This is a genomic window from Nocardia sp. FDAARGOS_372, assembly GCF_002554515.1.
In the GTDB taxonomy this organism is placed as follows: Bacteria; Actinomycetota; Actinomycetes; order Mycobacteriales; family Mycobacteriaceae; genus Nocardia; species Nocardia farcinica.
In genome coordinates, this window is sequence record NZ_PDDW01000001.1 from 4,466,303 (window position 1) to 4,578,869 (window position 112,567).

General features: G+C 71.5%; 105 protein-coding genes (2 of these 105 cut by a window edge). 54 read left to right on the forward strand and 51 right to left on the reverse strand.

Going from position 1 to position 112,567, the window contains the following annotated elements:
• Together CRM89_RS21045 and CRM89_RS21050 are read left to right on the forward strand one after the other, a co-directional pair.
• A protein-coding gene (locus CRM89_RS21045; protein ID WP_098085765.1) for a class I SAM-dependent methyltransferase crosses the window boundary here: on the forward strand, positions 1 to 403 show its 3' portion. It extends 359 nt beyond the left edge of the window; the window shows 403 of its 762 coding nt (coding positions 360-762); the start codon falls outside the window, past its left edge; it ends in the stop codon at positions 401 to 403.
• A gap of 72 nt (positions 404 to 475) precedes the next feature.
• Positions 476 to 958: a GAF domain-containing protein gene (locus CRM89_RS21050; protein WP_098087072.1), complete on the forward strand. Its 483-nt coding sequence runs from the start codon at positions 476 to 478 to the stop codon at positions 956 to 958.
• A gap of 36 nt (positions 959 to 994) precedes the next feature.
• Here the strand turns inward: CRM89_RS21050 and CRM89_RS21055 are convergent, their stop codons facing one another.
• Both CRM89_RS21055 and CRM89_RS31410 read right to left on the reverse strand, forming a co-directional pair.
• Positions 995 to 2,203: an acyl-CoA dehydrogenase family protein gene (locus CRM89_RS21055; protein ID WP_098085768.1), complete on the reverse strand. Its 1,209-nt coding sequence runs from the start codon at positions 2,201 to 2,203 to the stop codon at positions 995 to 997.
• On the reverse strand, positions 2,200 to 2,394 hold the full coding sequence (locus tag CRM89_RS31410) for a hypothetical protein (protein ID WP_195039574.1): 195 nt from the start codon (positions 2,392 to 2,394) through the stop codon (positions 2,200 to 2,202). Before CRM89_RS31410 ends, CRM89_RS21055 begins: the two co-directional genes overlap by 4 nt.
• Before the next feature lie 268 nt (positions 2,395 to 2,662).
• On the opposite strand from CRM89_RS31410, the gene CRM89_RS21065 reads away from it, so the two are divergent.
• Positions 2,663 to 2,953: a DUF1905 domain-containing protein gene (locus CRM89_RS21065; protein ID WP_098085771.1), complete on the forward strand. Its 291-nt coding sequence runs from the start codon at positions 2,663 to 2,665 to the stop codon at positions 2,951 to 2,953.
• 10 nt (positions 2,954 to 2,963) lie between these two features.
• Here CRM89_RS21065 and CRM89_RS21070 read toward each other — a convergent pair whose 3' ends face one another.
• Together CRM89_RS21070 and CRM89_RS21075 are read right to left on the reverse strand one after the other, a co-directional pair.
• Positions 2,964 to 3,260 (reverse strand): hypothetical protein, encoded by a 297-nt coding sequence (locus tag CRM89_RS21070; protein ID WP_011211974.1) that lies wholly within the window; start codon positions 3,258 to 3,260, stop codon positions 2,964 to 2,966.
• Positions 3,247 to 3,480, reverse strand: coding sequence for a hypothetical protein (locus tag CRM89_RS21075; protein ID WP_011211975.1), 234 nt, complete (start codon positions 3,478 to 3,480; stop codon positions 3,247 to 3,249). Before CRM89_RS21075 ends, CRM89_RS21070 begins: the two co-directional genes overlap by 14 nt.
• 101 nt (positions 3,481 to 3,581) lie before the next feature.
• Here CRM89_RS21075 and CRM89_RS21080 point away from each other — a divergent pair, with 101 nt between their 5' ends.
• Complete coding sequence (locus CRM89_RS21080; RefSeq protein ID WP_098085774.1) at positions 3,582 to 4,373, forward strand: alpha/beta fold hydrolase; 792 nt, start codon at positions 3,582 to 3,584, stop codon at positions 4,371 to 4,373.
• Here CRM89_RS21080 and CRM89_RS21085 read toward each other — a convergent pair.
• From CRM89_RS21085 to CRM89_RS21095, 3 genes are read right to left on the reverse strand one after another with little or no spacing between them, the layout of a single operon-like run.
• Positions 4,310 to 4,996: a TetR/AcrR family transcriptional regulator gene (locus CRM89_RS21085; RefSeq protein ID WP_060594032.1), complete on the reverse strand. Its 687-nt coding sequence runs from the start codon at positions 4,994 to 4,996 to the stop codon at positions 4,310 to 4,312. The genes CRM89_RS21080 and CRM89_RS21085 overlap by 64 nt on opposite strands.
• Before the next feature lie 4 nt (positions 4,997 to 5,000).
• Positions 5,001 to 5,765 (reverse strand): crotonase/enoyl-CoA hydratase family protein, encoded by a 765-nt coding sequence (locus tag CRM89_RS21090; RefSeq protein ID WP_098085777.1) that lies wholly within the window; start codon positions 5,763 to 5,765, stop codon positions 5,001 to 5,003.
• Entirely contained in the window at positions 5,762 to 7,291 is a 1,530-nt protein-coding gene (locus tag CRM89_RS21095) for an acetyl-CoA acetyltransferase (protein ID WP_098085780.1), read from the reverse strand. Before CRM89_RS21095 ends, CRM89_RS21090 begins: the two co-directional genes overlap by 4 nt.
• Positions 7,292 to 7,641: 350 nt before the next feature.
• Between CRM89_RS21095 and CRM89_RS21100 the strand changes: the two genes are divergently transcribed.
• Positions 7,642 to 8,748 carry a DUF4185 domain-containing protein gene (locus CRM89_RS21100; RefSeq protein ID WP_060594029.1) on the forward strand — a complete coding sequence of 369 codons (1,107 nt, stop codon included), beginning with the start codon at positions 7,642 to 7,644 and terminating at the stop codon, positions 8,746 to 8,748.
• 88 nt (positions 8,749 to 8,836) lie between these two features.
• Positions 8,837 to 10,039 carry an erythromycin esterase family protein gene (locus CRM89_RS21105; protein WP_098085783.1) on the forward strand — a complete coding sequence of 401 codons (1,203 nt, stop codon included), beginning with the start codon at positions 8,837 to 8,839 and terminating at the stop codon, positions 10,037 to 10,039.
• 4 nt (positions 10,040 to 10,043) lie between these two features.
• Here the strand turns inward: CRM89_RS21105 and CRM89_RS21110 are convergent, their stop codons facing one another.
• Positions 10,044 to 10,538 carry a hypothetical protein gene (locus CRM89_RS21110; RefSeq protein WP_098085785.1) on the reverse strand — a complete coding sequence of 165 codons (495 nt, stop codon included), beginning with the start codon at positions 10,536 to 10,538 and terminating at the stop codon, positions 10,044 to 10,046.
• 205 nt (positions 10,539 to 10,743) lie between these two features.
• Between CRM89_RS21110 and CRM89_RS21115 the strand changes: the two genes are divergently transcribed.
• Positions 10,744 to 11,397, forward strand: coding sequence for a bifunctional 2-polyprenyl-6-hydroxyphenol methylase/3-demethylubiquinol 3-O-methyltransferase UbiG (locus CRM89_RS21115; RefSeq protein WP_098085787.1), 654 nt, complete (start codon positions 10,744 to 10,746; stop codon positions 11,395 to 11,397).
• Here the strand turns inward: CRM89_RS21115 and CRM89_RS21120 are convergent.
• Positions 11,388 to 11,990 carry an alpha/beta family hydrolase gene (locus CRM89_RS21120; protein WP_098085790.1) on the reverse strand — a complete coding sequence of 201 codons (603 nt, stop codon included), beginning with the start codon at positions 11,988 to 11,990 and terminating at the stop codon, positions 11,388 to 11,390. The two genes, CRM89_RS21115 and CRM89_RS21120, sit on opposite strands and share 10 nt — an antisense overlap.
• A 225-nt stretch (positions 11,991 to 12,215) precedes the next feature.
• Here CRM89_RS21120 and CRM89_RS21125 point away from each other — a divergent pair, with 225 nt between their 5' ends.
• A complete protein-coding gene (locus CRM89_RS21125; RefSeq protein WP_060594024.1) occupies positions 12,216 to 14,042 on the forward strand; it encodes an acyl-CoA dehydrogenase in 1,827 nt (608 codons plus the stop codon).
• Positions 14,043 to 14,191: 149 nt separating this feature from the next.
• Positions 14,192 to 15,277, forward strand: a complete 1,086-nt coding sequence (locus tag CRM89_RS21130; protein WP_011211986.1) for a DUF4185 domain-containing protein — start codon at positions 14,192 to 14,194, stop codon at positions 15,275 to 15,277.
• Between the two features lie 442 nt (positions 15,278 to 15,719).
• Here CRM89_RS21130 and CRM89_RS21135 read toward each other — a convergent pair whose 3' ends face one another.
• From CRM89_RS21135 to CRM89_RS21150, 4 genes are all read right to left on the reverse strand, one after another.
• A complete protein-coding gene (locus CRM89_RS21135; protein ID WP_098085792.1) occupies positions 15,720 to 16,010 on the reverse strand; it encodes a hypothetical protein in 291 nt (96 codons plus the stop codon).
• A 90-nt stretch (positions 16,011 to 16,100) separates the two neighbouring features.
• On the reverse strand, positions 16,101 to 16,379 hold the full coding sequence (locus tag CRM89_RS21140) for a hypothetical protein (RefSeq protein WP_098085795.1): 279 nt from the start codon (positions 16,377 to 16,379) through the stop codon (positions 16,101 to 16,103).
• 191 nt (positions 16,380 to 16,570) lie between these two features.
• Positions 16,571 to 16,954: a hypothetical protein gene (locus CRM89_RS21145; protein WP_060594021.1), complete on the reverse strand. Its 384-nt coding sequence runs from the start codon at positions 16,952 to 16,954 to the stop codon at positions 16,571 to 16,573.
• Positions 16,955 to 17,406: 452 nt separating this feature from the next.
• Positions 17,407 to 19,395 carry a VanW family protein gene (locus tag CRM89_RS21150; protein WP_098085798.1) on the reverse strand — a complete coding sequence of 663 codons (1,989 nt, stop codon included), beginning with the start codon at positions 19,393 to 19,395 and terminating at the stop codon, positions 17,407 to 17,409.
• Positions 19,396 to 19,697: 302 nt separating this feature from the next.
• Here CRM89_RS21150 and gnd point away from each other — a divergent pair, with 302 nt between their 5' ends.
• Positions 19,698 to 20,726: a phosphogluconate dehydrogenase (NAD(+)-dependent, decarboxylating) gene (gnd, locus tag CRM89_RS21155; protein WP_098085802.1), complete on the forward strand. Its 1,029-nt coding sequence runs from the start codon at positions 19,698 to 19,700 to the stop codon at positions 20,724 to 20,726.
• A gap of 45 nt (positions 20,727 to 20,771) precedes the next feature.
• On the opposite strand, the gene CRM89_RS21160 is transcribed toward gnd, so the two are convergent.
• The 3 genes from CRM89_RS21160 to CRM89_RS21170 form a co-directional block, all read right to left on the reverse strand.
• Positions 20,772 to 22,103: a lipase family protein gene (locus CRM89_RS21160; RefSeq protein WP_098085805.1), complete on the reverse strand. Its 1,332-nt coding sequence runs from the start codon at positions 22,101 to 22,103 to the stop codon at positions 20,772 to 20,774.
• Between the two features lies 1 nt (position 22,104).
• Complete coding sequence (locus CRM89_RS21165) at positions 22,105 to 23,379, reverse strand: hypothetical protein (RefSeq protein ID WP_041560489.1); 1,275 nt, start codon at positions 23,377 to 23,379, stop codon at positions 22,105 to 22,107.
• Positions 23,380 to 23,709: 330 nt separating this feature from the next.
• The gene (locus CRM89_RS21170) at positions 23,710 to 25,032 is read right to left on the reverse strand and encodes an acetyl-CoA C-acetyltransferase (RefSeq protein ID WP_060594017.1); all 1,323 of its coding nucleotides are present in this window, start codon (positions 25,030 to 25,032) and stop codon (positions 23,710 to 23,712) included.
• Positions 25,033 to 25,211: 179 nt separating this feature from the next.
• Between CRM89_RS21170 and CRM89_RS21175 the strand changes: the two genes are divergently transcribed.
• On the forward strand, positions 25,212 to 26,567 hold the full coding sequence (locus CRM89_RS21175; RefSeq protein ID WP_011211995.1) for a 3-oxoacyl-ACP reductase: 1,356 nt from the start codon (positions 25,212 to 25,214) through the stop codon (positions 26,565 to 26,567).
• An 8-nt stretch (positions 26,568 to 26,575) separates the two neighbouring features.
• A complete protein-coding gene (locus CRM89_RS21180; RefSeq protein WP_098085807.1) occupies positions 26,576 to 27,448 on the forward strand; it encodes a MaoC/PaaZ C-terminal domain-containing protein in 873 nt (290 codons plus the stop codon).
• A gap of 48 nt (positions 27,449 to 27,496) precedes the next feature.
• Here the strand turns inward: CRM89_RS21180 and CRM89_RS21185 are convergent, their stop codons facing one another.
• From CRM89_RS21185 to CRM89_RS21195, 3 genes are all read right to left on the reverse strand, one after another.
• On the reverse strand, positions 27,497 to 28,633 hold the full coding sequence (locus CRM89_RS21185) for a DUF5685 family protein (protein WP_256385949.1): 1,137 nt from the start codon (positions 28,631 to 28,633) through the stop codon (positions 27,497 to 27,499).
• Positions 28,634 to 28,669: 36 nt separating this feature from the next.
• Positions 28,670 to 29,269, reverse strand: a complete 600-nt coding sequence (locus CRM89_RS21190) for a TetR/AcrR family transcriptional regulator (RefSeq protein WP_011211998.1) — start codon at positions 29,267 to 29,269, stop codon at positions 28,670 to 28,672.
• 96 nt (positions 29,270 to 29,365) lie between these two features.
• Positions 29,366 to 30,532 (reverse strand): glycoside hydrolase family 3 N-terminal domain-containing protein, encoded by a 1,167-nt coding sequence (locus CRM89_RS21195; protein WP_011211999.1) that lies wholly within the window; start codon positions 30,530 to 30,532, stop codon positions 29,366 to 29,368.
• Positions 30,533 to 30,649: 117 nt separating this feature from the next.
• Here CRM89_RS21195 and CRM89_RS21200 point away from each other — a divergent pair, with 117 nt between their 5' ends.
• The 5 genes from CRM89_RS21200 (at position 30,650) to CRM89_RS21215 (ending at position 37,384) form a co-directional block, all read left to right on the forward strand.
• Entirely contained in the window at positions 30,650 to 31,129 is a 480-nt protein-coding gene (locus tag CRM89_RS21200; RefSeq protein ID WP_011212000.1) for a universal stress protein, read from the forward strand.
• Positions 31,130 to 31,260: 131 nt separating this feature from the next.
• Positions 31,261 to 31,458 carry a hypothetical protein gene (locus CRM89_RS30515; protein WP_086840542.1) on the forward strand — a complete coding sequence of 66 codons (198 nt, stop codon included), beginning with the start codon at positions 31,261 to 31,263 and terminating at the stop codon, positions 31,456 to 31,458.
• Positions 31,459 to 31,790: 332 nt separating this feature from the next.
• Positions 31,791 to 32,885, forward strand: coding sequence for an isochorismate synthase MenF (locus CRM89_RS21205; protein WP_060594013.1), 1,095 nt, complete (start codon positions 31,791 to 31,793; stop codon positions 32,883 to 32,885).
• Between the two features lie 91 nt (positions 32,886 to 32,976).
• Positions 32,977 to 33,147 (forward strand): DUF2613 domain-containing protein, encoded by a 171-nt coding sequence (locus CRM89_RS21210; protein ID WP_011212003.1) that lies wholly within the window; start codon positions 32,977 to 32,979, stop codon positions 33,145 to 33,147.
• A gap of 4 nt (positions 33,148 to 33,151) precedes the next feature.
• Entirely contained in the window at positions 33,152 to 37,384 is a 4,233-nt protein-coding gene (locus CRM89_RS21215; protein WP_195039588.1) for an alpha-(1->3)-arabinofuranosyltransferase, read from the forward strand.
• A gap of 102 nt (positions 37,385 to 37,486) precedes the next feature.
• Here CRM89_RS21215 and CRM89_RS21220 read toward each other — a convergent pair whose 3' ends face one another.
• Positions 37,487 to 38,683 carry an acyltransferase gene (locus CRM89_RS21220; protein ID WP_098085816.1) on the reverse strand — a complete coding sequence of 399 codons (1,197 nt, stop codon included), beginning with the start codon at positions 38,681 to 38,683 and terminating at the stop codon, positions 37,487 to 37,489.
• Positions 38,684 to 38,890: 207 nt separating this feature from the next.
• Here CRM89_RS21220 and CRM89_RS21225 point away from each other — a divergent pair, with 207 nt between their 5' ends.
• A complete protein-coding gene (locus CRM89_RS21225) occupies positions 38,891 to 40,078 on the forward strand; it encodes a DUF3068 domain-containing protein (protein WP_041560493.1) in 1,188 nt (395 codons plus the stop codon).
• An 83-nt stretch (positions 40,079 to 40,161) separates the two neighbouring features.
• Here the strand turns inward: CRM89_RS21225 and CRM89_RS21230 are convergent, their stop codons facing one another.
• Positions 40,162 to 41,448, reverse strand: coding sequence for a polysaccharide biosynthesis protein (locus tag CRM89_RS21230; RefSeq protein WP_098087073.1), 1,287 nt, complete (start codon positions 41,446 to 41,448; stop codon positions 40,162 to 40,164).
• 112 nt (positions 41,449 to 41,560) lie between these two features.
• Here CRM89_RS21230 and CRM89_RS21235 point away from each other — a divergent pair, with 112 nt between their 5' ends.
• Positions 41,561 to 43,435, forward strand: a complete 1,875-nt coding sequence (locus tag CRM89_RS21235) for a hypothetical protein (protein ID WP_371392013.1) — start codon at positions 41,561 to 41,563, stop codon at positions 43,433 to 43,435.
• Here CRM89_RS21235 and CRM89_RS21240 read toward each other — a convergent pair.
• On the reverse strand, positions 43,423 to 44,598 hold the full coding sequence (locus CRM89_RS21240; RefSeq protein WP_098085818.1) for a glycosyltransferase family 4 protein: 1,176 nt from the start codon (positions 44,596 to 44,598) through the stop codon (positions 43,423 to 43,425). The two genes, CRM89_RS21235 and CRM89_RS21240, sit on opposite strands and share 13 nt — an antisense overlap.
• 249 nt (positions 44,599 to 44,847) lie before the next feature.
• On the opposite strand from CRM89_RS21240, the gene CRM89_RS32045 reads away from it, so the two are divergent.
• From CRM89_RS32045 to CRM89_RS21250, 3 genes are all read left to right on the forward strand, one after another.
• Positions 44,848 to 44,982 carry a hypothetical protein gene (locus CRM89_RS32045; protein ID WP_255266252.1) on the forward strand — a complete coding sequence of 45 codons (135 nt, stop codon included), beginning with the start codon at positions 44,848 to 44,850 and terminating at the stop codon, positions 44,980 to 44,982.
• A gap of 108 nt (positions 44,983 to 45,090) precedes the next feature.
• Positions 45,091 to 45,918, forward strand: a complete 828-nt coding sequence (locus tag CRM89_RS21245; protein ID WP_076573745.1) for a class I SAM-dependent methyltransferase — start codon at positions 45,091 to 45,093, stop codon at positions 45,916 to 45,918.
• A 44-nt stretch (positions 45,919 to 45,962) separates the two neighbouring features.
• On the forward strand, positions 45,963 to 47,408 hold the full coding sequence (locus CRM89_RS21250; protein ID WP_098085821.1) for an aldehyde dehydrogenase: 1,446 nt from the start codon (positions 45,963 to 45,965) through the stop codon (positions 47,406 to 47,408).
• Positions 47,409 to 47,491: 83 nt separating this feature from the next.
• Here the strand turns inward: CRM89_RS21250 and CRM89_RS21255 are convergent, their stop codons facing one another.
• The 5 genes from CRM89_RS21255 to CRM89_RS21275 all read right to left on the reverse strand — a co-directional run bounded on the left by CRM89_RS21255 (position 47,492) and on the right by CRM89_RS21275 (position 53,868).
• The gene (locus CRM89_RS21255) at positions 47,492 to 47,692 is read right to left on the reverse strand and encodes a hypothetical protein (protein WP_041560494.1); all 201 of its coding nucleotides are present in this window, start codon (positions 47,690 to 47,692) and stop codon (positions 47,492 to 47,494) included.
• Between the two features lie 484 nt (positions 47,693 to 48,176).
• A complete protein-coding gene (locus CRM89_RS21260; RefSeq protein ID WP_011212013.1) occupies positions 48,177 to 50,009 on the reverse strand; it encodes a phosphoenolpyruvate carboxykinase (GTP) in 1,833 nt (610 codons plus the stop codon).
• A gap of 285 nt (positions 50,010 to 50,294) precedes the next feature.
• A complete protein-coding gene (locus CRM89_RS21265; protein ID WP_229434800.1) occupies positions 50,295 to 51,875 on the reverse strand; it encodes a hypothetical protein in 1,581 nt (526 codons plus the stop codon).
• Entirely contained in the window at positions 51,862 to 52,989 is a 1,128-nt protein-coding gene (locus CRM89_RS21270; RefSeq protein WP_060594008.1) for a hypothetical protein, read from the reverse strand. The genes CRM89_RS21265 and CRM89_RS21270 overlap by 14 nt, the downstream gene beginning before the upstream one ends.
• 96 nt (positions 52,990 to 53,085) lie before the next feature.
• Positions 53,086 to 53,868 (reverse strand): SDR family oxidoreductase, encoded by a 783-nt coding sequence (locus CRM89_RS21275; RefSeq protein WP_060594007.1) that lies wholly within the window; start codon positions 53,866 to 53,868, stop codon positions 53,086 to 53,088.
• Positions 53,869 to 53,988: 120 nt separating this feature from the next.
• Here CRM89_RS21275 and CRM89_RS21280 point away from each other — a divergent pair, with 120 nt between their 5' ends.
• Genes CRM89_RS21280 through CRM89_RS21295 form a run of 4 tightly spaced genes read left to right on the forward strand, consistent with a single transcriptional unit; the run spans position 53,989 to position 60,261 of the window.
• Complete coding sequence (locus tag CRM89_RS21280) at positions 53,989 to 55,284, forward strand: lipase family protein (protein WP_228792230.1); 1,296 nt, start codon at positions 53,989 to 53,991, stop codon at positions 55,282 to 55,284.
• Between the two features lie 59 nt (positions 55,285 to 55,343).
• A complete protein-coding gene (gene trmB / locus CRM89_RS21285) occupies positions 55,344 to 56,153 on the forward strand; it encodes a tRNA (guanosine(46)-N7)-methyltransferase TrmB (protein WP_060594005.1) in 810 nt (269 codons plus the stop codon).
• The gene (locus CRM89_RS21290; protein ID WP_098085824.1) at positions 56,153 to 56,881 is read left to right on the forward strand and encodes an NYN domain-containing protein; all 729 of its coding nucleotides are present in this window, start codon (positions 56,153 to 56,155) and stop codon (positions 56,879 to 56,881) included. Before trmB ends, CRM89_RS21290 begins: the two co-directional genes overlap by 1 nt.
• Positions 56,881 to 60,261 carry an MMPL family transporter gene (locus tag CRM89_RS21295; protein WP_098085827.1) on the forward strand — a complete coding sequence of 1,127 codons (3,381 nt, stop codon included), beginning with the start codon at positions 56,881 to 56,883 and terminating at the stop codon, positions 60,259 to 60,261. The genes CRM89_RS21290 and CRM89_RS21295 overlap by 1 nt, the downstream gene beginning before the upstream one ends.
• On the opposite strand, the gene CRM89_RS21300 is transcribed toward CRM89_RS21295, so the two are convergent.
• Positions 60,227 to 62,086, reverse strand: a complete 1,860-nt coding sequence (locus CRM89_RS21300) for a DUF2339 domain-containing protein (protein WP_253805097.1) — start codon at positions 62,084 to 62,086, stop codon at positions 60,227 to 60,229. The genes CRM89_RS21295 and CRM89_RS21300 overlap by 35 nt on opposite strands.
• Before the next feature lie 698 nt (positions 62,087 to 62,784).
• Positions 62,785 to 63,243: a hypothetical protein gene (locus tag CRM89_RS21305; protein ID WP_098085829.1), complete on the reverse strand. Its 459-nt coding sequence runs from the start codon at positions 63,241 to 63,243 to the stop codon at positions 62,785 to 62,787.
• Between the two features lie 315 nt (positions 63,244 to 63,558).
• On the opposite strand from CRM89_RS21305, the gene CRM89_RS21310 reads away from it, so the two are divergent.
• Positions 63,559 to 64,749: a helix-turn-helix domain-containing protein gene (locus tag CRM89_RS21310; protein ID WP_011212023.1), complete on the forward strand. Its 1,191-nt coding sequence runs from the start codon at positions 63,559 to 63,561 to the stop codon at positions 64,747 to 64,749.
• Positions 64,750 to 64,774: 25 nt separating this feature from the next.
• Here CRM89_RS21310 and CRM89_RS21315 read toward each other — a convergent pair whose 3' ends face one another.
• The 4 genes from CRM89_RS21315 to CRM89_RS21330 all read right to left on the reverse strand — a co-directional run bounded on the left by CRM89_RS21315 (position 64,775) and on the right by CRM89_RS21330 (position 68,668).
• On the reverse strand, positions 64,775 to 65,413 hold the full coding sequence (locus CRM89_RS21315; RefSeq protein ID WP_086845663.1) for a DUF1707 domain-containing protein: 639 nt from the start codon (positions 65,411 to 65,413) through the stop codon (positions 64,775 to 64,777).
• A gap of 127 nt (positions 65,414 to 65,540) precedes the next feature.
• The gene (locus CRM89_RS21320; RefSeq protein WP_098085848.1) at positions 65,541 to 66,209 is read right to left on the reverse strand and encodes a response regulator transcription factor; all 669 of its coding nucleotides are present in this window, start codon (positions 66,207 to 66,209) and stop codon (positions 65,541 to 65,543) included.
• Between the two features lie 40 nt (positions 66,210 to 66,249).
• Positions 66,250 to 67,422 carry a MacS family sensor histidine kinase gene (gene macS / locus CRM89_RS21325; RefSeq protein WP_050768187.1) on the reverse strand — a complete coding sequence of 391 codons (1,173 nt, stop codon included), beginning with the start codon at positions 67,420 to 67,422 and terminating at the stop codon, positions 66,250 to 66,252.
• Positions 67,400 to 68,668 carry an AI-2E family transporter gene (locus CRM89_RS21330; RefSeq protein WP_098085850.1) on the reverse strand — a complete coding sequence of 423 codons (1,269 nt, stop codon included), beginning with the start codon at positions 68,666 to 68,668 and terminating at the stop codon, positions 67,400 to 67,402. Before CRM89_RS21330 ends, macS begins: the two co-directional genes overlap by 23 nt.
• Positions 68,669 to 68,770: 102 nt before the next feature.
• Here CRM89_RS21330 and CRM89_RS21335 point away from each other — a divergent pair, with 102 nt between their 5' ends.
• From CRM89_RS21335 to CRM89_RS21345, 3 genes are read left to right on the forward strand one after another with little or no spacing between them, the layout of a single operon-like run.
• A complete protein-coding gene (locus CRM89_RS21335) occupies positions 68,771 to 70,291 on the forward strand; it encodes an adenylate/guanylate cyclase domain-containing protein (protein ID WP_170916156.1) in 1,521 nt (506 codons plus the stop codon).
• Positions 70,292 to 70,295: 4 nt separating this feature from the next.
• Positions 70,296 to 71,381: a YbhN family protein gene (locus tag CRM89_RS21340; RefSeq protein WP_098085853.1), complete on the forward strand. Its 1,086-nt coding sequence runs from the start codon at positions 70,296 to 70,298 to the stop codon at positions 71,379 to 71,381.
• Between the two features lie 46 nt (positions 71,382 to 71,427).
• Positions 71,428 to 71,793, forward strand: a complete 366-nt coding sequence (locus tag CRM89_RS21345) for a DUF3054 domain-containing protein (RefSeq protein WP_060593999.1) — start codon at positions 71,428 to 71,430, stop codon at positions 71,791 to 71,793.
• 7 nt (positions 71,794 to 71,800) lie between these two features.
• Here CRM89_RS21345 and CRM89_RS21350 read toward each other — a convergent pair whose 3' ends face one another.
• Positions 71,801 to 73,480, reverse strand: a complete 1,680-nt coding sequence (locus CRM89_RS21350; protein ID WP_220276264.1) for an NTF2-like N-terminal transpeptidase domain-containing protein — start codon at positions 73,478 to 73,480, stop codon at positions 71,801 to 71,803.
• 322 nt (positions 73,481 to 73,802) lie between these two features.
• Here CRM89_RS21350 and CRM89_RS21355 point away from each other — a divergent pair, with 322 nt between their 5' ends.
• Both CRM89_RS21355 and aroQ read left to right on the forward strand, forming a co-directional pair.
• Positions 73,803 to 74,390: a hypothetical protein gene (locus CRM89_RS21355; RefSeq protein WP_098085858.1), complete on the forward strand. Its 588-nt coding sequence runs from the start codon at positions 73,803 to 73,805 to the stop codon at positions 74,388 to 74,390.
• Between the two features lie 44 nt (positions 74,391 to 74,434).
• Positions 74,435 to 74,875: a type II 3-dehydroquinate dehydratase gene (gene aroQ, locus CRM89_RS21360; RefSeq protein WP_098085861.1), complete on the forward strand. Its 441-nt coding sequence runs from the start codon at positions 74,435 to 74,437 to the stop codon at positions 74,873 to 74,875.
• Positions 74,876 to 74,896: 21 nt separating this feature from the next.
• Here aroQ and CRM89_RS21365 read toward each other — a convergent pair whose 3' ends face one another.
• Together CRM89_RS21365 and CRM89_RS21370 are read right to left on the reverse strand one after the other, a co-directional pair.
• Positions 74,897 to 75,358, reverse strand: coding sequence for a nitroreductase/quinone reductase family protein (locus tag CRM89_RS21365; protein ID WP_098085863.1), 462 nt, complete (start codon positions 75,356 to 75,358; stop codon positions 74,897 to 74,899).
• Between the two features lie 93 nt (positions 75,359 to 75,451).
• Positions 75,452 to 76,240: a metalloregulator ArsR/SmtB family transcription factor gene (locus CRM89_RS21370; RefSeq protein WP_086845647.1), complete on the reverse strand. Its 789-nt coding sequence runs from the start codon at positions 76,238 to 76,240 to the stop codon at positions 75,452 to 75,454.
• 158 nt (positions 76,241 to 76,398) lie between these two features.
• Between CRM89_RS21370 and CRM89_RS21375 the strand changes: the two genes are divergently transcribed.
• The 3 genes from CRM89_RS21375 to CRM89_RS21385 are packed head-to-tail and all read left to right on the forward strand — an operon-like array spanning position 76,399 to position 78,402.
• Entirely contained in the window at positions 76,399 to 77,328 is a 930-nt protein-coding gene (locus CRM89_RS21375; RefSeq protein WP_011212036.1) for an ABC transporter ATP-binding protein, read from the forward strand.
• A complete protein-coding gene (locus CRM89_RS21380; RefSeq protein WP_098085866.1) occupies positions 77,325 to 78,176 on the forward strand; it encodes an ABC transporter permease in 852 nt (283 codons plus the stop codon). Before CRM89_RS21375 ends, CRM89_RS21380 begins: the two co-directional genes overlap by 4 nt.
• Positions 78,166 to 78,402 carry a helix-turn-helix transcriptional regulator gene (locus CRM89_RS21385; RefSeq protein WP_050768188.1) on the forward strand — a complete coding sequence of 79 codons (237 nt, stop codon included), beginning with the start codon at positions 78,166 to 78,168 and terminating at the stop codon, positions 78,400 to 78,402. Before CRM89_RS21380 ends, CRM89_RS21385 begins: the two co-directional genes overlap by 11 nt.
• Before the next feature lie 61 nt (positions 78,403 to 78,463).
• Here the strand turns inward: CRM89_RS21385 and CRM89_RS21390 are convergent, their stop codons facing one another.
• Positions 78,464 to 79,465, reverse strand: a complete 1,002-nt coding sequence (locus tag CRM89_RS21390) for an NAD(P)-dependent oxidoreductase (protein ID WP_255266260.1) — start codon at positions 79,463 to 79,465, stop codon at positions 78,464 to 78,466.
• A gap of 17 nt (positions 79,466 to 79,482) precedes the next feature.
• Between CRM89_RS21390 and CRM89_RS21395 the strand changes: the two genes are divergently transcribed.
• Positions 79,483 to 79,836, forward strand: coding sequence for a helix-turn-helix domain-containing protein (locus CRM89_RS21395; RefSeq protein WP_011212040.1), 354 nt, complete (start codon positions 79,483 to 79,485; stop codon positions 79,834 to 79,836).
• Between the two features lie 179 nt (positions 79,837 to 80,015).
• Here CRM89_RS21395 and CRM89_RS21400 read toward each other — a convergent pair whose 3' ends face one another.
• Together CRM89_RS21400 and CRM89_RS21405 are read right to left on the reverse strand one after the other, a co-directional pair.
• Complete coding sequence (locus CRM89_RS21400; protein ID WP_098085869.1) at positions 80,016 to 81,134, reverse strand: glycerate kinase; 1,119 nt, start codon at positions 81,132 to 81,134, stop codon at positions 80,016 to 80,018.
• A gap of 46 nt (positions 81,135 to 81,180) precedes the next feature.
• A complete protein-coding gene (locus CRM89_RS21405; RefSeq protein WP_098085872.1) occupies positions 81,181 to 82,749 on the reverse strand; it encodes an alpha/beta hydrolase in 1,569 nt (522 codons plus the stop codon).
• 127 nt (positions 82,750 to 82,876) lie between these two features.
• On the opposite strand from CRM89_RS21405, the gene CRM89_RS21410 reads away from it, so the two are divergent.
• A complete protein-coding gene (locus tag CRM89_RS21410; RefSeq protein WP_011212043.1) occupies positions 82,877 to 83,188 on the forward strand; it encodes a GNAT family N-acetyltransferase in 312 nt (103 codons plus the stop codon).
• Positions 83,189 to 83,197: 9 nt separating this feature from the next.
• Here the strand turns inward: CRM89_RS21410 and CRM89_RS21415 are convergent, their stop codons facing one another.
• Complete coding sequence (locus tag CRM89_RS21415) at positions 83,198 to 83,959, reverse strand: 1-acyl-sn-glycerol-3-phosphate acyltransferase (protein ID WP_060593993.1); 762 nt, start codon at positions 83,957 to 83,959, stop codon at positions 83,198 to 83,200.
• A gap of 79 nt (positions 83,960 to 84,038) precedes the next feature.
• On the opposite strand from CRM89_RS21415, the gene CRM89_RS21420 reads away from it, so the two are divergent.
• Genes CRM89_RS21420 through CRM89_RS21430 form a run of 3 tightly spaced genes read left to right on the forward strand, consistent with a single transcriptional unit; the run spans position 84,039 to position 85,954 of the window.
• Entirely contained in the window at positions 84,039 to 84,683 is a 645-nt protein-coding gene (locus CRM89_RS21420) for a YqgE/AlgH family protein (protein WP_011212045.1), read from the forward strand.
• Positions 84,684 to 84,740: 57 nt separating this feature from the next.
• Entirely contained in the window at positions 84,741 to 85,250 is a 510-nt protein-coding gene (locus CRM89_RS21425; protein ID WP_011212046.1) for a sigma-70 family RNA polymerase sigma factor, read from the forward strand.
• Positions 85,247 to 85,954: an anti-sigma factor gene (locus CRM89_RS21430; protein ID WP_098085874.1), complete on the forward strand. Its 708-nt coding sequence runs from the start codon at positions 85,247 to 85,249 to the stop codon at positions 85,952 to 85,954. The genes CRM89_RS21425 and CRM89_RS21430 overlap by 4 nt, the downstream gene beginning before the upstream one ends.
• A 70-nt stretch (positions 85,955 to 86,024) precedes the next feature.
• Here CRM89_RS21430 and CRM89_RS21435 read toward each other — a convergent pair whose 3' ends face one another.
• The 3 genes from CRM89_RS21435 to CRM89_RS21445 form a co-directional block, all read right to left on the reverse strand.
• Complete coding sequence (locus tag CRM89_RS21435; protein ID WP_060593991.1) at positions 86,025 to 86,789, reverse strand: ABC transporter permease; 765 nt, start codon at positions 86,787 to 86,789, stop codon at positions 86,025 to 86,027.
• Entirely contained in the window at positions 86,786 to 87,766 is a 981-nt protein-coding gene (locus CRM89_RS21440) for an ATP-binding cassette domain-containing protein (protein ID WP_098085877.1), read from the reverse strand. Before CRM89_RS21440 ends, CRM89_RS21435 begins: the two co-directional genes overlap by 4 nt.
• A 115-nt stretch (positions 87,767 to 87,881) precedes the next feature.
• On the reverse strand, positions 87,882 to 88,382 hold the full coding sequence (locus tag CRM89_RS21445) for an EXLDI protein (protein ID WP_060593989.1): 501 nt from the start codon (positions 88,380 to 88,382) through the stop codon (positions 87,882 to 87,884).
• Positions 88,383 to 88,502: 120 nt separating this feature from the next.
• Here CRM89_RS21445 and CRM89_RS21450 point away from each other — a divergent pair, with 120 nt between their 5' ends.
• From CRM89_RS21450 to CRM89_RS21470, 5 genes are read left to right on the forward strand one after another with little or no spacing between them, the layout of a single operon-like run.
• On the forward strand, positions 88,503 to 90,170 hold the full coding sequence (locus CRM89_RS21450) for a thiamine pyrophosphate-binding protein (RefSeq protein WP_098087077.1): 1,668 nt from the start codon (positions 88,503 to 88,505) through the stop codon (positions 90,168 to 90,170).
• Positions 90,167 to 90,823: a hypothetical protein gene (locus CRM89_RS21455; protein WP_060593988.1), complete on the forward strand. Its 657-nt coding sequence runs from the start codon at positions 90,167 to 90,169 to the stop codon at positions 90,821 to 90,823. The genes CRM89_RS21450 and CRM89_RS21455 overlap by 4 nt, the downstream gene beginning before the upstream one ends.
• A gap of 10 nt (positions 90,824 to 90,833) precedes the next feature.
• Positions 90,834 to 91,871 (forward strand): 3-oxoacyl-ACP synthase III family protein, encoded by a 1,038-nt coding sequence (locus CRM89_RS21460; protein ID WP_086845657.1) that lies wholly within the window; start codon positions 90,834 to 90,836, stop codon positions 91,869 to 91,871.
• Entirely contained in the window at positions 91,868 to 92,911 is a 1,044-nt protein-coding gene (locus CRM89_RS21465; RefSeq protein ID WP_086845632.1) for an aminotransferase class I/II-fold pyridoxal phosphate-dependent enzyme, read from the forward strand. Before CRM89_RS21460 ends, CRM89_RS21465 begins: the two co-directional genes overlap by 4 nt.
• Positions 92,908 to 93,297, forward strand: a complete 390-nt coding sequence (locus CRM89_RS21470; RefSeq protein WP_098085882.1) for a cupin domain-containing protein — start codon at positions 92,908 to 92,910, stop codon at positions 93,295 to 93,297. Before CRM89_RS21465 ends, CRM89_RS21470 begins: the two co-directional genes overlap by 4 nt.
• Before the next feature lie 6 nt (positions 93,298 to 93,303).
• On the opposite strand, the gene CRM89_RS21475 is transcribed toward CRM89_RS21470, so the two are convergent.
• Together CRM89_RS21475 and CRM89_RS21480 are read right to left on the reverse strand one after the other, a co-directional pair.
• On the reverse strand, positions 93,304 to 93,678 hold the full coding sequence (locus tag CRM89_RS21475) for a hypothetical protein (RefSeq protein WP_076573740.1): 375 nt from the start codon (positions 93,676 to 93,678) through the stop codon (positions 93,304 to 93,306).
• 143 nt (positions 93,679 to 93,821) lie between these two features.
• Positions 93,822 to 94,229 (reverse strand): SdpI family protein, encoded by a 408-nt coding sequence (locus CRM89_RS21480; protein WP_060595076.1) that lies wholly within the window; start codon positions 94,227 to 94,229, stop codon positions 93,822 to 93,824.
• A 115-nt stretch (positions 94,230 to 94,344) separates the two neighbouring features.
• On the opposite strand from CRM89_RS21480, the gene leuS reads away from it, so the two are divergent.
• Positions 94,345 to 97,197, forward strand: coding sequence for a leucine--tRNA ligase (leuS, locus tag CRM89_RS21485; protein WP_086845628.1), 2,853 nt, complete (start codon positions 94,345 to 94,347; stop codon positions 97,195 to 97,197).
• 165 nt (positions 97,198 to 97,362) lie between these two features.
• On the opposite strand, the gene CRM89_RS21490 is transcribed toward leuS, so the two are convergent.
• Both CRM89_RS21490 and CRM89_RS21495 read right to left on the reverse strand, forming a co-directional pair.
• On the reverse strand, positions 97,363 to 98,169 hold the full coding sequence (locus tag CRM89_RS21490) for a polysaccharide deacetylase family protein (protein WP_098085885.1): 807 nt from the start codon (positions 98,167 to 98,169) through the stop codon (positions 97,363 to 97,365).
• Positions 98,170 to 98,293: 124 nt separating this feature from the next.
• Entirely contained in the window at positions 98,294 to 98,998 is a 705-nt protein-coding gene (locus CRM89_RS21495; protein WP_098085888.1) for an SDR family oxidoreductase, read from the reverse strand.
• A gap of 198 nt (positions 98,999 to 99,196) precedes the next feature.
• Between CRM89_RS21495 and CRM89_RS21500 the strand changes: the two genes are divergently transcribed.
• The 3 genes from CRM89_RS21500 to CRM89_RS21510 all read left to right on the forward strand — a co-directional run bounded on the left by CRM89_RS21500 (position 99,197) and on the right by CRM89_RS21510 (position 102,243).
• Complete coding sequence (locus CRM89_RS21500; RefSeq protein WP_060593982.1) at positions 99,197 to 100,534, forward strand: glycogen debranching protein; 1,338 nt, start codon at positions 99,197 to 99,199, stop codon at positions 100,532 to 100,534.
• Between the two features lie 3 nt (positions 100,535 to 100,537).
• Positions 100,538 to 101,422, forward strand: coding sequence for a hypothetical protein (locus CRM89_RS21505; protein WP_011212062.1), 885 nt, complete (start codon positions 100,538 to 100,540; stop codon positions 101,420 to 101,422).
• Between the two features lie 80 nt (positions 101,423 to 101,502).
• Entirely contained in the window at positions 101,503 to 102,243 is a 741-nt protein-coding gene (locus CRM89_RS21510; protein WP_041560500.1) for a glycoside hydrolase family 25 protein, read from the forward strand.
• 9 nt (positions 102,244 to 102,252) lie between these two features.
• On the opposite strand, the gene CRM89_RS21515 is transcribed toward CRM89_RS21510, so the two are convergent.
• From CRM89_RS21515 to CRM89_RS21525, 3 genes are all read right to left on the reverse strand, one after another.
• Positions 102,253 to 104,307, reverse strand: a complete 2,055-nt coding sequence (locus CRM89_RS21515) for a PhoX family phosphatase (protein WP_060595075.1) — start codon at positions 104,305 to 104,307, stop codon at positions 102,253 to 102,255.
• A gap of 274 nt (positions 104,308 to 104,581) precedes the next feature.
• A complete protein-coding gene (locus tag CRM89_RS21520) occupies positions 104,582 to 105,406 on the reverse strand; it encodes a hypothetical protein (RefSeq protein ID WP_098085891.1) in 825 nt (274 codons plus the stop codon).
• A 191-nt stretch (positions 105,407 to 105,597) separates the two neighbouring features.
• Entirely contained in the window at positions 105,598 to 106,140 is a 543-nt protein-coding gene (locus CRM89_RS21525; RefSeq protein ID WP_011212066.1) for a lipoprotein LpqH, read from the reverse strand.
• 202 nt (positions 106,141 to 106,342) lie between these two features.
• On the opposite strand from CRM89_RS21525, the gene CRM89_RS21530 reads away from it, so the two are divergent.
• The 5 genes from CRM89_RS21530 (at position 106,343) to CRM89_RS21550 (ending at position 112,032) form a co-directional block, all read left to right on the forward strand.
• Positions 106,343 to 106,741 carry a VOC family protein gene (locus CRM89_RS21530; RefSeq protein ID WP_098085894.1) on the forward strand — a complete coding sequence of 133 codons (399 nt, stop codon included), beginning with the start codon at positions 106,343 to 106,345 and terminating at the stop codon, positions 106,739 to 106,741.
• Positions 106,742 to 106,780: 39 nt separating this feature from the next.
• On the forward strand, positions 106,781 to 108,124 hold the full coding sequence (locus CRM89_RS21535) for a hypothetical protein (protein ID WP_086845502.1): 1,344 nt from the start codon (positions 106,781 to 106,783) through the stop codon (positions 108,122 to 108,124).
• Entirely contained in the window at positions 108,124 to 109,161 is a 1,038-nt protein-coding gene (locus CRM89_RS21540; protein ID WP_098085897.1) for a hypothetical protein, read from the forward strand. The genes CRM89_RS21535 and CRM89_RS21540 overlap by 1 nt, the downstream gene beginning before the upstream one ends.
• Before the next feature lie 64 nt (positions 109,162 to 109,225).
• Complete coding sequence (locus CRM89_RS21545) at positions 109,226 to 110,737, forward strand: tetratricopeptide repeat protein (protein ID WP_098085900.1); 1,512 nt, start codon at positions 109,226 to 109,228, stop codon at positions 110,735 to 110,737.
• A complete protein-coding gene (locus tag CRM89_RS21550; protein ID WP_098085903.1) occupies positions 110,734 to 112,032 on the forward strand; it encodes a CHAT domain-containing protein in 1,299 nt (432 codons plus the stop codon). Before CRM89_RS21545 ends, CRM89_RS21550 begins: the two co-directional genes overlap by 4 nt.
• A 71-nt stretch (positions 112,033 to 112,103) precedes the next feature.
• Here the strand turns inward: CRM89_RS21550 and CRM89_RS21555 are convergent, their stop codons facing one another.
• On the reverse strand, positions 112,104 to 112,567 hold the 3' portion of the coding sequence (locus CRM89_RS21555; protein WP_011212072.1) for an LLM class F420-dependent oxidoreductase. 331 nt of this gene lie beyond the right edge of the window; only the last 464 of its 795 coding nucleotides appear in the window; the start codon falls outside the window, past its right edge — the gene reads right to left on this strand; it ends in the stop codon at positions 112,104 to 112,106.

Here is a 112,567-nt window from a genome sequence, read left to right on the forward strand (position 1 = left end):
GGCCACGATCAGATGGGCGGAAATCCATCGCGTCCTCCGTCCGGGTGGGACCTACTTCGCTCAGCACGTCGGACCGGCGAGCGTGTTCGAGCTGGTGGAGTTCTTTCTCGGACCACAACCGGAAGCTCGCCGGGCACGCCATCCCGACGACGAGGCCGCGGCGGCCCGGGCGGCCGGGCTGCGCATCGTCGAGCAACGCACCGAACGGCTACGGATGCAGTTCGACGATGTCGGCGCGGTGATCTACTTCCTACGCAAGGTGATCTGGATCGTGCCGGGATTCACCGTCGAGGCGCACCGCGATAGGCTGCGGCAACTCCACGACAGGATCGAGCGGGATGGCCCGTTCATCGCCCACGCCACGCGCACCCTCGTCGAAGCGGTGAAACCGCACCCGTCCTGAGGTCGTGCACCGATTACGATCAGTGCGACAGCTATGGTCGTGGGGTGCGTGCCGGGCATCTACCATCCGGGCATGTCGTTCACCGTGGCGGAACCGACCGGAGACCGGGTCGAGGATTATCGCAGGCTCGTCGCGCAGGCAGCGGCCCTGATCGCGGGGGAACCCGACCGGGTCGCGAATGCCGCGAACCTGTCGGCGCTGATCTATCACAGTCTGCCCGAAGTGAATTGGGCCGGTTTCTATTTCGCCGCGGGTGACGAGCTGGTGGTCGGGCCGTTCCAGGGCAAGCCCGCGTGTGTGCGGATCGCGTTCGGCAAGGGCGTGTGCGGTACGGCGGCGGCGACGCGCACCACCCAGCTCGTGCCGGATGTGCACGCCTTTCCCGGCCACATCGCCTGCGATGCGGACTCGCGCTCGGAGATCGTCGTGCCGCTGGTGCGCGGCGACACCGTCATCGGCGTGCTCGACCTGGACAGCCCCCGGCCCGGCCGGTTCGACACCGTCGACCGGGACGGGCTGGAGGCTGTCGCACGGGTGTTCCTCGACGCTCTCTGACCAGGCGACGCTCTCTGACCAGGCGGCGCCCTCCGATCAGGCGGGCTTGCGTTCGCCCGCGCTCCACGCGAAGGGCAGGTCGGCGCCGTTGAGCAGGTGGTCGCCGATGGCACGCGCCTTCTGGATCGCCGGGTTGTGCACGGAGATGGTGCGCGCGTTGCGCCAGTGCCGGTCCAGCCGCAGTTCCTCGGCGACGATGGAGGCGCCGCCGACCTCGAACAGCAGGCCGGTGGCGGGCAGCACCACGTCGATCACACCCAATTGTGCTTGTGCCGCGGCCAATTCGACCGACACCAGGTCGTTCTCGTCGCGCGCGCCCGCGACCAGCACCGTGTCGAGACGGTCCGCGACGGCCAGCACCGTGGCGCGGGCGGTGAACGCGGCGGCGGACAGTCTGCCGATCACCTGCTGCACGAGCGGGTCGTGGCGGGGCAGGTCGGCGGCGGAGTGGGTGTAGCCGCGGGTGCGGCGGGCGACCCAGTCCCGGGCGTCGGCCTCGGCCCTGGCGGCGATGCCCGCCAGCACGGCCAGCTGCACGAGCTGCAGGTAGCCGGTGGCGTAGGTGGGTCCGGGAGCGCCGTAGCCGGGGCCGAGCACGCGATCCTCCGGCACCACGACGTCGGTGAACTCGGTGGTGCCGCTCGCGGTGAGGCGCTGGCCGAAACCGTCCCAGTCGTCGTGCTGGCGTACCCCGTCGGCGTCGGCGTCCACCAGCACGCTCACCCGTTCGCCGTCACGGTCGGCGGCGACCAGGATGTGGTCGGCGTAGAGCGAGCCGGTGCTGTAGTACTTGGTGCCGTTGAGCAGCCAGCGGTCGCCGGCGCGGGTCAGCGTCGTGCGGTAGCGGTCCACCGCGCCCACGCCCGGCTCGGTGATGGCGTTGCCGACCAGCGTGCCGTCGGCGACCGCGCGCAACCAACGCTCGCGCTGCGGGCCCGGCTCGGCCAGCAGTTGGTCCTCCACGAAGGAGAAGTGCACCCGCAGCGCCTGCGGCAGATTCGATTCCGCCGCCGCGAGGTCGATCAGCAGCCGGAACAGCTGCCGCACGCTCGCGCCGTAGCCGCCGGACTCGACCGGCACCCGCAGCGCCCCGAACCGGGCCTGCCGGAGCAGGTCGACCTCCTCGTACGCCAGCCGCCGATCGACCTCGCGCGCCACCGCCCCCTCGGCGATGCGCCGGAAGATCGGCTGGAAGATCTCGTCCAACTCGGCATCGGACGTGGTTGTCGCTTCGATGGATGTCATCCGCCAACGATGACCGGCAACGGCGGCGGGTTCACCGGTTCCGCGCACCGCGATCCGAATACGGGCGGTGTCGTACGGGCGAGGGCATACCCGCCGGGTGACACGCGCGAAGTGGCACGGGCCAGGTCGCTGTAGCGCAACGGGTTGTCCGCGAGGACGGCGAGCACCAGCAGGCTCCAGGTGTCGCCCACCCGGTCGAGCACCTTGCGGACGGCATCCAGGCGGTCGGCGGCGATACCCGCGCACGAGTGGGAAGGGAAAGACTCATGTCGAAAGTGATCGCCGAAGCGGCCGTGCGTCGACGGGCGCCGAACTGCCGGTGGCCGATCCGGACGATCTGGCCGAGCAGTACTGGTCGATATGTCGCGCGTGACGGGGTCGAGTGAGTCCACCCGAGCAACCGGGGCGGCATCCCCTGGCCCGCTGACTCCTGTCGGTGGGAGCGGTTACCGTCGCGGGGTGTATTCGTTCACGGCGCGGGTGTGGGAGCACGAGGGGGCGGGGGCGTGGCATTTCCTGAGCGTGCCGGAGGAGGTGGCCGATGAGATCGAGGAGAAGTACGGCCATCGGACCACCGGGTTCGGCGCGGTGAAGGTGCGCGTGCGCATCGGGGGCAGCCGGTGGTCCACCTCGCTGTTCCCGGACAAGGGCCGGGGAACCTATGTGCTGCCGGTGAAGAAGGCGGTGCGGACCGCCGAAGGGCTCGCCGACGGGTCGACGGCGGCGGTGGAGGTCGAGGTGGCGATGTGACCGCCGGTGGTCAGAGGTCCATCGCCGCACGGAGGGCGGTGTCGAGTCGTTCCAGCACCTCGGCGTCCATGTCGTCGATGCGCTCGGCCAGCCAGCCCCGATAGATCCGGCCGATGTTGCCGGCGTGCACCCAGCCACGATCGGGTACCGCGACGGCGAGGATGTCCTGCGGGTCGTCGTCGAGGACCTCGGCCGCGATCAACCATTGCCGGGCGGATTCGTTGATGCCGTCGCTGCTGATGAGCACGACGGTGCGCTGCCGTGTGGACCCGTGCGGGTGATAGCTCCAGAGCTCACCCCTGCGCACGCATCGCCTCCTCGGCGGCGGCCAGTTCCGCTTCGTCGGCCGCGGCCGCCGCAGCGATGGTGGCGGGCTCGGGCAGCGGGCCGACGCCGGTGCGCACCGCCTCCCGCCTGGCGGCCTTGGAGATCCACGCCGAGGGGGACATGCCCGCCCGTGCCGCCGCCTGTTCGGCGAACGACCAGGCGGCCTCGTCCAACGAGAGGGTGACCTTACGCGTTGCCATACCTTTTATCGTACTCGTGATCGGCCCACCGAGACGAGCCCTCCGCCGAGCACCCGGCTGCTAGCGTTGGCACAGCGCCAACAACGAGTCTGGGGACGGATATGACGAGCGTGAACCACTTTCGGACGGGCAGCGGCGAACCACTGGTGCTGGTGCACGGGATCGGCAGCCGGTGGCAGGTCTGGGAGCCGATCATCCCGCTGCTGGCCGAGCGGTTCGAGGTGATCGCGGTGGATCTGCCCGGCTTCGGCGCCTCCGCGCCCCTGCCGCGCACCACCGTGGACACCCTCACCGACGCGCTCGCCGAGTTCCTGGCGGCCGAGGGCATCGAGCGACCGCACCTGGCCGGCAATTCGATGGGCGGGTACATCACGCTACGGCTCGGCGCGCGCGGGCTGGCCCGATCGGTCACCGCCTACTCCCCCATCGGGTTCTGGGACACCCCCGGCCGCATCTGGTGCCAGCAGACGCTCGGGAACTCGGTGGTCCTCGCGCGCGTGCTGAAACCGGTGATGCCGCGACTGCTCGGCACCGCCGCCGGACGCACCGCCTTCCTGTACCTGGTCTTCGGCCGACCGTGGGCGCTGGATCGGCAGACCGCGATGGACACCGCGCAGGGCGCGGCCGACGCCCCCGGCTTCCGCGAGGCACTTGCCTCGTTCACCGACGTGGCATTCGGCGAGATCGGCGCCCTGGCAGACATTCCCGTCACCATCGCCTGGGGCAACCGCGACGTGTTGCTCACCTACGCCACCCAGAGCCGCCGCGCCCGCCTCGCGCTGCCCACCGCCCGCCATCGGACCCTCTTCGGCAGCGGCCACACCCCGTTCTACGACGACCCGGACGCCTGCGCCCGAGTCCTGCTCGAACAGTTCGACCCCAGCCCGAGCTGACCGCCCGCATCCAGCAGGGTGTCGGCGGGTGCTCCGCCGAGCAGGATGCGCACGGCGTTCACCCAGCGGTCACGCAGCAGGCGGTTCTGCTCGACGTGACCGGTGAGCAGGGCGCGCATCGTCAGGCCGGTCATGATCTCGATGGTGAACTCGGTGATCGTGGGGACGCGGGGATCGTCGGGGAATTCGGCGCGGAACAGATCGCGCACGCGGATGTGCATCTGCTCGAGCAGGCGCTGTTCCAGGGGCAGGAACGCGGCACGCAGGTCCGGGTCGGTGCGCGCGCCGACCCAGCATTCCAGGGTGGCGAGGAACGACGGCCCCGAGAGCATGCCCATGGTCAGTTCCACCGCCGCCGCGAGACGGTCGCAGCCGGGCGGAATCTGCGCGAATTCGGTACTCAGCTGCTCGAATCGGCGTTCGGCCAGATGCTCCACCACGCCCGCGAGCAGGGCGGGCTTGGTCGGGAAGTGGTGTTGCAGGGTGCCGCGCGGCACGCCGGCGCGGTTCTGCACCTCGAGGGTGGTGGTGCCCGCGTAGCCGACCTCGACCAGGCTCGCCACGGCCGCGTCCAGCAGCCGCGCGCGGGTGCGCGCCCGGCGCCGCGCCTGCGTCTCGGGCACCGGATCAGCGTCCCTGCCAGCGGGGTTCGCGCTTCTCGGCGAACGCGAGCGCGCCCTCGGCGGCGTCCTTCGACACCAGCGCGGGCAACGCCACCTCGCCCTGCTTGGCGAACGCCTCGCCCGACGACCAGTCCGGCGATTCGTCGATGATCCGCTTGCTCGCCGCCACCGCCAGTGGTGCGGCGGAAGCGATCTCGGCGGCCAGCGTGAGCGCTGTCGCCAACGCTTCACCGGGTTCGGTGATCCGGTTGACCATCCCGAGCTGACACAGCCGCTCGGCACCGATCCGCCCGCCGGTGAGCGCCAGTTCCGCCGCGATCGGCCGGGGCAGCCGCTGGGTCAACCGCAGCACGCCACCGGCGGCGGCGACCAGGCCGCGCCGGACCTCGGGCAGCCCGAACTGGGCGTCGCGAGCGGCGACGATGAGATCCCCGGCCAGCGCGAGTTCGAAACCGCCCGCCAGCGCATACCCTTCGACGGCCGAGATCATCGGTTTGGACGGCGGCGCGGCGGTGATGCCGAGTGGGCCGCGCCGTTGCGTGATCGGCATCTCACCCTTGCTCGCGGCGATGAGATCCATTCCAGCACTGAATGTTCCGCCCGAACCGGTGAGCACGAGGACACGCGCGTCGGCGTCCGCTTCGAAGGCGTCGACGGCCGCCTCGATGGCCTGCGCGGTCGCCAGGTCGATGGCGTTGCGCGCCCGTGGACGGTCGACGGTGAGCACGGTGACCGCCTCGCGGCGCTCGACCCGCAGGGTGTCGCTCATCGGGCAGTCCTTTCCGACAGGGTGATCCGGTCCGCGGCGACGATATCGATCTTCGCGCCGAGCGGGTCGGTTTCGGTGAACGCGGCGATGATCCCGGGGTCGCTCACCCGCACCAGGGTGCGGGCCCCGGCCGGGTTCAGCGCGCTGACCACCACGGCCTCGGGCTCGTCGGCGCGTTCGGGGGCCGGACCCTTGCGGTAGGGCACGGTATAGGACTCGACGGTGGCGGGGCCGGTGTAGCCGGGCGCGGTCGCGCGGTGGGCGTCGGGGGTGGGCACCTCGACGGCGCGGAACAGCCGCGCGGGCGGGCGGGTGGAATACACGCCGACGCCGTGTTTGGTGGCGTACCAGCCGAGCGCGGTCGCGAGACCGAACGAATCCGGTTCGGCGCGAAGGCGTTCGGCGAGGGCGGCGATGGCGTGGGTGGTGTAGTTGTTGCCCGGGCCGCCCCCGAAGGTGAGTCCGCCGGTGAGCGAGAGCGGGCGGCTCGGGTCGTCGAGCGGCAGGCCGAGGGCTTCGGCGCCCACCTGCACGGCGATCGGGAAGCAGGAGTACAGGTCGATGTGGGCGATGTCGTCGATGCCCACGCCCGCGTCGGACAACGCCTGCGCGCCGACCGCGGCGATGGCGGGCGAGGCGGCCATGTCCGCGCGCTCGCTGACGAACCACACCTCGTTGCCGGTCGCGCCACCGTGCGGGAAGACCCAGCGCTCACGCGGCACGCCCGCGGCATCGGCGGCCGCCGCACTGCACAGGATCAGCCCGGCGCCCTGGTCGACGGAGAGATTGGCGACCAACAGCTTTCGATAGGGGCTGGTCACCATGCGGTTGTCCGGGGTGGCCGTGATCAGGCCGCGCACGCTGTGCCGTTCGGGCAGCCAGGCGTAGGGGTTGGTGGCGGCGATCTCGGAGAATCGTGACCACAGCCCGCCGATACGCTCGAGGTAGGCTGGCTCGCTCAGGCCGAGGCGTCCACGCAGGGCGTTCTCCATCAGGGCGTAGAAGTAGATCGGCCCCCACAGTCCCGCCCCGGTTTCCATCTCGGAGTTCGGGCCCTTGTCCGAGCCGAGCACCTCGTCCGGCGCGGCGTCGGCGGGCTGGTCCGGCCAGTCCGGCACGGTCCCGGCGCGTTTCGCGGCGTTCGCGGCGGCTACCGATTCCGCGCCCGCGATCAGCACGACCTCGGCGCGGCCGTCGGCGATCGCCTGCGCGGCCCAGTTGACCAGCCGCTGTGGGCCGTCGCCGCCGAAACGCGCGGTCTGCGCCGTGCGTTTCGGCGTCGCGCCGAGTTCGCCGGCGACCATCGCCGCCAGGTCCGGGTAGGGCTTGCTCACCGGCGCGACGGCGGCGACCACGTCGGCCGCGCGCACCAGCCGATCGCCCGCGCCGCTGTCGGCGCCCGCGCGACGCAGCGCTTCGGCGGCCAGTTCCACCGGGCCCGGCAGGCCCGGTTCACCGCTGCGGTGCACGACCTGACCGACGCCGACGAGCACCGGCGTCCGCGGGTCCATTCCGGCTGGCAGCATTGTTCCTCCGCTCGCGAAATACCGTCATCTTTGACGGTTACTTCGATTCCGATTACAGCAGAGGCCATCCCGTAGCACAATCGCAGGGCACGACCGGCCTTAGCCGAGCGGATGCTGGGATATCCAGCGGTAGTCAGAGGCATCCCGAGCGGCGCGGGCTTGTGCGGTTTCATCAGCGCATGCCCTGCATAGGGACCCTTTTCCCAGAAGAACAGCGCAAGACCCCAATTTCGCGGGATTCACTGCTAGCATTTCCGACGATTTGCCAGCCAGTCGGATTGTGGTTCGGGACACATGAGGGGGCTGTGTGTCGCGTGCCCATTCGGCGAGAACCGGAGGGCCCACTGACCTTGAAGAAGACCGCCTCGATCCTGCTGTCGTCACTGGCGGGTGCCACGGCCTTGCTTCTCACGGCGACTACCCCCGCCGCGGCAAACCCAAACGCGATCAACCCGATCCCGGTGCTCAACGGCACCAACGGCCTACCGAACCTACTCGGCCGCACCAAGGCGGTGTTCCAGGTGACCGGCATGGCCAGCCCCAACAACACCCACGCCTACAACGTGCTCGGCACCGATCTGGGCATCATGTGGGACAACGGGCACGGTGAGATGCTGACGGCCTTCGGCGACACGGCGGGCGTCGGCTTCCCGAATCTGCTGGCGGGCAGCACCTGGGCGTGGCGCAGCAACATCCTGGTGCGCAGCCACACCAAGAACCCCGCCAACGGCATCTATTTCGACAGCGTGGTGCGCGACGTGTTCGGGCAGGCGCGGGATCTCATTCCGAGCCCGAAGATCCCGTTCGTGGAGATCAGCCGCATTCCCACCGCGGGCATCTCGGTCAACGGCGTGCAGTACATGAGCCTGATGTCGGTGAAGAGCTGGGACACCGTCGGCCAGTGGACCACCAACTTCTCCGGCCTGGCCGCATCCGCCGACAACGGCGAGACCTGGGCCGATCTCGGGCACACCCGCAGGCCGAACGAGGGCGGCAACGCCAATTTCCAGATGAACGCCTTCCTCAAGAGCGGCGGCTACATCTACGAATACGGCACCCGCTCCGGCCGCAACAACGCCGCGTTCGTGGCGCGCGTGCGCGAGGAGCACATCGAGAATCTCGGCGAGTACGAGTACTGGGACGGCAACGGCTGGCGCAAGAACGACGTCAACGCCGCCGCACCGATCATGCACGGCGTCGGCGAACTCTCGGTGATGTACAACGACTATCTGGGCCAGTACATCTCGCTCACCACCGACCCGTTCAATTCGGTGGTCATGCGCCGCGCGTCGTCACCGGAGGGGCCGTGGAGCGCGCCGGAGGTGCTCATCGACACCCGCGAGCTGCCGACCGCCTACGCGCCGTCGATCTTCCCGTACCAGACCGGCCGTGACCTGTACTTCCTCACCACCGTGCACAGCCAGTACAACGTCGTGCTGATGCGCACCACGCTGTGATCGCCGTCCTCCCGGCGACGAGGTCTTGACCTCAACAAAAGTTGATGTTCGAGGCTGGGCGCGAACCGTTCGATCGCTGGGAGGAACCATGAACACCGTTGTCGCCGAGCCCGCAGTCCGCGAGTGGCTGCGGGCCACCGCCGTACCGGTCACGGAATCCGACGCCGGCCTGTCCGCGCTGGTCGAGCGACTCGGGCGGGCGCGCATCGTGGGGCTGGGCGAATCCACCCGGTTCTCGCGCGAGACATTCGGCATCAGGGACCGCATCTTCCGGGCCCTGGTCACCGAGCACGGATTCCGGGCGCTGGCCGTGCAGGACGGCGCGCGGTCCGGCGAACGCCTGGACCGGTACGTGCGCACCGGTGCGGGCGATCCGCGCGGCGTGCTCGCCGGGGCGTGGCGGCCGTGGCGGACCGTCCAGATGGCGGCGACGTTGGCGTGGATCCGCGCGTTCAACCAGCGGCATCCCGACGACCAGGTCGCGGTCTTCGGCGTCGAGCCGCCCGCCGCCGAACCCGCCGACTACGACCTCGTCCTCGACCACGTGCGCCGCGTGGCGCCCGAGCGGGCACCGCAGGTCGAAGCCCATCTCGCCCCGATCCGCACCGCACACCGGATCGACGAGCACGTCCAACGACACCAGGGCATCCACCCGGGCCGCCCGTTCGCCGAGCACGCCGCCGACGCGCTGGCCATCGTCGAAAGCCTGCCCACCGCGCCCGGCACCGACACCGCCCGCGCCGCGATGCGCCTCATCCTGCGGTTCCACCGCACCAGCGTCGCGGCGACCGGATTCGCCGCCGACGAGCGGGACGCCGCCGACCGCATCGACGACTGGCAGCAGCGCACCGGCGCGAAGATCGCCTACTGGGACGGCATCGCGCACACCAGCGGCGTCGCCCTCGGCGTCGGCGCGTCCGCCTTCGCGGGCGCGGGCAGCCACCTACGGGCCCGGCACGGCGCGGAGTACGCGTCCGTGGCGATCGGGTTTCACCACGGCGACCTCGGCGTCGCGCACGCGCCTGCCCCGCGCCCCGACCTGATGGACGCCGTTCTGGGGACGGTCGACCTGCCCGCGTTCGCTCTCGACCTGAGGGCTTCGGCGCCCGAGCCGGTGCGGGCCTGGTTGCGGAGTCCGGCGAAACTGCGGGTGATCAGCGGCGTCTACGACCCGGCCGAGGACGAGAAGGCACACATCACGGTCCCCTCGCCGGCCGAGGCGTTCGACGCGCTGGTGTTCGTCCGGGAGACGACGCCGGTGGAGTGGTTCCCGGAGTTCGACGGGCGGTAAGGGGCTATTGCTTCTTGCCTGCGGCGCGAGCGGCGCCCTCCGGCCAGATCACATCCACCGGCAGGCCGCGCGCCCGCGCCGACTCGACCACCGAGGCGGTGCCACCGGACTGTCCGGCGGCACCGTCCCACACGGCAACCAGACGGTCCACACTCCCCAGCACCGCCTCGTTCGCGACTTCGTAGGCGTCGCGCCCGGCGTCGTCGAAATCCATCACCCGCACCCGCGCGGCCCGCTCCACCAACGCGTCGAACTCCGCCGCGTGATCCGGCTTCACCTTGACGGCCCGGTAGTTGCGCGAGGGCAACACCACCTCGAGTCGCCCGCCCACGTCGAGCACCGCCCGCGCGAACACACTGTCGGCACCGCGAGCCAGGCACGACACCCCGACCACCTCGTTCGGATCGTGCTGGGCGAGCAACGCCCGCACCGCGTCGTAGACCTTCACCGCAGTGGGCTCGGTGATGTTCATGTGCCCGCTGACACCGATCCGCACCATGCCCGACCCCCTCCTCACACCGTCGCCACCAGAGGCCGCATCCGCTCCCGCAGGTCAGCACGGCCGGATATCTGGAACTTCGCATGCGGTTCTACACGGCCCCAGGGCTTTTCGCGATCCGGTCGACGGTGTCGGGTTCCGTCGCAGGGAACAGGGCACCGGCAGCGGTACCGGACCGTCGGCTCCGCCGCAATACACTCGCAGCATGGATGCGGCCGACTGGGACGAGCGGTACGCGCAGAGCGAACTGGTCTGGGGTGCGCCGCCGAACAACACGGTGGTGGAGTACGTCTACGGCCTGCAGCGGCGCACGACGGCGGAGGACGAGGGCCGGTTGCCGCGCGCGCTGGATCTCGCGTGCGGTGAGGGGCGCAACGCGCTGTGGCTGGCGACCCACGGCTGGGAGGTGCACGCGGTCGACTTCTCGCAGGTCGGCATCGACAAGGGGCGGACGGTGGCGACCCGGCTGTCGCGCTCGGTGCGGAGCCGGATCACCTGGCAGTGCGCGGACGTCACCGATCTCGACGCGGCGGGCGTCAGCGGCCCGTTCGACTTGGTGCTGATGGTGTTCCTGCACCTGCCCGAACAGCAGCGGCGCGCGGTCGTGCGGGCGGCGGCCCGGCGGCTGGCGCCCGAGGGCACCCTGCTGGTGCTCGGCCACGACAGCACCAACCTCACCGACGGTCACGGCGGCCCGCAGGACCCCGCGATCCTGTTCACCCCCGACGACATCGCCGCCGACCTGGCCGACGAACCGGACATCAGGATCAGGATCGCCGACCGCGTCCTGCGCCCGACCGAGGCGGGCGAGGCCATCGACGCGCTGGTGGTGGCGAGTCGCGATCCCGCTCAGTCCTGACCGGACCACCGCCGCAACCACGGCTCCACCGTCGCGACGATGACGTCGAATCCGCCGCGGAACGAATGCGGCTGCCCCGGGATCACCCGCACCTCGGCGGCGTCGGCGGCATCCGGCACCCCGAACGGGTCGTTGGCCCCGTTCACCACGACCACCGCCACCGGCGCGGCCGCCAGCAACTCGTCCCGCCGGGTCTTCTCGGGTTTGCCCGGCGGATGCAGCGGGAACGACAGCGCCAGCACCCCGCGCGCCCCCGCCGCCACGGCGGTCCGGCAGGCCACCCGCGCCCCGTTGCTACGCCCGCCCTGCACCAGGGGTCCCTGCGGATACCGGGCACGCACAGCCGCCACGATCTCCAGCCAGGCCGCGTCCTGCTTGTCCGCGGCTCCCGGCGCCCGCCGGCCGGCCACCCGGTAGGGCTGCCTCGCCCTGGCCACGACACCACCCAGCGCCAGCGCCGAATCCCTAACCACCAGTAGGTCTTTCGCGTCCACGCCGCCACCTGAGCCGTGCGTGAGCAGCAGCAGGAACCGGGGGTCGGGCGGCACGTCCAGCTCGACCTCGGCCGGACCCGCACTGGTCTCGATGCGCACACCTCACCGTAACCGCAGCGTGCAGGTGATATCCGCGTCCCGGTCAGCGGCCTGTTTTTCACATCACATTGCCGTCCGGGGACTTTTGCGCGGGCATTACCCGGCGGTAATATCGGTTAAAGTTACCCGCGAGTAGCATGCGGAAAGCCGGTTCGCCGGTGGCGACAACGGGCGGGAACGGCACCACACCGACCGCACCAACTCAACGGAGAGTGAGTACAAGACATGGGTCACTACAAGAGCAACGTCCGCGACCTGGAGTTCAACCTCTTCGAGGTCCTGGGTCTGGGCAGCATCCTGGACAGCGGCGCCTACGGCGACCTGGACACCGACACCGTCAAGGAGATGCTCAACGAAGTGCGTCGCCTGGCCGAGGGCCCGCTCGGTGAGTCCTTCGCCGACGCCGACCGCAACCCCCCGGTCTTCGACCCCGAAACTCACTCGGTGACCCTGCCCGAGTCGTTCAAGAAGAGCTACAAGACCCTCGAAGAGGGCGGCTGGGACAAGTTCTCCGTCGATGAGGAGCTGGGCGGCATCAAGTTCCCCCGCACCGCCTACTGGGCCATCGCCGAGCTGATCCTGGGCGCGCAGCCCGCCGCCTTCATGTACGCCGCGGGCGCCGGCTTCGCCAACATCTTCTACAACAACGCCACCGAAGAGCAGAAGAAGTGGGCCAAGATCGCCGTCGAGCAGGGCTGGGGCGCCACCATGGTGCTCACCGAGCCCGATGCCGGCTCCGACGTGGGCGCGGGCCGCACCAAGGCCATCAAGCAGGAGGACGGCTCCTGGCACATCGAGGGCGTCAAGCGGTTCATCACCTCCGCCGACTCCGACGACCTGTTCCCGAACATCATGCACCTGGTGCTGGCGCGCCCCGAGGGCGCCGGGCCGGGCACCAAGGGCCTGTCGCTGTTCTTCGTGCCGAAGTTCCACTTCGATCCGGAGACCGGTGAGCTGGGCGAGCGCAACGGCGTGTTCGTCACCAACGTCGAGCACAAGATGGGCCTGAAGGTCTCGGCCACCTGTGAGGTCACCTTCGGCGGCCACGGCGTCCCCGCCAAGGGCTGGCTGGTGGGCGAGGTGCACAACGGCATCGCGCAGATGTTCGAGGTCATCGAGCACGCCCGCATGATGGTCGGCACCAAGGCCATCGCGACCCTGTCGACCGGCTACCTGAACGCGCTGGACTACGCCAAGAACCGCGTGCAGGGCGCCGACCTGACCCAGATGACCGACAAGGCCGCCCCGCGCGTCACCATCACCCACCACCCCGACGTGCGGCGCAGCCTGGCCATGCAGAAGGCCTACGCCGAGGGCCTGCGCGCGGTGTACCTCTACACCGCCGCCCACCAGGACGTCGATGTGGCCGCGCAGGTCTCCGGCGCCGACGCCGACCTGGCGGCGCGCGTGAACGATCTGCTGCTGCCGATCGTCAAGGGCGTCGGCTCCGAGCGCGCCTACCAGTACCTGACCGAATCGCTGCAGACCTTCGGTGGCTCCGGCTTCCTGCAGGACTACCCGATCGAGCAGTACATCCGCGACGCCAAGATCGACAGCCTCTACGAGGGCACCACCGCGATCCAGGCGCAGGACTTCTTCTTCCGCAAGATCGCCCGCGACCGCGGCGTCGCCCTGGCCCACGTGGCCGGGCAGGTGCAGAAGTTCATCGACGCCGAGTCCGGCAACGGCCGCCTCAAGGCCGAGCGCAAGCTGCTCGCCACCGCCCTCGAGGACGTGCAGGCCATGGCCGCCACCCTCACCGGCCACCTGATGGGCGCCCAGCAGGACCCGAAGGAGCTCTACAAGGTCGGCCTGGGTTCGGTGCGCTTCCTGCTCGCCGTCGGCGACCTGCTCATCGGCTGGCAGCTGCTGCGCCACGCCGAGGTCGCGATCGCCGCCCTGGACAACGGCTCCGACGAGCCCTTCTACCACGGCAAGATCGCCACCGCGCAGTTCTTCGCCCGCAACGTCCTGCCCGAGCTGACCGCCACCCGCGCGATCCTGGCCAACCTGGACAACGACATCATGGAGCTCGACGAAGCCGCGTTCTGAGCGGCTCCGCCCGACATCCGCTGAGAGCGGCCCGGATCTTCCGGGCCGCTCTCGTCGTTTCACCGACACCGGCCCGCCCGCTTCCCTTCCGCGCGGAACCAGGCAGAATATGGCGGGCAGACCGCGCGCCACCCAGAAGGGATCCCCGGATGAAACGATCGCTGTCCGCACTCGCCAGATTCGGCGTGCTCGCCGCCGCCTGCAGCGTCGCGCTGGCGGCCCCCGCCGTCGCCGACCCGAACAACGTCAACCCCATCCCGGTGCTCAACGGCTGGCGCGGCCTGCCCGACCTGCCCGGCCCCACCGAGGCCGTCTTCCAGATGACGGGCATGGACAGCCCCAACCGCACCCAGAACGTCAACGTCCTCGGCACCGACCTCGGCATCATGTGGGACGACGGCGCCGGCCGCATGATCACCGCCTTCGGCGACAGCGCGGGCCTCGGGTTCCCCAACCTGCTCGCGGGCAGCATGTGGGCCTGGACCTCCAACGTGCTGTTCCGCAGCAGCACCAAGGACCCCTCCGACGGCATCTACTTCGACAGTGTCGTCCCCAACCCGCTGCCCAGCCCGAAGATCCCCGGCATCGAGATCAGCCTCATCCCCACCGCGGGCGTCTCCGTCGGCGGTGTGCAGTACATGAGCATGATGTCGGTGCGCGAATGGGGCGACCACGGCAAGTGGCATACCAACTTTGCCACCCTCGCCGCCTCCGGCGACGGCGGCCAGACCTGGGCCCAACTCACCCACACCCGCCGCGCCAACATCGACGGCCACGAACGGTTCCAACAGAACGCTTTTCTGAAGAACGACGGGTTCGTCTACCGCTTCGGCACCCCCGCCGGACGGGACAATCCCGGCTTCATCTCCCGCGTGCGCGAAGCCGACATCGCCAACATCGACGCCTACGAATACTGGGACGGGCGGGAGTGGAAGCTCAACGACCCCAAGGCATCCGCGCCGATCGTGGGCAACGTCGGTGAACTGTCGGTGCAGTGGAACGACCACCTCGGACAGTTCGTCATGCTCACCACCGACCCGGCGAATTCCGTTGTGATGCGGACAGCCTCGGCACCGGAAGGACCGTGGAGCCCGCCACGGGTGTTGGTGGATGCGCGGGACCTGCCGTCCGCCTACGCGCCCATGATCTTCCCCTACCAGACCGGGGACGATCTGTACTTCCTGCTGACCGTGCACAGCCAATACAACGTGCTGCTCATGCGAACACCGTTGTGAGGGGACGTTTCGAATAGACGTCCGCCCCGTAGCGGAGATTTCCCCCACCCGGGAAAACGTATCCCATGTCACGGATAAGGGAGCGGCCTCACCGCGTCCACGTATTCCACCAGAACGGGTGATGGCCGTATACCCAGCCTTTCCAGCTCGCAGGAGAAAACCGAACGTATCCGCGCGTCAGTTCTCGCGCGCCCACAACTCCTCGGCCCGTAGCCCCTCCAAACGCGCCTCCTCCATCCGCGGACGAAACCACGCCGGAATGTTCTCCTCCGACCGCGGGAATCCAATGGTCCTTCGCCGACGACCCCGGCAACGACGGTATCCCGATTGTCGACCTACCGGCAGTCACGCGCCGGCACCCGGCAGGCGTACAGCACCTTTCGCAGGACGTCGAACTCCTCCGGAGTGCGCAGAAACGGCCTTCTCGGCTTCTCCGCGCGGGTTACTTCTCCGGGGGGAGGATGGGCGGGGCGAAGACGTCTTCGAGCGGGGTGGGGCCGGTGTAGCGGCGGCAGTTGCAGCGGACCCATTCGCGCAGGCCGTGGGTGCCGCGGCGCGAGGTTTCGGCGTGGCAGGTGCCGTCGGTGCGGTCGTGCAGGGCCAGGTCGTGGCCGCAGCCGCAGCGGGCTGTCAGCTGCGGGTTGGACCGGGTGCGGCGGCGGGGGACGAACCGGCCGAGGAGCCAGCCGATGCCGACCAGACCGCCACCGACCACAAGGCTCAATGGATCCATGTAGGGAGGATACGGAGCGACGCCGGTGCGGGTCGAGAGGTCGGGGGGACGGCCCGGAGTGCGGGCCGTCCGAAGCCTGGAAGGGCCCGCTCAGGCGGCCGAGCCGGTGCCGATCAGATTGCCGAGCGCGGTCAGCAGGTTCGACGAGCCGGCGCTCCAGCCGTCGAGGTAGGGGTTGGTGTAGCCGGCGGTGGGGAGTGGCTTGACGCCGCCGGAGCCGGTGGTGATGAGGGTGGCCAGGCCGTCGACGAAGTTCGCCGAGCCGGTGGCGGAGCCGGTGCCGACCTCGTCGGCGGCGGCCATGCCGGTGCCGGCGAGCACGAAAGCGGTGGCGGCGACAGCGATTCCGAGCGCGCGCATCTTGCCCATGATTCTTCTCTTTCGACAATCATCGGCGACACCGTGCCACCGACCGGCATATGCTCGACGCCCGAGATTTGCGTGGGTCGTCCGGTCGGTGAACAGGGTGCGAATGCTGCGTGTCGGTCGGAAAGTCCTGCCGGTTCAATGATTTACGCGCGCACCGGCGTGGTTTTCCGTTCGGAATTGTCCGGCGGCGGTCAGGGAGCGGGGGTCTCGCCGGGGGCTGCGGACGAACCGGAGGACAGCAGTTCCAGCAGCGCGGGCAGCAGCTGGGCCGAACCGGTGTCGACGGGCGTCTCGTCGGCGACCTCACCGGCAGGCGCCTCGGACGAACCGGACGACAGCAGCTCCAGCAGCGCGGGCAGCGCCTCCGCCGAGCCTGTGCCGACCGGCGCCTCATCAGCGACCTCACCGGCAGGCGCCTCGGACGAACCGGACGACAGCAGCTCCAGCAGCGCGGGCAGCGCCTCGGCCGAACCGGTGCCGGTGGCCGGAGTCTCTTCGGCGGTCGCGGCACCGGCGCCGGCGAGCACCAGGCCGGCGGCGGCGACGAGGGCGATGCCGAACGTACGAATCTTCACAGTGAATACCCCTCCGGGACAGTTTATTTCCGTCGATCACGTATGTGATCAATCGAGAATTTTTCTATCACGGGCGTTTCGGCGCGCACACTATTTCGCGCACCGGCCGATCCGGCGGTTTTCGCTGATTATTAGCTGTTCGCGCGGTGAAATTCTCGGTTCGAAGACACCCGAGCGACCGGCCCGCGGAGCCGACCGTCGGTGGCTGCGGTACGCCCGAGCTGGGCACGAGCGACGGATTCCCCGGTCGATGCGTGTTTCCGAGCAGCGGGTGGCGGCCGCCCGCCCATGAAATCCCCGGCAATTCCCACCATTCGACGGCAACCGTCGCGAAGGCGCCGTGCCCCCAGAATTACCGGCAGGTCAGCAACCGGAAAGCTAGCGTGTGATTTGTTTCACAAAAATGAACTGTAACGTTTCCCTGCCCCCTATTCAGGGGTATCAAGAGCGGTTCACTCGCACTTGACGATCGGGATGGGGTCGTACTTCACCGTGCGGGTGGTCCGGGAGATCTCGCGGCCGGTCTTCCGGTCGGTGATCACGCGGGTGTCGCTGACGGTGAAGCCGGGGGCGCCCTCGGAGGCGATGCAATCCTTGCCCTTGGGCAGGGTGATGGTGGTGGGCTCGGTGGGCTTGGTGCGTTCGCCGGTGATGGACTCGACGTTGACGGTCTTGGTGCCCCACAGGCGCACGGTGACCTCCGAGTCGGTGGCGAAAGCTTCGATGTAGACGCCGGATTCGGTGTTGTTGCGGAACTTGAGGTCGATGGCGCCGTCGAAGACGGTGGCTTCGCGGGCGGCGGGGTAGCGGGAGATGTAGTAGCTGTGTTCGGTGTGGCCCGCGTCCTCCAGGCCGGCGAAGTAGGCGGCGTTGTAGAGGGTGGTGGCGAACTGGCTGATGCCGCCGCCGACGGCGGTGCTCGGGCGGCCGTGGTCGATGATGCCGGACTCGACGTACCCTTCGGCCGTGCCGCGCGGGCCGGTGAACCCGTTGAGCGAGAACGTTTCTCCCGGGCGCACCACCGCGCCGTTGACCTTGCGGGCGACGGTGCGGATGTTCACCCCGGACGGTCCGCTGAAACCGCTGGTGGTGAATTCGCCCATGGGCTCGACGATGCCGAGCTTCTCGGCGGCCTCGGTGGTGAGCTTGGGCTCGACCTTCTCGTAGACGGCCTGGGCGGTGCGCTGCTGGGCGACCAACAGCGCGGGCAGCTGTTCGAGGGTCTTGGCCCAGTTGACCTTGTCGCCGACGACGGCGGGCACCACCCGGGGCCTGCCGCCGGTGAGGGCGAAGGTGGCGTCCTTGGGTTCGATCTCGGAGGTGGCCAGCTGCGGGGCGAGCGCGGCGACCGCGGCGTCGTGGTTGTAGTTCGCCGCGAGTCCGCCCTGGCCGTCGGGGGTGAAGGACAGCACGGTCGCGATCTGCTGCGGGGTGAGCACGGCCCTGGCGCCCTTGCCCTCGAACACGACGTCACCGCTCACGGCGGGCAGGGCGATCTCCCGCAGAGCGCGGTCGACGGCCTCGGGCTGGACGGTGAGCGGTGCGGGGACGACCGGGAGGGTGAGCGGGTCGCCCTCGATCCAGTGCTCGATCATCTCGGTGCGGGCGGCGGCGCGGTCCAGGACGCGGCCGGGGACCGGCGGCACGGCGACGGGCTGGGCGCTGTCGAAGCGGATGGTGCCTTCGACGGTGGGCTGGTCGTGCACCTTCAGCGCGTCGAGCTGGCGGTCGAGCGCGGCGTCGTCGACGGTGCTGGCCACCGCGACGTGGCGGGTACCGAACAGGGAGATGAAGCGGGTGACCGGGTTGATGGGCTGACCACCGATGCGGTCCCAGGTGCCCGCCCAGTCGATGCCGAGCCCCGCGGCGGCGGGGACCATCCGGTCCTGCACGTCGCCGATGCGCAGCGGCACCTCCTGGTCGGCGCGGCCGTCGAGGGCGGCACGCAGTCTGGTGTCGGCCTCGTCGATGTCCATGCCGCCGATGTCGACGCCGGCGACCACGACGCCGCGCGGCACCTCACCGGCGCTGAGCGCGGCGTCGGCGGCGTAGGCGATACCCGCGACGGCCAGCACGGCGCCGACGGCGAGTCCCGCGCGCCGGGCGGTGCGCTGCTGCCACCATGGCCCGGGTCGCTCACCGCCGGTGCGTCCGGGCGGTACCGTCGGGCGTCGCGGCGGGGCGCCCGCTCCGGGCGCGGGTGCGCCGGCACGGCCGGTGCCGATGGGCACGGTGGGTGAGGAATCACCGGGCCACTCCGCGCCGTCCGCGCTCTGCCGCGGGACGTCGCTCTGTTGCGGACCGTCGGTCTGCTGGGGGACACGGAACTGGGTGGTGGGCGCCTCGGCCAGCCGGTTCGATTCGAGGAGCTGGCGCAGACCGACCTCGCCGCCCGCTCGGCGGCCCTGACCGTGGCGTCCGGTGCTCGACTCGCTGGTCACGAACCGTCCTTCCGTGCAGATCTCCCTCGCGGGCCCGCCACCTGCGGACCCCCGGCCACGATACCGACCTCTCCGGACATCGTCAGCCCGGCGAAAAGGGGCAGCAAACAGCACGCAACGGGTCGGACGGGGCATCGGTGAGCGCACACGAATAAGGCTCCGCGCAGTTGCCGGGTCGGGGGTCTGGCAACTGCACGGAGCCGATCTGTTTATCGGGGCAGCGCACCGCGCGTTACACATCGCGCGCAGAATCGAGAAGAAGGCCACCGGAGCACCGCTCACCCCGAGGAGAGAGGGATCGAATGCAGCTGGGAATGATCGGCCTGGGCCGGATGGGCGGCAACATCGTCCGCCGGATCGTCCGTGACGGGCACACCGCCGTCGGGTACGAACGCAAGAGCGCCAACATCGAGGAACTGCGGGCCGAGCTGGGCGAACGCTTCCAGGGCACGACCGACCTGCGCGAGTTCGTCGCCGCCCTGGAGACGCCGCGGGTGGTGTGGGTGATGATCCCGGCGGGCGCGACCGGGGCGGTGATCGCCGAGGTGGCCGAGCTGCTGGAGCCGGGCGACATCGTGATCGACGGCGGCAACAGCCGCTACCACGACGACATCCGGCGGGCCGAGGAGCTGAAGCCGAAGGGCATCCACTACGTCGACATCGGCACCTCGGGCGGGGTGTTCGGCCTCGACCGCGGATTCTGCCTGATGATCGGCGGGGAGCCGGAGCCGGTCGCGCATCTCGACCCGCTGCTGAAGTCGATCGCCCCTGGCGTGGACGCGGCGCCGCGCACGCCCGGCCGCACCGGCGAGCCCACCCCCGCCGAACAGGGCTACCTGCACTGCGGACCGGCCGGCGCCGGGCATTTCGTCAAGATGGTGCACAACGGCATCGAATACGGGGCGATGGCGGCCTACGCCGAAGGGCTCAACATTCTCCACAAGGCCGACTACGGTCTGTCGCACTCCGGGGAGTTCTCCGCCGAGGAGACGCCGCTCGAACACCCCGAGCACTACCGCTACCGCATCGATGTGCCGCAAGTCACCGAAGTGTGGCGGCGTGGTTCGGTGGTGGCCTCCTGGCTGCTGGACCTCACGGCGGCGGCGCTGCACGCCGACCCGAACCTGGATTCCTTCGGCGGCCGGGTGTCCGATTCCGGCGAGGGTCGGTGGACGCTGGACGCGGCGATCGATACCGGCGTGCCCGCGCCGGTACTGGCGGCGGCGCTGTTCGGGCGGTTCTCCTCGCGCGGGGAGTCGCTGTACGCCGACAAGGTGCTCTCGGCGATGCGCAAGGCCTTCGGCGGGCACAACGAATTGCCGCGGACATGAGCGAAGGCTCCCCCGGCGTCGCCCGGGGGAGCCTCCGTCACCTCGTCACTCGAACCGGCTGTCGAGCCAGTCGATGGTCTGCATGCCGAACAGGTCCGTGCCCCACTGGTAGAGGTTGGTCAGCATGGTGACCATGCTGCAGTCGGTGGGCGCGTAGGTGACGTCGGCGCCCGCCGCCCGGTAGGTGTCGGCGAGCTCGCGGGCGTCGCGGGCGGGCACCAGCGACATGAACGAATCGTCGGCCGCGCACGAGGCGATGAGCACCGGCGCGCCCGGGGTGCCCGACCGGCCGAGCACGTTGTCCTCGAACACGTGCTGGAAGGCGGGCTCGTCGGCCGGGTGCACACCCGAGGTGAACAGGGTGTTCAGCGGGAGGAACGGCAGCGTGAAGTAGGCGGGGGTCTGGCACTGGGTGCGGTAGTAGTCGGCGACGGCCTTGCCCGCCGGGTTCAGTTTCGCGTCCAGCTCCATCTCCGGGTACCACGGCTCGAGGCCGAGCAGGGTGGCGAAGGCGAAGCCGGAGCCGACCGAGCCGTCGGCGACGCGCATGAAGTTGCGCGGGTTGACGACCATGCCCTCGAGCACGGTGGACTTCACGTCGAGGTCCGGGGCGTAGGTCGGCTGGAGTTCGGCGGCGAAGGCGGCGCCGACGCCGCCGCCCGCGATGCCGAACAGCGCCACCTGCGCGTCGGGATTCAGCCCGCCCTCGGTGAAGTTCAGCGCGGCGCGGGCGCCGTCGAGCTGGGCGCGCGCGGCGAACTTGCCCGCGAACACACCGTGCGGATCCCGGTCGGCGTCGTTGCCGACATCGGAGATCATCACCGCGTGGCCCTTGCCGAACATCAGCGCCAGCGGGCCGAGGGCCGACCAGGACGCGCCGTCCATGGGCGCCCCGCCGGTCCACTGGGTGCTCGGATGACAGGACGGACCGACGCTGTCGTTGGCCTCCTGGTAGGAGATCAGGTGCTTCTCACCGACCGGCTGCCCGTCCACCGGGATCATCAGGATGCCGGTGCTGATGATCGGCGTGACCCCGTCCAGCCCGGTGGTGACGTACATGAGCTTGTAAGCGTCGAGGTTCGCCGGCTTCACACCGGTGAACAGCACGTCGACCTTCTTCGACTTCAGCACCGTGCCCGGCTGCTCGGCGCCGGTGAGCGGCGGTTCTTCGTAGAAGGGGTCGTCGGCCCGCAGACCACGGAGAATCTCGTCGGGGGAGGCGACGGTGGCGCCTTGCAGCGCGCCGACGACGTAGCCGTTGAACACCTCGTTCAGGCCCGGCGTGCGCGGCGGCAGCGGTTCCGCCACGGCGGCGCCCGCAGCCGACATCGTCAGTGCCGCGCCCGCGAGCGCGGCCGTGATCGTCTTCCAACCCATGTCAGCGCACCGCCATTTCCGTTTCCGCGGGAGTGATTCGCAGGCCCCTGGCCGCCGATTCGAGCAGCTGCGGAATGGTCAGCAGCGGCCTATGCGTTTCCATCTGCACCTCGTAGGGTGTCCGCATCACGGCTTCCAGCGCGGGCCAGTTGTTCGCCACCTGATCCTTGTACTTGGGCAGCAGTTCGGTGGTGATGTAATCCCACCGGTCGTCCAGCACCGACCAATTCCACCCCGGCAGCGGCAGCGTGAGAATCATGGCGCGGCCGTCGGTTCCGGTGAAGGGGATCTGCACCGGGCGGAATTCGCGTGGCGGCAGCACACCGGCGACCGACGGGGAGCCCGCGGCGCCGCTCACATAGGTGATGGCTTCGCCGACGCTTCCCTTGTATTCGCGGACATGATCCCATTGCGCGCCGATCGCCCATTCCTGCTCGCGGCGCAGCAGCGTGGCGTTGCCCGCCGCGATGCGGTCGTGGTCACCCGAGGCGATGTCGCGCCACGCGGTCAGCACCGACGCGTCGATCAGCCCCGCGCGCTGGAATTCCTCGATGGCCGGCAGTCCTTCGCGCACATACGCGGTGTGCAGCGGCATGAGATCCGAGAAGATGTTCTTCTGCATCACCAGGATCATTCCGATGATGTAGCGGATGTCCTCGGGGGTGATCTGCGAACCCGCCTCGGCCAGCGCGGCCAGTCCGCGGGGCAGCATCGTCACCGCGGCCGGGCCCGCGGCCTGCTGCACGGCCGCGACCACCGAGCGCGCCGATTCGGACAGGCCGGGCAGCGAATACATGGTGCCCATCAGCTCGAAATCGAGCAGTCCGCCGCCGAAGTCGGCGCCGACCTGCCCGGCCATTCCGGCCCATTGCAGTTCGCGGTGCTCGAGTTGCAGGTCTTCGTAATAGCGGTAGGACTTGATGAGGTTCTCGCGGTTGGCCTGCACACCGGCCCGCGGATCCCAGGAACTCAGGTCGATGCCCGCGCGGTCGGTCGCCGCCACCAGCCAGTACTGGAACAGCAGCGCGGCATACCGGGTGGGCGCGACGCCCTGCGCGCGAGCCCGGTCCAGCAGCTCGCGCAGCTGCGCTGCGTCGTAGGGCAGGTCCGGGTGCACGCCACCGGGACCGGCCGCGGCGTCCCGGTTGACCAGGGGGAGATCGAGATAGCGATCCAGTTCGCTCGTCGCGCCCGCCGGGCCGGTGGCCGCGAGCGCGAAGCCGATGGCCGCCGCCAGCGCGACGGCGGCGGCGCGCAGGGTGACACCGATTCGCATCAGATTTTCAGCCTTCCTGTCCCACCTCACCGCGCTCCGGGTGCGAACAGCACGCGAACCCCTCCACGCGGCAGGGTTACGAGCACGTAAACACAGAGATCATTTCCAGGCAAGCCCTTGCGGCGGCGGACGACCGGTTCTGCCGTTTCGCGACCGCAGCGATTTGCCAGGTCATTGCTCCGATCCGCTACTTTCCCGCGGAAGAAAATCTGAGAAGGTTGCCGCGCACCGATGATAAAGCTCACAAGGCCGCATCGCGCTGCATCGCGACGAAAAGAAAGGCGGCACCAGGATGGTTCCCGGTGCCGCCTGTGCGCATTCGCCGAGCGATTACCGCTCGAGGATCGCGACCACGCCCTGGCCGCCGGCCGCGCAGATGGAGATCAGCGCGCGCCCGCCGCCGTTCTCCGCGAGCTGCTTGGCGGTGGCCGCGACGATGCGGCCGCCGGTCGCCGCGAACGGGTGGCCCGCGGCCAGCGAGGAACCGTTGACGTTGAGCTTGCTGCGGTCGATCGAGCCGAGCGCGCCGTCCAGGCCCAGCCGTTCCTTGCAGTACTGGTCGGACTCCCAGGCCTGCAGCGTCGCGAGCACGACCGAGGCGAACGCCTCGTGGATCTCGTAGTAGTCGAAGTCCTGCAGGGTCAGGCCGTTGCGGGCGAGCAGGCGCGGCACCGCGTAGGTGGGGGCCATCAGCAGGCCGTCCGGGCCGTGCACGTAGTCGACCGCGGCGACCTCGCTGTCGACCAGGCGGGCCAGCACCGGCAGGTTGCGTTCGGCGGCCCACTCCTCGCTGGAGAGCAGCACCGCGGAGGCGCCGTCGGTGAGCGGGGTGGAGTTGCCCGCGGTCATGGTCGCGTCACCGGCCTGCACGCCGAAGACCGGCTTCAGCTTGGCCAGCTTCTCGAGCGAGGAGTCCGGGCGCAGGTTGTCGTCGCGGGTCAGACCGAGGAAGGGGGTGATCAGGTCGTCGAAGAAGCCCCGGTCGTAGGCGGCGGCCATGTTCTTGTGCGAGAGGTAGGCCAGCTCGTCCTGCGCCTCGCGGCTGATGCCGAACTCCTTGGCGGTGATGGCGGCGTGCTCGCCCATCGACAGGCCGGTGCGCGGTTCGGCGTTGCGCGGGATCTCGATGCCGAGCATGCCCGGGCGCAGCTGACCGACCAGCTTGAGCCGGTCCTTGTTGGTCTTGGCGCGGTTGGCCTGCAGCATCCACTCGCGCATCGACTCGCTGACGCCGATCGGCGCGTCCGAGGTGGTGTCGGTGCCGCCGCCGATGCCCGCCTCGATCCGGCCGAGCGCGATGGCGTCGCCGACGGTGACGATCGACTGCAGGCCGGTGCCACACGCCAGCTGCAGGTCGTGGGCCGGGGTGTAGGGCGAGAGCTTGCTGCCGAGCACGCTCTCGCGGATCATGCCGTGCTCGCCGACGCGCTTGAGCACGGCGCCGCCGACGACCATGCCCAGCCGCTCGCCCTGCAGGTTGAACCGGCTCACCAGGCCGTCCAGCGCCGCGGTGAACATGTCCTGGTTGCTGGCCTTCGCGTACGCCCGATCGGAGCGAGCGAACGGAATGCGGTTGCCGCCAACGATGGCGACCGGGCGCGCGGTCTTGGCAGTGCTTGCCGTGCTCTTGGCGCTACGGGCTTTGCTGGTCACTCGAGTCTCCAAGGGTCTCGTCGCTGCGGTTTACATTAAACTTACTCTGGAGTAAGTTTGTTGTCGACACCGCACCCCGCGAATGTGGTTCGGAACGCACGCACCCGCTGTGCTGCCGTACCCGGCGCAGGCGGGGCGAACACAGACACCCGGAAAACGAGAGAGAAAAGGTAGGAACTGTGGCAGCCAAGAGCAAGGGTGCACCCAACCTCTACGGATCGTTCGTCCACTCCGCCCCGGGCCAGTTCCTGGCGAGCAAGCTGGGCCTGCCCCAGCCGGAGACGCTGCGCCGCTACACCCCCGGCGAGCCCGCCCTGCCCGGCCCGGTGCTGCTCGGCGGCAAGGGCCGCGTCGCCGAGCCGGTGCGCGCGCTGCTGTCGGACTACACCTTCGCCGACTCGCTGACCCAGGGCACCAAGTACGGCGCGCTGGTCTTCGACGCGACCGGCATCGGCTCGATCGAGGATCTCGCCCAGCTCTACGAGTTCTTCCAGCCCGCCATGCGCAGCATCGCGGCCTCGGGCCGGCTCGTCGTCATCGGCACCACGCCCGAGCTGGCCGCGAGCGTCGAGGAGCAGATCGCCCAGCGCGCGCTCGAGGGCTTCACCCGCTCGGTGGGCAAGGAGCTGCTGCGCGGTGCCACCGCCCAGCTGGTCTACCTGCACCCGGACGCCTCGCCCTCGGCCACCGGCCTGGAGTCGACGCTGCGCTTCCTGCTCTCGGCCAAGTCGGCGTTCGTCGACGGCCAGGTCATCCGGGTCGGCAAGGACGACTCCGCGGCCCCGGCCGACTGGGCGCGCCCGCTCGAGGGCAAGGTCGCCGTGGTCACCGGCGCGGCCCGCGGCATCGGCGCGACCATCGCCGAGGTGTTCGCCCGGGACGGCGCGAAGGTGATCGTGGCCGACATCCCGGCCGCGGGCGACGCGCTGTCGGAGACCGCCAACAAGGTCGGCGGCACCGCGCTCGCGCTGGACGTCACCGCGCCCGACGCGGCCGAGAAGCTGGCCGAGTTCGTCACCGAACGCTTCGGCGGCCTCGACATCATCGTGCACAACGCAGGCATCACCCGCGACAAGCTGCTCGCCAACATGGACGACGCGCGCTGGAACGCCGTCATCAACGTCAATCTCGCGGCCCCGCACCGCATCACCGAGGCCCTGGTGGCCAAGGGCGTGCTGAAGGAGGGCGGCCGGGTGATCGACGTGTCCTCCATCGCGGGCATCGCGGGCAACCGCGGCCAGACCAACTACGGCGCCTCCAAGGCCGGTGTCATCGGCATGGTGCAGGCCGAGGCGCCGAAGCTGGCCGAGAAGGGCATCACCATCAACGCCGTCGCGCCCGGCTTCATCGAGACCGCGATGACGGCCGCGATCCCGCTGGCCACCCGCGAGGCGGGCCGGTTGATGAGTTCGCTGCTGCAGGGCGGCCAGACCGTCGACGTCGCCGAGGCCATCGCCTACTTCGCCAGCCCCGCGTCCAACGCCGTGAACGGCAATGTTCTGCGCGTGTGCGGCCAGGCCATGCTCGGGGCGTGAGGCGGCGCATGACGGACAAGACGCAGGTGATCACGCTCACCGAGCCGCCGAAGAACAGCAAGCTCTTCGTGCAGGCGGCCCTGGGCGCGGTGCCGCTGCCGCTGTCGGCGCGCAAGCAGACGCTGCCCGACCGGGTGGTCGAGCTGCGCGGGCTGCGGGTGGATCCCGACCACCTGGCCGACTACTGCCGGGCCACCGGGCTGCGCTTCGGTGACGAGCTGCCGCTGACCTATCCGTTCATCCTCAGCTTCCCGCTGGCGATGCGGCTTGTGGTGGCGCGCGACTTCCCGTTCGTGGCGGTGGGCGCGGTGCACGCGCAGAACCTGATCGAGCGGAGCCGGGAGATCTCGGTGAGCGAGCCGCTGGATCTGCGCACCCACATCGAGAATCTGCGCGAGCATCCGCGCGGGCTCCTGGTGGACGCGATCACCGAGGTGAGCGTGGGCCGCGAGCAGGTGTGGCGGCAGGTCACCACCTTCCTGCACCAGCAGCGCACCTCACTGTCGGGCGGGCCGAAGCCCGAGCCGAAACCGGAGGAGGTGCCCCCGCCGCCGCTGCGCACCATCCGGGTGGATCAGAAGATGATCACCCGGTACGCCCAGGCCTCCGGCGATCACAACCCGATCCACACCTCGGCGTTGGGCGCCAAGGCATTCGGTTTCCCACGGGCGATCGCGCACGGCATGTGGTCGGCGGCCAACGTGCTGAGCAATGTCGAGGGCCGGATTCCGGAGAAGGTGGCCTACTCGGTGAAGTTCGGCAAGCCGATCCTGCTGCCCGCCACCGTGAATGTGTACGCCGATCAGGTCGACGGCGGCTGGGATCTGGCGCTGCGGCACCCGAAGAAGGGGTATCCGCACCTCACCGCGACGCTGCGCTGATATTTCGAGGCGAAACCGCCCCCGGGACAAGCTGTTCCCGGGGGCGGTTCAGCAGTCGCAGCACCCGCACCCGTCGCAGCAGCCGCCCTTGCCGTCGCAGCCGGAGCAGCAATTCGCGCAGTCACAGCAGGAACCGCAGTCGCAGCTCTTGCGCCAGGCCTGTTCCCGTCGGCCGGTGCAGGGATTGGTGTGGTCGGCGCAGCAGGCGTACCCGGTGCAGTACTGGGTGAGGGTGATGCCGATGGCCGCGCCGATGCCCGGCCGGATGGGGCGATGACGGGTGCCGGCACCCACGCGGTGCAGCACCGCGTGCAGTGGGTCGAGCAGCATCCAGCGCACCGTGGGGACCTCGGCGAGTTCGGCGGCCGCGAGGGCCCGGCGGATCTGCGCGTCGGACTCCTGGATCAGGGCCTGTGCCTGGGCCACGGACGTGTCGGAGGCGTCGAGTGGGTTGAACCGGCCGGTCGTGCGGTCGGCGTCGAGATCCTGCACGGCGTCGGCGAGGTGTGCGATGCGGCCGAAATGTGTTCCGGCCGTGCGTAAGTGCTCGGCGTTGTCGGCGCGGCCCGCGAGCACGGCGGTGTGGGCGAAGAACTCTGCGGCGCACAGCTGGGTGGCCGCGGTCAGCTCGGCGAGGTCGGTGGCGGACCGCTCGCGGTCGGTCTGCGCGGCGATCGCCGCGACCAGCGGGTCCACGTCGAAGCCGATCCGCCGTGCCTGGGTGCGCGCCCGCGCCGCCCACGACGCCGACAGCCGGACCATCGGCCGCCCGGTCAGCGGGGCGGCGTCGCCGTCGTCGACCCGGTCGCGCAGCGCGGCCGCACCGAGCAGCAGGGATGCGGTCGCGGCCAGCTGCACACCCGGAGCGTCGGCCGCGGCCACCTCGGCGCGCGCCATCCCCCGCAGCGGGCAGCGGCCCGCCTCGGTCCGGGCCGCGAGCGGCGGCGCCTGCGCCTCGGTGAGCACGCTCAGCAGAATCGCGTCGGTGTTGGTCGCGGCGCGGGCGACCTGTCCGTGCCCGTCCCGCAGCCCCAGACACAATCCGCACATGTGCGCACGCCACTGCGACGCGTCGATGCCGTATCGCGGCGCCGCGTGCGCGCACGGCCGCAGCATTCCGAACAATTCCGCCCCCCGTTCCCGCCGGGCGGCATACCGCCCTGTCCGCAGTCGATCGCGCCACATCGTGACAGAGCGGCGAGCACCGCGCAACGCCAGCGGCTACTCGCTCTTCTTGCGGCCCGCCAGACCGCTCCAGGCCAGGTCGTCGAGCAGATCGACGGCCTCGGAGACCTCGATGCGCCCGCCCGCGACGCGATCGGCGATGGCCTCCCCCGCACCGATGACGGCGGCGGCGACGATGTCGAAGTTCGTGCCGGGCTCGGCGTGCTTGGCGCTGGACTCCAGCAGCTTGGCGGTGAGTTCGATGACCCGTTCGCGGGCATTGTCGATCTCGGAGGCGAAGGCCTGCTGGCCGATCGCCTGCCGGTAGAGCACCTGCCAGGAGCGGCGGTTGCGGTCGACGAAGCCGAGGAACGCTTCCAACGCGGTGCGCAGCTGTTCGTGCGGGGACAGCAGCGGGTTGCCCGCGGGCGCGACGGCCTCGATCAACCGGATGCCCTCGCGCTGGATGCAGGCGCGGAACAGCTCGTCCTTGGAGCCGTAGTAGAGATAGAGCATCGGCTTGGAGATCTTCGCCTCGGCGGCGATGGCGTCCATGGAGGTATCGTGGAACCCCTTGCGCGCGAAGACTTCCACCGCGGCGTCGAGCATCTGCTGCTCACGAACCGCCCGGGGAAGTCGTTTCGTTCCGCCCGCCATCCACTCTCCTACCGCAAACCGAGACTCTGATATTACTCCAAGGTAAGTTCGGCCGAGACGGATCCGTGCGCCGTCCGGCCGTGCCGACCCGTGACCTCAACAGGGCAGAACGCCCTTGTAGGCCGCCATGCGCAGCACCGAGGCGTCCACCTGCGCCATCGGCAACCGGCCGCTCGCGACCGCCTGTTCCAGCCGGTCCAGCACCGAGGTGACCGCGTCGGTGGTGATCCACAGGGCGTTGTCGGCGCCGGCGACCAGCGCGGCCTCCACCGCCTCCTCGATGCTCATCCGGGACGTGATCGCGGCCATGCCGCCCAGGTCGTCGGTGAAGATCGGACCCTGGAACGGCGCGGCGCCGTAGCCGGTGCCCTGGCGCAACAGGGTCATCACCTGCGGGCTGATACTCGCAGGCACGTCCGGGGTGGTGAGGCCGGGCACGTCGAGGTGGCCGACCATCACCGCCGCGCCGGAGCCGATCAGCTCGCGGTAGGGCACCAGGTCGACGGCCTGGAGCTGCTCGAACGGCGGCGTGCGCACCGCGCCGGTGTGCGAATCGCCGGAACCGGAGCCGTGGCCGGGGAAGTGTTTCATCACCGTGCCGACGCCGACCTCGCGCATGGCGCGGATGTAGGCCTCGGCGTAGCGGGTGACCACCGCGGGATCGTCGGAGAAGGAGCGGTCGCCGATCACCGAGTCGTCGGGCTGGGCGCTGACGTCGACGTCGGGGGCGAAGTTCACCGTGATGCCGAGGTCCTTCAGCGCCCGGCCGCGGGTCAGGGTGGCCTGGTAGAACTCCTCCGGCGTCATGGTCTGCGCGGTGTCGCGGGCCGAGGGGGCGGCGCCGACGAGGTCACGGGCGCGCGAGACGCGGCCGCCCTCCTCGTCGATCGTCACCATCACCGGTACCCGCGCGGCGGCCTGCACCTGCGGGAGCTGCCCGTCCGCCAGCAGCGACGGATCGGTCCAGCTGCCGACGAAGATGCCGCCGATCTGCTCGCGGTTCACCACGTCGAGCGCGTCGGCGGTGCCGGTGATGCCCACGGTGAGCAGCTGCGCCAGCTTCTGCCGGGTGGTGAGCGAGCCGAGGAACTCCGCGCCGCAGTCGCGGGCGACCGGCGTGCCGGTGCCGGTGGACGGCTCGGTGGCCGAGGTCGACGCGGCGGGCTGGGCCGTCGACGTCGAGGTGGCGGTGGTGCCGCCGCCCGAGCAGGCGGTGGCGATCGCCGCGCACAGTGCGAGCAGGACCAGAGGCGTCTTCCGCATGGGATTCCACGGTAGTCGCGCCCGGCGCGTCGCCGCCAACGCCCGCGCGTCGACCGGCCGGTAGCCACGCCCGCGGGAGTAACCTGACAGCACGAGACTCCCGGCAGGAGGTCGGACGTGCCCTGCGATCTGATGCTCATCGCCTACGACGGCTCCGAGAACGCCAAACGCGCCATCGAATACGCCGGCCGCTTCCTCTCCGCGCAGCGCGCCGTGGTGCTCACCGCCTGGGAGCCGATGGTGCGGCAGGCCGCGCGGCTCTCCGGGCTCTCGGGGGTGATGCAACCGGACTGGGTGCCCGACGAAGAACTCGAGGACGTCGCCTACGTCGACGCCCGCACCATCAACACCGAGGGCGTGCGCCTGGCGAAACTGGCCGGGCTCAACGCCGAGGCGCGCACCGTCGAATGCACCACCACCATCTGGAACGCCATCGTGGAATGCGCCGACGAACTCGACGTCGACATCATCGTCGCGGGCACCCGAGGGGCCACCGGCATCCGCGCCCTGTTGCACAGCAGCGTCGCCGACGCGGTGCTCAAGCACTGCCATCGGCCCGTGCTGATGGTGCCGCCGGGGAAGGAACCCGCGCGCTGAACGCTCTCGAGTGTCGTGGCAGGAACTGCGATCGGTCAGGAATGGAGAAGCGTGGACCGCGCTCACGGTCCTAGCGTTCCGGTATGTGTATGAGGAGTTACGCGCTCGCCCTGACACACGGAAACCCGGCGATGCCAGGGTCCGTCGCCGACCGGGCGGGTGTGGCAGTGCCGTCCCCGGAGATCGCGGTGGTCGAGAAGCGCGAGATCGTCACCGAACCGGTGGCCGACGCGACGCCCGAGCCCATCGGAGCGTCGGTGGTCCTCGCGAGACACGAGCCCGTCGTGGTGTCGGCCGAACCCGCCGTGCCCGAATCCACCCGGGTGTAGACACCTTCACCCGTAGTCGGGGCCGTTCGGACCGGGACAACCTCCTGATCACGGCCGGGGCCGACGACGGCCCGCCGGGCAAGGCGCTCGGACCGGTCCGTGCCGTCGCCCCCGCGCGGCGCATCAGCGCGAACCACCGGTGCTGCAAGGGCCTCGGCGCCCGCTCGAACCACCGCACCCCGGGTGCTCCGGCGGCGGCGACGTGCGCGACGTCGAGCGCGGCCCCGCACAGGCACGCCAATCGCGAGTTGCCGTGCGGATGCCCGGGGCCGGTGGTGGTGTCGGACACGAGCCCGACAGTTCCGGCGTCGACCGGGCTATGGTCGGGAATCATGAACGGTTTCCTGCTGGCCCGGCCCGATGGTGTGCTGCGCGCGTCGGGCGTGCGCGCCGCGTTCGACGCGGTGAACGACGCGCGCGCCGCGCTGCGGACGGGTGCCGCCGCGATCGTGGTGGGGGCGTTGCCGTTCGATCCGGCGCGGCCCGCGGCCCTGGTCGCGCCCGCGGAGCAGGTGCACACCGCCGGTCCGTGGCGGCCCGCCGCGTTGCCGCCGCTGCAGCGGGTGCAGGTCGTCAGCGAATTCCCCAGTGCCGGTGAGCATCTGGCGCGGGTGGCGAAACTCGTGGAGCAGCTGGACGATCCCGACACCGAGTTGCGCAAGGTGGTGGCGGCGCGCTCGGTGCTCGCCGAGGCCGACGGCGTGCTGGAACCGGAGACGGTGGCCGCGCAGCTGGCCGCCCGGCATCCCGGCGCGAGCGTGTTCGCGGTCGACCTCACCGCTGCCGGACGCACCGGGGCGACCCTGATCGGGGCCTCGCCGGAGCTGCTGGTGGCCAGGCAGGGACGCACGGTGACGCTGCACCCGCTCGCGGGCACGGCGCCGCGCCGCGCCGACCCGGACGCGGACGCGGCGCAGGCCGCGGAGTTGCTGGACAGCGCGAAGAACCGCGAGGAGCACTCCTACGTCATCGAGTGGATCCGCGACGTGCTCACCCCGCTGTGCACGGAACTGCGCATCCCCGAGGGTCCGCGGCTGGTGGAGACCCACGACGTGTGGCATCTGGCCACGCCCATCGTCGGCACCCTGCGCGAGCCCGCCCCGACCGCGCTGGATCTGGCGGTGTTGCTGCACCCGACGCCCGCGGTGTGCGGGACGCCGACCGCGGCGGCGCTGGAGACGATCACCCGGGTCGAGGGCGACCGCGGGTTCTACGGCGGTGCGGTCGGCTGGTGCGACGCCGACGGCGACGGCACCTGGGTGGTGGCCATCCGGTGCGCCGAACTCGCCGCCGACGGGCGCTCGCTGCGCGCCTACGCCGGTGGCGGGATCGTCGCGGCCTCGCAGCCGCAGGCCGAACTGGACGAGACCACCGCCAAACTGCGCACTTTCCTCGGTGGGCTGGACTGCGCGGTGCCCACGCACTGAAAGACCGCATCCTCACCTTCCGCACCTGTGACGGGTGCCATGCGGTAGGTTGACCCGGAATGTGCCTGCCACGATGTATTGGAGTGCCGCGATGAAGTTTGCTGTCCCTGGTGTTGCGAGTGCGGTTGCCGGCGCCGTGCTGGGCGTGATCGCGGTCTTCGCCATCACGGCGGCGGTGCAGCAGAACTCGCGCCCCGAGATCGACCGCAGTGGCGACGCCGATTCCTCGCTGCTCAACAGCGTTGAATACGGCAGCCGCTGATCCGCTGACCTCCGCTTCATCCGCCGACTCGCTCGGCACCTCGGGCGCGGACCGGGCCAGGCCCGAGTCCGCGCCACTCGGGAGACGATGGTTCGCAGGCACCGTGGTCGCGGCGTTCCTGCTCACCTTCCTGCAGGCGCCCGGTCTCACGGTCGCCGACACCAAGTACGACCTGGCCCAGAATCCGCTGGGCTTTCTCGACCGCGCCGCGCACCTGTGGAGCAGCCAGGCCCCGATGGGTCAGGTGCAGAACCAGGCCTACGGGTACTTCTTCCCGCACGGCGCGTTCTTCTCCGCCGGTGATCTGCTCGGCCTGCCCGCCTGGGTGACCCAGCGCATCTGGTGGGCGCTGCTGCTGCTCGCCGGATTCTGGGGCATCGTGCGGCTGTGCGAGACGCTCGGCATCGGCACCCGGGGGTCGCGGATCGTGGCGGCGGTCGCGTTCACCCTGTCCCCGCGCGTGCTCACCACGCTGGGGTCGATCTCCTCGGAGACGTTGCCGATGGTGCTGGCGCCGTGGGTGCTGATCGCGCCCGCCGCGCTGGGCAACGCCTACCGCCGACGCCGCCGGGGCGGCGCCGAGTCGCCCGCGGGCAGTGCGCTGGCGTTGGCGTTGATGGGCGCGGTCAACGCGGTGGCCACCGTCGCGGCCTTCCTGCCCGCGCTGCTGTGGTGGGCCTCCTACCGCCCGAATCGGCGCTGGTGGCGGTTCACCGCCGCGTGGGTGCCGCTGCTGGTGCTGGCGACGCTGTGGTGGGTGGTGCCGCTGCTGTTGCTCGGGCGCGTCAGCCCGCCGTTCCTGGACTACATCGAGTCCTCCGGTGTCACCACGCAGTGGGCGTCGCTGGCGGAGGTGCTGCGCGGCACCGACAGCTGGACGCCGTTCGTCTCCCCCGAACGCATCGCGGGCGCGGTGCTGGTCACCCAGCCGGCGGCGGTGTTGGCGACCGGGCTGATCGCGGCCGCGGGCATGGCCGGGCTGGCGATGCGCTCGATGCCGCACCGGGGGCGGCTGAGCCTGATCCTGCTCGTGGGGCTGGTTGGCATCTGCGCGGGCTTCGTCGGCGAGCTGAGCGGGCCGTTCGCCGAATCGGTCCGGGTGTTCCTCGATTCCACCGGCGCGCCGCTGCGCAACGTCCACAAGCTCGAACCCCTCATCCGCATCCCGCTGGTGCTCGGCCTGGCCCACCTGCTGACCCGGGTGCCGTTGCCCGCCTCGGCCCCGATGCCGCGGGTCTTCGGCGCGTTCGCCCACCCCGAACGCGACAAGCTGGTCGCGGTGGCCGCGCTCGTGCTGACCGCGCTCGCGCTGTCGACCTCGCTGGCGTGGACCGGCAAGCTCGCCCCGCGCGGCGCCTACGACGAGGTGCCCGCCTACTGGCACGAGACCGCGGACTGGCTGGCCGCCCATGCCGCCGACACCCGCGCGCTCGTGGTGCCCGGTGCGCCGTTCGGCAGCCAGGTGTGGGGCCTCACGCGCGACGAACCGTTGCAGGCGCTCGCGCGCACCCCCTGGGCGGTGCGTGACGCGGTGCCGCTCAATCCCCCCGGCACCATCCGCGCGATGGACTCGGTGCAGCGGCTCATCGCCGACGGCCGCCCCTCGGCCGGGCTGGCCGCCACGCTCGCCGGACAGGGCATCGGCGTGCTGGTGTTGCGCAACGACCTCGACCCGGAGACCTCGCGCTCGACCCGGCCGCTGCTCGCGCACCAGGCGATCGAGGGCTCACCCGGACTGACCAAGGTCGCCGAATTCGGTGCGCCCGTGGAGAACCTGGCCGTCGCCGAGGATCTGGTCGTCGACGGAGACCTGCGCCCCACCTACCCCGCCGTGGAGATCTACCGGGTGCAGGCGCCGCGCTCCCCCGCCCTCGCCCCGGCCGAGGTGGTTGCGGGCACCGGCGCGCCGGAGACCTTCCTCGGCGCCTACACCGTGCCGCTGGACGCGGTCCCGGTCGTGCAGGGCGGACCCGAGGTGCTGGAACGGCTGCGCCGCGACGGCAGTCCGGCCGGGCCCGCGCTGCTGGCCGCCGACGCCGCCCGCGCCGGGATTCCGGTCGGGCCGGTCACCGTGACCGACACCCCGATGGACCGGGAAGCCGATTTCGGCCGCGTGGACAACCACAACTCCGCGCTGCGCGCGCCCGACGACGCCCGCCGCACCCACAACCTGGTCCCCGACTACCCGGTGCCCGGCGCCGAACCGGTCCGGGGCGAATGGAGCGGCGCCACCGTCACCGCCTCCAGCTCGGCCGCCGACGCCACCCAGCTCGGCGGCGCCGCGCCGGGCAGTTCGACCGCGGCCGCCGTGGACGGCGACCCGGCGACGGCGTGGATCAGCAACGGCACCGAGATCGCGATCGGCCAGTGGCTGCGGCTGGATCTCGACAAGCCGGTGACCAACGGCCTGCTGCGGTTGACCACCAGCGCGGCCGCGATCGGCGACCCTGTCAAGTGGGTGGAGGTGCGCACCGCCAACGGCAGCGTGTCCGCGCGGATCACCGAACCCGGTGCGCCGGTCTCGCTGTCGCTGCCCGCCGGACGCACCGAATGGCTCACCATCACCGCCATCCGCACCGAAGGCGGCACCGGCGGAGGGCAGTTCGGCATCAGCGAACTCTCCCTCGACGACTACAGCGTGCGCGACGCGCCCGTGCCGGTACAGATCCGTCACCACACCGTGCTGCCGCCCACCCCGGCCGACGGCACGGTGCTCGGCTGGGACCTCGGCCAGGAATTCCCCGGCCGCAACGGCTGTTTCGACGCCCCGGACCGGGTGCGCTGCAGCAAGGGCCTGGCGCTCTCGCCGGAGGAGCCGGGCGCCTTCGACCGGATGCTCGCGGTGCCGGAACCGATGACGGTGACGCCCGAGCTGACGGTGCGCACCCGGCAGGGCCCCGCGCTGGAGGCCCTGCTCACCGAGCCGGGGCGGCCGGTCGCACGCGGTCAGGCCGACGTCGGCGACCTGCGCGGCTCGGCGTTCGCGGCCACCGACGGCGACCCGCGCACCACCTGGACCGCGCCGGAGGACACCGTCCGCGAGGCCACCGGCCCGAAACCCACGCTCACCATCGAGCTGCCCGAACCCGCGCTGGTCACCGGCCTGGACATCACCACCTCGCTCGGCGGGCTGCCCGCCCAGCCGACCGCGGTGTCGGTGAACCTCGGCAACGGCCCGCAGGTCCGCACCCTCGACGAGGACCGCGAGCCGGGCGTACCCGCGCGCGTCGACCTGCACCCCGCCGTGACCGACCGCATCGAACTGAGCATCCAGAGCTGGCGGCCGGTGCTGGACCGCACCGCCCTCGGCTTCGCGCAGACCCAGCCGCCCGGAGTCGCCGAGATCGAGGTGCTCGGGCCGGATCACCCACCCGCCGAAGGACCCGACCGGGTCGTGACGGTGCCGTGCGAGAGCGGCCCCACGGTGGCGCTCGGTGGCCGGGTGCTGCGGACCACCGTGACCGCGACCGTGGCCGAATTGCGGTCGGGCGCACCGGTGGCGGCGCGGCCGTGCGCGGAAGCGGATGTGTTCGGCGAGGTTTCGACCAGCCTGCCGGTGCCCGCCGGTACCGCCGAGGTGACCGTGGCGCCGGGCGAGTTGTTCAGCGTCGACCGGCTGCGGTTGACGCGCACCGGACCACTGCCCGCGCGTGAGAACCCCGGCGGCACACGGCTTCTGGTGCTGCCGCTGAGCACCAACGTCGGCTGGGAGGCGCACACCGCCGACGGGCGTGCGCTGGAACCGGTGGTCGTCGACGGATGGCAGCAGGGGTGGTTGATGCCCGCCGATGCCACCGGGCCGGTGACGGTCTCGTTCCCGGTCGACCGGTGGTACCGGTGGGGCATATTCGGCGGTCTGCTGTTGCTGATTCCGTTGGCGGCGTCGGCGATTCCCCGCCGTCGTGCCGCGGCCGAACACGACCCCGCACCGCGGCCGTGGTCGGGTCGGGCGGTCGCGGTCGTCGCGCTGACCGCGGCCGCGGGCGTCATCGCGGGCGTGACCGGTGCGGCGCTGACCGTCGCCGGACTGCTCGCCGCCCGCTTCGCCGGTGCGCGCCGCATCCCCGCCCCGGCCGCGATCGCGGGCATCGGGACCGCGGTGTCGGCGGCAGCGCTCTCGACCGGGCCGTGGCGGTCGCCGGACGGGTACATGGGTGGCTCGTTGTGGGTGCAGCTGCCGGCGTTGATCGCGGTGATCGCCGTGGGACTCGCGGCGTTGCCCCCGCGACGGCGGTGAGCGGCGCGACAGCGGGGGTACCGGACGAGAATTCGTCGTGGTGCCGACCGGGGCAGGAAGCGCCAACGGCCGCCGGCCGCCTCCGCGCGGGCCGCGGGTCGGTCAGGGGGCGCCGACCGCGGCGGGGTCGGGCGAGGCAGCCGTTTGCGCGGCGGGTTCGCGGTGCTCGCCGCGGTCGCGCGCCCGCCGGTCCATGCGGCGGGCCAGTTGCCGGGCGGGTTCCTCGACCAGCGCGTAGCTCGCGGCGGCGACGGGCAGGGTCAGGGCGACGGTGAGGACGAGCACCCAGACGAAATCGCCCGCGAACGGCAGGATGCCGAAGACCGGGAACACGATCGACAGCACCGCCAGATGCCACAGGAAGATGCCGTAGGACCAGCGGCCGATGGTCGCGGCCGGCGGTGATTCGAGCCAGCGATGCGGACGGTCGCCGAGCACCAGCGGGGCGATCAGGCACCCGCCGATCATCGCCCCCAGCCCCATCTTCACCGCGTACTGCCATGGTTCGGCGCGGGTCAGCCCGGCGGGCCCGGCCAGATCGGTGGCCGCGAGCAGGAAGGCGACCAGCGCCAGAGGCCACATCAGCGCCCGGCTGCCGCCCCAGCGCCGCACCCGCGAACCGGCCGGGGATTGATCGGCCAGTTCCGCCAGCAGCATGCCGCCGGCGAACCACGGCAGATAACCGGGCAGCCAGTTGTCGGCGTGGATGGCGTCGGGGGTGGGAATCGGCAGGAAGTTCCAGCCCAGGCTGAGCACGCCCAGCGCCAGCACGGCGGGTACCCGCCACCGGGCGGCCGGTCCGCGCAACCGGACCAGTGCCAGCGCCAGCAGCGGCAGCACCAGATAGAAGGCCACCTCCACCGACAGGCTCCACATCTGGGTCAGCCCGTCGGTCAGTGTCAAGGGGACGAACACCTGGAGCAGCGCGAGATTCGACAGCCACACCCGCGCGCCCGCGGTGTCGGCGGCGTTGGGCAACAGCAGCAGCACCGCGCACACCACCACCCAGTAGGCGGGCAGGATGCGCGCCGCGCGGTGACGCAGGTAGTAGCCGGTCGACGGGGCCCGCCCCAGCCCGCGGGCCGCGGCCGCGTGCGGGCGCCACAGCAGGAAACCGGAGAGCGCGAAGAACACCGCCACCGCCATGTCGAACCGGCCCCAGATGCGGCCGAGCACCGGCGTTCCCCCGGCACCGGTCTGGAACGCCACGTGGGTGAGCACCACACCGAGCGCCGCCAGCCCGCGCATGCCTTCGAGGGCGGGGAGGAAACGGCGCGTGGCCGCAGGGGTGATCGTCATCGGGCTCCAGTGTGGCCGTCCGAGCATGCGGGTTGAGAACCGGGGGTTTCAGTTTTCGCGCTAGACTCGGGCGATTTCCGGCCGGATTCGGCCTCGGCACCGCATCGTACGCGATCGGACTGTTAGTGTCGGGGCTCACGAGTGTCGCTGCCGTTGGCACGCGACACTGGCCGGAATGACCTGTGTTCTACGACGAGGAGTGTTTGCATGGCACTGAGTGCCGGTACCAGAAGGACGGTGGCCTGCCTGCTCGTAGGTCTCGGCGCATTGTTGATCGTCATGGCGCTGCTGATCCCGACCTACACCGTCGACAAGCTGGCCAAGACTCCTCTCGACCTGGAGATCACCACCATCGCCAACAGCCAGCAGGGCCAGGACAGCCTTGTGCTGGACTCGAAGTCGCTCACCGCGCCCGAGGGCTCGGCGAAGGTGGATTCGAACGTGCCGCTGATCTCCCAGCGGTTCCTCACCGTCGAGGAGCCGTCGAACGCGACCGAGATGACGGTCCAGGCGGGTCAGACGCTGCGCCGCACCGACCGGCAGGGCGACACCGGCCTGCTGACCGCGAGCATCGACCGCGTCACCATCGACCGCAAGACGGGCATGCCGGTCGACACCGAGCCCAACGGCTCGATCGCCGTCACCACCAACGCCGCGGGCGAGAGCATCGCCGATCCGGTGCAGCACACCGGCCTGCAGTACCGCTTCCCGATCGGCACCGAGAAGAAGAGCTACCCCTACTTCGATCTCAACGCGCGCGCGACCTTCGACGCCAACTTCATCGAAGAGACCGAGATCAACAACCTGAAGGTCTACCACTTCCAGCAGACCGTCCCGGTCACGAGCATGTGGGACGTGGTGCAGGCGCCGACCAACCGGCTGACCCTGCCCGCCGCCAAGTGGGGCCTCGAGGGCGGTGACACCCCGGTCACCATGACCCGCTACTACACCAACGTCCGTGACCTGTGGATCGAGCCGCAGACCGGCACCGTCGTCAAGGGCAGCGAGCAGCTGCACCTGTTCTACGGCCGCAGCCCGCAGCAGGAGGACGTCACCGCGCTGAAGTCGACCCTGGTCTTCGACGAGAACACCATCGAGTCGCAGATCGCCATCGCCAAGGACAACATCGACACGCTGTCGCTGTTCGGCCGGGTCGTGCCGATCATCCTGGGCATCGTCGGTGTGATCGCGCTGATCGCCGGTGCGCTCCTGGGCATCCGCGGTGCGAAGAACCCGGCCCCGGCCGGTGGTGGCTTCGGTCCGCGCGGTGGTGCCGGTCCGTCCCGCGGTCCGGCTCCGACCGGCGGCGCCGCGGCGGCCCCCGGCTCGGGTGCGGTGCGGCGCGGCGAAGACGATGCGCCGACCGAGCAGATCAACATCAAGAAGAACCTCTGATCCACGGAGTTCGCCGAATCGGCTCCTCACCCGTCCGGGTGGGGAGCCGATTTCGTTGCGTCGAACCTGTGGTGGATCGCGGGTCAGCCGATCGGCAGGCGGCTGTCGGCGACCGCGCGGTCGCCGGTGCGGAGGACGACCAGAGCGGCGAACACCGTCGTGACGGCCGCGACGGAGACGGCGGTGCCGATGAGGGCGGGCACCGAGCGGGCGAACAGCGCCATGAGCGCGACTTCCACCGCGAGCCCCAGCCAGGTCAACGCTGCGGGGGCGGTGCGGTCGACGGCGATGGCGGACAGCACCGCGCCCTGCAACACCGCCAGGATCGCGCCGTGCAGCGCGAACACCCACAGCAGCCCCTCGATCGGTGCGTAGTCGGCACCCGCGAACACCGACGCGAGCGGCGCCGCCAGCGCCGCGCCGAGCACCGCGCACACGCCGATCGCCGACAGCACCGCCAGCGCGTCGCGAATCGCCCGCGCGGAATGCGCGGGCTGCGCCATCCGCGGATACAGCACCACGCCGACGGCGGCGGGCAGCCAGAACGCGATCTTGGTCGCCATCGTGCCGAGCGCGTACCGCCCGGCCTCGTCGGACTCGAGCACCATCCGCACCACGATCAGATCCGCCGACGACATCGCCATCAACGCCGCCTGCACCTGCGCGGCCCGCAACACCGGCAGGACGCCGACGGACCGACCCGCCGGGCGGGGAATGCCCGCCGGGTCCGCGATCGGCCCGGACTGCTCGGCGTGGTCGGCCGGTTCGGCACGGTCGGGTTCCAGCGGCGGAACCGGGTCGCCCGCGAGCACCCGCGCGAGGGCGGCGGCGACCGTCAAGCCGGCCGCCGCGGCCCACAGGGCGGGCGCGGTGCCCGCGCCGAGGGCGAGCACGACGACGGCGGGCAGCACCCGCGCGATGCCCGCCGCGCCGAGCACCACCGCCAGCGCACGGAACCGCCGGTCGCCCTGCAGGATTCCCTGTTCCCCGGTGAGCAGCACCTGCACCGGCGCCGCGAGCAGGGCGCCCGCGCAGGCGAGGGCACCGACCTCCAGCGCCGCCGTCACCACCGGTATCAGGGCCGCGGCCACCACCGCGACAATTGCCGCGCACCGCCATTGCAGTGCCCGCAGCGCGGCGACCTCGGCACCGCGCACGAACTCGCGGGCCACCACGTTCTGCAACGCGAGCGCGGGCACCGCGCACAGCAGTTGCACGGCCAGCAGGCTGGCGAACTCGCTGTACCCGCTGGCGCCCAGCCAGCGCCCGGCGAGCAGTTGCAGCAGATACCCGGCGACGTTGGCGGTCATCGCCCCCGCCGTCACCAGCGTCAGGTCCGCGACCAGCGGAGGACGACGCGTGACAGGCATTCGGTAATGGTCGCACCCGGTGTCCTCGCCCGACGACGTGGCCTCGCCGAAACGCTGCTCCGGGACGGCCGGTGCCGGCACCGGTGAGCGGCCACCGGCTAGGGTCTGCTGCGTGATCGACGGCAGGCAGGCGAGCGCGCGCGGACAGCGTTTCGTCACCGCCGGTTACAGCGGTGCACTCGCGCTGCTGATCGCCGGGCCGCTGCTCGGACCCGGGTACCTCCTGCTGCGAGACGCGGTGAGCACGCCGCGGTCCTATCTCACCGATTCGGCGCTCGGGCTCGGCGACGCGGCCCCGCGCGCGGTGCCGCAGGACGCGGCGGTGGCGACGCTGTCGGCGGTGGTCGACGGCGGCTCGGTCGTGCGGGTGGTCCTGGTGCTGGCGCTGTGGGCGGCGGGCTACGGGGCGGCGGTGGCGGCGCGGGAGCTGCTGCGGGCGCCGACGGCCGCGCAACTCGTCGCGATCACCGTGGCGATGTGGAACCCCTATGTCGCCGAACGGCTTCTGCAAGGGCACTGGAGTCTGCTGACCGGCTATGCGGCGTTGCCGTGGACCGCGCTGGCCGCCTACCGGATCCACTGCGCCGCCTCGCGTGCCCACCCATCGGCGCCGGAACCGGCATCGACGGCACCGCTGCCGCGGCGCGAGGCGATCGGCGGATGGGCCGCGCTGACCGCGTGTCTCGCGGCGGCCGGCCTGACCCCGACCGGCGCGCTGCTCGCCGCGCTCGTCGCGGTCGTGACGATCGGGTGGCGGCGGCTGCCGTGGGTGCTGCCGCCCATCCTGCTGACCGCCGCACCCTGGCTGGCGGCGACGCTGCTGTCCGGGGCGGGCGCCGAACCTTCCGATCCCACCGGTGTGGCGGCCTTCGCCGCCCGCGCGGAACCCGGCCTCGGCACGCTCGGCAGCCTGGCCGGCCTCGGCGGCATCTGGAACGCCGACGCGGTCCCGGCCGCACGCGCCACACCGCTCGCCCTGATCGGCACCCTGATCTTGCTGGCTCTGGTCGCCGCGGGGATGCGCGGTGTAGCGGCATCGACGCGCGCACCGGGCACACAGCAGGCGGCCCACGACCCCGATCCGGCCACCGCCGTGCGGCGCGCGCTGCTCGGCCTGGCGGCGGCAGCCGTCGTGCTGCCCGCGCTCGCCGCCACCGGCTGGGGGACGGGCGTGCTCGAGTGGCTGGTCGTCCACGTCCCCGGGGCCGGGCTGCTGCGCGATACCCAGAAGTACGTCGCGCTGGCCGTGCCCGGCTACACCCTGTGCGCGGCGGCGGGGTGCACGGCGATCGCCGCGGCCCTGCGCCGGTGGAACACCGCCGCCGACGACGGGACCACCGAACAGGCGGGCCCGCGCGAACCCGGTCCGGCGGTCGTCGCCACGGTCCTCGTCGTGCTGCTCGTCGCGCCGCTGTTCGATCTCGCCTGGGGTGTCGGCGGGGCGGTGCGCCCGGTGCGTTATCCCGACGGCTGGGCCCGGGTGGCCGCGACCGTCACCGGCGACGCCGATGTCGCGGTGCTGCCCGCGGGCATGTTCCGGCGGTTCGAGTACAGCGGCCCGGCACCGGTGCTCGATCCGGCCCCGCGCATGCTGCCCGCCGATGTGCTGCAGACCGGGGAACTGCCGGTGCGCGGGCGGGTCGTCGCCGGTGAGGGCACGCGGGCGCGGACGGTGGAACAGCTGCTCCTGCACGGTGGTTCACCGGCCGAGCTGGCCGCACAGGGCGTGGGCTGGGTGCTGGTGGAACGGCGGACCCCCGGACCGCTGGGCGAGTCGGCGCGCACGCTGGCGGACCTGGAACCGGTATACGCCGACGCCGATCTGGCGCTCTACCGGGTGCCGGGCGCGGCGAACGGAACCGACGCCGGCGCCGGACGACGCCGCTGGGCCGGTCTCGCGCACCTGGCGTGGGCGGGCGCCTTGCTCGGCGGGCTACTCGTCGCCGCCCGGTGTCGCCGTCCGGTGACGCTCCGTCACTCCCCCTGAGCAGGTCCGCCGACGAGGCCGGACACACGCTCGCCGCGCGCGACGGCCGACAGCACCTCGTACACGCCGTTGCCGGTCTGCTCCCAGGAGAACTCGCGCGCTCGCGCCCGCGCCTTCTCCCCCATCACCGTCCGGGTCGACGCATCGGCGAGCAGTTCACCCACCGCGTCGGTCAGCTGGGCGACATCGTCGACCAGGGTGCCGGTGACCCCGTCGACGATGGAGTCGGTGAGTCCGCGCGAGCTGCGGTAGCCGACGGTCGGCACCCCGTGCTGGGCGGCCTCGATGACCGCCAGGCCCCACCCCTCTTTGCGGGAGGGCAGCACGTGCACCCAGGCCTGGGCCAGCAGCTCGTGTTTGCGGCGCTCGTCGACGTGGCCGTGGAAGGTGACGATGTCGTCGATGGCCAGCTCACGGGCGGTCGCGCGCAGGTTGTCGGCCCACCAGCCGCCGCCGACCACGTCCAGCCGCAGGCCGGGGAAGCGGCTCCGCAGTCGGGCGGCGACGGCCAGGGCGTCCTCGATCTGCTTGTGCGGAACCAGCCGTGAGAGCACCAGGACGCGCGGCTCGGGCGCACGGGTGACCGCCGCACCGGTGGGCACGTCGGCGGGCACCGGTTCGGCGCCGTTGCGTACCACCGCGATGCGCTCGCGCTCGACGCCGAGCGCGGCCAGCTCCTCGGCCGAGGGCAGCGAGACGGTCAGGTACTGGTTGCCGCGATGCACGCGCGGCGAGAGCCGGGATTCGATCCACCAGCCGATCCGCCCCACCAGCCTGCCAGCGACCGGCCACTGCTCGCGGTGCCCGTGGTGCACCAGCACCACCGAGGGCGCCGCGGTGGCGGCGGTGGCGAAGAACGGGATGCCGTTCTGGGTGTCGATCACCGCGTCGGGGCGTACCCCGCGCAGTGGGCCGAGACCGAGCCTGCCGAGCGCGATGGCGGCCAGCGCGCGCGGATAGACGGTGTAGCGGCCGCCGCCGCGGCTGATGTCGATGCCGTCGATCCGCTCGCGCCGGGCCGCGCCGCGATAGCGGGCGGTGCGCAGCGTGACCTTGACCCCGCGCGCGGCCAGTTGCGCGCCGACCTGCTCGAGGTAGCGCTCGCTGCCGCCGCCCTGCGGATGCCCGGAGTCGCGCCAGCAGAGCAGGAGGACTTCGCGCACGGTGGAGCTTCTCTCGTCGGTCGGGTGCCGGAACGGATATCGGGCTACACCCTAACCCGATCACCGGCACGCCCGGGGCGCACCCGCGCGAGTTCGGCTCCGCCCGCGACGCGCGGACCTGCCGAGACGCTCCGGCGAATTTCTCTGAAACGCTTCCATTTCACAGCGCGGGCGGATAGTCTCCGGCCACCCCCGAGTTCTGGGGGCGGCCGGTCGAAGGCTGACCGGCCAGCTTGATGAGGAGTCGCCATGAAGAAGACGATGACCAGGACCGGTGGCGACACCGGCACCGGTATCGAGATCGACGGCCTGCTGGGCATCCTGCTCGGCCTGCTGGGGACCTCGGCGTCGACCGGCAGCGGCGCCAACAGCGGCGTCGGCTGAGCGGCCCCGCGGGCCCGGCCGTGCGCGGCGGCCGGGCCCGTGGACCGGCGTCCGCGCGCTCCCGGACCGAGGACGTCCCGCTCGCCGCAGTGTGCGAAACTCGGCGCCGTGCCGACAGCAGAGATCACGCGGCCGCACCGAGCGGTCCCACCCCGGCCGCGCGCACCGCGATTCGCCCGGCGGGCGACCCTGCGCCGCTCGTTGCGACTGCTCGGCAGCTTCCGATTCGAGCAGACCGACCCCGCCCTGTTCTACGGCGGCATCGCCGCCGACAGCGCCGCCATGCTCGCCGACTTCTACGCCGACCTCGTCGGCGCCGATCTGCGCGGCGCCACCGTCCTCGACGTCGGCGGCGGCCCCGGCTACTTCGCCGACGAATTCGCCAAGGCCGGCGCACGGTACATCCCCGTCGAGCCGGACCCGTCCGAGATGCACGCCGCCGGACTGTCGGTCCCCGCGGCGGTGCGCGGTTCCGGAATGGCGCTGCCCTTCCGCGACGACGCCGTGGACATCTGTTTCTCCTCCAATGTCGCCGAGCACGTGCCGGAGCCGTGGACGATGGCCGAGGAGATGGTGCGGGTGACCCGCCCGGGCGGGCTGATCGTGTTGTCCTACACCGTCTGGCACGGCCCGTTCGGCGGGCACGAGACGGGCCCGTGGCACTACCTCGGCGGGGAATACGCGGCCCGCCGGTACCGGCGCAAGCACGGACGCGAGCCGAAGAACCGCTTCGGCCGTTCGTTGTTCGCGGTGCGCGCGGCCGACGGACTGCGCTGGGCGTCGACCACCACCGCGCACGTGCACACCGTGTTCCCGCGCTACCACCCGCGCTGGGCCTGGTGGCTGGTCCGCGTGCCGCTGGTACGAGAGTTGTCGGTGAGCAATCTCGTCGTGGTGGCCACGAAACCGCACCGGGCCCGACCGGAGGAAAACTGAAACAGGTTACAGACAAGCGCGGGGCAAAACTGTAACGTGTTCTCATGCATTACGACAGCTTGTTCATCGGCGGCCGCTGGACCGAACCGGCCGGCTCCGAGCGCCTTCAGGTCATCTCGCCTGCCACGGTAGAGCCGGTGGGCAGCGTCCCGGTCGTGGAACGCGCCGACGTCGACGCGGCGGTCACGGCCGCCCGGCATGCCTTCGATCACGGCCCGTGGCCGTCCACCCCGCCCACCGAGCGCGCGGCGGTGCTGACCAAGGCCGCCCGCCTGATCGAGCAGCGCTCCGGCGATCTGGTCGCCGCCCTCACCGCGGAGATGGGCGCGCCCGGCATGGCCGCGATGACCCTCAACCAGCTCCCGGCCACGGCCACTCTCGACACCTACGCCGCACTGGCGCAGACGTTCCCGTGGACCGAGACCCGCACCGGTTCCTTCGGCACCACCCGGGTCAGCCGCGAACCGCGCGGCGTGGTGGCGGCCGTGACGGCCTGGAACGTGCCGCTGTTCCTGGCGGTCAACAAGCTCGCCCCCGCCCTGCTCGCCGGGTGCACGGTGGTGCTCAAGCCCGCACCGCTGACCCCGCTGACGGCCAACATGATCGCCGACATCTTCACCGAGGCGGGCGTGCCGGAGGGCGTCATCTCGGTGCTGCCCGCCGAGGCCGAGGTCGCCGAGTACCTGATCGCCCACCCCGGCGTCGACAAGGTCACCTTCACCGGCAGCACGCCGGTCGGCCGCCGCATCGCCGCCATCGCCGGGGAACAGCTCAAGAGCGTCTCCCTCGAACTGGGCGGCAAGTCCGCCGCGATCCTGCTCGAGGACATGGACGTGGCCGCCAACATCCCGGTACTCGCCTTCTCCGGGCTGATGAACAGCGGGCAGGGCTGCGTCGCGCAGACCAGGATCCTGGCGCCGCGCAGCCGGTACGACGAGATCCTCGACGCGCTGGTCGAGCACGTGCGCACGCTGAAGACCGGCGACCCGAACGATCCGTCGGTGACCTTCGGCCCGCTGATCTCCGAGCGCCAGCGTGAGCGGGTGGAGAGCTACATCGCCAAGGGCAAGGCCGAGGGCGCGCGACTGGTGCTCGGCGGCGGCAGGCCCGCGGGGCTCGACCGCGGCTGGTTCGTGGAGCCGACCATCTTCGCCGACGTCGACAACAAGTCGACCATCGCGCAGGAGGAGATCTTCGGCCCGGTGCTCTCGGTGATCCCCTACGAGACCGAGGACGAGGCCGTGGCCATCGCCAACGACTCCGCCTACGGCCTAGCCGGTTCGGTGTGGACCACCGACGTCGAGCACGGCGCCGCCATCGCCGCGCGGGTGCGCACCGGCACCTACGCGATCAACTGGTACGCCTTCGACCCGACGGCGCCGTTCGGCGGCTACAAGAACTCGGGGCTGGGACGCGAGAACGGGCCCGAGGGTCTCGACTCGTTCTGCGAGCAGAAGTCGCTGCTGATGCCGATGGGCTGGACCGGCTAGCCGGCCCCACAGAGGTACCGCCGCCTGTTACGGGCGTGGGGCGGCGGTGTCGGACCCGGGACGACGACGCGGCTCGTCCCGGGTCACTCCCGTCGCTCGGGGGCCACGAGCACTCGGATGACCGGCTCGCGGCGGTCGCTCGACCGGTCGCCGAGCAGGTCGACCGGCAGGTCGGCGACCTGGACGCGATAGCCCGGTGGCAGCACCTCCTGCAACCGTCCCGCCGCTCGACGCGTCGGCGTGCTCGGCAACGCCGCGGCACCGGGGATGTCCTGATCGGCCATGCTCGGACCACCTCTCACGTGTCGCCACCCCCGCTCGCCGTGGCCGCCGCCACGGTGTCGCGAAGGCGATCGGGAAGCAGTTCAGTCGACCAGTGGTTGTCTGGATTGTACTGGTCGGTCAGGTTCCAGGGATCGAATTCGTGCGAAGAATGTACTTTTCACACGCCGTATTACGCGGCGGCACAACGCGATCGAGCCGACGCCGACCGACACCCCGGTAACGGCAAAGCGTTTCGTTTCCCGGCTGCTCGACGTCCACGAACACCCACTTCTCCCGCTGCGTGACAACAGGTTCGGAATGCGCGAACCGCGCGTGTGCCGCGGGGGCCCCCGGCGAATCCGCCGATACCACGCTGAACCCACGCAGCGTTCATCATCCCGACCTGAGCGGGGAATACCGCCGGGCGCGGTGATCAAACAACCGCCGGAAACGGCGGAACCCCGGAGCACGATGCTCCGGGGTTCGGCCGCTGGTTCGGATGGGTCAGCCCAGACGCTGCTTCAGCGCCTCGAATTCGTCACGCACGCCGCTGGGCAGCTTGTCGCCGACGAACTCGAACCACTCCTCGATCAGCGGGATCTCCTTGCGCCATTCCTCGGCCTTCACGGCCAGCGCCTCGTCGACGTCGGCGGGGTCGACGTCGAGGCCGTCGAGATCCAGGTGCGCGGCCCTGGGCACGTTGCCGATCGCGGTCTCCTCGGCGTCGGCGCTGCCCTCGATCCGGCCGACGATCCACTCGAGCACGCGCGAGTTCTCACCGAAGCCCGGCCACAGGAAGCGGCCGTCCTCGCCGCGACGGAACCAGTTGACGTAGAAGATCTTCGGCAGCTTGGTCGCGTCGGCGCTCTTGCCGAGCTGGATCCAGTGGTCGAGGTAGTCGCCCACGTGGTAGCCCAGGAACGGCAGCATCGCCATCGGATCGCGGCGCACGGTGCCGACCTTGCCCTCGGCCGCGGCGGTCTGCTCCGAGGACAGGGTGGCGCCCATGAACACGCCGTGCTGCCAGTCGAAGGACTCGGTCACCAGCGGGACCGTGGTCTTGCGGCGGCCGCCGAACAGGATCGCCGAGATCGGCACGCCCTGCGGGTCGTCCCATTCCGGGGCCAGGATCGGGCACTGCGACATCGGGGTGCAGTAGCGCGAATTCGGGTGCGCGGCCAGCGTCTCCGTCTCGCGCAGGTACCAGTCGTTGCCCTTCCAGTCGATCAGGTGGTCGGGCTCGCCCTCCAGGCCCTCCCACCACACATCGTTGTCGTCGGTGAGCGCGACGTTGGTGTAGACGGTGTTGCCCGCCTCCATGGTCGCCATCGCGTTCGGGTTGGAGCTGTGGTTGGTGCCCGGCGCGACGCCGAAGAAACCGAACTCCGGGTTCACCGCGTAGAGGCGGCCGTCCTTGCCGAAGCGCATCCAGGCGATGTCGTCACCGAGGGTCTCGGCGCGCCAGCCCGGAACCGTGGGCTGGATCATCGCGAGGTTGGTCTTACCGCAGGCGCTGGGGAAGGCGGCGGCGATGTAGTAGGCCTTGTTCTCCGGGGAGATCAGTTTGAGGATCAGCATGTGCTCGGCCAGCCAGCCCTCGTCGTGCGCCATCGCCGAGGCGATGCGCAGCGAGTAGCACTTCTTGCCGAGCAGCGCGTTGCCGCCGTAACCGGAGCCGTAGCTCCAGATCTCGCGATCCTCCGGGAAGTGGGTGATGTACTTGGTGTCGTTGCACGGCCACGGCACGTCCTGCTGGCCCTCGGCCAGCGGAGCGCCCACCGAATGCAGGGCCTTGACGAACGGGCGATCGGTGCCCATCTTCTCCAGCGCGGCCTTGCCCATGCGGGTCATCACGCGCATCGAGACCACGACGTACTCCGAGTCGGTGATCTCCACGCCGAGCTTGGGATCCTCGGCGCCGAGCGGGCCCATGCAGAACGGCACCACGTACATGGTGCGGCCCTTCATGCAGCCGCGGTAGAGCTCGGTCATGGTGGCGCGCATCTCGGCCGGGTCGACCCAGTTGTTGGTCGGGCCCGCGTCGGCCTCGGACCTGGAGCAGATGAAGGTGCGCGACTCCACCCGGGCCACGTCGGACGGGTCGGAGAGCGCCAGGAACGAGTTCGGCTTCTTCTTCGGGTCGAGGCGCTTGAAGGTGCCCGCCTCCACCAGCTGATCGGTCAGCCGCTCCCACTCCTCGTCGGAACCGTCCGCCCAGACCACCCGCTCCGGCTGGGTGAGTTCTGCGACTTCCTGTACCCAGGCGAGTAGTTCGCTGTGCTCGGTCGGCGCCTGGCCGTCGGATCCACGAAGACCAGGAATGGTCGCTGAGGTCATGAAAACTCTCCTGAGATGGGCGGCTCCGCGATGCACCGCCCTGGCACAAGGCCCATGACCAGCGCGAACACACCGAGCGCCACCGTTGGCGGGAAGGCACCCGCTACGACCAGTCGACAACGCGGCCCCGGCTGGACGGCGTACAAGGACGAAGCGGACGCCCAGGTTCCTGATTAGAGGTTAACGCGATGTGACCACCCGAACGGAGCCGGGTTGGTCAATGTGTACCCAGACAGTGACCGATTCAACAGCCACGATGCGCAGAACCGACCGGTAGGGCGCTTTTCACCCGGCTACGGGCAGGTGCCGGTCGAGCACGGCGATGTCGCGTTCACATGCCGCCAGCTGGCCGGGGCGCTCGGCGGACGCCCGCCGGATGCGGGCCTCCAATTCGGCGACCCTGCGGTCGTTGTCGACGATCCGCTGCGCGCTCTCCCGCATCACCCGCTCGGCCAGCGCGGTCTCGGCCGCCACCAGCGCGGTCGCCACCCGCTGCTCGAGTTGGGCCTTGACGTTGACCAGCGCGTCGGCGACCCATTGCCGCAGATGTGCCCGGTCGGCCACCTGCCGCCGCGCCCGCACCACCCACCAGGCCGCCAGCGCGCCGAGCGCCAAGGTGACCGGGATGCTCGCGACGTCGAGCGCGGGCACCAGCGACAGCGGCGACACCAGCAGCCTGCCCAGACCGGCGCCCGCGCTGGCGCCGAGGGCGACCATCAAGTGGTCTTCCACCCCGGCCTGCCGAGGCTCGGGATCCGGGCCGACCCGCGGCGCGGGATCCACGCGGCGCGGCGGCAGCTCGGCGGCGCGGTGCGCGCCCGGGGCGAACGCGGGTGCCCGGCTCGCGTCCGGGGCCACCGGTGCGGCGGCGGCGTCGACGCCGTGGGCGAGCTCGGCGATCCTGCGGTCGATGTCCTGGTCGAGACCGGCGGTGAGGTCGGTGACGGACTGCTGGAGCCGGCGCGGGTAACCGGTGAGCTCGCCGCGCGCCAGCCGGTCGACCTCGGCGCGGGCGGTGACGTGCAGCGTGCGCACCCGGGCGCCGGTCTCGGTCATCAGGTCGACGCGCGCCAGGTGCAGTTGCCCGCGCAACGCCGCCGTGGCGCTGGCGCGGCCGCCGTCCCGGGCGGCGAGCAGCGTGGCCCGCTCCGCGCGCCAGCGCGCGGTCTCGGCGTCCGAGCGCAGCGCCTCGATCTGCTCGGTGATGCGGCGACGGGTGTCGGTGAGCACCCGGGACAGCACGGCCGCCCTGCGGTCGCGTCCGTCACCCTCGGCGGCCGCGGTCGCGGCGGTGAGCGCGGCGTGCAGCGCGCTCAGGCCGGAGCGGTCGAGCAGGGCGGTGTCGCCGGTGCGGGCGGCGACGGCCAGGCGCGCGGAGACCGGCAGGATGTCCAGGTCGCCGAAGCCGTGGGCGGCCAGCAGCGCCAGGTCGTGCTCGCGCACCCGCCGCCAGTCCGCGTAGGCGTGGATGCCGTTCATCGCGAGCAGGATGGTGGTGCCCGCCGCGCGCAGCCTGCCGATCAGCGCGAGCGCGTCGGCGCCGAGCGCGCTGCCCGCGTCGAGCAGGATCAGCGCGGCGGCGGGCGGGGTGGGCGCCGCCGAGAGTGTGGTCTCGACGCCGACGACATCGGTGAGCGGCTCGGTGAGGGCGATCCGCGGCTCGAAGCGGGCCAGTTCGGTACGCAGCAGCGTCGTGTTGGCATCGTCCGGGGCGACCAGCGCCACCTGCCCGGCCGAACCCGGCGCGCGCAGGGCGGTCAGCAGCGCCATGCCCTGCGGGTTCCATCGGGCGACCACGGCATCGAGCTCGGGCGGGACGCCGGGATCGGCCGAGGCGCCGACCGCGGTTCTGTCAGAGTCCGGCACTGCTCATCCGTTCCCACAGCCGGATGTAGCCGTTGTGCACCCGCAGCGCGGCACGGCGCGCCGTCGGCGGCAGATCGCTCGCCACGACGGCCCGCCAGCGGGCCGCGCGGGTCAGCGCGTCGTCGGCGTCCGCGGGCGCCGCCGCCGGATACCCGGCAGCGAGATGCGCGACGGCGGGATGGGCCAGCCCGGCACACAACGCGAGCCACCGCGCCTCGTCGCCGTGCAGGTACTCCTCGATCAGATCGCGGGCCCGGCCACCGGCACCCGGCACCGAGCGCGCCGCGAGCCGGGCCAGGCGGTCGAGCAGATCGCCGCCGCGCAACGCCGAGACCTGCTCGTAGCGGCGGTGCAGCAACCGGTGCAGCGCGTCGATGCCGCTCGCGGCGTGCATCACCTGGAGCAGGGCGGGCGCGCCGAGCCCGGGATCGTGGCGCAGGGCGGTCACCGCGCAGGCGATGCCGTGGAGGTCCCAGCGGCGCAGCAGTTCCTCGCGCTCGGCCGCATCGGGGCCGGCGGCGGCCGAGACGAACAGCTCCGGCGAGAGCGTGAGGGTGGGGTCGGCCTCGGCGGCGAGCAGGCGCAGCAGTGCCAGATCCGCCTCGGTCACCACGCCCGCCCTGGTGCGCATGGCCAGCGAGGCCACCACCGGCACCGTCGGCAGGCCCAGCTCCCGGCCGTACTGCTCGGCGGCGCTCACCGCGTCGGCCCAGCGCGAGCCGATCGCGTCCGCCTTGTTCAGCACCACCACGGTGTGTTGCCGGGGCAGGCCGGCGAGCACCCGGCGGTCGGCGGGCAGTGGCGCGCCCGCGAGCACGTAGACCACGATGTCGGCGTCGAGCTCGGGGTCGGGGCTGCCCGGCTCGTCGATCGGCGCGGTCTCCACCGCCGACAGCAGTGCCAGCGCGTGCAGCACGGTGGTGCGCCCGGCGTGTGCGCGACCGGTCACCTGGATACGCGGCGGCTTGCGCCACAGCTCGGCGGCCCGGTCGGCGTGGGCGGCGACGGCGGCGTCGGGGCCGCCGAGCGCGCGCAGGTCGGCCAGCAGCCGCGTCAGCCCGTCGTGGTCCCGCGATCCCCGGGCGGGCGCGGCGGATTCGGTGACTGTCGGCATCGGTAACCCCCTTCGGACGAATTCTGACAGCTCCCGAGGCCGTGCGCGCGACGCCCACCGGTGCCCCCGCGCCACCGGATCCGGTCGGCCGCGGGGTCAGGAACCGGAGAAGTACTTGTTGGCCGTGCGCACCGCCCACCCGGGGGAGAGTTTGGCGGTGAGTGCCAGCAGTTTGGCCTGCCTGCCGATCGCGTAGTGCACCCGTGGCAGCCGGGGGCGGTTGCGGGTGGCGTCCCAGATGCCTTGGGCCACATCCTCGGCGGTGAGCCGGATGCCCAGCGACCGGGTGGTGCCGGTCTGCACGCCGTCCACCATGCCGGTCGCGACGAACAACGGCCAGATCGCGAGCACCCGGATGTCGTGGCGCGCCCATTCCAGATCCAGTGCCTCGGTGAGGCTCTTGACCGCCGACTTGGTCGCGCCGTAGCTGGCCAGCTCGGGCTGGCCGTAGATGGCCGACGCCGAACACAGATTCACCAGCTGGGCACCCGCGGTGTCCCGCAGGTAGGGGAACGCGTGATGCGAGCCGGCTATCACGCCATCGAGATTCACGTCCACGATCGCGCGATGCGTGCGCAGATCGATGGATTCGAACGGACCCGCGCGCAGGATCCCCGCGTTGTTGATCAGGATGTCGAGCCGGCCGTGTGCCTCGTGGAACTCGGCGAGCCGCTGCTGCCAGTGCGTGTCGTTCGTCACATCCAGGACGCCGGTGCGCACCTGCCCACCGGCGGCGTCGATCTCGGCGGCGAGCCGGCCCAGGCCGACCTCGTCGATGTCGTAGGCGCCCACCCGGTAGCCCTGCGCAGCGAAAAGCAGGGCCGTGGCCCGGCCGATGCCCGCGGCCGCACCGGTGAGGAACACCGTCGGTGAGCTCATGCGGGCAGTCTAGTGCCGGAATCTGCTGTGGTGACCGGGGTTCACAGGTAAATCGGTGTCCCCTACCCTGCTCTGATGGCCGGGCACCGGCGACGACGCCGCCCGGTCGAGGAGGTTGTGATGACACTGCCGCTGCTGCCGAGCGCCGATCCCTTCCATCGGCCGCCCCGCGGGTTCGCCTCGGCGCCCGCGGGCACCGTGCTGCGCAGCCGCCGCGTCGAGGTGGCCCTGTTCGGCCTTGTGCCGCAGCGCGTTTCGGCCTGGCAGCTGCTCTACCGCAGTTGCGACCTGCACGGCGTCCCCGAAGTGGCGGTCACCACGGTGCTACTGCCCGCCGACGCCGAACCCGGCGAGGACCGGCCGCTGCTGGCCTTCCAGACCGCGATGGACGCCGTCAGCGAGCGCTGCGCCCCCTCCTACGCGCTGCGCCGTGGCGCCAACGCCCTCGGCGCCGTCACCCAGATCGAATGGCTGCTGGTCGCCAACGCGCTGCGGCGCGGCTGGGCGGTCTCCATCGCCGACCACGAGGGCCCGCACGGCAACTTCGGCGCGCCCCGCGAACCCGGCTACCGCGTGCTCGACGGCCTGCGCGCCGCGTTGCGGTTCGCCCCGCTCGGGCTGGCTCCCGACGCCAGGATCGGGGTGTGGGGCTACTCCGGTGGCGGCATGGCCAGTTCCTGGGTGGTCGAGATGGCGCCGACCTACGCGCCGGAACTGAACCTGGTCGGGGCCGCCCTCGGCGCCCCGGTCGGCGACCCAGGCCAGGTGTTCGTGCGGCTCAACGGCGGGCACTTCGCCGGCCTGCCCGCCATCGTCATCGCCGCGCTGCGCAGGCTCTACCCGGCGCTGGGCCGCGTCATCGACGACGAACTCACCGAGGAGGGCCGCCGGTTCGTCGCCATCGCCGAGCGCGCCACCCCGGCCGCCGCGATCCTGCGGCTGGCGGGCAAGAAGTTCGACGACTTCCTCGCGACCCCGCTCGAAGAGCTGCTCGCCACCCCGGCCTTCGTCGAGATGTTCGACGACCTGCGGCTGGGCCGCAACGCCCCCACCTGTCCGCTGCTGGTCGTGCAGCCGGTGCACGACCAGGTGATCCATGTCGCCGAGATCAACGGCCAGGTGGCGCGCTACCGCCGCGGCGGCGCCGAGGTGACCTACGTGCTCGACCGGCTCAGCGAGCACTTCTCCATGCTGGCGCTGGCCGCCCCGGTCAGCCTGAACTGGCTGGCCGACCGGTTCGCGGGCGAACCGACCACCGGTGACGTCGACACCACCGTGTGGTCGGTGGCGGCCTCCCCGTCGGGCCTGCGCGGCCTGGTGGAGATGGCGACCACGGCGGTGAAGGTGGTGCTCGGCAGGCCGCTGCGCCAGGAGTCGCCGACGGCGCCGCGGATCGTCGGTGAACGCGCCGCTTGAGCACCGCTGGAGCACGGCGGCGGGGTTCGATTGCTGCGTCGATGCGGCGATGCTGGAGAATGGACGGCGTGAACGACGCCGCCAACCACACTGTCGAGTCGGTTCCGGGCAGGCCGTCCACAGCATCGGCCCCGCTCGAAGCAGGCAGACGATCCCCCACCGGCTCCCGGCTCTACCCGCGCGTGACCAGCTTCCGGTCGCGCCGCGGCGCGCTGACGCCCAACCAGCAGGGCGCCTGGGATCGGATGTGGCCGCGCATCGGCCGCGAGGTCGGCGACGAGCCGCTGGACGCCGATGCCTGGTTCGGCAGGCAGGCGCCGCTGGTGATCGAGATCGGCTGCGGCACCGGCACCGCGACCGCCGCGATGGCCGCGGCCGAACCGCACGTCAACCTGATCGGCATCGAGGTGTACCAGCCGGGCCTCGCGCAGCTGGTGCAGCGGATCGAGCGCGACGGCATCGACAACATCCGGTTGCTGCGCGGCGACGCGGTCGACGTGCTGGAACACATGATTGCTGCGGAGTCGCTGACCGGGGTCCGGGTGTTCTTCCCCGACCCGTGGCCGAAGGCCCGCCACCACAAGCGGCGGCTGTTGCAGCCGGCCACCGTCGCGCTGATCGCGGGCAGGCTGCGCCCCGGCGGCGTCCTGCACGTGGCCACCGACCACGCCGGTTACGCCGAGCACATCGCCGCGGTCGGCGCGGCGGAACCGCTGCTCGTCGGCCTGAACGAGGCCACCGGCGGCGACGACGAGCGCGCCCGTGCGCTCGCGCCGATCGGTCTGGACCGCCCCGTCACGAAATTCGAGGACAAGGCACATCGAGCGGGAAGCGCCATCACCGAGTTCGTTTGGGGCAAGATCGAATGATGAGCGTCAGTGAGATGGCCGAGCAGGCCGTGGGTGTTGCGGGGGAGGTGCAGGGAACCGTCGCCGAGGGGCTCGGCGGCGCCACACCGGACGTGCGGCGGGTGCTGCTGGTCTGGGACGCACCGAACCTCGACATGGGCCTCGGCGCCATCCTCGGCGGCCGCCCCACCGCCGCCTACCGGCCCCGCTTCGACGCGCTCGGCCGCTGGCTGCTCGCTCGCACCGCCGAACTCTCCGCCGGGAGCAGCTCCCGGATCGAGCCGGAGGCCACGGTCTTCACCAACATCGCCCCGGGCACCGCCGACGTGGTGCGGCCCTGGGTCGAGGCACTGCGCAACGTCGGCTACGCGGTGTTCGCCAAGCCCAAGATCGACGAGGATTCCGACGTCGACGCCGACATGCTCGCCCACATCGAGCTGCGCAGCCGCGGCGCCGGGCTGGCCGGGATCATGGTCGCCTCCGCCGACGGCCAGGCCTTCCGCGAGCCGCTCGAGCGGCTGGCCGCGCGCGGGGTGCCGGTGCAGGTGCTCGGGTTCCGTGAGCATGCGAGCTGGGCGGTGACATCCGATACCCTCGAGTTCATCGACCTCGAGGACATCCCCGGCGTGTTCCGCGAACCGCTGCCCCGGGTGAGCCTCGACTCGCTGCCCGACGAGGGTGCCTGGCTGCAGCCGTTCCGGCCGCTGTCGGCACTGCTCACCTCTCGCCCCGCCCAAGGAGTCGCTTAGTGTTCACACGCTGGGGCGAATTGGTCTATCGGTTTCGGTTCGCCGTCATCGGCATCGTCGCCGCGGCCCTCCTGGCGCTCGGCGGCTACGGCTTCGGCCTCGAGAACCATCTCAGCTCCAGCGGGTGGGACGACCCCACCTCCGAGTCCGCGCAGGCCGCGCGCATCGCCGACGAGGCGTTCGGCCGCGATCACACCAGCGATGTGATCGTGCTCTACACCGCGCCGGAGGGCAAGACGATCGACGACCCGGAGTTCCGGGACAAGATCGTCGACAGTCTCAACCGGCTGCCCCGGGAGCACCCGGACGAGATCGACAAGGTCAACGGCGCCTACTGGCAGACCGAGACCGGTCCCGGCGTGCCGCTGACCTTCGGGTCCAAGGACAAGAAGTACACCTTCGCCTCCATCGCCATCGTCGGCGACAACGACACCGACATGGTGCGCAACTACCGGAAAGTGAAGGACGTCTTCTACATTCCGGGCGTCGACGTGCAGGTCACCGGCCTGCAGGCGGTGGCGGGCACCCTCAACGACACCATGGCCAGCGACCAGAAGCGCATGGAGCTGCTGGCCATCCCCGCCGTCGCGGTGCTGCTGTTCTTCATCTTCGGCGGCCTGGTCGCGGCGGGCCTGCCACTGGTGGTCGGTGGCCTCACCGTCATCGGCGCCAACGGCATCATCATGGCGTTGACGAAGTTCACCGAGGTGAACTCCTTCGTCGGCGGCGTCGTCTCGATGATCGGCCTCGGCCTGGCGATCGACTACGGCCTGTTCATCGTCAGCCGCTTCCGCGAGGAATTGGCCGAGGGCTACGACACTCCCGCGGCCGTGCGCCGCTCGGTGATGACGGCCGGGCGCACCGTCGTGTTCTCGGCCACCATGATCGTGGCCAGCCTCGGCGGCATGCTGCTGTTCCCGCAGGGCTTCCTGAAATCGGTCGCCTACGGCACCATCGCCACGGTCACCCTGGCCGCGCTGACCGCGATCACCATCCTGCCCGCCATGCTCGGCGTGCTCGGCCCGCGCGTGGACATGCTGGGCCTCAAGCGCTTCCGCAAGACCAAGACCGCCGAAGAGGTGGAGAACGGTTTCTGGGGCAAGACCACCCAGTGGGTGATGCGGCATCCGCTCAAGATCGCGGTGCCGATCTGCATCGTGCTGCTGCTGTTGATCATCCCGGTGAAGAACCTGGCCTTCGGCGGCATCAACGAGCGCTACCTGCCGCCGGACAACAAGACCCGCGTCGCGCTGGAGAACTTCTACGAGGTCTTCCCGCTGAAGAAGACCGACCCGGTGCAGCTGGTGATGGTCTCCGAGGACAGCGCCGCCGTCGGCGCGGTGTGGAAGCAGGCCAGCGAGGCGCCGGGCCTGGTCGGCAGTTTCGAGGTGCCCAGCCGCTCCACCACCCAGCCCGACGTCTACCGCACCAGCGCGACACTCGAGGACTCCGAGAACGCCAACCCGACCATCGACTATCTGCGGTCGATGGACGTGCCCGACTCGGTACAGCTCTACGTCGGCGGGCAGCCGACGATCCAGAAGGACAGCATCGACGCCCTGCTCGAACGCATGCCGTTGATGATCGCGCTGGTGCTGTTCGTCACCACGCTGCTGATGTTCCTCACCTTCGGCTCGCTGGTGCTGCCGATCAAGGCCGCCTTGATGAGCGCGCTCGGCCTCGGCTCCACGCTGGGCATCCTGACCTGGATCTTCGTCGACGGGCACGGGTCGGGCCTGCTGAACTTCACGCCGCAGCCGATCATGTCGCCGGTGCTGGTGCTGATCATCGCGGTGATCTACGGCCTGTCCACCGACTACGAGGTGTTCCTGCTGTCCCGCATGGTCGAGGCGCGCAGCATGGGCGCCTCGACCACGGAGGCGGTGCGCGCGGGCACCGCGCACACCGGCCGCATCATCACCGCGGCGGCGCTCATCCTGCTCGTGGTCGTCGGCGCGTTCGCGTTCTCCGACCTGGTGATGATGCAGTACATCGCGTACGGCCTGATCGCGGCGCTGTTCATCGACGCGACGATCCTGCGCATGCTGCTGGTCCCCGCGACCATGAAACTGCTCGGCGACGACTGCTGGTGGGCGCCCGCCTGGATGAAGCGCATCCAGGAGAGGATCGGCCTCGGCGAGCCGATCCTCGACGACGAGCGCCCCGGCGGCGGCGAAGTGGTCGATCTGGTGAAGACCACCCCGGTCACCGACCCGGTCACCATGCAGATGCCTGCCATGCCGGAGGAGAAGCAGCGCAAGTCGCCGCGGCGGGTGCGCACCATCGAGGAGATCGAGGCCGAGGCGCCGACGCAGCGCATCGAGGACCTGCCGGAGGCGCGGGCCAAGGCGGGCAAGACGCCGCCGCGCCCCCGCACCGCCATGCCGGTCGCGCCCGACCCGACCCGGCCGCGGGCGCATCCGCAGCCCGGCCAGGAGGGTGCGCGGCCGGGTCGGCCCGGTCCCGCCTCGCCGTTCCAGGCCGGATCGGCGTTCCAAGCGGTGCCCTCGGTGGACCAGCCCGCGACCGGGCCGAAGCAGCCCGGTCACCCGGGGAAGCCCGCGGGCCCGAGCGGTCAGTCGTCGGTGCCCGGGCTCGGACGCCCGCTGCCGAGCCGACCGCAGCCCGGTCGCTCCGCACCGCCGGAACCGGAACCCGGCCCTTCGGCGCAGCCGCCCCACCCGGGCGGACCGGCATCGCCGCAGGCCGGGGGCGGCGCGCCGCTGCCCGGTGCCCGGCCAGCGCCGCCGCGTGCGCCGGGTGCCTCCGTGGGCGAGCCGACCCGTCCGCAGGCGCCGCCGCGACCCGCACGGCCGGTCGGTCCGCCCGGCGCGGGTGGTGCGGCTGTTCCGAGCGGACCGGTCCAGGGCGGACACGGGCCGCATCGAGCGCCGAGCGGACCCGCTGACCGGCCGAGTGGATTCGCCGGCACGCCGGGCGGACCGAACGGGCCGACCGCCGGGGCGCCGGGCGGACCTTCGCGGGTTCCGGACGAGCCCGGGATGCGGGGCGGGCCGTCGGTTGCGCCGGGAGGACCGGCAGATCCGGGTACCCCGGGCACGCTCCCGGCGGCGCACGGGCACAGACCGGCGGCGGAGCCACCACCGCCGGTACCGAACGGACCGTCGCCCGCGCCGAATGGACCTCGCCATGTTCCGAACGCACCGGACCCGCAGGGTGCCGCCGCGACGCCGGCCGGTGATCCGGTAGCCGAACACGGCGAGGCGCCGGAGGACAACCGGACCAGCATCGAGAACTGGATGGCCGAGTTGCGGTCCTCGCGCCGCCGGAGCACCGGCGGCGACGAAGGCCGCCACCACAGTGGTGACGGCCGGTCGGTGAGCGTCAACGAACTGCTTCGTCGCCAGGACGAGGAGTAGGTCCGCCCGCCGTATCCTCCGGTGCCGCGGTGCTCGCGCGTTCGCCCGCCTCGGCGAAGGCGCGGGCGTACCGGGTGCCGGTGAGCAGCAGCAGCACGCCGACGGCGAGGAAGGCGCCCACCCGGACGAAACCGTCGAGGGTGGCCAGGTCGAACAGGAACAGCTTGGCCAGCGCGGCGCCGGTGAGCAGCAGGCCGGACCCGAGCGCCACCTTCGCCACCGCACCGGATGTCGCCAGCTTGCGCAAGCCGTACAGCAGCGCGGCGGTCGCGGCGCCCATCCACAGGATCGTGGCGACGCTGTGCCCGGCGACGAAACCGTCGCGGCCGCCCGCCGCGACGCCGATCGACACCGCCGCGACGGTCACCAGGTAGAGCGCCGCCACACTCGCCCCCACCCCGACCACCTCGTCCTCGCCGCGGCGCTCGCCCGCGATGCGGCGCAGACTCCACACGAGCAGGGCCAGAACGCCGAGTCCGGCGACGGCGGCCAGTGCGCTCGCCGTTCCCAGCCGTTGCTGCGCGAAGTGCTGCGAGGCAAGCGTTTCCGGCGACGCGTCGGCGAGCAGGGCCAGCCCGCCCAGCACACCGAACGCGGCGCCGATGACCACCGCGACCCGCGACCGCTGTTGCCCGGCGACCCCGAGGAAGCCCAGCCCCACCAGGAACAGCGCGATCGGCAAGGTCGCCGAATCCGTCCCGGCCACACAAGCTTCCAGCAGCGCCAGCGCACCGGCGACGGCCGCGACGACCGCGGTGTGATTCGGGATGCGCACGGCCGCACGCACTCTCGGCAGCAGATACGCGAACGCCACCGCCAGCAGCACCGCCGCGTAGGCGAGGGCGGCGGGCACCGCGGTGCGGCGTTCGAGCAGGGCGGGCACGGCGATCAACAGCGGTGTCGCGGCGGCGGCCAGCGCCAGGCTCGCCGTGAGGTCGGCGGGCCGGGCGCGGACCACCACGAGCGTGCCGACCGAGCCGATCACCGCCACGGCCACCGCGGCGGCGATCAGGGCGCCGCCACGGCCGCTCTGCGACGAGATCACCTCCACCGCGACGAACACGGTGATCGCGACCACCGCGGGCGACGTGCGCACCACGTGCAGGAACGGCCAGTCCCGCTGGAGGTGCACCGGCAGGCAGGCCGCCTGCAACGCGATCAGGAACACCAGCAGCACCGGCTGCACCGTCACGAACGGTGCCGCGAGCGCCGCACCCGCGACCACGAGTACCGCCAACGGCTGCGACTGCCACCGCACCGCCAGTGCCACGCCGCACGCGGCCACCGCGAACGCCACCGCGAATCCGGGCACCGGATGCAGCCAGTCGTAGATCGCCGTCACCGCGACCACGTCCAGATAGGCGCCCGCGATACCCGTCGCCGCCAACGCGATGCCGCCGACCCGGCCACCGGCCCGCCCGAACACGCGGACACCGGCACCCACCAGCGCGGCCGAGAACACCGCTCCGGCAACCACTCTCGGCACCGGACCGAACAGCCCGGCCTGGGCCGCCAGCACCAGCAGCATCACCACACCGATCAGGGTCACCGCCACCCCGGCCACCGCCAGGATCCGGCTGATCACACCGTCGCGCTGCCACCACGGCGTGCCGTCGCCGATCACCCCGGCCCGCACCGGTGGTATCCCGCGCCCGCCGCGACCGGCCCCCGTCGCGACCGCGCGCCCGCCGGCACCGCCCGCCGACGGCACCGGGTCGCCGGGCGCACCGGTGCCCTTCGGCATCCACGCCGCGGCGGTGCCCTGGGCGGCGCGCCGCTCCCCGCCCGCGGAGCCCGCCGCGGCACCGCACCCGGCCCGGCCCAACCCGGCGGCGGCACGGACCAGTGACCGGCCGGGCCCACCGGCGGCACCGCGGCAGGCACGCCCCAGCCCGGCGGTGGCACCGCCCCGGGCCCCCTCGCTTCCCTCGGCGGCACCGCGCCCTGCTCGGCCCGGCCGGACGATGGCACCACCCCGCGCTGGGCAGCATCCCTCGGCGGCACGGCACCCTGCTCGGCCCAACCGGACGGCGACGCGGTCCCGTCCTCCGAGGAATCCGGCGCCATCGCCGCGTCGACCGCGCCGGTCGACGGCGACCCACCCGGCTCGACGGAGCTCGACGACCACCCCTCGGGCGTGCTCCCCGTCCCCGGAACGGCCGGCGGCGCCGTGGCGTGCGCGGCCGAGGGTGGCGCCGGAACCGGTGCGGCAGGCCCGGTCGACGCATCTCGGCCACCGGCCGTAGGCGATCCCGGCGGCGGTCCGTCCCCGACCACGCGGGTGGCACCGCCCGACGAGCCCGCCGCGGGCGCGCCGGCCAGCACCTGCCGGTGCAGAACTTCCAAGTCGCGCCCGAGGGCGCCCATCCGTGTTCCCAGCGCGGTGAACTCACCGGAGAGGCGGGAGACCAGCGCCGGGTCGATCGAACCAGTCATGGCACTCATGGTCGATCGCCCGGCGGGCCCGGACATGAGTAGAAACACCCGGGCGGGCGCGGGACATCTACCCGGGGAGTCCGCCGCTCAGCGGGAGGCCGCGGGCAGCGAGGTCACCCGGTGCACGGCCTCGATCACCGAGGAGCGGGCGGGCATGCGCAGCACCTCGGGGTCGGGTTCGCCCACCCAGTGCCAGCCGCGCGGCGAATCGGTGGTGGGCAGCAGCACGTGACGCCCGCCGGGCACGACGGTCACCCGATGCTCGGCCAGCCCGCGGCGCACGCGCACGTCGACCGGCGCGGCGGGGCTGGGCGGGGTGACGAGGAAGGTCCAGGTGCGTTCGCCGGGGTCGGCGACGACCGGCACCGGGAACGGAGTCGCGAGCGTGACCAGCACGTCGCGGCCGAGCGCGGGCGGCATGACCACGGCGCCAAGCACGCTGCCCGTGGTGACGACGGGGCGGCCCGCCAGCAGCTGGACGGGCAACCCGTACCGATGTCGCAGCACCAGGGCGGCTTCGTGGGGGGTGTGACAGCGTTCGAACATCGCGCGGCTCCTCAGACGGTGGTGGTGTGCGAGTGACGGATCGGCGCCGGTAGTCGCGCGATCACGGCGCGTGCGCGCGGGTGGTGCGCACGGATTTCGAGGAGTGCCTGCGGTGCGGTGGTATTCGGCATCGTGGTCATCGCCGCCCTGCCTTCTCAAACCGGCCTTTACAGCGCGGGCCTTCTCAAAGTTGCGGAAAGGCAACGGTATTCCAACCGGCGGGCGTCGAGTCGTACGTAATGTCCCACTTCTCGTGAACAGCGACGCCTACCGTCGGTACCCTGAAACGCAGATGTAACACGAGGACTCGAGGTCATGGACGATTCATCGATCGGCGTGCGCATCCGACGCTTCCGGGGGAAGGCGCTCACCCAGCGTCAGCTGGCGGACCTGGCCGGGGTGAGCGTCGATCTGGTGCGCAAACTCGAGCAGGGCGGCAGGCAGACGGCTTCGATCGCGAGCCTGCAGAAGATCGCCCGCGCCCTCGATGTCGACATCGCCGACCTCATCGGCAACCGGCACGGCATTCCCTCCGGCAATCCGGATGCCGGCATCGTCGCCGTCCGCCGCGCCCTCACCCCGGTCGACGACCTGCTCGGCACCGTGCCCGAGGAGGCCGCCGTGACGCTCGACGACGGCCGCCGCACCGTCGAATACGCCTGGGGCGCCTACTGGTCGGGCCGCTACGAACTGCTCACCTCCATCCTGCCCGCGGGCCTGACCCAGTTGCGCGCCACCGTGCATGCCGCCCACAACGGCGCGCTCGCCCCGGCCAACGAACTGCTGGCGCGGATGTACTGGGTGACCGGCTGCACGCTGGTGCATCTCGGGCAGACCGACCCGGCGTTCCTGGCGGTGCGGCAGGCACTCGCCGCGGCCGAGCACGGCGACGATCCGCTGCTGCTGGCCACCATTCGCGGCTCGATCGCCTGGCAGCTGCTGGTGCAGGGCCGCTACGCGGAATCGCGCGGGGTGGCCTTGCGCGCGGCGACGGAACTCGAGCCCGCCGGTGAGGTCGGCCCGGCGCACCTGGCCGCCTACGGGTCGCTGGTGTTGCAGGGCGCGACCGCCGCGGGCCGGGCGCAGCAGGTGCCCGAGGCGCTGGCGCTGCTGGAGTCCGCGAGCGAGGTGGCGTTGCGGATCGGTGCCGACCGGCAGGACTACGAAACCTATTTCGGCCCGTCGCAGGTCGTCATGCAGACCGTCGACGTGAACGTCTCGGCGGAGCGGTACCCCGAAGCGCTGGCCGCGGCGACGCAGATGCCCGCGGGCGCCGGCCTGCCGCAGGCGTCACGGGCCCGGCATCTGGCCGACACCGCGGTGGCCTGGACCCGGACCGGCCAGTATCAGCGCGCCCTGGACGCGCTGCTCGCCGCCGAGCGGGTGGGCGGCCCGGACTGGATGAAATACCAGTCCCTGCCCCGCCACATCGTCTCGGAACTCCTCGACAACGACCGCAGGGTCCCGCTGCGCGCGTTCGCCCGCCGCCTCGGCGTCAACACCTGAAACGGCCCGAACGGCCCCGAACGGCTCAGTGCCCCATCAGTTTGCGCCAGTGGGCGATCAGGGGGCGCTTGGCTGTCACCGAGCCGAAGCGGACCCGGCCGCGGACCACCAGGTGCAGGGGGCCCAGCGGCGGGCCGGTGCGGACCTTGTTGTTGACGCTGGAGCCGACGAGGTCGAGGGAGTTGAGATCGACGGTCGCCTCGGCGGGCACCACCAGGGTGAGCGAGCTGCAGAAATCGTCCATCACCACCTCGACCACCTGGGTCGCCATCACCGCTTCGGTGAAATCCAGGGTGACCGAGGACAACCAGTTGTTCAGGTGCAGGGTCGGCGGCACGTGCCAGGGGCCGCGCCGGTTGACCCCGGACAGGCGGCTGCGGATCACCGCGCCGTGGTTGGTGCCGGGCGGGGCGACGGGCGGCTGGTAGGGCGCGCTCGTGTTGACGAACCCGGTGGCGGGGGCGGCGGGCTGGCCGACCAGCCGCACGCCGGGCAGATCGATGAGCACCGAGTTGAGTTCGCCGCGGGTCTTGGCGGCCAGGGCGGTGTCCATGCGTTCGGTGAACTCGCCGAGCGAGAGCATGCCGAGGCCGACGGCCCGCTGCAGCAATTCGCCGACGTGCTCGCGTTCGGCATCGGACACGCGCAGGTCCCGGTCGCCCACCGGCTGACCGGAGCCGACGTCTTTGGATACCGATTCGGGGCCGCCCATGCCATCGAGGTTACCGACGACCCCGCGCGCACGGCATCAGGGCGATCCCTGATTCGCCCCCCGACCCGCGGCGAGACCGCTATTCGAGCCCCTGCTCGATCGCGTAGCGGGTCAGTTCCACCCGGTTCGCCAGTTGCAGTTTGCGCAGTGTGGCCTGCACGTGGTTTTCCACGGTGCGGTGGCTCAGGCCGAGCCGGGCCGCGATCTGTTTGGCGGACAGTCCTTTCGCCACCATGCGCAGCACCTCGGTCTCGCGCTCGGTCAGCGCGGGCCGGTGCGGTTCGTCGGGACGGGCCGGGGCACTGGCCATCCGGCGGTATTCGCCCAGCACCAGGCCCGCCAGGCCGGGAGAGAACACCGGCTGTCCGGCGGCGGTGGCGCGCACCGCCTCGATCAGTTCCGCGGCCGAGGCGCTCTTGACCAGGTAGCCGGAGGCGCCCGCCTTGATGGCTTCGAGCACGTCGTCGCGTTCGGCGGAGGCCGAGAGCACGAGCACCCGGCTGTCCGGCGAGACGCGCAGCACCTCGGCGGTGGCCTGGGCGCCGTTGCCGTCGGGCAACTGCATGTCCATCAGCACCACGGTGGGTCGCACCGCGGCCGCCCGCCGGGTGGCCGAGCCCACCCCGTCGGCGGTGGCGGCCACCGTGAACCCGGCTTCGCCCAGGTCGCGGGACACGCCGTCGCGCCACATCGGGTGGTCGTCGACCACCATCACCGTGATGGTCCCGGGGGCAGCGTCCTCGGTCATCGCACTCCTCTCCCGCCTGTTCATCGTGCCAGAGCCGGGCTCAGCCGCGCGGCACCCGGAACTCCCATTCCACGCCCTCGCCGTCCCCGCCGTCGCTGAGCAGTTCGGCCTGCCCGCCCAGCGCCGCGATGCGGCCGACGATGGAACGCGACACACCCATCCGCCCTTCGGCTTCCGCCTCGGCCAGCCGTCCCGGCGGGATGCCGACGCCGTCGTCGCGCACGCTGACGATCAGCTCCGCACCGGTGTCCTCCAGCAGCACATAGGCTTTCGCGTCGGGTCCGGCGTGCAGGTCGACGTTGGCGAGCGCGGTGGCGACGGCGGCGGCGATCTCACCCGCGACCCAGCGCCCGACCCGCACCGGCTCGCCGGGCGTGGACACGAACACCGTCGGGGTGGCGTGCGCCGTCAGCAGGGGACGCAGGTCCACCTCGCTGCCTCCGGCGTCCTCCCGGCCGCCCTGCTCGGAGATCAGCACCCGCAGCGCGACCTCCTGTTCACCGGCCCGCTGCGCCAACTCCTCGGTGGGCCCGCCGATCTCGGCGCCGCGACGCTTGATGTAGCTGAGCACCTGCAGCACCCCGTCGTGCACCTCGCGGGCCAGCCGCTCCCGTTCCTCGGCGGCCGCGGTCAGCCGCACTGCCCGGCGCAGCTGGTCCTGGGCGCGGCGGGCGGTGTCGGCGGCCAGGCCGAGCGCAAGCCCGACCGAGACCAGCACCGGCGCGGTGGCGTCGGTCCACACGTCCTGCCCCCACTGCTCGCGCACGGTGATGATCACCGCCGAGATCAGCAGCCCGGAGGCGATGCCGAGCCCCCACCCGCGCAGGATGGCCGCCGAGATCACCGCGTTGGCCGCCCACATGGTGGTCGGCAGGGTCTGGTGGCCGTGGTACCAGTCGTAGTCGGCGACCAGCCGGGTCGCCGCGATCAACCCGATCACCACCACGTGGTCGCCGACCACCACCCCGGCCCGCACCCGCGCCATACCGGTGCTGCGCCACTGCGAGAGCAGCAGCGCCGACGCACCCGACCAGACCACCATCAGCGCGATGAACACCCAGCTCAGCCGCTGGTTGTGGTAGTAGGGCACCGAGGCGATCTGCTGGCCGATCGCATACAGCAGGGTCACCAGCCGGAAGGCCTGTACCGCCCGCCACAGCGGAACGGTGGCGGCGTCGTCGGCGCTCAGCTCACCGGGCGGGATCCGGCTCATCGGTGGTCCCCTCGTCCTGAGCCGTCGCCGGTCGGCCGCGCAGCGGGCTGTCCGGGCGCATGGACTCCCCGGCCAGCGTCGCGGCCACGTCGAACCGGCCGAGATCGGGTTTGTCCGGCTCGGCCGAATACAGCTTGGGTTCGCCGCCGAGCAGCTCGCCGTAGGCTTCCTCGGGGCTCTCGGCCAGCAGCGAACGGATCGCGGTGTTCATCACCGCCACGAACGGCACCGCGAGCAGACCGCCCGCGATCCCGCCGAGCACCAGGCCGGCCGCGATGGCCAGCACCACCGCCAGCGGGTGGATGCTCACCGCGCGCCCGAGCAGCAGCGGTTGCAGCACATGGCTTTCCAGCTGCATGACGGCGATGATGATGCCGAGCACGATCAGCGCCGTCACCAGGCCCTTGGTGACCAGGGCGATGAACACCGCGATGAAGCCGGCCAGGAACGCGCCGATGATCGGGATGAACGCGCTGATGAACACCAGCGAGGCCAGCGGCAGCGCCAGCGGCACCCCCAGGATCGCCAGGCCCGCGCCGATGCCGATCGCGTCCACTGCCGCGACCGCGACCGTGGCCCGCACGAAGCCGACCAGCGTGCCGAACCCGAGTTCACCGGCCAGCCGCACCCGCTCGCGGTGCTTGGTCGGCACGATCCTGGTGACGAACTCCCAGATCTGATCACCGCTGTAGAGGAAGAAGATGAGGATGAACAGCGTCAGGAAGGTACCGGTGAGGATGTGCCCGATCACCGTGGCGGTGGTGAGCGCACCGCTGGTGACGCTGTCCTGATTGGACTGGATGGCCTTGACCAGGGCGTCGCCCGCGTTGCGGATCTGTTCGTCGCTCAGGTGCGGTGGGCCGTTGATCAGCCAGTCCTGGATCTTGTGGATGCTGGCGGTGACCTCGTCGGACAGCTGCGGCACACCGGCCACGAACTGCTCGACGACGAAGGTCATGATGCCCGCGACCAGTCCGAGCGAACCGACCAGCGAGACGAACACCCCGATCCAGCGCGGCACGCCGAGCCGCTGCATCAAGTCCACCAGCGGCGCGAGCAACGCGGCCGCGAGCAGCGCGATGGCCATCGGGATGACCACGGTGGCCAGCTTCTGCACCAGCATCGCCACGGCGAGCACGGCCGCGAAGACGACGAGCAGCCGCCATGCCCACTCCGCGCTCTGGCGGACGATCGGGTGCACGGCGTCCGCGGCGCTGCGCGGCGCATCGTCCTCGGGGTCGCTCACCTCGGTGAGCCTAATGGCCGGTCACCGCCGCGAACATGCGCACATGATCGAAACGCTAGATTGGTGAGCGTGTCGGCGCCCCTGGAAGCGGTCAAACAGACCATGCGAACGCGCTGGCCGCTGTACCTGACATCGATGCTGTTGGCCAACGCCTTCGGCGCGGTTCTGGTGTGGGCGTTCCTGCAATACGGGCTCCCCGTTCCGGAAGGCGAGGTGGCCGATGCCAGGCGCACCGGCCTGCTCGTCCCCGGCCTGGTCTTCGTCACCGGTGGGCTGCTGAGCCTGGCCGCCTCGGCCCTGATGTTGCGTCCGGTGATGCGGTGGCAGATGCGCGGCGGTCCGCCGAGCAGGCAGGAGCAGATGGCCGCCCTGCACGCGCCGCTGCGGCAGGCGATCCTGCACCTGGTGCTGTGGCTGTTCGGCGGCGCGGTGCTGGCCTCGCTGATCATCTCCGAATCGCCCCGACTGGCCGGCGCGGTGATCGTCACGCTGTGCATGGCCGCGACCATCGTGTTCGGCTTCACCTACATGCTCGGCGAGCGCATCCTGCGCCCGGTCGCCGCGCAGGCGCTCACCGAGGGCACCTTCGACCACACCCTCACCCCGGGCGTCGGCACCAGGATGGCGATGACCTGGGGCATGGGCACGTTCGCCCCGACCATCGCGATCGTGCTGCTGTGCGTCACCCAGATCTCCTCGGACGTGAAGTTCTCCGCGCAGTCGCTGGCCATCTCGATCCTGCTGCTGTGCGGGGTGGTCATCATGCAGGCGCTGGCGCTGTCGATGCTCACCGCCTCCAGCATCTCCGATCCGGTGCGCCAGCTCAGCCAGGCCATCGACCGGGTGCAGGAGGGCGCCCGCGACGTCCAGGTGGAGGTGTTCGACGGCAGCGAGATCGGGCTGCTGCAGGTCGGTTTCAACCGCATGATGGAGGAGGCCGCCAAGCGCAGGCAGTTGCAGGAGCTGTTCGGCCAGCACGTCGGCGAGGAGGTCGCCCAGCGCGCCCTCGACTACGGCACCGAGCTGGGCGGGGAGACCCGGTTCGTGGCGGTGCTGTTCGTCGACATGGTCGGCTCCACCGCCACCGCCGCCGAGCATCCACCGACCGAGGTGGTCAGCCTGCTCAACGAGTTCTTCCGGATCGTCGTCGACGTCATCGACCGCCACCACGGTTTCGTCAACAAGTTCGTGGGCGACGCGGCGCTGGCGATCTTCGGCGCCCCGCTGGACCGGCCCGACGCGCCGACCGCCGCGCTGGCCGCGGCCAGGGAGCTGCGCGAGGCACTGCGCGAGGTGCCCGGACTCGACATCGGCATCGGGGTGTCGGCGGGCCTGGCGGTCGCGGGCAACATCGGCGCGGCCAACCGGTTCGAGTACACCGTCATCGGCGACCCGGTCAACGAGGCATCCCGGCTCACCGAACTCGCCAAGGACCATCCCGGCCGGGTGCTCGGTTCGGGCAGCGCGCTGTACTTCGCCGAGGAGGCCGAGCAGCGGCTGTGGATCACCGGGGAGGAGGTCCAGCTGCGCGGCAGACGCCGCAAGACGCAGCTGGCCTGGCCGAAGGACAGCGTGACCGCGCCGGCGGAGACGGACGGCGAAACGGCGCGTTCGTTAGGCTGACCGGGTGACGGCCAACGGGGACTCGGCGCGCGGACCCGCTCCGGCGGCGCCCTCGCCGAGCCGCCGGTTCCGCTGGGTGCGCTGGGTCCTCGGCGTCGCGCTGATCGCCTTGCTCGTCGGGGAGGGGGTCTATCTCTGGCCCCGGCTGCACGAGTCCTGGCGCAGCCTCACCGAGATGCACTGGGGCTTCCTGGCCGCCTGCGTCCTCCTGCAGGCCCTGTCGATGAGCGGTTTCGGCCGGGTGCAGAAACAACTGTTGCGCGCGGGCGGGGTCGCGGTGAGTCAGCGCCGCTCGGTCGCCGTCGTCTACGGCGCCACCGCCATGTCGGTGACGTTGCCCGCCGGCCAGGTCTTCTCCACCGCCTTCACCTACCGGCAGACCCGCCGCTGGGGCGCGAGCCCGATGGTGGCCTCCTGGCAGCTGGTGATCTCCGGGGTGATCTCCGCGGCCGGGCTGGCGCTGCTGGCCGTGGGTGGCGCGCTGCTGGTCGGCGAGCGGGTGGGTCCGGTGAAACTGATCCTCACGCTGGCCGCGGTGGTGGTGCTGGTGTGGGCGGGCAACCACCTCTCCGACCACCCCGGCGGACTGGAGGCCCTGGTCCGCCGCGTGCTCGGGGTGGTCAACCGGATCCGCAAGCAGCCGCGCGAACACGGGACGACCAAGGTGCGCGACCTGCTGGCCCAGCTGGAATCGGTCGACCTCGGCACCGGGGACGGCGCCTGGGTGACGGTCTGGGCACTGGTGCACCGCCTCGCCGATGTGGCCTGCCTCGGCGCGGCCTGTTACGCGGTGGGTGCCGACCCGAAGATCGCGGGCTTGCTGATCGCGTTCAGCGCGGGCAAGGCCGTCGGCTCGATCCCGTTCGCGCCGGGTGGCATCGTCTACGTCGACGCCACCCTCATCTACGGGCTCACCGCGGCGGCCGGGTTGCCCGCGGCGCAGGCGGTGGCCGCGGCCTTCGTGTATCGGATGGTCAGCTTCGTGCTGGTGGCGATCGTCGGCTGGATCGTCTTCGCCTTCCTGTTCCGCACCCCGCAGGCCGACGACGCCGAATTCGAGAAGGAATTCGAGGCCGGGCGGCGCGGCTGAGCCCCGCCCGAGCCGAGCTCCGCCGGGCCGCCACTACGCTGACCCCGTGCGGAAAGTGGTGTTGGCGGTCGTGGTCGACGTGGTCCTGGTGGCCCTGTTCTGCGCCATCGGGCGGCGCAGTCACGACGAGGCGGTGCTCGCGGGTCTGGCGAAGACGCTGTGGCCGTTCGCGGTCGGGCTGGCGCTCGGCTGGTTGCTCGCGGTGCTGGTGAGCAGGCAGCGTCGGGTGCCGTTCGTGCCGACGGCGGTGTGGCCGACCGCGGTGCTGGTGTGGGCGGGCACGCTGGTCGGCGGAATGCTGCTGCGGGTGGTCGCCGGGCAGGGCACGGCGCCGAGCTTCGTCCTGGTGGCGGGCACCGTGCTCGCGCTGTTCCTGATCGGCTGGCGAGCGGCCGTCTCGGCACTCACCTGACCACCGGTCAGGGGGTCTCGGGCTGGGCCAGGGACTGGAGCATGCGCGCGGCCATCCGAGCGGTGGCGTTGCCGCTGTCGGCCTCGTCGATGTGGATCGCGAAGGCCAAATCGCCCATGTTGGCGACGAGCCAGCCGTCCGACCCCGCGGTGGCGGCGTAGGCGATGACCGGGTAGGGGCGCAGCGGCGCCAGCTCGGGGCTCGCCATCGCCTCCTGCAACATGGTGCGCAGCCGGTCGGTCACCGGTCCGCCCAGCGGCGTGAGCTGAGCGTCCGTGCTGCCCGGCCGGTCGCGCTCGATGGCGGGTGCGGGCACCTCGCCGCGCGCGATGGCCGCGGCCGCGATGGCCATGCCGAACGGGCTGGCCAGCACCGCGTCGGTGGCTCCGCCCTGGCGGACCTGTTCGGCACCGCGACCGCCGATGGCGAGCCGCCCGGTCACCTCGTCCAGACCCGGCACCTGGAAGTCGACCCCGATGCCGAGCCTGCCCGCGGCCTCGGCGGCCTCCTGCACGGTGACGTCCTGGGGCGCCTTGTTCTTGTCCAGCGCCGCCACCGAGCGCAGCAGCTCGACCGCGCCACCGACGGGGTAGAGCCCGGTGAACGCGACCGGCCCGTGCTCGCTGGCCTGGCTGTTCTGCGCGACCGCGACGACCGCGCCGCTGGACGGCTGGATCGCCACGATGGAGGCGGGCGTGCCGACGCTGACGACCGCGTCCTCGGCGGCGCGCTGTAGCCGCTGATCCATCGTCGCGGCGATGTCGGGTCCGGGCGGGCCCTGGTGGCCGGCGACCTGCCGGATGAACCGGCCGTCCGGCTCGAACACCTGGACGCCCCAGCCCGCGTGCTGGTCCTGACTGTCCTGCCACACCTTGCGCAGTGCGTCGAGCATCGGCGACCAGACCCGGCGGTCGGAGGAGATCAGCCGCGGCTGCTTCTCCATCACCACGCCGGGGATGGGGGCCATCCGCGGCTCGAGGATCGCGAAGTCGCCCTCGCGCAGGTTCACCGCGACGATCGGCTTGCCCTGTGCGGTGGCGAGCTGCTGCATCAGGCTCGGCCCGGTGATCAGCGGGGCGACCGGCTCGATCGCCTCGGCCAGCGCGTTGGTGGACGCGACCGGATCGGGCATCTTCGCCGGGTCGAGCTTGATCACGTTGATGATCTGCTCGTGCATCAGCGGCTCGCCGACGATGTCGACCACCCGCGGCGGCGGGGAGGGCATCGTGCGCACCAGCTTCACCGTGCGGTTGCCCTGGAGTTCCGGCAGCACCAGGGCGGGCTCCCAGGAGATCCGCCAGCCGATCGCCAGCTTGCGGACGGTGCCCTGCAGGCTGTAGCCCCAGTTCTTGTTCTCGCCGAAGTTCCAGTCGACGTCCATGCTGAAAATGGCGGACTCGGAATCCAGGCCGATGAATTGCGTCTTCTCGTAGTCGACGGTGCCCGGCTGCAATCCCTCGAACATTTGCTGCATCGTTGCCGACGCCGCGTTCGGGTAGGAGGTGAGCTCCGCGGCCTTGCGGTAGTCCTGTTCGTCGAGCAGTTCGGTGAAACGGTCGACGAGCGCTTCGGGCTCAGTCGCTTCCGCGCGGACCCCGCACGCACCCGAGGCCAGCACCACAGCCGCCACCCCCGCGAGTGCCAATGCGCCCCGGACGCGAAAGCGGCGGGATCCCCACACATCCATGTCGCCCACTCTTCACTCTTGTCACTCCAGCAACAAGACCACCGTACCTGAAAAGGATCTGCCCGCGACGCCCCGGTGACCGGGGCGTTACCCATGCTCAGCTACCCAATTGTGCCCGAATACCCGGGCTCGAGTGGTCGATCATGGTCGGCGTTCCGGTTACAAGCCGATAACCCGCGCAGCCACCGTACCGGGCCGCGCGGCGCGAGGGGAGCCGGGCCGCCACCGTGCCTGTTCACGCTGAGCAGAACCGCGCCGCGCCCTTGCGGCGTAACGTTGTAATCACTGTAACAACGAAAGCAGAAGTGAGCGGGTGAGCCCTATGCGACACGGACGGGGATTCGGACGACCGGGCGGGTGGCAGCAGGCCGACCTGCCCGACCCGGTGGATGCGCCGGACTGGTTCGCCGGTCGATTGCCGAGCGACTGGTTCACGGGTCCGCCGGAGATCGAGATCGACCGCGACGAGATCGTGGTCGTCGGCGAGCTCCCCTTGCCACGACCCGAATCGTCCGGCGACGAAGCGGGGGAGGCGACGACCGCGGCCGTCCCGGAGGCCACCAAGGAGGGCGCGGTCGCCCGGTTCCGCGAGAGCACCCGGCCTGCCCGGATGCAGATCGCCAACGAGGCCCAGCACCGCTACGGCAGGCGGGTCGCCTGGGGTGTGACGGTCGAGGGCGAGCGGATCATGTTCACCCAGTTGTCGGTCCCGGTGATGACCCGGCTGCGCCAGCCCGAGCGCAAGGTGCTCGACACGCTGGTGGACGCGGGCGTGGCCCGGTCCCGTTCCGACGCGCTGGCCTGGACCGTGCGACTGGCCGGCAAACATGCCGAGGAGTGGCTGGCGGAACTGCGCAGTGCCATGCGCAAGGTCGAGGATCTGCGTTCGGAGGGCCCGAAGGGGTTGTGAGCGCTGCGCCGTCGACGGCGATGCGGTGCGGCTAGGGTGAGCACATGGCCGACCGCATCGCCCCGATCCTGGTTCTCAACGGACCGAATCTGAACATGCTCGGCACCCGCCAGCCCGAGGTGTACGGCGCGGACACCCTCGACGACGTCGTCGCGCTGTGCGAGCGGACGGCGGCGCGGTTCGGCCGCACGATCACCGCCTTCCAGTCCAATCACGAAGGCGCGCTGATCGATCGGATCCACGAGGCACGCGGGGCGACATCGGCCATTGTCGTCAATCCGGGTGGACTCACGCACACCTCGGTGGCCCTGCGGGACGCGTTGGTGATTCCGGAGGTGCCGATCGTGGAGGTGCACATCAGCAATGTGCATGCGCGCGAGGAATTCCGGCACCACTCCTACATTTCCCCGATCGCGACGGCGGTGATCGCCGGAATGGGAATCCAGGGTTACGCCGCGGCAATCGAATTCCTCGCCACCCGGTAGGCCGTTTGCCTGCCCGACGGGTCAGGCCGCCGAAGTTTCCTGGATTCGGAAGACCGGGAATCCCGGCGCGATGGCCGCCAATTCGGCGTCGCTGGAATCCTTGGTGACGCCCTCGAAGAACCGGCCGACCTCCCAGCCCCACTTGCGCAGATACAGCCGCAGGATCGGCGTCTTGTCCGCGTCGTCGAGCTCGGCGGCGACGAACGGCTCGACCGTGCGGCCCAGCCGCAGTTCGCCGCCACCGGCCACCCGCAGATTGCGCACCCACTGGGTGCGTCCGCGCGGGGCCACCAGATACCGCGCACCCGTCTCGTCCTCGAGCAGGTTGACGATCGTGGTGCGCCACTGCCCGCTGGTGCGGCCGCGCACGGCGAGCATGCGGGCACCCATCAGGTCGATGCCCAGCCGCGGCAGCCACGGCATGATCCGGTTGAACACGGTGTCGAGGCCGGTGGGGGCGAGGTAGCGGGTGGCGGTGGTCATATCGACTCCTTTGTGAGCAGTGCTCTCTGTTGAGACCAGTATTCACCGCCGCTTCGGCCCCGTCAAGAGCAGTGCTCACTGTTTTCCCGGCCGTCAGTCGATGGACAGCACCTCCCCGGTCTCGAGCAGCGTCTTCAGAGCGGCCAGAATGGCGGGCCAGCCGCCGCTGACCCCTTCGAGCACCCGGCTGCCCGGCGCGAAGCCGTCGTGCACCACGGTCAGCTTCACCACCTCTCCCTGCGGCTCGAGTTCGAAGCTGACCCTCGAGCGCGGCTCGGCGGCCCACTGCGCCAATTCCGCACCGGAGAGCCCGAATTCGGCGCCGAACGCTTCGTCGATGGTGTGCCAGGTGTAGGACAGCTTGCGATAGGGGTCGGATTCGAGGACCACCTGCTCGGGATCCTTGCCCACCCACCCGCGTTGCCGCCACACCACGGGCGAGCCGGTGCGCCAGTCGGAATCGAAACTCACTCCCCAGTACCGGCTGGTGAAGGCGGGGTCGGTGAGCGCCCGCCAGAGCTGCTCGGGCGTGGTCTTGATGTAGGTGGTGTAGACGAACGCGTTGTCGCTCATGGGAAGTGCCTCCAGTGCGTGCTTCAGGTCGGCGAGCGCCTCGACGCGCCCGCGGTGGTAGCGGTTGATCCAACGGTCGGCGATGGCGTTGATCGGCTCGGCATTGAGGTAGTGCAGCTTCTCGCGACCGCGGCGGCGGGTGGTGATCAGATTGGCCGCCTCGAGCACGGCCAGATGCTTGCTCACCGACTGGCGCGCCATGTCCAGTTCCGCGCACAGCTCGCGCAACGTCTGCCCGTTGCGGGCGTTCAAGCTGTCCAGCAGCCGGCGCCTGCCGGGGTCGGCCAGCGCCTTGAAAACCTCGTCCATGCTCACCGATCCAACATAGGCAGCCGTTCGGCTGCATAAACACTTTAGGCAGCCGTTCGGCTGCATGTCAACGCCGTCTCCGCCGAAACTGCATTGCTGCTGCGGAATGTAGTAGATATGCTACGAGCGATCCGCTCACTACAACGGGAGGGACCGCCATGACCGTGGGCGACGGAATAGTCATCGATGTCGAGAACCTGCGCATGCGCTACGGGACGACCGAGGTGCTGCGCGATGTCACCTTCCGCGCGCACCACGGTGAGGTACTCACGCTGCTGGGCCCCAACGGAGCGGGCAAATCCACCACCATCGAGATCCTCGAAGGGTTCCGGATGCGCTCGGCGGGCCGGGTGTCGGTGCTGGGCACCGACCCGGCCGAGGGCGGTGAGCAGTGGCGGTCGCGGATCGGGGTGGTGTTGCAGTCCTGGCGCGATCACGGCAAGTGGCGGGTGCGTGAACTGCTCGCCCACCTCGGCTCCTACTACGCCCCCTACAGCACCGAACGCCGCAAGAAGCCCTGGGACGTCGACGAACTCGTCGATCTCGTGGGGTTGGGCGAGCAGGCCGACCGCAAGATCATGGCATTGTCGGGCGGTCAGCGCCGCAGGCTGGACGTGGCGATCGGCATCGTCGGCCGACCGGAGCTGCTGTTCCTGGACGAGCCGACCGCCGGTTTCGACCCGCAGGCGCGCCGGGAGTTCCACGACCTGGTGCACCGCCTCGCCGACGACCAACAGACCGCCATCCTGCTGACCACCCACGACCTCGACGAGGCCGAGAAGCTGGCCGACCGCATCCTGATCCTGGCCGGCGGGCGGATCATCGCCGACGGCTCGGCCGACGAGCTCTCCCGCCGCATCGCGGGCGAGGCCGAAGTGCGCTGGACCCGCGACGGCCAGCGCTTCGTGCACACCACCGCCGAGTCCACCGAGTTCGTGCACGACCTGTTCATCCAGCACGGCGACCGGATCCGCGAGCTCGAGGTCCGCCGCGCCTCGCTCGAGGACACCTACATGACCCTGGTGCGGCAGTTCGAATCCGGCGACCTCACCGACGAGGTGCGCACCCTGGAGGAGGTACGGCGATGAATCCGACCAGCGTGGCCGTGCGCGCGGGGCTCGCGCGCGGCGGCATCGAGTTCCGGCAGTCACTGACCAACGGGCAGGACCTGTTCGGCATGTTGTTCTGGCCGGTGATCATGCTCGTCGTGCTCTATTTCATGCGCGACGCGACCTTCGAGTCGAGCGGCTTCGGGTTGGGCGCGCTGGCGTTGCCGAGCATCCTGGGCATGCTGGTGGCCTTCAACGGCATGTTCGGCATGTCGCAGCTGCTGGCGACCGAACGCGAGGACGGCACGCTGCTGCAGGCCAAGGCCACGCCCAACGGAATGGTCGGCTACCTGGTCGGCAAGATCGTGCTCGTGTCCGGCTGGGTGCTGGTTCCGTTCGTGGTGGTGCTCCTCCCGGGGATGTTCATGGTCGGCGGAGTCGAATTGGACTCTGCCGGAGCCTGGTTCGCGCTGGCGGGTGTCGTCCTGCTCGGCATGCTGGCCACCTTGCCGATCGGGGCGATCATCGGTTCGCTGTTCACCAGCCCCCGCGGCGTCGGGTTCGCCTCCATGCCGATCATGGGCCTGGTCGCGGTGTCGGGCATCTTCTACCCGATCACCGCGATGCCGGGCTGGGTGCAGGGGTTGGCGCAGTGCTTCCCGGTGTACTGGCTCGGCCTCGGCATGCGCGCGGCGATGCTGCCCGACGCCGCCGCCGCGGTGGAACTCGGCGGTTCGTGGCGGTGGCCGGCAACCGTGGCGGTGCTCGGCGCCTGGTCGGCCGTCGGGCTCGTCGTGGCGCCGGTGCTGCTGCGTAGGATGGCGCGCCGGGAGTCCGGTTCCAGCGTCGCCGCCCGGCGGGAGAAGGCTATGCAGCGTGCCTACTGAGGTCATCTACAACCGGATCGCGATGCTGCGCGCCGAGCGCGGCATCTCCCGCCGCGAGCTGGCCGAGGCGCTCGGCGTGCACTATCAGACCATCGGCTACCTCGAGCGCGGCGAGTACAGCCCCAGCCTGCACCTGGCGCTGCGCATCGCGGCCTACTTCGAGGTGGCCGTCGAGGTCGTCTTCTCCACGACGCCGTTTCCACGCCTCGGCGCCGAAACCGCCTGAGCCGGTAGACTTCCCGGCTCGGGCGGCCACGGTTCGGGTCTCGCCGCGCACGCCACGCCGTTCAGGCCGCGCCGCCACGCATCAGCGCGTAGGTCGACACCGGCTGCCCCGCCTCCTCGCTCGCCGCGACGGCCTTGCGCCAGAACGCCTGTGCGGCGTGGGCGAGGGTGGCGTCGACGCCCACCTCCTCGCTCGCGTCGATGACGTGCTGCGCGCCCGCGTCCATCATCTTCAGGCTCGCCAGGTCCGCCCAGCCGCCCTGCTGGTTCGCCGCCGACATCTGCTGCATGAAGTGCGGGAAGGCGGCGTTGGAGCGCACCGCGTACTCGACGAAGGCGCCGATGTCGTGCCCGGCGTTGGCGATCATCGCGGTGGCCTGGTCGAACGCCAGCAGCCATGGATGGAAGATCGTCAACAGGCCCTGGTAGAACAGCTGGGCCAGCCCGTCGTCGGTGCCCAGGTACTCCTGCGGGCTCAGCGGGCGCAGCAGGCCGGCCACGGCGTCGAAGTCCTCGCGCGGCCCGCTGAAGAAGATGTAGGACGCCGGATGGGTGAGGTCGTCACCCGCCGACATCACCCCGCCGTTGAGGAAGCGCGCGCCGTGTTCGCGAACCCACGCCGCGCCCTGGCGGGCGTGCTCCGGCGAATCCGACGAGAGGTTGACCACCGTCTTGCCCGGCAGGTGGTCGAGCGCCTGGCCGAGCACGTCGTACATGGCGGCGTAGTGGGTCAGGCTCAGCACGGTGACCTGGTTGGCGTCCAGCGCCTCGGCGACCGTGGCGGCGCGCCGCGCGCCGAGCGCGACCATCGCGTCGATCTTGGCGGCGCTGCGGTTCCACACGGTCACCTCGACACCGGCGGCGAGGAAGGCCCGGACCATCGCCTGGCCCATCGGGCCGAGACCGATCACGGAGACCGAACGGGTGGACTGCTCGGACATCGTATGCCCCTTCGTGTACTGGTCGGAGTTGCTTGTTCCGCGGTGGGTCCGATGCTCGTCCGCGCAGGTAGAGTCGACAAGACCGTACGTCGAGGTGGGGTTGCTTACCCCGAGGTCCGAAATATGGTCAGGAGGCCGGTGTGGACAGCAGCAGTGACACGGCTCACGATGTGTGCGGCATGTCCGTGGCGATCGATGTGGTCGGGGGCAAGTGGAAGCTGCACCTGATGTGGGTGCTGGGCGAGGGGCCGCGGCGCTTCGGCGAGATCCGGCGGCTGCTCGACGGCGTGAGCGAGAAGGTGCTCACCGAGAACCTGCGCCAGCTCGAGGCGAGCGGGGTGGTGTGCCGGGAGGTGTACGCGGAGATCCCGCCGCGCGTGGAGTATTCGCTCACCCCGCTCGGCGAGGACCTCGCACTCGCGCTGCGCCCGCTCGAGGCCTGGGGCGAACGGCATCGCGACACCGTACTGGGCAGGCTCGCCGCCAGCTGCTGAACCCCGCCTGCCGCCGAGTACAGCGGCGTGGGGGTACTCGGCGGCGTCGCGTTCCCGGCAGCGTCGCGTTCCAGGCAGCGTCGCGTGCCCGGCGGCGGCGCGCGCCCGGCGGCAGCGCGTACTCCGCGGTGCGGCGCACTCGGCGGCGTCGCGTGCCCGGCGGCGTCACGTATTCGGGCTCAGCCCAGGTGATCCGCGGCGATTCGCGCCCCGAGGTGTTCCAGCAGCGCGGCCGCCTGTTCGACACAGCGCCGCGGGTCCGGCTCCAGGTCGGTGAGCGCGTAGCAGGCGGTGAAACCGGCGGCGCGCAGGCGATCGGCGGGCAGGAGCGCCCGGCCGACGGCGGCGACCACGGGCACGCCCGCCGCCCCGGCCGCGTCCGCCACCCCGATCGGTGCCTTCCCGTGCAGGCTCTGTTCGTCCAGCGAACCCTCCCCGGTGATCACCAGGCCCGCGCCCGGCAGCAGCGCCGGTAACCCCAGCAGCTCCAGGATCACCTCGATACCGCTGCGGAATCGGGCGCCGAGCACCGTCATGGCCGCGAAACCCGTGCCGCCCGCCGCCCCCGCGCCGGGCAGGCCCGCACCGGACGGATCGATCACCTGCGCCCAATTCGCCAGTGCCGCTTCGAGGATCGCTCGATCACCGACGCCGGCGCCCTTCTGCGGGCCGTAGACCCGCACCGCGCCGTTGGCACCCAGCAGCGGATTGTCGACGTCGCAGGCGAGGGTGAACCGCACCCCGGCCAGCCTGCCGGGCAGCTCGGCGGGATCGAACCGCGCCGCCGCGGCCAGTGCCGCACCGCCCCGGCCCACCTCGCGCCCGTGCGCGTCCAGGATCCGCGCGCCCAGCGCCTGGAGCATCCCCGCGCCGCCGTCGCTCGACGCACTGCCGCCGAGACCGAGCACGATCTCGCGGGCACCGGCCGCCACCGCATCGGCGATCACCACCCCGAGGCCGAAGGTGCTCGCACCCAGCGGATCGGGTTGTCGCGCGGGCAGTTTCGTCAGCCCGACCACCGCGGCCAGTTCCACCACCGCCGTGTCCCCGCGCACGGCGTAACACGCGTCGGTGGGCTGCCCGGTGGGCCCGGGCGCGGTCAACCGCACCCGCCGCCACCCCGCGGCGACGAACGCGTCCACGGTGCCGTCACCGCCGTCGGCCACCGGCACCAGGCGCAGATCGGCCGCGGGTGCGACCGCGAGGATGCCGCGGGCGAGCGCGTCGGCCACCGCGGGCGCGGTCAGCGAGCCCTTGAACTTGTCCGGGGCGAGCAGCACGCGGGGCACGGAGGTCATCGGGCCATTCTCGACCGCCGGGGGGAATTTCGCCGAGGCGGGCTGCTCAGCCGGGCAGCGGTGCCTCGGGGAGCACGGTCGCGTGCACCTGACCGGTGCGGAGATAGGTGAGCACGGCCTCGTCGACGGCCGGGTTGCCGCGCCCGAAGGTGCCGTGGTCGCCGCCCTCGACGGTGACCAGGGCGCCGCCGAGCGCCCGCGCCATCGCCGGTCCGCCCTCGTAGCGGGTGAGCGCGTCGTTGCGGCTCTGCAGCAGCAGCGGCGTGGTCGCCAGGCCCGAGCCATCGATCGGCACCGGCGTGGTGACCGGCTTCCAGGTGCCGCAACTCATCCCGGAACGCACCAGATCGGCGCGCGCGTCCAGGGCGTTGCCGCCCGAGGCGATGGTGCCCACCGCCGCGCCGAGCATCTCCGGCCTGCCGGGTACGGCGTTCTCGTTGCAGGTGATGGCGGAGAACACGAAACGCCCGGTGGGATCGGTCGCCGTCGCACCGGCGATGGCGCGCAGCCGGGCCACGTTCGCCGGGTCGGCGTTCGCGGCGGCCATCGCCTCGGCGAAGGTCGGCCAGAACGCTCGGGTGTAGGTGGCCACCGACGTCGCCCCGATCAGCGGTACCTGGGCCGAGGCGCCGCCGGACACCAAGGTGCGCAGGAAGTTCTGCACCTTCACCAGGTGCTCGACCGTGCCGTTGAAACCGTCGCGGGCGATCTCGGCCAGCGGCTCGGGCAGATCGCCCGGCAAGTCGGCGACGCTCGCGGGCGGCGGGGTGAGATTGGCGTACCAGCCGCCGCCCTGCACCGAGACCAGCCGCACCCAGGTGCGGTAGACCTGCAACGGCGTACTGCCCAGGTGGTATTCGGCGTCGCGTTCGGCGATCCAGCCGAACAGGTCGTCCATGCGCTGCTTGCCCGCGGCCTGCTGCTGGGCGAATTCCTCGGTCCAGATCCAGCCCGGGTGCACGTTCGAGTCGAGCACCATGCGGCCGACCCGATCCGGGAACAGCGTAGCGTACACCGCGCCCAGGTAGGTGCCGTAGGAGGTGCCGAGGTAGTCGATCCGGTCGAGGCCGAGCGCGGCGCGCACCGCATCCAGGTCGCGCGCGGTGTTCTCGGTGGTGATGGTGTCGAGGTAGCCGGGCTGGGCGGCGTCGCAGGCCCGCTTCAGTTCCTCGTCGGTGGTCGAGACCTGGCCGGGCGCGGCCGCATCCACCGCGCAGGCCAACGGCGTGGCCCAGCGCAGCCCGCGCGGCTGCACGGCCAGCAGGTCGTAGTGCTCGACGAGTTCGGCGGGTACGGCGGACAGCCGCTGCGCCCAGAAGTCGAGCGCGTCGACACCCGGGCCACCGGGGTTGGTGAACAGCGCGCCGCGGCGCTCGCCCGAGGCGGCGATGCGGCTGACGGTGAGTTCGATTCGGGGACCGTCGGGTTCGGCATGGTTCATCGGCACGCTCACCACCGCGCAGCGCACCCCGACGCCGGGCGTGACCGCGCCCTCGGGGCAGTCCCCGAACACCGGTCCCGGCGCGGCGGTCGCGACTGCGCAGAGCAGCGACGCACCGACGGCGCCCACCGCGGTCAGGGCCGAAACCGCCCGGAACAGCCGTGTCCTCATCATCTTTCGTACCTCTCGGCCACAGAGCATTCTGATCGGCCCGGCACGCGCAGACAAGTCGACCGGGAGATTTCCCACTCGTGCGCGTCGCGATGTCTCGTGTCGCGCCCCGGCGGAGTAGCGTCGAACCATGTCGACCGAGGTCCGCATCAATCCCGCACTGGAACGTTTCGAGATCTTCGTCGACGGCGACCTCGCCGGCTACGCCGAATACCAGGACACGGCCTCCGAACGCGCCTTCGTGCACACCGAGATCCACCCCGGCTACGAACACCGGGGCTACGCGAAACAGCTGGTGGGCGCGGCATTGAGCGCCAGCCGCGCCGAGGGTTTCGGTGTGCTGCCGCTGTGCCCGATGGTGCGCCACTTCGTCGAGACGCACACCGAGTACATCGCCTCGGTGCCGCAGTGGGCCAGGCAGCGGATGGGGCTGCCGCAGTAGCGGCCCCGGTCAGTAGTTCGCGACGGCGCCGTCGACGGCCTGTTGCAGATCCGCGCGCACCAGGCGCGCGATCTCGGCCGGCTTGGCGGGCAGCTCGGTGACCGGCATGCCGAAGTAGAAGCTCGCCGACTTCACCTCCTCCTTGCCGGGCTCGCCCGCGCCGGGCGGGCGGGGACCGTAGCTCAGCGCCAGGCTCACCAGTGCGGGTTGCGCACCCAGTTTCATGGCGCGGAAGGCGATGTGCCCGATGCCGCTGCCGACGGCCTGCACCCGGCTCGGATCGACCTCGTTGCAGGTGCCCTCGGGGAAGATCGCCAGGTGGTCGCCACGGGCCAGCCGCTGCGCGCAGATGTCCATCATCTGCTGTCCCGCCGCGTTCACCGCCCGGATGCCGTGGTCCTTGCCGCGGAACACCGGGATGCCGCCCATCATGTCGACCTTGCGGCGCTGAGCGGGGTCGACGAACAACTCGTCCTTGGCCAGCACGCGTACCCGGCCGATGATCCGGCGCAGCGGGCTGCGCCAGGCCGCCGCCGCGACCGTGTAGGGGTCCAGCCGCGACAGGTGGTTGATCGCGAAGATCGTCGGCCGCCCGGAACGCAGCAGCTCCCGCACCTTCTGCTCGGCCTGGCCCGCGTAGTGGATGCGCGGGTGGAAGCGCCGTCCCAGCAGCGCGTACGCCGCCCAGGCCTGGAGCCGGTTCTGGCGGTGATCCCGGTAGTAGTCGTAGACGGCGTCGGCGTTCTCGAGCACGACCTCGGGCGGTTGCATACGCCCGACTCTAGATCCGCGACCGGATCGGCACCGACAGGGGCGAGCACTTCGCCCGACAAACTGCGATGATGTCGGTGTGGCACGCGCAGACGACCCGGACGAGCGGAAAACTCAGGGCGGGCACGGCGACCGGCGACGGCGCGAATTCCGCGGCGGCGAGCAGGTGGTCCGCGCCGGGACGTTGCTGCTGGCCGCCACCGATCTGACCGAGCCGACGTTCCGCCGCTCGGTCGTCTACATCATGGAGCACAACGACTCGGGCAGTCTCGGCGTGGTGATCAACCGGCCCAGCGAGACCTCGCTCGCCGACGTGCTACCGCGCTGGTCGGCGCTGGCGGCCGACCCGGGCACCCTCTACTTCGGCGGACCGGTCAAACGCGACGCCGCACTGTGCCTCGGCACGCTGAAGGTGGGTGCCTCCACCGCGGGCGTGCCCGGGTTGCGCCGCATCGATGGCCGGGTCGTGCTCGTCGACCTGGCCGCCGATCCCGAGCGCATCGCACCGCTGGTCGAGGGCATCCGGGTGTTCGCGGGATATGCCGGGTGGACCTTCGGCCAGCTCGAGGGCGAGCTGGACAACGAGGACTGGATCGTGTTGTCCGCGCTGCCCACGGATCCGATCAGCGCGGCGCGCCCCGACCTGTGGGCCGACGTGCTCCGCCGCCAGCCGTTGCCGATGTCGCTGCTGGCGACCCACCCGATCGAGGTCGAACGGAACTGAGCGACGCCGGGTGAACCGGGGAGCCTCCCGCGTCGTGGGATGGGCGGGAGGTGATCGATGCCCGACGACCAGGCCGAACTGATGCGGGTGCTCTATCGCGAGCACGCGCCCGCGCTGTGGCGGTACACGCTGGGCCTGGTGCGCGACGCGGGCCGGGCCGAGGACATCGTGCAGGAGACGTTGTTGCGCGCCTGGCAGCGCCCGAGCGTGCTCGACCAGTCGACCACCTCGGCCAGGGCGTGGTTGTTCACCGTGGCCAGGAACCTGGTGGTCGACGATTTCCGCAGCGCGCGCAACCGTCGCGAGTTCCGCACCGACAATCCGCCGGAGCAGGCCGAGCCGGACCGCTCGGATCGCGCCTTGGACAGCTGGCTGGTCGCCGACGCGCTGGGCGGGCTGAGCGCCGACCACCGGGAGGTGATCGTGCGCGCCTACTATCGCGGCCTGTCGACCAACCAGATCGCGGCCGAGCTCGACATTCCCGCGGGCACGGTGAAGTCGCGGATGCACTACGGGATGCGCGCGCTGCGGCTGGCCTTGCAGGAGATGGGGGTGACCGACCGATGACCGAGATCGCCGACGACTACACGACGTGGGACGCGGCGTACGTGCTCGGTGCACTCGGCAGTGCCGAACGCCGCGAGTACGAGGAGCATCTGGCGGGCTGCCCGGAGTGCCGCGCGGCGGTGACCGAACTCGCCGGTCTGCCCGGCATGCTCGCCCTGGTGGACGCCGAGACCGCCGAGACGATGATCGGCGCGGGCGACGAACAGGCACCGGCGCCCGCCGCCCCCGACCTGTTGCCGACGCTGGCCGCCGCTGCGGAGCGGCGCAGGCGACGCAGCCGCTGGGTCGCGGTGGGCGCCGCGCTCGCGGGTGCGGCCGCCGCCGTCGCGATCGCCGTGCCGGTGCTGGCCGGTCGCGAGCAGACCGCCCCGCCGGCCACCGCCGAACAGGTGCTGGCGGAACGGTCGATGAGTCCGGTGGAGCCGACGCCGATCGCGGCGAGTTTCCGGCTGCTCGCCGACGGCGATCGCACCCGTGTCGTGATGACCTGCGACTACGGCGCGGGCGAGCAGGCCTACACCCGCCGCTACCGGCTCGCGGTGATCGGCGCCGACGGCAGCCGCGTCGACCTGGGTGAATGGCCCGCGGGCCCGGGCACCTCGCTCACCGTCGACAGCAGCGTCGATCTTGCCCCCGAGCAGGTGCGCCGGGTGGAGATCACCTCGGCGGAGACGAACCGGGTGCTGCTCACCGGCGACGTGTGACCGCCCCGGCGCACGAGAACATGCCCCACGGGTGCGTACCCGTGGGGCATGTCGTCGCGCGGCGGGGTGATCAGCCCGCCTGCTTGGCGAAGATCCGCGCCGACCAGAGGTAGCCGGCGAGTCCGAGCCCGACACACCAGGCCAGCGCGGCGATGCCCTGGCCGCCGATCTCGGTGCCCATCAGCAGCCCGCGCACGGTCTCGGTGATCGGGGTGAAGGGCTGGTACTCGGCGAACTGGCGCATGCCGACCGGCATGGTGTCGGTGGCGACCAGGCCGCTGCCGAGGAAGGGCAGCATGATGACCGGGAAGACGGCGTTGCTGGCGGCCTCGGGGTTGGGCGAGAGCAGTCCCAGCGCGACCGACAACCAGGCCAGGGCGAACACCAGCAGGGCGAGCAGACCGAACACGGCCAGCCATTCCAGCGGGTTGGCCTGCGGCCGCCAGCCGACCAGGAACGCCACCGCCATCATCACCACGGTGCCGAGCATGCCGAGCAGCACCGTGCCGAAGACGTGCCCGGTGAGCATCGACGAGGGCGCGATCGCCATGGTGCGGAACCGGTTGACGATGCCCTTGGTGACGTCGGTGGAGACCGAGACGGCCACCGAGGCGGTGAGGTAGGCCGGGATCATCAGCAGCATGCCGGGGGTGAGGTAGTCGATGTAGTTGCCGCCGGAGGACTTCTCCAGCGCGCCGCCGAAGACGAACACGAACACCAGCAACAGCACCACCGGCATCAGCACGACGCTGAACACCATGCTCGGGTAGCGCTTGGCGTGCACGAGGTTGCGCCGCAGCATGGTCATCGAATCGGTGAGTGCGGTCGCGCTCATCGCAGGGCCTCCTTCGAGGTGGTGTCGGCGGTCGGTGCGCTGGTGAGGGTGAGGAAGACGTCGTCGAGGGTGGGGGTGTGCACGGACAATCCGTCGACCTCCACACGGGCGGCGTCGAGCCGGTCGAGCACCGCGCGCAGCGAACGCACGCCGCCGTCGCTGGGCACCGCCAGGGTGAACCCGCCGCCCTCGCCGTCGAGGACGCGGGCGCCGTCGAGCACACCGGCGGCGCTGCGCAGGCTCGTGGCGTCGGCGAAGTCGAGCCGGATGTGTCCACCGGGCACCAGTCGCTTGAGCTCCGCGGCGGTGCCCTCGGCCACGATCCGGCCGTGGTTCAGCACCGCGATGCGGTCGGCGAGCTGATCGGCCTCCTCGAGGTACTGGGTGGTGAGGAAGACGGTGACGCCCATGTCGGTGACCAGGTCGGCGATGATCTGCCACATGTCGCGCCTGCTGCGCGGGTCGAGGCCGGTGGTCGGCTCGTCGAGGAAGATGATGCGCGGGTCGCCGACCAGGGTCATCGCCAGATCGAGACGGCGGGTCATGCCGCCGGAGTAGGTGGCGGCGGTCTTGTCGGCCGCCTCGGTGAGGTCGAAGCGGGTCAGCAGTTCGTCGGCCAGCCGCTTGCCCTCGGCGCGGGGCAGGTGGTGCAGGTCGGCCATGAGCAGCAGATTCTCCCGGCCGGTGAGCAGTTCGTCGACCGCGGCGAACTGACCGGTCACCCCGATCGTCCCGCGGACTTCGGTGCGTTCGGCCGCCACGTCGAAACCGCCGACCCTGACCTCACCGGCGTCCGCGCGCATCAATGTGGTGAGGATCTGCACGGTGGTGGTCTTGCCCGCGCCGTTGGGGCCGAGCAGGGCGAAGATGGTGCCGGGCGCGACGGCGAGGTCGATGCCGTCGAGCACCACCTGCTCACCGAAACTCTTGCACAGCCCGCGCGCCGAGATCGCCGGCGCGCGCTGGGTGTCCCTCATCGGATGGTCCTTTCATAGTTGAATTCGAATAAACGCATGTTTCATCGCCACCACGCCCCGGGGCGCGGTGTGGTCTGGATGTGCGGTTGGGCGCGAGTCTCTGCCGCGCGTCGGCTCAGATGTCGAGGTCCTCGATCTTCGGATGTTCGGTGACGTCGACGACCCGCTCGTAGAGCGGGTCCGGCAGTTTGCCTTTCAATTCGGACACGGAATCGACGATGGTCAGGACGAATTCGCCCCAGTCCGGGTCGCCGATGCCGAGCATCCGCCGCCAGTTCCAGTTGTCGGTGGTCGGGTAGTCCGACCACTTCGAGTCCTGGGTGTGCAGGACGAACTTGCCCTTGCGGCTGCGGTAGACCCGGATGCGCGCGAACCCCTCGTCGCCCATCTCGCGCCACTCGGTGAGCAGGGTGCCCGCGAAGCGCACCTGGCGCACCCCGTTGTGGCCGACCTTGAGGACGACCTCCTCGTAGCCTTCCTGGCGACCCTCCTCCAGCTCGATGAAGCGGCGCAGCGCCGTCACCACCGCGCCGGACAGGTTGCCGCCGACCAACTCCTGCGCACGCTGGAACAGCGGGAGATCGTCGTCGGCGACGTAGATCGTCTTGTTGGGCATGAACCAACTATATGTAGATGTATACGTAGATGCAAGCCCCGGGCTCGGATTCCCGTGAACCGGCCACCCATCCCGCCCGTGTACCTCCTGAACGCGGACCGCGCGCGGAAGGAGCCGCCCATGCCGGACCGGGTAGCCGACCAGCTGGTGCACACCCTCGCGCACCTGGGCGTGCGCCACGTCTTCGGGGTGGACGGCGCCAACATCGAGGATCTCTACGACGCGCTGTACGACTCACCCGTCACCGGTGTGATCGCCAAGCACGAGTTCTCCGCGGCCACCATGGCCGACGGGTACGCGCGCGCCACCGGCTTCGGGGTGGTGGCGGCGACCTCCGGCGGTGGCGCCATGAATCTCGTTGCCGGACTGGCCGAATCGTTCGCCTCGCGGGTGCCGGTGCTGGCCCTGGTTGGCCAGCCGCCCACCGGGCTGGCCGGGCGCGGCGCGTTCCAGGACACCAGCGGGGCGGCGGGCACGATCGACGCGGCCGTGCTGTTCGGTTCGATCAGCCGCTACTGCGCCCGGGTCGACTCCGCGCGCGAGCTGCCGGTCCGGCTCGACCGCGCGGTCACGGCAGCGCGACAGGGCGGTCCCGCGGTGCTGTTGCTGCCCAAGGACGTTCAGCAGGCCGAGGGCTACCCGTGTGTGCCGGTGCCGCTGGAGCCACGGCACGTGCACGATCGCGCCGGGCTGGAGCACGTGCGAGCCATGCTGCACACCGCCCGGCGGCTGGGCAAGGTGGTGATCGTCGCGGGCGATCAGGTCGCCCGTGACGACGCGCGCGCCGAGCTGGCCGCCCTGGCGGGGGCACTGGACGCCGCCGTCGCGGTGACCCCCGAGGCGAAGGACTGCTACGACGACACCGCCCCCGGTTTCTGCGGCGTGGTCGGCACGATGGGCCACGCCGAGGCGGCGGCGGCGCTACGCACCGGCGCGGTGTGCCTGCTGGTCGGCGCCACCATGACGGTGACCGCGCGGGCCGGGCTCACCGAGCAGCTGGCGGCGATCCCGTTGGTGAGCGTCGGCGCGTCCTCGCCGTTCCTGCCCGCCCGGCACGCCGCCAGCACCGATCTGGCCGTCACCCTGGCCGAGCTGGCCGAGGAGTTCGGCGCCGACACCGGATGCCGGACCGCGGCCGCGCGGGCGCCGACGCCACGGCCGGGCATCCGGCTGACCGCGATGGACGTCCCGCCGGCGAGTGGGCCAGGTCTGCGCTATCGCGCGTTGGTCGAACAGCTCTCCGACGCGCTGCCGACCGGCACCGACGTGGTCTGCGACGCGGGCAACACCGGCGCGGCGGTGGTCCATCACCTGCGCGTGCCGCCCGACGGCCGGTTCACGGTGGCGCTGGGGATGGGCGGCATGGGGTATGCGTTCGGCTCCGCGATCGGCTCGGCGTTCGCTCGCGGCAGGCGCACCGTGGTGATCGCCGGCGACGGCGCGTTCTACATGCACGGCATGGAGGTGCACACCGCCGTCGAGTACGGGTTGCCGGTCACCGTGGTGGTGCTGAACAACAACGCGCACGCGATGTGCGTCACCCGCGAGCAGGTCTACTACGGAGACCGCTACAGCTACAACCGTTTCCGGCCCGCCCACCTGGGCGCTGGCATCGCCGCGATGTTCCCCGGCCTGCCGGTGCGCACCGCGCGCACACCGGCCGAACTGGCCGCCGCGTTGCCGGTCTGCCTGCCCGACCACGGCCCCGCCTTCCTCGAAATCGTCTGCGACCCCGACGAGATGCCGCCCTTCGCCCCCTTCCACGACCTCCCGAGGAGATCACCGTGACCACCAGTGCCCTGCCCGCCCTCAGCGACCTCCCCGACGACGTACCGGGCATCCTGCGGATCGAGAACTCCGACCGCGAGGCCACCACCCCGATCATCATGGACATGCTGCGGTCGGTGTATCCGCACGATCAGATCTACGGGCGCTTCTGTCCGGTGCAGGATTTCGTCGCCGCGCCGCCGCGGGCGGTGTACGAGTACCTGGCCGATACGCGGTCGCTGGAGGAATGGACCTACAGCCTGCGCGGATTCACCGAAACGGCGGAACCCGGACTGTGGCGCGCCCACGACCGGCTCGGTGACGCGACCACCATCTACACCAGGACCGTGGCCGATCCGCACGCGATGACCGTCGACTATCACTGCGCGTGGGACCAGGGCGAGCACCTGTGGATGATCTACCTGATGCGGGTCGTCGACGCCCAGGTGGTGCTGAACCGGCCCGGGTCGGTGGTGCTGTGGAACAACTGCCGCCACCCCTTCTACGACGAGAACCCCTATCCGGACACCGCACCGCCCGGCAGGCCGGTCTGGGTGGGCGACTTCTGGGAGATGTTCTCCGCCGGGCATCGCCTCGAGCTGGACAATCTCAAGGCCATCTGCGAATACCGTGCCGCCCACGGGCTTCCGCTGAAGCCGTCCTGGATGGAATGAGGTGGGTGCGATGATCCACAACCATCCCCAGGGGCTTCCGCCGGTGAGCCTGGCCGACGTCGCGTCCTACCTGCCGGGCGAACCGGTCGGCACCGAGTACTTCACCCGGTTTTCCCGGTCGGACCGGATGGCCGCCAACGTGATGTTCCGCGCCCCGCGTACGCGCCATCACGTCGGGCGGGAGGAGACCGCCGTGGACATGGTCGAGCGCGCGGTCGCCCCGCTGGTCGAGCGGCACGGCCCCGATCTGCTCACCAGCGTCGACGTGCTGCTCACCCACACCCAACTGCCCGACAATCCGGTGCTCGGCTGCGGGCCGGAGGTGGCGCGCAGGCTGGGCATGCGGCCGGGCTGGGTCTACGACGTGCACAACGGCGGGTGTGCGGCGTTCATACACCTCATGGGCCTCGCCGCGATGCTCCTGCGGACGACCTCGGCGCGCACGGCACTGATCGCCGTCACCCAGAACTGCGCGGGACCGGTGTTCACCCAGACCGAGATCCGCGGGCTGGCGCAGGCGCCGGTGCCCGGTGACGGCTGCGGGGTCGGGCTGCTCGTCGCCGACGACCGCGCGCCGATTCTGGACATCGAATGCCGCACCTACCCCGAATTCGCCGGTGACATGGCGTTTTCCACCGGCGGCGCGCGCAAGTACTGGGAACCCGGGGAGGGGCAGGGATGCGTGCGGTTCTCCGAGTCGAAGGTGGCCAAGGTGTTCGCGCGCGGGAACCGGCTGGTGCCGGAGGTGTCGCTGGCGGTGTGCGACCGGCTCGGGATCGCGGGTCGCGAGGTGGACGCGTTCGTCACCAATCAACCGAACCGGCTGTTCCTGCGCAATTGGCGTGAGGCACTGGAACTTCCGCCCGAACGCCACCCCGACACCTTCGACCGTTGCGGCAACCTCTTCGCCGCGGGCATCCCGGTCACCCTCGACATCGCGAACCGGGAGGGACGACTGCGCGAGGGCGCGCTGGTGCTGCTTGCGGCGTTCGCGCACGCCGGTGACTTCGCCGCCGCGGCGGCGCTGCGCTGGGGTGCACCGCGATGACCCTGGACCTGGCCGAGGACTCGCGCTCGGCGCGCCGGTCCGGGCGGCGCCCACCGTGCCGCTTCGACCTGTCGTTGAGCGAGAACCCGTACCCGCCGCTGCCGTCGGTGCTCCACGCGGTACAGCAGACGCTGGCCGGGGCGAACCGCTATCCCGAGTTCCGGCCGCGCACGCTGCCCGAGCTGATCGCCGGGCACCTCGGCCTGCATCCCGAGCAGGTCGTCGTCGGCGCGGGCGCGACCGGGGTGGCGGCACAGATCATGGCGGCGCTCGCCGGTCCCGGCGCGGAACTGGTCACCGCGACACCGACATTCGACGGGTATCCGATCCTGGCGGAAATGACCGGAACGGTCCTGGTCCCCGTGCCGTGTGACGCCGCGGGCGCGCCCGACCCGGCCGCCCTGGGGATGGCTGTGCACAAACGGACGGCCCTGGTCGTGATCTGCCGCCCGCACAACCCGACCGGCGCGCTCATCACGGCCGCCGCGCTGCGCGCCTTCCTGCGCGGGCTCCCGGAGCGGGTCACCGTCGTGCTCGACGAGGCCTACGTCGAATTCCTCGCGCCCGCCGACCGGCTCGACACCACCGCCCTCCTGCGCGCGCATCCGAACGTGCTCGTGCTGCGCACCTTCTCCAAGGCCTACGGACTGGCCGGGCTGCGTATCGGCTACGCCTTCGGCGATCGAACGCGGATGGCGTCGGTCCGGCGCCATCAGCTGCCCTTCGGCGTGCCCGCCACCGCTACGGCCGCGGTCGCCGCCTGCTACGCCGCCCGGCCGGAACTCACCCGCCGGGTCGCCCGCATCACCGCCGAACGCGACGGGCTGCGCGCGGCGCTGCGGGCGCGCGGTCGCGCGGTCCCCCGCAGCCACGCCAACTTCCTCTACCTACCCGGCCCCGGGGTCGCCACCGCGCTGCGCCGGGCCGGAATCACCGCCAAGGCCTATCCGGACGGCAGCGCCCGCATCGCCGTCGGTGACCCGGCGGCCGGGCGCGCCGTGCTCGCCGCGCTCACCGGCGGTGGTTCCATGGACGGGTGATTCCGGGATACGAACCGGCCCTGCGGCCGAACCCCGCCCCGGCGACGGGAACGGCCAGTCGGGTGCTGCTGCGGCTGCGGCTGGGCCGGCGGGAGGTGGTGGTGCGCCACACCGTGATCGCGCCCGGCGGCAGCAGCGGCTGGCACTACCACGACGGGACGCTGGTCGTCCTGGTCGCCCGCGGCACCCTGGACCATCCCTACGCCGACGGCGCGCCCGTCACCTACCGCCGCCCGCGCGTGTTCCGCGAGCCGAGCGGGCCCGCCAACTGCCACGTCGCGCGTAACCGAGGCCGCGATCCGGTGACGCTGTTCGTGCTGTACCTCAATCCGGCGGGCAGCCCGCTGTCCCGCAGCGTCGATCCACCGCCGGGCCTGGCGCCCTGAGACGGTTCAACCGCCGCCGCAACCACCGCCGCAGCCCGAACCTCCGCCACAGCTCGAACCACCCCCACAGCTCGAACCACCGCCGGACCCGCCACTGCCCGAATCACCGCCCCAGGCGCCACCGCTGTCACCGCCGCTGCCGTAGTAGCCGATACCGCCCGCGCTCCAGCCGCCTGCCGCGCGTCGCGCGGAGCGACGGGAAGCGGCGCGCCGCGGACCGCCCGGCGGATCGTTCCGGCCGCGCACGGTGCCCGCGATCACGAGCGCCACGGCCACCGCGAGCAGAATCCACCCGAACGCGGGATGGAGCACCTCCGCGAGCACGACCCCGAGGACGAGAGCGACGATCGCCGAACCGAAGCACGCCGAGCCGAAGAACATGGAAACCTCCCCCGTGCCGAACCCGCTGTGAACGGGCTCACGACCAGCGTACCGGCGAGAACGTCAGCACGCGCGGGTTGCGGATGGGCAAGAGGTGGTGCTTACGCCGCCCCGGGAACTCGCGGGCAGGTCGGCGAACCGCGTCAGTGGGCGGGGCCGCAGGCTTCCCGCAGCGAGCACGCGCCACAGGACTGCCCGCAGGCGCCGCTCGGCTGGGCGGGGACCAGATCGGCGATGGCCCGGCCTGCCGCGTCGGCGCCCGCACCCAGGGTGAACAGGGCGATCACCGCGGCGACGAACGCGACCACGAGGGCGACCGGGGTGCCCGCGGCCAGGACCACCAGGCCACCGGCGAACAGCAGCGCGCCCGCACCCACCGAGGTGGGGGCGGCGACGCGGTTGGCGATGCGGAAGGTCTGCTCGGAGCTGAGAGCGGCTTCGGTGTGCACCCCGACGAACCGGTTGCGCGGCAGCCTGCCTGTCAGGCCGAGCAGGCCGGTTGCGATGGCCACCAGGGCCAGCACGAACAGGACGAGGGCGACGACGAACACCACGTCAGGGTATCGCAGCGCCGGTACGGCCCGACTGCCGGTCCGGTCGAGCCCACGTTCTACCCTGATAGCCGACGTCTGTCGGGATATCGGCGAGAAACAAGAAGGCAGGACCGTGCAGGACACTCGTGCAACCGAAAGCGATGTACCCGAGCACCGGTACAACGCCGCGCTCGCGGGCCGCATCGAGCGCCGGTGGCAGCAGCGCTGGCTCGAGCGCGGGACGTTCCACGCCCCGAACCCCACCGGGCCGCTCGCCGGGCCGACGGCGACGCTGCCCGCGGACAAGCTGTTCGTGCAGGACATGTTCCCGTACCCGTCGGGCGCGGGCCTGCACGTCGGGCACCCGCTGGGCTACATCGCCACCGACGTGTTCGCCCGCTATCACCGCATGCGCGGGCGCAACGTGCTGCACGCCCTCGGCTACGACGCCTTCGGCCTGCCCGCCGAGCAGTACGCGGTGCAGACCGGCGCACACCCGCGCGACACCACCGAATCCAACATCGCCACCATGCAGCGGCAGCTGGACCGGCTCGGCCTCGGCCACGACCGCCGCCGCTCCTTCGCGACCACCGACCCCGAGTACTACCGCTGGACCCAGTGGATCTTCCTGCAGATCTACAACGCCTGGTACGACCTGGAGCTGAACCGGGCCCGCCCGATCAGCGAGCTGGAGGAACAGTTCGCCTCCGGCGCCCGCCCGGCGCCCGACGGCAAGGACTGGGCGAGCATGTCGCAGGCCGAGCGCGCCGCCGTGATCGATTCCTATCGCCTGGTGTACCAGACGGATTCGATGGTGAACTGGTGCCCCGGCCTGGGCACGGTGCTGTCCAACGAGGAGGTCACCGCGGAGGGCCGCAGCGAGCGCGGCAACTTCCCGGTGTTCCGTAAGCGGTTGTGGCAGTGGATGATGCGCATCACCGCCTACGCCGACCGCCTGGTCGACGACCTGGACCTGCTGGACTGGCCGGAGAACGTCAAGGCCATGCAGCGCAACTGGATCGGCCGTTCGCGCGGCGCGCAGGTGCGCTTCGACTCCCCGGCCGGGCAGATCGAGGTGTTCACCACCCGCCCGGACACCCTGTTCGGCGCCACCTACGTGGTGCTGGCGCCCGAGCACGACCTGGTCGACGCGCTGGCCGCCGCGCAGTGGCCCGCCGACACCGACCCCCGCTGGACCGGCGGTGCGGCCACCCCCGCCGAGGCGGTGGCGCAGTACCGCAAATCCATCGCGGCCAAGTCGGATCTGGAGCGGCAGGAGAACAAGGAGAAGACCGGCGTCTTCCTCGGCGTGCACGCGGTCAACCCGGTCAACGGCGCGCGGGTGCCGATCTTCATCGCCGACTACGTGCTCAGCGGCTACGGCACCGGCGCGATCATGGCGGTGCCCGGCCACGACCAGCGCGACTGGGAATTCGCCACCGCCTTCGGCCTGCCGATCGTGGAGGTGATCTCCGGCGGCGACATCACCGCCGCCGCGCACACCGGTGAGGGCGAGCTGGTGAACTCCGACTACCTCAACGGGCTGTCGGTGGAGGAGGCCAAGGCCACCGTCATCGGCAGGCTGGAGGCCGACGGGCACGGCACCGGCACCATCCAGTACAAGCTGCGCGACTGGCTGTTCGCGCGCCAGCGGTACTGGGGCGAGCCGTTCCCCATCGTCTACGACGAAGACGGCGCCCCGCACGCGCTGCCGGAATCCATGCTGCCCGTGCGGCTTCCGGAGCTGGACGACTTCGCCCCGGTGACCTTCGACCCCGACGACGCCGATTCCGAGCCGTCGCCGCCGCTGGCGAAGGCCACCGACTGGGTGCACGTCGAGCTGGATCTGGGCGACGGGCCCAAGAAGTACCGGCGCGACACCAACGTCATGCCGAACTGGGCGGGCAGCTCCTGGTACCAGCTGCGCTACGCCGACCCCACCAACGCGGACGCGTTCTGCGCCAAGGAGAACGAGCAGTACTGGCTCGGCCCCCGCACCGCCGAGCACGGCCCGGACGACCCGGGCGGGGTGGACCTCTACGTCGGTGGCGTCGAACACGCCGTGCTGCATCTGCTCTACGCGCGGTTCTGGCAGAAGGTGCTCTTCGACCTGGGCTACGTCAGCAGCAGTGAGCCCTACCGGCGGCTGTTCAACCAGGGCTACATCCAGGCCTACGCCTACACCGACCCGCGCGGCGCCTACGTGCCGGCCGCCGAGGTGGTGGAGCGCGACGGCGCGTTCTTCTGGACCGATGCCACCGGCACCGAGATCGAGGTGTCCCAGGAGTACGGCAAGATCGGCAAATCGCTGAAGAACGCGATCTCCCCCGACGAGGTGTGCGACCAGTTCGGCGCGGACACCTTCCGGTTCTACGAGATGTCGATGGGTCCGCTGGACACCTCGCGGCCGTGGTCGACCAAGGACGTCGTGGGCGCGCACCGGTTCCTGCAGCGGGTGTGGCGACTGGTGGTGGACGAGGAGACGGGCGCGAGCCGCGTCACCGAGGACGCGCCGACCGACGAGACGCTGCGCTTCCTGCACCGGACGATCGCGGGCGTCGACGAGGATTTCGCCGCGCTGCGCGACAACACCGCCGGGGCCAAGCTGATCGAGCTGACCAACCATCTCACCAAGAGCTACCCGAACGGCACGCCGCGCGCGGCCGTCGAGCCGCTGGTGTTGATGCTGGCCCCGCTGGCGCCGCACGTCGCCGAGGAACTGTGGGAACGCCTGGGGCACAGCGAATCCCTGGCGCACGGTCCGTTCCCGGTGGCCGATCCGGCGTGGCTGGTGGAGGAGACGGTCGAGTACCCGATCCAGGTCAACGGCAAGGTGCGCAGCCGCATCCAGGTGCCCGCCGACGCCGACAACGCCGCCATCGAGGCCGCCGCACTGGCCGACGAGAAGATCGCGGCCCTGCTCGCCGGCGCCACCCCGCGCAAGCTGATCGTCGTCCCCGGCCGCCTGGTGAACATCGTCGCCTGACCGGGGGTTCGGTTCGGCACCGCCTGAGCGGGTCAGCGGCCGGAGGCGGTAGCGCAGCGTCCCCACGCAGGCCGCCCCGCTCAGGCACATCAGACACCGCCTGAGCGGTCAGCGGCCGGAGACGGCAGCGCAGCGTCACCACGCAGGCCGCCCCGGTGCTCCCGTTTACGCGGGCCGTTCCAGGACGTCGTTCAGCGTGACCATCGACAGGTTGCGCGCCCGGATGATGTCCACGAGCTGCCCGTAGCATTTCGTGACGGTGGGCGCGTTGGCGTGGCCGATGACGATGGCCTGCGGGTTGAACCAGCGGTGCGCGCATTCGACGAGGAACTGCTCGGTGATCAGGCCGGAGTCCGACAGCGAGCCGTACCACATGGTCGGCACGGTGTAGCCGAGATCGGCGGCGACCGCGTCGACGGCGGCGTTGCGCCTGCCGAAGGGTGGCCGGTAGTAGGGCATGCCGTCCACGCCGAAGGTGTTGCGCAGGAACGATTGTGCGCGCGACAGTTCCTCGGCGACGGCCGTCCGCGAGACGGCGGTGAGGTCGGCGTGGCTCCAGGTGTGGTTGGCGAGCTGGATCTGCCCGGATTCCACCAGCGGCGCCAGTTCGGCACGGTGGATGGTCCACGACTCGTAGTGCGCGGTGACGAAGAAGGTGAAGCGGGCGCCGGTGTCGCGGGCGAACCGGAGGTAGGCGCCCACCACCTCGGGGCTGGCACCGTCGTCCACGGTGAGGGCGAGGTTGGTGCCGGGGCCGGGCAGCGCGGTGATGGTGGTGCGGCCGATGGGCGTGCGCGGGCCGCCCGGCGGGGGCGGCAGCAGCGGGGCCGGCGGCTCGGGGGGCGCGGGCGGCACGGGGGGCGCGGCGGCGTCGACGGCACTGTCGGCGGCCTCACTCGCCGCGGTGCAACCAGTCAGCAACAGGGCAGTGCCCGCCGCGATCATCGACAGCAGCTGTCGCCTCTCCACCATCCCCACCTCGCATGTTCGCCGCCGGCGCGCCGGGGCTCACGACCGGTCCCCGCGGCACGGTACGGATGATAGGTGAGCCGGTGGCGGATTCCGCGCAACCATCCGGTTATCCGGCGGTGTCGAGTCAGCGCGGCGGCGTCGGGCGGAGCACGATCTCGGTGGGATGCCCGTCGCGCGGAGTCTCCACCGCGTGGCGGACGGCGCGGGCGACGGTCTCGGGGGTCAGGAATTCCTCGGGTCGGTATTCGCGGCCCTCGTCGGCGACGATCGCGCGCTGCATGTCGGTGTCGATGCGGCCCGGATGCACCGAGGTGACCCGCAGCGTCGGTTCCTCCAGGCGTAGCGCGTCACCGAAGGCACGCAGGCCGAATTTGCTCGCGGCGTAGGAGCCCCAGCCCGCGTTGGCGCGCAGCCCGGCGCCCGAATTGATCAGCACCACATGGCCTTCGGCCGCGCGCAGGGCGGGCAGCAGCAGCCTGGTCAATTCGGCGACCGCGATCAGGTTGGCCTCCAGCGTGGTACGCCACTGCGCCACCGAGGATTCGGCGATGGTGCCGAGGTCGGCGACGCCCGCGTTGTGCACGAGCACGTCGAGGCGGCGGATGGGTTCGGTGGCGGCGGCGACCGCTTCGTAGTCGGTCAGTTCCACCGGCCAGGCGCTCGCGCCGGGCAGTTCGTCGAGCACCGCGCGCAGCGAGTCGGCGGTGCGGGCGCCGAGCAGCAGGTCGTGGGTCGGCGCGAGTTCGCGCGCGATGGCGGCACCGAGACCGCGGCTGGCGCCGGTGATCAACGCGGGGGGCTTCGGCAGGCTCGTCACAGCGGTCGTCATGGGCCCCACGGTAGTGTGCCGATCGCGTAGCACGGCGGCGCCGCCCGACGATGCGGATACCGGAACCAATCCATCGCCAGGGACGGGGCAACGCGAGAAGTGACAACCGCCGCACATCGGCCGGTCGTGAACCGGCACGTACCGGACGAACCCACCGCTGAACAGGCGTACTTGCCGGTCGCACCGCAGAATAGGGGGATGGCACATCCGGGTTTCACCCCCACCCAGCTCGCGGCACGCGCCGCGTATCTGCTGCGGGGCAACGACCTGGGCACGATGACCAGCGCGGCGCCGCGGCTGTATCCGCACATGTGGAGCTGGGACGCGGCCTTCGTCGCCGTCGGGCTGGCGCCGCTGAGTGTCGAACGCGCGGTCGTCGAACTGGACACGCTGCTGTCGGCGCAGTGGAAGAACGGGATGATCCCGCACATCGTGTTCGCCAACGGCGTGGACGGTTATTTCCCCGGCCCGGCCCGCTGGGAGTGCCGTGCGCTGGCCGCCAACGCCCCCGAGCACTTCGACACCTCCGGGATCACCCAGCCGCCGGTGCACGCCATCGCGGTACAGCGCATCCTCGACCATTCCCGCAGGCACGGCCGCACCACCCGAGCGATCGCCGAGGAATTCCTCAACCGCCGCTGGCCGGATCTGGTGCGCTGGCATCGCTGGCTGGCCACCGCGCGTGACCCCAAGGAGAGCGGGCGCATCACGCTCTATCACGGCTGGGAGTCCGGGATGGACAACTCGCCGCGCTGGGACCGCGCCTACGACAATGTCGTGCCCGGCGATCTGCCGCCCTACCGCCGCGCCGACGTGCTGGTGGTGTCCGACCCGACGCAGCGCCCGACCGACCGCGAGTACGACCGGTACCTGTGGCTGGTCGAACAGATGCGCCGCGCGGGCTACGACGACTACCAGCTGGCTTCCACCATGAGCTTCGCGGTGCAGGACGTGTTCGTCACGGCGATCTTCGCGCTGGCCTGCGAGGTGCTCGCCCACATCGGCGAGGAGTACAAGCAGCCCAACGCCGACGTGCGCGAGCTGCACGGGTGGGCGGAGCGGTTCCGCGCCGGGGTGATCGCCACGACCGATGCGCGCACCGGGGTGGCCCGCGACTACGACGTGCGGCTGGGGCGCTGGATCGGCACCGAGACGCTGGCCGGCTTCGCGCCGCTGCTGTGCGGCGGCCTGCCGCGCGACACCGAACGCAGTCTGCTGCGCCTGTTCGAGGGCCCGCGCTTCTGCGGGCACCCGGATCTGCGGTACGCGCTGCCGCCGTCCACCTCGCCGGTCTCGCGGGATTTCCGGCCACGTGAGTACTGGCGCGGCCCGGTCTGGCCGGTGATGAGCTGGCTGTTCTCCTGGGTGTTCGCCCGCCGCGGCTGGGCCGAGCGGGCTTTCATGTTGCGCGCGGAGGGCCTGCGCCAGGCCAGTGACGGCAGCTTCGCCGAGTACTACGAGCCGTTCACCGGCGAGCCGCTGGGCAGCATGCAGCAGTCCTGGACCGCCGCCTCGGTACTGGATTGGCTCGGCTGACCCATGCGAAGACAGGACCTGGACGACGCCGTCGTCCTGACCTCGACGGGCCCGCTGCTGCCGCCGCCGCTGCACATGGAGGTGGCGGGCACCGATCGGATGCTGTTGCGCCAGTGCGGGCGGGCGATCCTGCTCGGCCGCATCGACGGCGATCGGACCGGCGTGGAGCTGTTCCGCCGGGTCGGCTACCGCTCGCCGCTGCCACCGCTGGACCCCGCGGAGACGGGCACCGAGCAGCAGTGGCTGTCCGGATTCGCCGATGCGCTCTCGGCCGCCGACAACGGGCCGCTGCACCCGGGGCGCTGGCTGCTCGAATACCGGTCGACGCTCACCCACGGCACCTGGCACGGCGAGTTCATCCGCGACTGGCCGGGCGGTTACCTCGCCTGGCGGCGCGGCTGCACCGCGATCATCCCGCTGCGGCCGCTCACCGATCCGGACGCACCGGAGCTGGCGGCGGCGCGGCGGCGAGCCCGGGCGGGCACGCTGGCGCCGGTGCTGCTGTGGGAGGTGTCGGGCTTCGACGGCTGGGTGATCCTCGACGGGCACGACCGTGCGGTGGCGGCCCTGGCCGAGGGGCACGAACCCGCCTCGATCGTGCTCGCGCGTGGCTGGAGCATGCAGAAGCAGACCGACGCGATCCTCGGCGCCATCGATCATCAGCGCCGGGTGCTGGCCGGGCTGCGCGACGAGCGGGAACGCCGCGACGTCACCGCGCGGATGAGCGCGGGGATGGCCCGGTTCGCCTACGGCCACGAGCGCACGATGGCGTGGCCGGTGCCGGGCGGCCTACCCGGGTGGACGGCGGCCCTGCTGGACTATCGCGGCGATCAATACGCGGCCCGGCGGAACGGGTCGGCCGACGGGAGTGAACCCCGACGGGAGTGAACGCCGGTGGAGTGAACACTGGGCAACACTCGCGCGCGGTGCTGGTCACCCGCGCGTCGCCGTGGCTATCGTCGTCCGGCATGGACCGCAGCTCCCGCAGATCGACCCGCGCCCTGGCGTTGTCCGCGCTCACCCTCGGCGGCCTCCTCGCCGCGACCGCACCCGCGGCGGCCGCACCGACCGGACCCGACGTGTCCTCCTGGCAGCACATCGACGGCAGGCTGATCGACTGGTTCGCCGTCAAGCGCGCCGGCCACGATTTCGCCATGGTGAAGGCGACCGAGGGCCTCGGCTACGTCAACCCCTATTTCGTGCCGGACAGCCTGCTCATGCGGGCCGCGGGTGTCGCCCGCGGCACCTACCACTACGCCCGCCCCGAGCTGCCGCCCGAGCCGCAGGCCGCGCTCTACGCCGCGACCGTGCTCGGTCAGAACGGCCCGCTGGACCTGCCGCCGGTGCTCGACCTGGAACACTCCGGCGGGCTGGCCCCGGCCGCCCTCATCGACTGGACGCACCGCTACCTGAACACCGTGCGCGCCCTGACCGGCCGGGTGCCGATCATCTACACCTATCCGACGTTCTGGCGCACCGCCATGGCCGACACCGACCAGTTCACCGGCTATCCGCTGTGGATCGCCGACTACCGGGGCAACGCGCAGCCCGAGGTGCCGGGCGGCTGGCCGACCTGGACGTTCTGGCAGACCACCGACAGCGGGTCGGTGCCCGGCATCGCGGGCCCGACCGACCTCAACGTCTACAGCGGCGCCCAGGGCGATTTCGCCCGCTACGCCAACATGGGCGGACTGTTCGGCAGCAGCTGACCCGCCGGGTCAGACGCCGATCCGCCCGCCACCGGCACGCCACACCGCGACCACCGAGGGCCGCGGCTGCGCGCTGCCGCCGTCGGGCCAGTGCGAGGCGGGGTTGTCCGGCGTCGCGTCGTCCTCCTCGCCGGGATGCTGCACGCAGACCAGCACCCGCGACTCGGTGACGATCGGCCCGCAGGTCTCCGCCCCGCGCGGCACGGTGAGGAACTGCTTGGTCTCGCCGCGGGCGGCCCCCTCGAGCACCACCGAGAACAGGCCGTCGTTGGACTTCAGCGCGTTGCCGTCGGTGGAGATCCACAGGTTGCCGTACTGGTCGAAGGCCAGGTTGTCCGGGCAGGAGATCGGGCTGACCTTGTCCTTGTCGAAACCGGCGTAGTAGGTGTCGGCGGCCTTGGGATCACCGCAGACCAGCAGCAGCGACCAGGTGAACTCGGTGCCGGTGTGGTCGTCGTCGATCTCGAGGACCTGGCCGTTCTTGTTGAGGTTGCGCGGGTTGGCCTCGTCGGCGGCGGCCTTGCCCTCCTTGCCGCGGTTGTCGTTGTTGGTCAACGCGACGTACACCTTGCCGGTCACCGGGTTGGCCTCGAAATCCTCGGGGCGGTCCATCTTGGTGGCGCCCACCTTGTCGGCGGCCAGGCGGGTGAACACCGCCACCTCCTCGGCGGTCATGCCCTCCACCAGCGAGCGGCCCTTGCCGTCACCGTCGGATTCGAGCAGCGGAATCCACCGGCCCGTGCCGGTGAAGCCCTTGTCCGAGGGCAGCGTGCCGGAGCCGTCGATCTTGTCCGCGTGGTCGCCGGTGAGCTTGGCGACGTAGAGGGTGCCCGCGGTGAGGATGGTCATGTTCGCGCGCCTGCTCGCCGCACCCGTGCCCGGCTGGATCTTGCGCGACGACACGAACTTGTACATGTAGTCGAAGCGCTCGTCGTCGCCGGTGTAGGAGACCACGGAACCGTCGGCGGTCACGTGGATGGTGGCGCCCTCGTGCTTGAGCCTGCCCAGCGCGGTGTGCTTGACCGGTGTCGATGCCGGGTCCCACGGGTCGACCTCGACGACGTAGCCGAATCGGTTGGCCTCGTTGGGTTCCTGCGCCAGATCGAAGCGCTTGTCGGCGCGCTCCCAGTGGTTGGCGGTGGCGCCCTCGGCGAAGCCGTAGCGCTTCAGGCGGGCGGCCGCGGTGGGCTCGGTGACCTTGTCGCCGTTGGCGAAATAGCCGTGGAAGTTCTCCTCGCCGGAGAGCACGGTGCCCCAGGGCGTCACGCCGCCCGCGCAGTTGGCGAAGGTGCCTGCCACCTTGGTGCCGGTCGGGTCGGCGGAGGTCTTGACCAGGTCGCTGCCCGCGGCCGGACCGGTGAGGGTGAATTCGGTGGTCGCGGTGATGCGGCGGTTGTACTTGCCGAAGACGGGCTTCAGCCTGCCCGAACCGGATTCGCCCTCGACCTCCACCACCGACAGACCGTGCGCGGCCAGCGTGATCGCGATCTGCTCGTCGGTCGGCGCGTTCTTGTCGTAGCCGCGGAACATCTGCGGGCCGGTGGTGTACTCGTGGTTGACCACCAGCAGGTACCGGTTGGCCTGGCCCTCGACGGGCAGCAGAGCGGCGAAGTCGTTGTTGTAACCGAACTGTCGGGCCTGCGCGGCCGCGGTCTGGTTCTCGAAGTCGAAGGCGGGGGCGTCCGGGAAGATCGGGTCGCCCCAGCGGATCACCACCTGTTGCTCGTAGCCCTCGGGGATGACCACCGCGTCCTCGGTGTTGGGGGTGACCGCGGTGAAATCGGTGCCGGTGCCCGGATCACCCGCCGACGCCGCCGGGGCGGGCTCGTCGTCGCCGCAGGCCGCGAGCACGCCGGCCGCGCCGACCGCCAGCACCGCCGCCGCACCGCCCTTGAGCAGGCCGCGCCGGTTGAGGGAGCTGACGATGTCGCCGAAGTACTCACCGCCGGAGGTGTTGGGCGCCTCGTGGAAGCAGGCGTTGGCGCACTTGTATTCGCAGGTCACCGCGGAGCGGGACGAGCGGCCGTCGTGGGCGACGAAGAGGGCGAGAGGCTTCGGGGTCACGATCACTCCTGACTGGGCTGAGCGGTCCGGTGGCCGGTGACGACGGCACCGCGGCACGCGGGCCGCCCGCTCCGGCACACCGAACACAGCTGACGGCGGCACGCTAGACGCCGTAGTCGATTCGCAGGGAACGCATCGGTGAACATCCGACCAATTGCCCCGGTCCTGGCAGGTCCTGCGGAAACACGGACGACCCGGCCCGCCGCCGGACCGTCCGCGAACGTCGGGCGACGTGCGCGGGCGGAACGGCGGCGGGTCCGGGTAGGCCGGGGGCTCACGCGTTCACCGGGATCGACAACACCACCTCGTGCTCGTTCTCCGGCAGGTAGTGCACCTGGACGATCCGCCCGACCTGCACATTGGCGACGCCCGCCGGCGGCAGGAACTTCTCGGTGCGGGTGGTGAAGGTGCTGCCGTCCGGGCGGGTGACGGCCAGGCCGATCCGCACCTCGGCGTAGCCCTCGCGGATCCGGCCGGTCACCGCCAGCGACTGCACCACGGCCTGTGCGGCGATCCCGCGGGCGGCGATATCGAGCTTGGCCGCGGTGGTGAAGCCCTTGCGGATCATCGACTGGTTCATCACCCGCTGCGCCTCGGCGGTGTCGCCGGACAGGTCGACCTGCACGGTGTCGGTGCGGTGCGGCAGGTACCGCACCGGCAGCACCACGCCGGGCCGCAGCAGGGCCAGCTCGGTGAGCGGGACGACGAGGCGGGCGGTGGCGTCGAAGACCTTGCCGTCGGCACCCTCCACACCGAACTCGATGCGCACCTGCGGCTGGTCGTTGACCTGGACCCCGGTCTGCCGCACCGACTTCACGGTGCCCAAGCCGGTCAGGCCGGCGCGGAAGGCGCCGGTGTTGCGGCCGGTCAGTGCCTGGAGCACGCCACCGCCGAACAGGTCACCGGCCATCGCGGTGAAGGTGAAGACCATCGTCACGGCGACGAAGGCGACGATCGGCAGGGCGAGGTAGCCGTTGGCCCAGGCGGTGATGCCCGGCTCCCAGCGGCTGACGGGTTCGTAGGTCAAACCGTGCCACAGGTAGAGGCCGACAGCCAGCAGGGCGGCGACGACGACGGCGATGCGGAGTGCGCGGATCATGATGTGCTCCTCTATGGGTGGTGTGGGTGTTTCCGGGTTCCGGGCCACCCCGTCGTCCCGGTGGGGGACGACGGGGAGCCGAGAATCCGGGCGTCGGATTTCGCGCGAACCCGCTCAGGCGGTGTCCGATTTCGCCTGAGCGGGGCGGCCTACGTGGTGACGCTGCGCTACCGCCTCCGGCCGCAACCCGCTCAGGCGCCGACGATGTCGGTGCAGGCGAAGGTGATTTCGAAGGTGGCGGTGCTGGGCCCGGCCAGGGGGTTGGTCATGTCCGGTGCGCCCACGCCTTCGCCGGTGATGGTGAAGGTGTTGCCGTCCTTGGCCAGCTTCGCCGAGCCGCCGGGCTGGCCGTTGCCGTAGCCCAGGGCGTACGGCATGCCCGCGGAGCCGCCCTTGCTGCCCGCGATGCCGACGGCCTGCACGGTGTCGCCGGTGACGGTGGCGCTCACGGTGAGCTGGCCGTAGGTGGCGTTGTTGTTGTCGGTCAGCGCGAGGGCCAGGGTGTCGCCCTGCTTGGCGCAGGTGGTCTCGAATCCGGCGTCGAGCGCCTTGCCGTCCACCGCGGCGGCGGACTTGCCCGCCGGTGCGGCCGGGGCGGCGGCCGACGTCGTGGCCGACGTGGTGGGGGCCGCGGTCTCGGTGTCGTCCCCACAGGCGGAGACCAGCAGCGCGAGGGCGGCGGCGGAGGCGATGGCGGTGGCGCGGAGGGCGGTGCTGCGGAGGGTGGTGTTCATGGTGTTCGTCCTGTCTCTCGGTCGGTCCGGCCTCGCTCGGGCCGTCGAGAGAAAGGTAGGAAGACACCCGCCGCCTACCGATCCCAACTTTTGTCCGCCGAGCACGGGGATCCGAGCCGCTCGGCAGAGCTGAAACCGCAGGTCAGGACCGATCCGAGAAATTTCTGGGAATTTCGGCGCCGAGCTGTGCGAGCGTGGTCTCATGATCGGCCACTTCGGGATCAACGTCCCCGACCTCGCCGCCGCCAAGGCGTATTACGACGAACTCGTGCCGCTGCTCGACTTCGAGGAGTTCCTCGGCGCCGACGACCAATTCGCCTACCGGCCGGCTCGCGGCAAGCCGGGCACCTACCTGTTCGTCTACCCGGCGGCCGAGGACGCCGCCTACTCGCGGCATGGCACCGGGTTGCAGCACATCGCGTTCATGGTGCCGGGCCGTCGCCGCGTCGAGCAGGTGCACCAGCGGGCGCTGGCGCTCGGCTCGCCGATCCTGCATCCGCCGCGGCATTTCCCGGAGTATCCGCAGCCCTACTACGCCACCTTCTGGCTCGATCCCTTCGGCATCATGCTCGAGGCCGTCTGCCACCACGACCGGGACTGAGCGACTGCGTACCCGGTGGTGAGCCGTTAATCTGAGCCGATGCGACGACCCCGCGCCTCGGTGCTCGACGAGGTGTGGCGCGGGCTCGACGGTGTGGAGGCGTTGAGCGGGCCGCACGGCGGACCGCTGCGCCGCACCGTCAAGCTGATCCTCGATCCACTGGTCATCCGGCCGGTGCAGCATCCCGCCTGCGCGGGCGCGGTCCTCACCGCCGACGGCGCCACCCTGCTGGCCACCCGCGTGCACGCCGCCGCCGACGTGCTGCGCGCGACCGCCGCCTGGTTCACCCTGCTCAAGCAGGTGCGCCGGGCGCTGCGCATCACCGAGGGCAACGCCCAGGACCTGTACTTCCAGCGGTGTTTCGAACTCGCCACCGAATACGGACATCCGCACCCGACCCGCGACCGGCCGCGCGCGGAGGCGACCCTTCGCGAGATCCACTCGTTCGCGGCGGGCCGCACCACCCAGGCGCTCAAGGACCATCTGTCCGATGCCGGGGTCACCGCCCGGCTGGCCGAACTCGTCGAGACGGCGTGGACGCGCCGCCCCCCACCGCGACCGCGGGACCCGTCCCATTCCGGTCAGCTCCTCGACCTGCTGACGGCGGCCGCCGACCGCACGAGCCCGCACCGCGGTGAGGGCGCGCGGCTGCTCGCCGCGGTGATCGCCGCCAACGCGGGCACCCACACCGGAATAGCGCTGTGGTACAGCGAGTTCGGTGTGACCGCCCGCGAACTGGGCCTCACCGCGCACCCGCTGCCCGCCCGGCCCGCGCTCGGGGCATCGGCCGCCACCGCCGCGCTCGCCCTGCCGTTCGACCGCACCATCTACGAACGCGTCTTCACCGTTCTGCAGGCATCCACCGAACGCGCCGAACTGCCCCCGATCCCCGACCTGGTCACCGACGAGATCGCCCGCAGCTGCGCGCCCTGGGCCCTGCTGGACGAATCCCTGCGGGCGGCCGCCGCGGCGGGCACCGAACTCGGGCTCGGGCTCGAGCCGATCGACCGCCCGGGCGGCGCGGCCGCCGAGTCCGCGGCGCATCGCGTGGTCAACTCCCGGTGGCGTCGTGAGGCGTATGTGCTGCAAGCGCGACGGCTCGCGGTACACCTGGTCCCGGATGCCGCCGAGGACCGGGATCCGCTGACCGTCGTCGCCGCCGAACTCCGTGCGCCGTGGCGTCCGTATCTGCGCAGGCTGTGGGTGCGGTTGCACGGGCGCGACGTGCGCGGACTGCCGGTGCACGAACCCGAGGAACTGTGGGATCTGCTGGACGGGGTGGCCCGGTCGGTGATCCTCGACCACCGGACCCGGGTGAAGAACGCGCTCAGCGCGGCTGCGGCGGCTCCGGCCGTCGACACGACCGAACCGAGGGCGAGCTGATGCCCGACACCGTCCAGCTGCGCCGCGTCGAGTCCGACCTGTGGGCGATCGCCCCGCCGGGCGCTCCCTCGGTACTGGATCCCGCGCCCGCGCTGGACACCCTGGTCCTCGAGGTCGTCGGCGGACATCTGAGCTGGAGCCTGTTGTCCGGCAGTCGCGTTCCGGCGGCCGTCCTGCACGATCTCGACGCGGCACAGGACTGGTTGTGGGCCGTCTACGGCGAGCCCGTGGCGGTGGCCGCGGCCTCGGTGGCGCCGCCCGGCGCCGGGGGCGGCCCGCCGGTGACACTCACCGCCGAACCTGCGCGTCCCGGAATTCTCCGAGCCGCGTGGCGGCTCGCCTACGCGCACTGGGCGGCCCGCTGGTGGCCCGCCTCCACCGTCGACGGCATCCCCGCGCTCGACCAGCGCCTGCTGGACGAGGAGATCACCACCCTCACCGACGACTGCGATCTGCTCGTGGACGGTGCGGACGCCCAGCCACCGGTCCACGAACCCACCCCGGTCCCGGTGACGGCCCGCGCCGAGGACTACGCGCTGGCCGCCGGGGCGGCGACCGGCGACCCGGGTGGCGCCCTGACCTTCGGTCGCGGCAGCGGCGGCTGGGATTGGCGGCGCTGCCCACCGGGCCTGCTCGACGCCTCCGAACACGCCGTCTCCTGGGAGCTGACCCGCGCCGCGGGCCGCACGCTCGTGCGGGTCCGCGCCGTCGCCGCACCCGGCCTGAGCGGCGGGGTCCCCGTCCACCTGCGCCCACACGCCCGTGTCGACACCGGCCACGAGGCGGTCGACATCGCACTCGAGCTGGTCGGCGACACCTGGTCCGGCAGCGCGGACACCGACGCCGAAACGGTGTCGAGCGTGTGGGTGTACGTGCCCGGGGTCGGACCTGCGATCGATGACGAGTCCGGCAGTGTTGCGCGCGAGCAGATTCGCGCATTCGCGCGGAACCGACTGCACCGCGCCGCGTCGGCCGCCGACGACGACCGCCCGTTGCGCGCCGAGCTGGCAGCGGCCGCCGAGGACACGGATTTCTAGCGATGAGACGCCTCGACGACGCGAGCGCCCCCGCGCGAACGGCCCGCACCGCGGGGGCGGCGCGATGAGCGATACCGAGCCGGTCGGCCTCGACCTCCTGCACGCGGGCGCCGCGGCGTACCAGCGCGGCGATGCCGCCGAGGCGCTACGGATCTTCGAGGAAGCGGTACGCGTCGGCGCGGACGGGGTGCGGGTGAGCGCGTTGATCAACGCCGCCGCCATGTCCGACGAACTCGGCGACCACCGGGGTTCGGCCGACCGCTACCGCGCCGCACTCGCCGAGATACCGGCCGATGCCACGGAGAAGCGGGCGTCGGCGCTGGTGAACTACTCGCAGGCGCTCCAGCATCTCGGCGCGTTGGACGAGGCCGAGTCGGCGTTGACGCAAGCCCGGGCGCTGGTCGCCGGCGACGACAGCCTCGGCACCCTGCGCGTGGCCTGCCTGCTCTCGCTCACCGCCGTCGCCTTCCACCGCTCGCAGTGGTCGCGCGTGATCGAGCTCGCCACCGAATCCTTGGACGTGGCGGTGCGGTTCGCCCCCGCGCTGAGCGGCCATCCGCTGATGAACCTGGCGGGCGCCTACTTCGAGACCGGACGCCGCGACCTCGGGGTCGATTTCGCGCAGCAGGCACTGGCGGCGTTCGAGGCGGCGGGCGATGCCAATGCCGTCGCCGAGACCCAGCAGAATCTGGCCGTCCTGCTGCTGCGCATGGATCGTCTCGACGAAGCCGAGGGCCCGCTCTCGGCCGCGCAGGCGTATTTCGAACGCGGCGGCCTCGCCTACCGCGCCGGTGTCGGGCTCAAGACCTCCGGTTTCCTCGCCGAACGCCGGGGCGAGTCGGCCGAGGCCGAACACCGCTACCGCCGCGCGCTCGACTACTTCGCTTCCTCCGGCGCCGTCCTCGATCTGGCGGCCGTCCGCACCCGCCTGGCCACCCTCGCCTACGCCCGCGCCGACCTCGCCGAAGGCCGGGACCTGCTCGACGCCGCCTACCGCACCTACGCCGAGCACGGCCTCGGCCTGCACTGCGCGCAACTGGACTACTGGCACGCCGCCCTGCTCGAGTCGGTCGTCGACAGCATGGCCGAGCCGCCCCCGGAACTGCTGGCCGAGGGCCGCGCACTCGCCGTCCCCGCCGCCATCGCGATCGACGCCGTCCGCTACACCTTCGCCAACGGCAGCCACCGTGAACAGTGGAACCGCGAGATCGCCGACCCGGCCATGCGCCTGGCCTTCCGCTTCGCCCACCTCTGCGGGGACGGGGAACTGGTCACCGACCTCATCGAAACGCGCTGCGCCGGAACAACACTCGACCTGTCACGCACCGAGCAGGCGGACCGGCCGGATCTCCCGCTGACCCCGCTGGAACCACCCGCCGAACCGACCGACAGCGCGGGTCCCGCGTTCGCGCTCGGGGCCGCCCTGGCCCATGTCGCGGCGGCCGCCGGCCTGCCCGTCGGCCCGCCTCCGCGCGTGGTCCTCCCCGACGGCCACATCGCCCTGGCCGACTACATCGCCGTCGCCGAACAGAAGTACGGCCGTTCCGTTCGAGCCGGGCAGGTGGTGCGGGCATGACATCGCCGAACGCGGCGGCGGCGATCCCGCGACCTGCCATGCCCGATCAGCGACCCACGGTGCTGGTCAAGATGGCCGACGCCGGTGACCTCTACGTCTCCTGGCGATGGGCGCACGACCCGGCGCGCCGAGGCGCGGCGGCCATACCGGCCGCGGCGGTCGACGCCGCCGTGCGCGCGCTGGCCGGGGCACTGCCGGACCCCGCCGCCCCCGGCGCACTGGAACGCAGCCTGACCACCGGCGCGCTGGCCGATCCGGCTCGCGAAGCCGCTCTGGCGCAGCATCTTTCCCGCGCCTTGCTCCCGCACGGTCTGGCCGTCGACCTCCACGACCTGCACACCCGCGCGATCCGCCCCCATATCCGGATCCAGCCCTCCCCGCGCGTCGCCCAGGTGCCGTGGGAAATCCTCGCGCCCGACCCCGACCTGCGCCTGCTCGACATCGCCGACCTCAGCCTGCTCGCCCCCGCGGGCATCGTGCAGGCCCCCGGCCGCACGCCCCGGCGCTGGGCCACCGACCGCGACCTTCCCGTCGTCGCGATCCTCGACCCCCGCGTCCCCGGCTTCCGCGCCGACTCCGCCCTCGGCTCGGTGCTCGGCCGCATGACCACGCCGACGCCGTTGACGGCCTGCATGACCGAACACCTCCGACGCGGCCGCCTCCGCCCGGCCGTCGACGAGCCCTACGACCTGTTCCGCCGCACCGATCTCGACCGCACCTGGTTGTCGACGACGTTGCGGGAAGGTGCTTCTCGCCTCGTCTACGTCGGCCATGTCACCTCGGCGCGCCCCGGATCAGGGCAGAGCGAGACCGCCGAACTCCACCTGGCCTGCACCGCCGAGACCGTCGGCTTCGCCGACCCGCAACGCACCCACCGCCCCCTCTCCGCCAAGGATCTCCTGCTCGGCACGCACACCCTCACCGCCGACCCGGTGGCCGGCCACGACCTCTGGCCGATCCCGAGCCGGGTCGCCCTCATCGCCTGCGAAAGCGGCGGTGACCTGCGCTTCACCGAGGCACTCGGCCTCGTCGCCGCCATGCTCCACGGCGGCGCCGAACTCGTCACCGCCACCCGCTGGCCGCTGCCCACCGACCTCGCCGTCCAGCGCCTCGCCGGCTCGACCGCCACCCCCCTCCAGTCCGCCATCCGCGAACTCGACGTCGCCCACGACCACGACGACCCGCTGGCGATCCAACTCGCCTGGCAGCGTGGCCAATTGGACGCCTGGCGGGCCACCGGCGCGGTCGACCGTTCCCCCCTCCTCTGGTCGGCCTTCGCCACCTTCCTCACCTGAGTCGGCGGTCGAGCCCGCGGGCGGGGTCGGTCCACGGTCAGCCGCGGCGGAGCCGCCGCGTCGGTTGCGATTCAGGCCGCGCCGCTGACGTCCGGGGGATTCACCTCGTCGCGCCAGCGCAGGGCGGTGTCGACCTCGGACAGGTCGTAGTCCGGTCCGCTGGTGCCGATGGTGAACAGGCTGACGCCCGCGGCGAGGTAGGCGGGGGCCTGGTCGAGGCCGGGCCATTGGACCGAGCGTTCGATGCGGGCGGCGTCGGTGCCTGCTGCCGCGGCGTGGTCGGCGAGGATCTTGTTCTTGCGGGCGAGGGTGTCCAGATCGGAGAAGCTGTGCCAGATGTCGGCGTATTCGGCGACCAGGCGCAGGGTTTTGCGTTCGCCGCCGCCGCCGATGAGGATCGGGATGTCGCGCAGGGGAGCGGGGTTCAGTGCCCGCAGGCGGGCGGTGATCCGCTCCATGTTCTGTTTCAGCAGGTTCAGCCGGGTCCCCGGGGTGCCGAATTCGTAGCCGTACTCGGTGTAGTCCTTCTGGAACC

Bases quoted from the DNA above. Each gene is read 5' to 3' on its own strand.
- CRM89_RS21050 (WP_098087072.1), top strand. From the start codon at position 476: ATGTCGTTCACCGTGGCGGAACCGACCGGAGACCGGGTCGAGGATTAT.
- CRM89_RS21055 (WP_098085768.1), bottom strand. From the start codon at position 2,203: ATGACATCCATCGAAGCGACAACCACGTCCGATGCCGAGTTGGACGAG.
- CRM89_RS21075 (WP_011211975.1), bottom strand. From the start codon at position 3,480: ATGGCAACGCGTAAGGTCACCCTCTCGTTGGACGAGGCCGCCTGGTCG.
- CRM89_RS21080 (WP_098085774.1), top strand. From the start codon at position 3,582: ATGACGAGCGTGAACCACTTTCGGACGGGCAGCGGCGAACCACTGGTG.
- CRM89_RS21090 (WP_098085777.1), bottom strand. From the start codon at position 5,765: ATGAGCGACACCCTGCGGGTCGAGCGCCGCGAGGCGGTCACCGTGCTC.
- CRM89_RS21095 (WP_098085780.1), bottom strand. From the start codon at position 7,291: ATGCTGCCAGCCGGAATGGACCCGCGGACGCCGGTGCTCGTCGGCGTC.
- CRM89_RS21105 (WP_098085783.1), top strand. From the start codon at position 8,837: ATGAACACCGTTGTCGCCGAGCCCGCAGTCCGCGAGTGGCTGCGGGCC.
- CRM89_RS21110 (WP_098085785.1), bottom strand. From the start codon at position 10,538: ATGGTGCGGATCGGTGTCAGCGGGCACATGAACATCACCGAGCCCACT.
- CRM89_RS21115 (WP_098085787.1), top strand. From the start codon at position 10,744: ATGGATGCGGCCGACTGGGACGAGCGGTACGCGCAGAGCGAACTGGTC.
- CRM89_RS21125 (WP_060594024.1), top strand. From the start codon at position 12,216: ATGGGTCACTACAAGAGCAACGTCCGCGACCTGGAGTTCAACCTCTTC.
- CRM89_RS21130 (WP_011211986.1), top strand. From the start codon at position 14,192: ATGAAACGATCGCTGTCCGCACTCGCCAGATTCGGCGTGCTCGCCGCC.
- CRM89_RS21135 (WP_098085792.1), bottom strand. From the start codon at position 16,010: ATGGATCCATTGAGCCTTGTGGTCGGTGGCGGTCTGGTCGGCATCGGC.
- CRM89_RS21140 (WP_098085795.1), bottom strand. From the start codon at position 16,379: ATGGGCAAGATGCGCGCGCTCGGAATCGCTGTCGCCGCCACCGCTTTC.
- gnd (WP_098085802.1), top strand. From the start codon at position 19,698: ATGCAGCTGGGAATGATCGGCCTGGGCCGGATGGGCGGCAACATCGTC.
- CRM89_RS21160 (WP_098085805.1), bottom strand. From the start codon at position 22,103: ATGGGTTGGAAGACGATCACGGCCGCGCTCGCGGGCGCGGCACTGACG.
- CRM89_RS21165 (WP_041560489.1), bottom strand. From the start codon at position 23,379: ATGCGAATCGGTGTCACCCTGCGCGCCGCCGCCGTCGCGCTGGCGGCG.
- CRM89_RS21180 (WP_098085807.1), top strand. From the start codon at position 26,576: ATGACGGACAAGACGCAGGTGATCACGCTCACCGAGCCGCCGAAGAAC.
- CRM89_RS21185 (WP_256385949.1), bottom strand. From the start codon at position 28,633: ATGTGGCGCGATCGACTGCGGACAGGGCGGTATGCCGCCCGGCGGGAA.
- CRM89_RS21190 (WP_011211998.1), bottom strand. From the start codon at position 29,269: ATGGCGGGCGGAACGAAACGACTTCCCCGGGCGGTTCGTGAGCAGCAG.
- CRM89_RS21195 (WP_011211999.1), bottom strand. From the start codon at position 30,532: ATGCGGAAGACGCCTCTGGTCCTGCTCGCACTGTGCGCGGCGATCGCC.
- CRM89_RS30515 (WP_086840542.1), top strand. From the start codon at position 31,261: ATGCCAGGGTCCGTCGCCGACCGGGCGGGTGTGGCAGTGCCGTCCCCG.
- CRM89_RS21205 (WP_060594013.1), top strand. From the start codon at position 31,791: ATGAACGGTTTCCTGCTGGCCCGGCCCGATGGTGTGCTGCGCGCGTCG.
- CRM89_RS21210 (WP_011212003.1), top strand. From the start codon at position 32,977: ATGAAGTTTGCTGTCCCTGGTGTTGCGAGTGCGGTTGCCGGCGCCGTG.
- CRM89_RS21220 (WP_098085816.1), bottom strand. From the start codon at position 38,683: ATGACGATCACCCCTGCGGCCACGCGCCGTTTCCTCCCCGCCCTCGAA.
- CRM89_RS21225 (WP_041560493.1), top strand. From the start codon at position 38,891: ATGGCACTGAGTGCCGGTACCAGAAGGACGGTGGCCTGCCTGCTCGTA.
- CRM89_RS21230 (WP_098087073.1), bottom strand. From the start codon at position 41,448: ATGCCTGTCACGCGTCGTCCTCCGCTGGTCGCGGACCTGACGCTGGTG.
- CRM89_RS32045 (WP_255266252.1), top strand. From the start codon at position 44,848: ATGAAGAAGACGATGACCAGGACCGGTGGCGACACCGGCACCGGTATC.
- CRM89_RS21250 (WP_098085821.1), top strand. From the start codon at position 45,963: ATGCATTACGACAGCTTGTTCATCGGCGGCCGCTGGACCGAACCGGCC.
- CRM89_RS21255 (WP_041560494.1), bottom strand. From the start codon at position 47,692: ATGGCCGATCAGGACATCCCCGGTGCCGCGGCGTTGCCGAGCACGCCG.
- CRM89_RS21260 (WP_011212013.1), bottom strand. From the start codon at position 50,009: ATGACCTCAGCGACCATTCCTGGTCTTCGTGGATCCGACGGCCAGGCG.
- CRM89_RS21270 (WP_060594008.1), bottom strand. From the start codon at position 52,989: ATGCCGACAGTCACCGAATCCGCCGCGCCCGCCCGGGGATCGCGGGAC.
- CRM89_RS21275 (WP_060594007.1), bottom strand. From the start codon at position 53,868: ATGAGCTCACCGACGGTGTTCCTCACCGGTGCGGCCGCGGGCATCGGC.
- CRM89_RS21280 (WP_228792230.1), top strand. From the start codon at position 53,989: ATGACACTGCCGCTGCTGCCGAGCGCCGATCCCTTCCATCGGCCGCCC.
- trmB (WP_060594005.1), top strand. From the start codon at position 55,344: ATGGACGGCGTGAACGACGCCGCCAACCACACTGTCGAGTCGGTTCCG.
- CRM89_RS21290 (WP_098085824.1), top strand. From the start codon at position 56,153: ATGAGCGTCAGTGAGATGGCCGAGCAGGCCGTGGGTGTTGCGGGGGAG.
- CRM89_RS21305 (WP_098085829.1), bottom strand. From the start codon at position 63,243: ATGTTCGAACGCTGTCACACCCCCCACGAAGCCGCCCTGGTGCTGCGA.
- CRM89_RS21310 (WP_011212023.1), top strand. From the start codon at position 63,559: ATGGACGATTCATCGATCGGCGTGCGCATCCGACGCTTCCGGGGGAAG.
- CRM89_RS21320 (WP_098085848.1), bottom strand. From the start codon at position 66,209: ATGACCGAGGACGCTGCCCCCGGGACCATCACGGTGATGGTGGTCGAC.
- macS (WP_050768187.1), bottom strand. From the start codon at position 67,422: ATGAGCCGGATCCCGCCCGGTGAGCTGAGCGCCGACGACGCCGCCACC.
- CRM89_RS21335 (WP_170916156.1), top strand. From the start codon at position 68,771: ATGCGAACGCGCTGGCCGCTGTACCTGACATCGATGCTGTTGGCCAAC.
- CRM89_RS21350 (WP_220276264.1), bottom strand. From the start codon at position 73,480: ATGGATGTGTGGGGATCCCGCCGCTTTCGCGTCCGGGGCGCATTGGCA.
- CRM89_RS21355 (WP_098085858.1), top strand. From the start codon at position 73,803: ATGCGACACGGACGGGGATTCGGACGACCGGGCGGGTGGCAGCAGGCC.
- aroQ (WP_098085861.1), top strand. From the start codon at position 74,435: ATGGCCGACCGCATCGCCCCGATCCTGGTTCTCAACGGACCGAATCTG.
- CRM89_RS21365 (WP_098085863.1), bottom strand. From the start codon at position 75,358: ATGACCACCGCCACCCGCTACCTCGCCCCCACCGGCCTCGACACCGTG.
- CRM89_RS21370 (WP_086845647.1), bottom strand. From the start codon at position 76,240: ATGGACGAGGTTTTCAAGGCGCTGGCCGACCCCGGCAGGCGCCGGCTG.
- CRM89_RS21375 (WP_011212036.1), top strand. From the start codon at position 76,399: ATGACCGTGGGCGACGGAATAGTCATCGATGTCGAGAACCTGCGCATG.
- CRM89_RS21380 (WP_098085866.1), top strand. From the start codon at position 77,325: ATGAATCCGACCAGCGTGGCCGTGCGCGCGGGGCTCGCGCGCGGCGGC.
- CRM89_RS21400 (WP_098085869.1), bottom strand. From the start codon at position 81,134: ATGACCTCCGTGCCCCGCGTGCTGCTCGCCCCGGACAAGTTCAAGGGC.
- CRM89_RS21405 (WP_098085872.1), bottom strand. From the start codon at position 82,749: ATGATGAGGACACGGCTGTTCCGGGCGGTTTCGGCCCTGACCGCGGTG.
- CRM89_RS21410 (WP_011212043.1), top strand. From the start codon at position 82,877: ATGTCGACCGAGGTCCGCATCAATCCCGCACTGGAACGTTTCGAGATC.
- CRM89_RS21415 (WP_060593993.1), bottom strand. From the start codon at position 83,959: ATGCAACCGCCCGAGGTCGTGCTCGAGAACGCCGACGCCGTCTACGAC.
- CRM89_RS21425 (WP_011212046.1), top strand. From the start codon at position 84,741: ATGCCCGACGACCAGGCCGAACTGATGCGGGTGCTCTATCGCGAGCAC.
- CRM89_RS21430 (WP_098085874.1), top strand. From the start codon at position 85,247: ATGACCGAGATCGCCGACGACTACACGACGTGGGACGCGGCGTACGTG.
- CRM89_RS21435 (WP_060593991.1), bottom strand. From the start codon at position 86,789: ATGAGCGCGACCGCACTCACCGATTCGATGACCATGCTGCGGCGCAAC.
- CRM89_RS21440 (WP_098085877.1), bottom strand. From the start codon at position 87,766: ATGAGGGACACCCAGCGCGCGCCGGCGATCTCGGCGCGCGGGCTGTGC.
- CRM89_RS21445 (WP_060593989.1), bottom strand. From the start codon at position 88,382: ATGCCCAACAAGACGATCTACGTCGCCGACGACGATCTCCCGCTGTTC.
- CRM89_RS21450 (WP_098087077.1), top strand. From the start codon at position 88,503: ATGCCGGACCGGGTAGCCGACCAGCTGGTGCACACCCTCGCGCACCTG.
- CRM89_RS21460 (WP_086845657.1), top strand. From the start codon at position 90,834: ATGATCCACAACCATCCCCAGGGGCTTCCGCCGGTGAGCCTGGCCGAC.
- CRM89_RS21465 (WP_086845632.1), top strand. From the start codon at position 91,868: ATGACCCTGGACCTGGCCGAGGACTCGCGCTCGGCGCGCCGGTCCGGG.
- CRM89_RS21475 (WP_076573740.1), bottom strand. From the start codon at position 93,678: ATGTTCTTCGGCTCGGCGTGCTTCGGTTCGGCGATCGTCGCTCTCGTC.
- CRM89_RS21490 (WP_098085885.1), bottom strand. From the start codon at position 98,169: ATGGTGGAGAGGCGACAGCTGCTGTCGATGATCGCGGCGGGCACTGCC.
- CRM89_RS21495 (WP_098085888.1), bottom strand. From the start codon at position 98,998: ATGACGACCGCTGTGACGAGCCTGCCGAAGCCCCCCGCGTTGATCACC.
- CRM89_RS21500 (WP_060593982.1), top strand. From the start codon at position 99,197: ATGGCACATCCGGGTTTCACCCCCACCCAGCTCGCGGCACGCGCCGCG.
- CRM89_RS21505 (WP_011212062.1), top strand. From the start codon at position 100,538: ATGCGAAGACAGGACCTGGACGACGCCGTCGTCCTGACCTCGACGGGC.
- CRM89_RS21510 (WP_041560500.1), top strand. From the start codon at position 101,503: ATGGACCGCAGCTCCCGCAGATCGACCCGCGCCCTGGCGTTGTCCGCG.
- CRM89_RS21520 (WP_098085891.1), bottom strand. From the start codon at position 105,406: ATGATCCGCGCACTCCGCATCGCCGTCGTCGTCGCCGCCCTGCTGGCT.
- CRM89_RS21525 (WP_011212066.1), bottom strand. From the start codon at position 106,140: ATGAACACCACCCTCCGCAGCACCGCCCTCCGCGCCACCGCCATCGCC.
- CRM89_RS21530 (WP_098085894.1), top strand. From the start codon at position 106,343: ATGATCGGCCACTTCGGGATCAACGTCCCCGACCTCGCCGCCGCCAAG.
- CRM89_RS21535 (WP_086845502.1), top strand. From the start codon at position 106,781: ATGCGACGACCCCGCGCCTCGGTGCTCGACGAGGTGTGGCGCGGGCTC.
- CRM89_RS21540 (WP_098085897.1), top strand. From the start codon at position 108,124: ATGCCCGACACCGTCCAGCTGCGCCGCGTCGAGTCCGACCTGTGGGCG.
- CRM89_RS21545 (WP_098085900.1), top strand. From the start codon at position 109,226: ATGAGCGATACCGAGCCGGTCGGCCTCGACCTCCTGCACGCGGGCGCC.
- CRM89_RS21550 (WP_098085903.1), top strand. From the start codon at position 110,734: ATGACATCGCCGAACGCGGCGGCGGCGATCCCGCGACCTGCCATGCCC.